Source organism: Streptomyces sp. NBC_01381 (assembly GCF_026340305.1).
Lineage (GTDB): Bacteria > Actinomycetota > Actinomycetes > Streptomycetales > Streptomycetaceae > Streptomyces.
In genome coordinates, this window is record NZ_JAPEPI010000001.1 from 397,866 (window position 1) to 511,307 (window position 113,442).

The window sequence follows — 113,442 nt, forward strand, 5'->3', positions numbered from 1 at the left end:
GGAGTGCCTCCGGCTGTTCCCCGAGCGGATCAGCGGCCTGCTCCTGGCCGACACCTTCCCGGCCGCCGAGACGGACGGGGGCAAGGCCTGGCGCAACGCCATGGCCGACCGGCTCCTTGCCGAGGGCATGAAGCCGTACGCCGATGAAGTGCTGGACAAGATGGCCGCCCCGTACAACCCGCGAGCCGCGGCCCACGTGCACCGCATGATGCTGGCCGCGCCACCGGAGGGCGCGGCGGCGGCCCTGCGGGGCAGGGCCGAACGCCCGGACTACCGGGCCCTGTTGACCGGCGTCACGGTCCCCGCCCTGATCGTCGTCGGCCGTGACGACACGTACACACCGGTGTCCGACGCCGAGGCCATGCGCGACGCGATCCCCGGCGCGGAGCTGTGCGTGGTGGAGTCGGCGGCCCACCTGCCGAACCTGGAGCAGCCGGAGGTGTTCAACGCGGCGGTGCGCACATGGCTGACCCGCATCAACACCTGACCCTGCCCCCTCCTCCTCCCATCTCCCCCACCCATACGGACTGCCCCGCCTCGCGCCCGCCGCCCATCGCCCCGAAGGTGGTCGGCATGGAGCCCACCCGTACCGCCACCGCGACCCGTGTCGCCGCCGCGGCCTGCACCGCCCTGCTCGCCCTCACGGTCACCGCCTGCACGGACGAAGACGTCGACAAGGCCAAGGACACCGTCGCATCGGCCACGGCCAAGGCGGGCGACGTGGTCGCGTCCGCCACGGAAGCGGCTGCCTCCGAGCTGGCGAAGGTCAAGGACGGCGTGAACGCCAAGGGCGACGTGAAGGCAGCGGACGCCAAGCCCGACGGCGACCGGATCACCGCCGAGATCACCGCCACCAACAGCTCGGACAAGAAGGCGGACTACACGATCTCCGTCAACTTCCGTGACAGCGACGGCAATCTCCTCGACGCGGTCGTCCTGAACATCAACGGCGTGGACCCGGGCTCTTCCAAGTCCGGCACGGCCCGCAGCAACCGAAGCCTGTCCGGCACCCCGAAGGTGGAGATCGGCCAGGCACTGCGCCACTGAACGCGTCTCAGTTCGGCCCCGCCCAGTCGAAGGTGATGTGCTTGCTGGACTGCCCCTGGCGGCTCCAGCTGAAGCCGAAGGCGTCGGCACGGTCGGCCGTCGAGCGGCCCCAGGTCGCCACCTGGCCCGGACCGGTCTCCGATCCCGGCAGGTTGGTCGACTGCACGCGCGCGCCCTCGGGCGTCGTCGGTCCGGTGAGCGCCGTCGCACCGGCCTCGACCCGGCCCGGAACGGTGGCCCGCCATCCGCCCAGGTCGTCGTCGACCTGAATGTCGATGGGGGCGAAGTCCATGCCGCGCATCTCGGCACCGAACATGCTGATCATTTCGGCGGGCCAGCTGCCCGCCTGACCACTGAAGATCATCTGCAATGCCTCGCGCTGCGCGTCGTCGGCCCTCTCGTCGAAGAAGACGCCCGCGTACGCGTCGGAGTGTTCGGCCCACACATTGCCGACGAACGAGCCGACCATCAGCACGTTGAGGCCGTCCAGCGGAACATCTCCGTAGTGCCCCTCGCGTACATGCCAGGCCAGGACTCCCTCGCAGTCTCCGTACGTGGGCGGCTCGGCGAACGAACACGGGCACGGCACATTGCACTTGCAGGTGTCGAACCAGTCCCCGGACGCATGCCACTTCGGAACAGTCGGAGCGGCCGCCTGACCTGCTGCCTCTGCTGCCTCTGCTGCCTCTGCTGCCTCTGCTGCCTCAGCCATATCCGCCGCCTCCTCGAGGCCCGCACCTCCATTGTCCTCCCGTTGTCGCGCGACCCGCCGCTTTCTGTGCTGACCTGGAACTGTGTTCCATGACCGGGCAGCGCTCTCCGCGCCCCTGAGGCCGGGCAATCTCCTCCCGGCCCGGGAGATGACCATCGCCTGGTCCGTCATGGTGGTGCTCGCACTGCTCGCGTGGCTGCTCACGGCCGCCCAGGCCGGTGACATGGACATGGATATGGAGCCGGGGACCATGGGCCTCGGCCTGCCCCTGTTCCTGCTGCTGTGGGTGACCATGATGGTCGCGATGATGTTCCCGTCCGTGGCACCGGTGGCCATCACCTGGGTCCGGGCCATCGGCCGTCAGTCCTCCGGAGCCGCCCGCACGGCACGGATCGCCCAGTTCGTGGCCGGGTACCTGATCGCCTGGACGGCGTTCGGTCTCTGTGTGTACGGGATTCTCACCGTGACCGGCGACCTGGTCGACGGCCACCCCGAAGCCGGGCGCTGGATCGGCGCCGGCGCCTTCCTGCTCGCCGGACTCCACCAATTCAGTCCGCTGAAGAACATGTGCCTGCGCCACTGCCGAAGCCCCATCGGCCAACTCGTGCGCTACGCCGGATACCGGCCACGCGCCCGTGACCTGCGCGTCGGCGCCCATCACGGGCTCTACTGCGTCGGCTGCTGCTGGGGACTCATGATCGTCCTCATCCCCCTTGGCGCGATGAACATCGCGGCGATGGCCGGAGTCGCGGTCGTCATCTTCGTCGAGAAACTGTGGCGCCTCGGCCCGGTGTTCAGCGCCGCGATCGGCGTGCTGTTCCTGGTCCTGGCCGCACTGGCCCCGTTCCAGAGCTGGCTGCTGCCGGGTCTGGAACATCACGGCCCGTCGATGGAGCCAATGACGATGACGCTCAGGGGGTGAGCGAGGCTCAGGGGGCGCTCAGGGGCTGAGCGACCGCAGAATCCTCTCCGGCAGGACGCGCGCGGCCTCGTCGAGGTCGACATCGTCGATACCGGACAGCCACCGGCGCGCGGTCGCGACGACCGGCCCCAGGACCAGCGCCTCGATCAAGGGCACGGCCAGCGGGGCGACCTCGCCCGACTCGATGTGCTGCCGCATCCACGCGGCCATCGGCGAGAGCCTGGCCTCCTGGGCATCGCGGAGCTGCCTGGCCTGCGCCATCCCGAGCCGGTCGGCGTAGGAGGAGTGCAGGAGCCGGGACGCGTCCGGGTGCTCCTGGATGAACGTCAGGTAGACCCGCACGAGGGCGCGGATGCCGGTCCGGGCGGTCCGGGAGCGCTCCACGGCCGCGGCGAGCTCGCCGAGCAGCCGCCCGAGCCAGCGCTGCAGCAGGGCGTTCATGAGGCCGTCGACGCTGCCGAAGTGGTGGTAGAGGCTGCCGAGACTGACCCCGCTGGCTTTGGTGAGGGCGCTGACGGTGACGCCCTGCTCGCCGGAGTCGGCGTACACCTGAAGCGCGGCGCCCAGGAGGCGGTCGGCGGTTTCCTCGCCGCGTTGTTGCTTGGGGCTCATGGTGACACCCAGCGTAAGGCACACAATTTCTAGAACCATTTTCTAGAAAACTGTTCCAGGAAACCCACCCACTGATCCACACTGCTCCCATGCCCGAACCCACACCGCCCACGCCCCGGCCGGGCGCCGCCCCCGGCTCCAGCGCCCGAAGCTGCCTGGCCGTGCTCGGCGTCGCCGGCGCCGTGCTCCTCGTCATCCTGCTCCTGAACCAGGGCGACGACGATGACAGCACCGTCGCCCCCGACCCGACGACCAGCTACGGGACCTACGACCCGTCGACCAGCACACCGACGTACTCCAACGATCCGTACGAGACCGACGATCCGTACGAGACCGACGGTCCATACGACAGCGCGACCGACCCGGCAGCCACTCCCACGAGCGATGCCCCCACCCCATACGACTCGGGCACCTGCCTCAACGGCACGCTGCCGGACTCCGAGACCGCGCAGGAGGTCAGCGACATCGACGAGGTGTCCTGCTCCGCGTCCGACGCCCATTACCGGGTGATCGAGAGCATCCCCATGACGTCGGACCTGAGCACCTGCAGCGACAACTCCCAGACGCAGTACGCCTTCTCCTCCCGCTACACCCTCAACGGAACGACGATCAACGAGTACGTGTACTGCCTGGTCGGCATCGGCTCGTACGCCCGCTGAACGCCGCCCCCCAGTGGTACGTCGAGGCCGGCAAAGTAAGGGCCCGAAGGCCAGGCCTGCCGATGGTCAGCCGACGCCGTCCAACAGCAGGCCGAGCCGGATGTCGAACCAGTCCCGCTCGTGTCGCCACGCCTGAGCCGCACCCGCGAGGAGCCTGCTCAGCCCGTCGATGGTGAGCGACCGCCAGCGGTAGCCGCCGAGGATCTCCACCAGCGCCTCGGCGCACTCCTCCTGCGGGCTCGGCCGTGTCATCGGACCGCGGGGACGGGGCACCATCTGCCCGCCGTCCGTGGCGGCCACCGCACGGCGGAGACCAGCTCCGCGGTGAACGACTGCCACGCGAACGGTTCCAGCGCGGCACGGACCGCGTCGACCCGGGCATCGCCCGCCGGTACCACCACCGCCATCGAGACCACCTCACCCGCCAGGCGTCGGACGACTCCGATCGTCACACGCTGTCGCCGCCCTGTGAGGGCCTGCCGCCGGCGGGCGGCCGGTCGCGCGCGTCGGCCGCAGGAGAGCCCAGCCAGCGCGGGAACGGTCCTGAAAGAGCCGTGACCTGGCCGAGGCCGATTCCGGCGACGATCACGCAGCACGCCGCGATCAGCCACGAGAGCAGCGTGAAGACGTAGCCGAGCGATCCGAACTGCGCGAGGCTCCGTTTCATGGCCGCGGGCATGAACAACCCCGACAGATACGCGAACGTCACCATGCCGACGCCCGTCAGCACGGCTCCCGGCAGCAGCGGCGCCCACCTGATGCGCGCGCCGAGCAGCAGATGCTGCGTCCACCACCACAGCAGTACGGCCGTCACCAGCGAGAGCAGCACTCCGAGCCAGGTGCCGGCCCCGAACCCGTGGCGCAACGGGGCCTGGAACAGCACCGCGGTCAGCCATCCCGCCAGCCACACCAGCCAGCGCCAGGCGGTCACCCGCGCGCCCCCTTTGGGCAGATCCCAGCAGCGCTCGCACACCTGCTGCAGGGCCCGGCTCAGGGCGGTCGCCGAGATGAGCGCGACGACGAGGCCGACGCCTCCGTAGGTGTCCTTCGTGACGCCTTGGGCGGTGAACGACTGCTCGATCGTGTCGACCGGTGCGTCCCCGCCCAGCAGAGCCTGAACGGAGTCGGCCAGCAGGTCCTTGACACCACTGGGCGCGAACGCGGCCACGACGATGAGCAGCGGCAGCGCGGCCAGGAAGAGCTGGGCCGCGAGGCGCGCGCTGGCATCCATCCAGCGCACGCTGATCAGCCGTGCGAGCATCCGCCCGACCAGCGGTGTCCGCCGGGGGAACTCCTGGGCCGCCCTGGCCCAGTCCCGGAGCTGCTTGCGGTTCACGGTCCATTCGTCGCACAGAAAGGCCGCCACCGCCTTCAGGGGCTCGCTTCAGGTGCGCTTCGTGCGCGCTTCCTGTGCGCTTCATACGGGTGAATGAGCTGCCGCAGGAGATCGACAAGGCGGAAGGGCGCGATCGGTTGGCTAGCCTGCGGCGGGTGAAGGACCGCGAGTGAAGGACGGCGAGTCAGCGGGGCGTCGCACTCCTGGCGCCGCCAGGAAGCTGTTGCGTACGGTCCGCGCGGATCCCCGGCACATGCCGGAGCGGATGGCCGTGTTCGCGGTCGAGTCCCTCGGCCCATCGGCCGCGGAATGGGTCGCCCGGCGACGGTCCGAGCAGCCGGCGCGGGCCGCGGACACCGATGAACTGCGCATCCAGGTGGTCCACCGGGGAGTTCGCTCATCCGTCGCGGAAGGCTCCTTCCTGGGCGGGCCGTTCATGGCGCTGCTGCCGATCGCGTTCTGCGGTGCGCTGCTCGCCCAGTTCCGTATGGTGCTCGAACTCTCGGCCCTGTCCGGTCTCGACCCCAGGGACGACACGATCGTGGCCCACCTGCTCGTCATCCAGGGCGTCCATCCGACCGTCGCCGAGGCGGAGGCGGCACTGCGGGAGGCACGATCCGCCGTCGTGAGCGGTGGGGCCAGGGCCAGTTGGTGGAGCACCGTCAGGAGACTGGCGTACCTCATCGGACTGGTCACGCCCCAGGACCGGCCGCGCGGGAAGCTGCGCAGGGCCGCGGTGTGGGCGGGCACGGGCGCGCTGGTCCTCATCGGCACCGTGGTGCCGTTCGTCTGGGTTCCGGTGTGCGCGGAGATGTACCGGCGCGCGACCAACCAGCTCGCCGCGGTCGCCGCACGCTACTTCGCACTGCACGGGGGCACGGATGTGCTGCACGGGGGCACGGACGTACTGCCGCCCGGCGGCCCGGCGACGCAGCGTGCCACCGTGCGCCCGGGATTCCTGCTGGCGACCGTGCGGGTCCTGCTGGCCTGCACGGCGCCGGTCGTGATCGTGGTGGTCGTACTGGCCGCCGACATCCGCGTCGCCGACGAGCACTGGAGCACGGTGCTGCTCGCGTTCCTCGCCGTCTCCGCGGTGGCCGCGCTGCTGTGGTACCGGCGCCGCCGCTGACTCATCCGCGCGCCAGCGCCAGATCGCGCAGTCGCCGCCAGTCCAGGCGCGACCGCGGCCGGGAAACGCCGGGGCGGTGGCGGGGGACGCGCACGCGCAGCGCCCGGGGACGGCTCACGACGGGTACGGGCGTCGGGAAGGACAGCGCCTCGCCGTCGACGCCGACCTGTACTTCCGGCACGTCGGCATCGATGACGACTTCTCGTGCGGTCACGACGGTGAGCCCGGACGAGCGTCTGCCGCGGAGCAGTTCGGCCGCCTGCACCGCGTTGTCGACCTTGATGGCCAGCACCCCGAGGACACCGGCGTCGAGCCGGTCCCGGCGGCCCAGGCCGGCCCGGTCACCAGGGCGGTACGGGTTGTTGCTCACGAGTACGGCCTGGGGGGAGGTGATCCTCAGGGAGGCGCCCTGAACGGTGAGGCGGGAGCCGAGGTGATGGGTCAGGGCGTCCGGCAGCATCCGGAGGATGGTGTGGATCTTGTCGTCGCGGTACGCGGGACTCCGCACCACCTCCGCGTAGGCGCCGAACGACACGTTGTTGACGAAGGTGCGCTCACCGATGCGACCGAGGTCGATGCGGAGTTCGACCCCGTCGGTGAGCGCCTCCAGGCACCTGGACGGGTCCTCACGGTCCAGTCCCAGGTCGAGGGCGAAGTGATTCCGGGTTCCGGCCGGCATCACCATGAAGGGGATGCCGTGCTCGGCCGCCACACCGGCGACGAGGGCCTGCGTGCCGTCTCCGCCGGCGACGCCGAGGAGATCCGCGCCGTTCGTCACGGCGTCGCGCGCGAGCGCCGCCACGTCCTGAGGGTGCGCGGGGTCCAGCAACACGACCCGGGCGCCCAGGGCTTCGGCCTTCTCCTGCAGCCCGAACCTTCCCACCTTCCCGCCACCGGAACGCGGATTCATGATGAGGAACGGGCGCTCGGGCGGAGGGGTGCGGTATTCGGCCTGAGCCGTTCGCCCGCCGTCCTCGCCGAGCGCGGCCCAGCCGGCGAAGCACGCCACGGCCCACAACGCGAGCACGGCGGACAGCACCCAGAACACGTCGACCGCGACGAACAGCGCGATCACGGCCACCTGTACGGCCACGGCGAGGGCGAGCGCGAGTGCCCTGATCAGGCCCTTGCGACTGAAGGCCCACCACAGCCCGGCCGCGCTGACGGCGAGTCCGATCAGCGCGACGGCGGCAAGACCCAGACTCCTGAGGCCCGCGACCACCAGGGGAAGAACCACGGCAGCCACCGCCGCGGCGACAGCCAGCCGAGCCGCCCACCGTGGCGCCGAACTACCGCCGCTCATGATTCCTCCGTAGCTCGTCGATGCCCTACCGCGTGGTGGACGCGGACCCGGCGTCTTTCTCGTCGGGCATCCCCTCGCGCAGCTGCGGGCGCCGGGCAGCGGCCTTCTTGTGCCAATCGCCGTACCGCTCCGTGAGAACGACGGCGGACACCCCGTGCAGCACGATGCTCAGCGCGACGGTGACCGCGACCACCTCGCCGATGATCCGGACCCCCGGGACGTGCTCTTCCACGACGAGCAGCCCGAAAACGATGGAGGCGAGCCCGCGCGGCCCGAACCACCCGATGTAGGCGACGGTGGGAAGGGCCAGACCGCTCCCGGCCAGCGAAAGCGCGACGGGCAGCATCCGCACCACGGTGAGGCTCAGCACGGCGTACGTGATGATCCGCCAGTCGAGGTGCTCCAGCGCCGGACCGAGCAGGACGGCGCCGAAGACCAGGAAACTCAAGGACGCGAGCAGCTCCGCCAGATGCTCCGCAAGGCCGGCCGTGTCCTCGTCGACGGGCGGCGCGTCCGCTGCCTCGCCCTGCCGCAGGGAGACACCGAAGGCGAAGCCGGCCACCCAGGCCGCGATGAACCCGCTGCCGTCGACGACGACCGCCAGCGTGTACGAGCCCGCCGCCACGGCAAGGACGAACACCTGCTGCCAGCCACGAGTGGCCAAGCCCCGGCCGCGCGACCAGCGCAACAGCCACCCGCCGATCCTTCCGACGGCCAGGCCGAGCACGGTGCTGAGCACGAGCGCGCGCCAGAAGGCCCCGGCGATTCCCTCCTCCGAGGCCGCTGTGTCGGGCAGCGCCGCGAGGAAGAGCACGAAGAAGGGCAGCACCATCCCGTCGTTGAGGCCACTCTCGACATTGAGGCCGCCGCGCACGAGCGAGGGGACACGCGGACTGGAGACCGTGGTCTTGCCCAGAGCGGCGTCGGTCGGGGCCAGGATCGCCCCGACCAGCGCCAGCTCCCATGCGGTCAGTCCCGGCAGCAGGGGCCAGGCAAGGAGCCAGCCGGCCCCGATGGTCAGCGGCAGTCCGATCCCCAGCAGCCGCCGGGGGAGGAATCCGCCGACGCGCAGATCACGTCGGCGCACGGACATCGCGTCGGTCACCAGGACGATCGTCAGGGCCGCTTCGACCAGGGTGAGCACCGGCCCCGCCTCATGCTCCAGCTCGAGAAGGCCGAGGCCGACCGGGCCGATGGCCACCCCGAAGCCGGTGAACACCATCGGTGCCGACACGGCAGTCGTGGCCAGCCGCCGGGAGAACAGCGCATACCCCGCCGTGACGGCGGCTATGGCGGCCCCGGTCCACGCGCTGCCGCTCACTGAGCCCTCCCCGGCCTGTCGTCGTGCAGGAGAAATCCAAGAATTTCACCCCATGGTCGGACTTGGATACGTCCATATCCGGCACCGACACGACGACCGGGTCCCGTGTGCTCGGGGTGCGGATGCGGCGCCACGCACTCCGAATGGCGTACCCCGCCATGCCGTATCCCCGGCAACCAGGACCAATGGGTAGAGCGGCAGCCACGCAGACAGGGGCACTTCAATCCTGGAGGACGGATGACCAGCCCGCCGGAACCATCGGATGTCCCCGCCCCGGAGGCTTCACCGTCGGACGGCAAGTCGCACGCGGCCCGTCCGGCCAGAATCGCACGGAAGACCGTCTCGGCAGTGCTGATCTTCCTCGCCTGCATCCTGGTCCCCCTATCGGTGCTGACCGTCTGGGTGCACGACATCGTCCTCGACACGGACCGGTACGTCGAGACGGTCGAACCGCTCGCCTCCGACCCCGCGATCGAGGACGCCGCGCACAACCGAATCGTCCAGGCGGTGGACGTACGCGTCGACGGCAAACGGGCCACCGCCGACATCGCGGCCTGGCTGGAGTCTCAAGGACTGCCGCCCCGCGCCGCCCAGGCGGTGAAGGGGCTGGCTCCTCAGCTGGACGCGGCCGTGACCGGTGCCGCGGACAAAGTGGCAACGCGCTTCGTCGAGAGCGACAGGTTCGAGAAGGTGTGGACCACCGCCAACCGTGAGGCCCATTCGGCTCTGGTGCACGCCCTGACCGGAAAGGGACGCGGGTCGGTCGGCGTCGACGACGGCACCGTGACCCTCGATGTCGGCGCCGCCGTCGAGGAGGTCAAGAAGGACCTCGTCGATGCCGGTGTGACACCGGCCGAGCACATCCCGGACGTCAACAAGAAGATGGTGCTCATCCAGTCCGACAAGCTCAAGAGCGTGCAGAGCGCCGGGCACGCACTCGACGTGGCCGGCACCTGGCTGCCCGCGCTGACGGTCGTCATCGGAGCGGCAGGCGTATTTCTCGCGTACCGCCGCCGACGCGCACTGGCAAAGACCGCCCTGGGTGCCGCGGTGGCCTGTCTGATCGTGGCCATCGTCCTGGTCGTCGCCCGCCGCTACTACCTGGACCATCTCCCCCCGCAGGTGCAGTCGGAGGCGGCCGCGGCAGCGATCTTCGATCACCTCCTGCACTTCCTGCGGGTCACGTTGCGCACCGTGATCGTGCTCGGCGTGATCATCGCTCTCGGCGCGTATTTCGTCGGACCCGGCCGAGGGGCCAACGCCGTACGGTCCACGTCCGAGCGCACCGCCGACTCCGCGGCCCGCTGGGCGGACACCCACAACATCCGCACCGGCCGCGTGGGCACCTGGACGGCGGAGCACCGGCGCTGGGTCACGATCGGTGCCCTGCTGGTCCTGGCCCTGGTGTTCGCCCTGTGGAACCACCCCACGGTCCTGACGGTGCTGCTGCTGGTGCTCATCCTCCTGGCGGCGCTCGCACTGATCGCACTCATCGCGGCAACCGGCCGCAGGACACTGGCGACAGGCCATGAAAAAACCCCAGGCCACGGCGAGTGAGTCCTGGGGTTAATCCGAGCCGCCTTCGGGATTCGAACCCGAGACCTACGCATTACGAGTGCGTTGCTCTGGCCATCTGAGCTAAGGCGGCGCGCGTCCCGCACCTATGGTGCGATCAGCAACGCGGCCAAGTCTACACAGTTTCCAAGGGTGCTCCGTACACGCCCCTTGGACGCGCCCCGAACACCCCCGGCACCGCTATGAGCAGCGCTTTCCGTCCTTCGGGGCGGTGCCCTCCAGGAGGTAGGCGTTGATCGTCGAGTCGATGCAGTCGCTGCCCCGGCCGTACGCCGTGTGGCCGTCGCCCTCGTAGGTGAGGAGCCTGCCGGAGGAGAGCTGGTCGGCCAGGGACTCGGCCCAGTGGTACGGGGTGGCCGGGTCGCGGGTCGTGCCGGCCACGACGATCGGGGCGGCGCCCTTCGCCTCGATGCGGCGCGGCTCACCCGTCGCCTTCACCGGCCAGTACGCGCAGTTCAGCGAGGCCCAGGCGAGGCCCTCGCCGAAGACCGGGGATGCCTTGTCGAAGTCGGGGAGTGCCTTCTTCACCTCGTCGGGGGAGGCGAAGGCGGGCGGCAGATCCAGGCAGTTCACGGCCGCGTTGGCGAACATGAGGTTCGCGTACGTTCCGTCGCCGTCGCGCTCGTAGTAGCTGTCCGAGAGCGAGAGGAGGCCCGCGCCGTCCTTGTCCTTCATCGCCGCGTCCAGCGCCGTGCGCAGCTGGGGCCAGGCCGCCTCGTCGTACATCGCGGCGATCACACCCGTCGTGGCGAGCGCCTCGCCGAGCTTGCGGCCGTCGGGGTCCCCGGCGGGGATCGGCGCGCCGTCCAGGTCGTCGAAGAAGGACTTCAGGCGCTTCCCCGCGTCCTGCGGGTTCTCCGTGCCCAGCGGGCAGTCCGCCCGCCGCACGCAGTCCTTGGCGAACGACTGGAACGCCGTCTCGAAGCCCGCCGTCTGGTCGCGGTTCATCCGCCGGGCCGGCAGCGACGGGTCCATCGCGCCGTCCAGGACCAGGCGGCCGACGCGGTCGGGATAGAGCCCGGCGTACGTCGCCCCCAGGAACGTGCCGTACGAAGCGCCCACGTATGTCAGCTTCTCGTCGCCGAGCACCTCCCGCAGGAGGTCCATGTCGCGGGCGGCCTCGACCGTGGAGACGTGCGGGAGCATCTCGGCGGACCGCTTCTCGCAGCCTTCCGCGAACTCCTTGAAGGAGGCGGTGAGTTCGCCTGTCTCGCGCGTGTCGTCGGGAGTGATGTCCGTCTGCGTGTACGCGTCCATCTGCTTGCCGTCGAGGCAGTTGACGGGCTCGCTGCGGGCCACGCCGCGCGGGTCGACCGCGACCATGTCGTAGCGGGCGCGGACCTCTTCGGGGTAACCGAGCGCCGCGTACGACTGGAGATAGCCGATCGCCGAGCCGCCGGGACCGCCCGGGTTGACCTGGAGCGAGCCGAGGCGCTTGCCGGGGCCCGTGGCCTTCTTGCGGGAGACGGCCAGCTTGATCTCCTCGCCGCCCGGCTTGTCGTAGTCCAGCGGCGCCTTCATCGTGGAGCACTCGAAGCCCGGGACGCCGCACTCGCGCCACTTCAGCTTCTGCCCGTAGAAGGGCGCGAGCCCTTCCGGAGTCGCGCGGGGCAGCGCGGCCATGGACGCGTCCGCAGTCGAACTCCCGGCCGAGCAGCCGGAGATCAGCAGGCCGGCGGCCAGGAACACGGTGGCTGGGGTACGGAGTCCTCTGACGATGCGCATCAGGCGAGAGTAACCGTCCGAGATCATCCGGTCGCCCTCAGTGCTCGTATGGGTGACTCGGTCAATCTCCGGGCCGGAATGTCGCGTTCGCCCCTCCGAGAGACCCTCCGGAGGGGGCCGGTCAGCCCGCGCGCAGCGCCATCGTCATCGCCTCGACCGCAAGGAGCGGGGCCACATTGCGGTCCAGGGCGGTGCGGCAGGCGCTGATCGCCTCGATGCGGCGGAGCGTGGACTCGGGTGAGGTGCCGCGCGCCATGCGCTCCAGCATGTCCTGCACCTCCATGTTGGCGATGGCCACGCGGGAGCCGAGCTGCAGCGTAAGGACGTCTCTGTAGACACCGGTCAGGTCGATCAGGGCGAGGTCGAGGCTGTCGCGCTGGGTGCGGGTCCTGCGGCGCTTCTGCCTGTCCTCCAGGTCCTTCATCACGCCCGCCGTGCCGCGCGGCATCCGGCCGCCCTTCTCCGCGCCGAGTGCCGCCTTCAGGTCGTCCGTCTCCTTCACGTCGACCTCTTCGGCGACCTGCTTCGCGTCCTCGCCCGCCGTGTCGATCAGCTCCTGCGCGGCCTTGAGGCAGCCGCCGATCTCCTCGACCCGCAGCGGCATCTTGAGCACGGCGGCCCGGCGCTCACGCGCCCGCGGGTCGGTCGCCAGGCGCCGGGCGCGGCCGATATGACCCTGCGTGGCACGGGCGGCGGCCGCGGCGACATCCGGCTCGATGCCGTCACGTCGTACGAGCACGTCAGCGACGGCGTCCACAGAGGGCGTGCGCAGCGTCAGGTGGCGGCAGCGGGAGCGGATCGTGGGCAGCACGTCCTCCAGGGAAGGCGCGCAGAGCAGCCACACCGTGCGGGGCGCGGGCTCCTCGACGGCCTTCAGGAGGACGTTGCCCGCGCCCTCGGTGAGGCGGTCGGCGTCCTCCAGGACGATGACCTGCCAGCGCCCGCCGGCGGGCGAGAGCTGGGCCCGCCGCACGAGGTCGCGGGTCTCCTTCACGCCGATGGACAGCAGGTCCGTACGCACCACTTCCACGTCGGCGTGCGTACCGACCAGGCTCGTATGACATCCGTCGCAGAATCCGCAGCCTGGTACGCCGCCGAGCGCGCGGTCCGGGCTCGTGCACTGGAGCGCGGCGGCGAAGGCACGGGCGGCGGTGGACCGCCCGGAGCCGGGCGGCCCGGTGAAGAGCCAGGCGTGCGTCATCTTCGACGCCGCGGGGGGCGCGGTGCCCGTGGCCACGGCGGTGACGAGGGCGTCGGCGTCCCGAGCGGCAGCCGCCAGCTGCTCGCTCACCCGCTCCTGGCCCACCAGGTCATCCCATACGGCCATGGGTCACCGCCTCCGCCTTGCGTCTTTCGCCGCACTTTTCGCTGCCGGTTTCATTGTGGGGCAGCCCACTGACAACGCCCGCCGATCGCGGTGCGGGCAGCGGCACCGCAGCGCTCAGCGCCCGTTCCGCCCGCGGTCGTCCTCGTCGTCCCGCGAACCGAGCAACTCATCCGCCAAGGACGGCAGATCGTCCAGCGGAGTCTCCTCCGCCCAGTCGGAGCGCGGCCGCTGCCGGGGCGCACCCTGCTCATCGACCTGGGGCAGCTCGCGGGTCCGGTCGTTCCCGCCGGCAGGCGAGGGGCGCTCGTCCCGGAAGTACCCCGGCGGCACCTTGTCCTCCCGGACGGGCGGCAGCACGGCCGTCTCGTCCACGGCCCCGGCGGGGGCCGACGGCTGCGGCATCACCTCGGTGTCCTCAGCCCCGGAGGTCTGCGGGGTCACGACAGGCGTGGGCACGGTCGTCTCGTTGTCCGGCGCCGGAGCAGGGGCGGGGGCAGGGGCAGGGGCGGGAGCCGCAGCAGCGGAAGCCGCCGCCCGCGCAGAAGCCGCCTCGGCCTGAGCCGCGGCCAGCCGCCGCGCCTCCTCGGCCCGCAGCAACGCCTCCTCGGCCTTGCGCTGCTTCTCGATCCGCCGCGCCTCCGCCTCGGCCCGAAGCCGCGCCTCTTCCTCCGCCTCCCGGCGGCGCCGCGCCTCCTCGGCCGCGCGCACCTTCTCCTCGGCGAGCAGCCGCGCCTGCTCCTCCTCGGCCCGGCGCTTCGCCTCCTCGGCGCGCTGCCTGGCCTCTTCCGCCTGCCGTTCGGCCTCCAGGCGCTGCGCCTCCTCCAGCTCGCGGCGCGCGCGCTCCTCCTCCTCGGCACGGAGCTTGGCGATCTGCTCCTGGCGCTCGCGCTCGATCCGCTCCTCCTCGGCCTTCCGCGCGGCCTCTTCCTCGGCCTTGCGGCGCGCCTCTTCCTCGGCGGCCTTGCGGGCCTCTTCCTGCGCCTTCACCTCGGCCTCGGAGAGCGGAAGGACGAGGTCGAGCCGGTGCCGGATCACGGTGGTGACGGCCTCCGGCTCCTGCGCCGCGTCGACCACCAGATAGCGCCCCGGGTCGGCGGCGGCGAGCGTCAGGAAACCGGACCGCACGCGCGCGTGGAACTCGGCGGGCTCCGACTCAAGTCGGTCGGGTGCCTCCGTGAACCGCTCGCGAGCGGCCTCGGGGGACACGTCGAGCAGGCACGTCAGATGCGGTACGAGTCCGCCCGTGGCCCACCGGTTGATCCGGGCGACCTCGGTCGGCGACAGATCGCGGCCCGCGCCCTGGTAGGCGACGGACGAGTCGATGTACCGGTCGGAGATGACCACGGCGCCACGCTCAAGGGCGGGCCGTACGACGGTGTCGACGTGCTCGGCGCGGTCGGCCGCGTACAGCAGCGCCTCGGCCCGGTGCGAAAGACCGGCCGAAGACACATCGAGCAGGATCGACCGCAGCCGCTTCCCCACCGGGGTGGCCCCCGGCTCGCGCGTCACCACGACCTCGTGGCCCTTGGCCCGGATCCACTCGGCGAGCGCCTCGGCCTGCGTCGACTTGCCCGCGCCGTCGCCGCCCTCCAGGGCGATGAAGAAGCCCGTGCCTGCGGGCGCCTGCAGCGGGTCGTCGCCGCCGCGCAGCGCGTCGCGCAGGTCGTGCCGCAGCGGTACGCCCTGCCGGTCGTCGACCTTGGCGAGCACCAGCGCGGCCACCGGCAGGAGCAGCGCGCCCACCAGCATCAGCGTGAAGGCGGCGCCACCGTGGTCGAAGACGAACTTGCCGTTGACGAAGCGGTGCGGGCCGATCGCGGCGGCGACCACGGGGGCCACCAGGGCGCCGAGCGCCACGAAGAGACGTACGACCGCCTGGAGATGCTCGGCCGTGCGGGCCCGCCGGTAGTCCTCGACCTCCTGGTCGAGCAGCGCGTGCCCGGTGTTGGCTGCGACGCCCGCGGCCACACCGGTGAGCGCGAGGAGCAGCAGCACGGTCGTCACGTCGGGCACCAGGCCCGCGGCGAGCAGTGCGACTCCGGTGACGGCGATGGCGAGCGCGAGCAGCCGGCGGCGCGACAGCGAGGGCAGCACGGACGGTGCCGTACGGATGCCGACGGCGGTGCCGCCGGTCAGCGCGAGGACGATCAGGCCGTACGTGACGGGCCCGCCGTCCAGGTCCTTGGCGTGCAGCACGGCGACGGCCACGGCGGCCGCGATGGCCCCGGCGATCGCGGCGCAGGCGGCGACGAGCAGCGGGATCGCGCCGGTGCGGCCCTTGTCGGTGCCGGCGCCGGTGCGCGGCCTGCGGAGCCCTTCGAGGGGGCTACGCGCGCGTGGCGTCTGCGTGGCGGGAAGTTCGAGGAAGTAGACGATCGACAGCGAGGCCGCGAAGAGCCCGGCGGCGACGAACGAGGCGAGCCCCGCCTGGTGCACCTCGAACCACTCGAGACCGGTACCCAGCAGGTTGCCGACCAGCGTGACGGCGACGAGCGCGGCGGCCGCGATGGGCAGCGCCACGAATCCCGTACGCAGCGAAAGGCGCCGCAGCGCGTCCATGTGGTCCGGCAGCGGCCGTACCGTCGCGCCCTCCAGCGGCGGCGCGGGCAGCAGCGCGGGCGCCGCGCTCTCCCGGCACACCGTCCAGAAGCGCTCGGCGACGCCGATCACGAAGGCGGTGACAAGGAGCACCGCGAGCGCGTTCTCCGAAGTCCAGTCGATCCACAGCGGCGCGACGATCAGCAGCGCGGCCCGCAGACCGTCCGCCACGACCATCGTCCAGCGCCGGTCCAGCGGCCCGTCGGGCGAGGTGAGCGAGCTGAGCGGTCCGAGAAGCACCGCTCCGAAGAGCAGCGTCGCGAGAACGCGTGCTCCGAAGACAGCGGTTACGGCGAACGCGACCCCTCGGTACCCGCCCCCGAAGGCCGCCTCGGAGATCGCCGCCTGCAGGGCGAGGACCACCAGGACGAGGAGCGCGAGTGCGTCGCCGACACCGCCGACGAGCTGTGCGCTCCACAGCCGCTTCAGCTGCGGTGTGCGCAGCAAGGCGCGGACGGCACGCTCTCGGGAATCTGCGACCAGGGCGTCGTCGGGGGCCGGGTTCCCGGCCGTTGGCTGCTCGGCACGCGTCATCCGTCCAGCCTATCTGGACGCACCGCCTCCCCGAGGCGCCACCCGAACATGCGACCGCTTCTCACCGCCTCCGTTGTGGGCAGGCGTTCCGCACGGCGAGTGGGGTCTCCCCTGCTCGAGCGAAGCCGAGAGCTTGGGGAAGGGTGGGCACAACGCTCCACTGCCGGGCACCGATAAACCAGGCGCCCGGCAACGGAAACGTCAGTCCTCCGAAGCAGCAGCCTTAGTAGAAGCCGCAGCCTTCTTGGCAGTAGCGGTGGTCTTCTTGGCAGCAGTCTTCTTAGCCGCAGTCTTAGAAGTCGCCGTCTTCTTGGCCGCGGTCTTCTTAGCGGCAGCCTTCTTCGCAGGAGCCTTCTTCGCCGCCTTCTTGGCGGTCTTCTTCGCCGGCCCCTTCGCCCGCTTCTCCGCGAGCAGCTCATAGCCCCGCTCAGGAGTGATGTCCTCGACGGAGTCCGCGGCCCGCAGGGTCGCGTTCGTCTCGCCATCAGTGACGTACGCCCCGAAGCGCCCGTCCTTGACGACGACCGGCTTCCCGCTGACCGGGTCCTCGCCGAGCTCCTTCAGCGGCGGCTTGGCCGCGGCCCGCCCCCGCTGCTTGGGCTGCGCGTAGATCGCGAGCGCCTCTTCCAACGTGATGTTGAAGAGCTGCTCCTCGGTCTCGATGGACCGCGAGTCCGTGCCCTTCTTCAGGTACGGCCCGTAGCGCCCGTTCTGCGCGGTGATCTCGACGCCCTCGGCGTCGGCACCCACCACACGCGGCAGGGACATCAGCTTCAGCGCGTCCTCAAGCGTCACCGTGTCGAGCGACATGGACTTGAAGAGCGAGGCCGTCCGCGGCTTCACCGCGTTCTTGCCGGTCTTCGGAGTGCCCTCGGGGAGCACCTCGGTGACGTACGGGCCGTAACGGCCGTCCTTGGCGACGATCTCGTGACCCGACGTGGGGTCGGTGCCCAGCGCGAAGTCACCGCTCGGCTTGGCGAGCAGCTCCTCGGCGTAGTCGACGGTCAGCTCGTCCGGCGGCAGGTCGTCGGGCACGTCGGCACGCTGGTGGCCCTCCGCGTCCTTCTCGCCCCGCTCGATGTACGGGCCGTAGCGGCCGACCCGCAGCACGATGCCCTCGCCGACGGGGAAGGAGGAGATCTCCCGGGCGTCGATCGCGCCCAGGTCGGTCACCAGCTCCTTGAGCCCGCCGAGGTGGTCGCCGTCGCCGTTGCCGGCGCTTGAGGCGGCCCCCGCGTCGTCGCCCTCGCCGAAGTAGAACCGCTTCAGCCACGGCACGGCCTGCGCCTCGCCCCGCGCGATGCGGTCGAGGTCGTCCTCCATGCGCGCCGTGAAGTCGTAGTCGACGAGCCGCCCGAAGTGCTTCTCGAGCAGATTGACGACCGCGAAGCTCAGGAAGGAGGGCACGAGGGCCGTCCCCTTCTTGAAGACGTACCCGCGGTCGAGGATGGTCCCGATGATCGACGCGTACGTCGACGGGCGACCGATCTCGCGCTCTTCCAGCTCCTTGACCAGCGACGCCTCGGTGTAGCGGGCCGGGGGCTTCGTCGCGTGGCCGTCGACCGAGATCTCCTCGGCGGAGAGCGCGTCGCCCTCGCTGACCTGCGGAAGCCTGCGCTCGCGGTCGTCCAGCTCGGCGTTCGGGTCGTCCGCGCCCTCGACGTACGCCTTGAGGAAGCCGTGGAAGGTGATGGTCTTGCCGGACGCGCTGAACTCGGCGTCGCGGCCGTCGGCTGCCGTGCCGCCGATCTTCACCGTGACGGAGTTTCCGGTCGCGTCCTTCATCTGGGAGGCGACGGTCCGCTTCCAGATCAGCTCGTAGAGCCGGAACTGGTCGCCGGTCAGGCCGGTCTCGGCGGGCGTGCGGAAACGATCACCCGAGGGACGGATCGCCTCGTGCGCCTCCTGCGCGTTCTTGACCTTCCCGGCGTACGTGCGGGGCTTGTCCGGCAGGTAGTCGGCGCCGTACAGCTGCGTGACCTGCGCGCGAGCGGCGCCGATCGCCGTGTCGGACAGCGTCGTGGAGTCCGTACGCATGTAGGTGATGAAGCCGTTCTCGTACAGCTTCTGGGCCACCTGCATGGTCGCCTTCGCACCGAAGCCGAGCTTGCGCGAGGCCTCCTGCTGCATCGTCGTCGTACGGAACGGCGCGTACGGAGAGCGGCGATAGGGCTTGGACTCGACGGAGCGGACCGAGAACCGGGTGTTCTCCAGGGCCGCGGCGAGCGCACGGGCGTTCGTCTCGTCGAGGTGCAGGGTGTCGGACTTGAGCTGCCCGACCGAGTTGAAGTCGCGGCCCTGCGCGATGCGCTTGCCGTCGACCGTGGTGAGGCGGGCGACCAGCTGCGAGGGGTCGGACGCGTCACCGGTGCGGCCGGTGCCGAAGGTGCCCGTCAGGTCCCAGTACTCGGCGGAGCGGAAGGCGATGCGCTCGCGCTCCCGCTCGACGACGAGGCGGGTCGCCACGGACTGGACGCGGCCGGCCGACAGGCGCGGCATGACCTTCTTCCACAAGACCGGCGAGACCTCGTAGCCGTAGAGACGGTCGAGGATGCGGCGGGTCTCCTGGGCGTCGACCATGCGCTTGTTGAGGTCGCGGGGGGAGGCGACGGCCTCCTGGATCGCGGCCTTGGTGATCTCGTGGAACACCATGCGCTTGACCGGGACCTTGGGCTTCAGGACCTCGAGGAGGTGCCACGCGATGGCTTCGCCCTCGCGGTCCTCATCGGTGGCGAGGAAGAGTTCGTCGGAGTCCTTCAGCAGGTCCTTGAGCTTCTTGACCTGCGCCTTCTTGTCGGCGTTGACGACATAGATGGGCTCGAAGTCGTTCTCGACGTCCACGCCGAGCCGGCGCACCTCGCCGGTGTACTTCTCGGGGACCTCCGCGGCGCCGCTGGGGAGGTCGCGGATGTGCCCGACGCTTGCCTCGACTACGTAGCCGGGGCCGAGGTAACCCTTGATCGTCTTCGCCTTGGCAGGCGACTCGACGATGACGAGTCGGCGGCCGCCCTTTGCGGTCTCGCTGGTCGGGGACAACTTCGCTCTTCTCTCCGGTCGGTACTCGGTGGCCGTACTGGCTGGCCTCGCTCGCTGCGCTTGAGTTGCGCCGTCGCTGCGGAGTGTGACGGTACATCCCGCCCCCGTGTCAAACGGGAAAAGCCCGCAACGGCCACTCGAACGGTAACCCGACTACCGCCCTTCCTGCCGCCCGGAGTGGCGACCTGCTCTTTGACCACCGGCGGCGGGCCTACGGCCCGGCCCCGCCGCGCATCCGCCGACATCGTCCGCGCGGCCACCGCCACCTACCGTCACAGCGGGGTGAGGCATCACACTCACAGCCGGGTGAAGCACCACACTCCGAGCACCAGTGCACCCGCTCCGGCGAGCGCGGCGAGCGTCGCCGATGCGACAGGGTTCACACCGTGGGCGACGGGTGCGCGGTGTGCCACGCGTGCCCCGGTCCAGAGCAGCAGCCCGGCTCCGAACAGCGCGAACACCGTGCCCGCGAAGATCGCTGGCCCACTCTCCATGGCATTTCCTCCCCGTACCGACTTCCCGGCTTGGGAACTTGGCACGCCCGGGAAGCCGGGGCGCGAACCCCGGGTTAACGGCGGGCGCCCGGCGCGCGTCACCGCCGGCGCACACCGCTCCGTACACGCCTTCGGGACCCGCCGGCAGACCGACGGCGCCCAACTCGACCGGAACTCGTCGCCACGGAGCCTGTTCGCGCCGTACGCACCTTCTTGTGGACCACTGTGCGACGCCGCGCCCCACGGCACCGGTACCGACCCGATGCGGTCCCTGTTTTCCGGTGCTCTTCGGCACGCAAACCGACCCGATGGCCCAGTGCGGGCGCGGTCGCGTACGGGACCTGCCGTACCGCCATCGCCCGCAGGCGGCTACCCGCCTGGACGCATGGCGTGCTAGACCCCGGCCGGCTCCAGGAAGCCCTGCTCCACGAGCAGCCGGATCTGCGCGGGCGTGCGGTCCCGCAGCAATACGGGGTCCTCCCCGACCAGTTGGGCGATCGCGTCGAGAATCCGCCCGGCGCTCAGCGACCCGTCGCACACCCCGGCGAAGCCCGCCCCCACCGTGTCCACCTTGGTGGCGCGCCGCATCCCGCGGTGCTGGCGCAGGACGACATGCTCCGGGTCCTCGGCACCCGGCAGCCCGACCTGTTCCTGCACGACCTCGTCGGCGAGCTTGAAGTGCCCGGCGAGCAGCGCGGCGTCGTCGTGCGCCCGCAGGAAGTCCTGGCGCGCGAAGTGCGCCCGCACCGTCTCGCCGAGCGGCTGCTCTACGGGGTGCGGCCACTCCTCCACCGTCACCGACGGCTCGGCGGCCCGTGATCCGGCACCGGTCTTGCGCAGGGTGATCCAGCCGAACCCGACGGCGCGCGTCTTACGGGCGTCGAACTCGTCGAGCCACGCGTCGTACCGCGCCGCGTACTCCTCCGGATCCGTCCGGTGATCCCCCGCGTCCCGCAGCCACAGCTCGGCGTACTGCGTGATGTCCTGCACCTCGCGCTGCACGATCCACGCGTCGCACCCACGCGGCACCCAGGAGCGGAGCCGCTCGGTCCACTCTTCGCCGTCCACGTGCTGCCAGTTGGCCAGGAAGTGCGCGTACCCCCCTTCGTTCAGTCTTGCCCCCGCCTGCTGAACGAGCGACCGGCACAGATCGTCCCCGCTCATCCCGCCGTCGCGGTAGGTGAGCCGCGCCCCGGGCGAGATCACGAAGGGCGGATTGGACACGATGAGGTCGTACGTTTCCTCGCCCACCGGCTCGAAGAGCGAGCCCTCGAGCACGGTGGCGACGGGGGCCCCGGACAGCGCGAGGGTGAGCCGGGTGATGTGCAGTGCCCGGGGGTTGAGGTCCGTCGCGGTGACCCGCGTCGCGTGCTGCGCGGCGTGCAGCGCCTGGATCCCGGAGCCGGTGCCGAGGTCGAGCGCGCTCTCCACCGGCGTACGCACGGTGAGCCCCGCGAGCGTCGTGGACGCCCCGCCGACCCCGAGCACGACGCCCTCGTCATGGCTGCCGATGCCACCGGCACCGCCGACCGCGCACCCGAGGTCCGAGACGATGAACCAGTCCTCGCCGTCAGGACCGCCGTACGGCCGCACGTCCACGGTCGCCGCGAGTCCGCCGTCCGCCTCGGCCAGCCAACCGCTCTCCAGGAGAGCGTCGACCGGCAGAACCGCCGCCACGCGCGCGTGCGGCACGGTCCGCTGCAACAGGAAGAGCCGTACGAGCGTCTCCAGCGCCCCGTCACCACGCGTGGCCCGCAGCGCGGGCACGGTCTCGCTGCGCGCGAGCGCGGCATAGGCGGGCGCCCCAAGGAGTTCGAGCAGCCCATCAGCGGTGAAGTCGACCGCCAGCAGGGCTTCCCGCAACTGAGCGGCAACATCGAGACGATCGGACGAGGGCAGGGGGGCGCTAGCAATACTCACCCCCTCATTGTGACCCGCATCCACCCATCCCCGCTGTCTGCAGTCGGCGGCCCAGGCTGTGGGCAGTCAGCCGCTCCCGTTGTGGGCAGGCGTTCCGCACGGCGGAACGGGTGGGCACAGCCCACAGCCGCCGGGCACCGACACAACGCAACGCTGCCCCGACGCCGGGGGAACCCAGCTCCAGGGCAGCACAGCAAAAAGGGAGTCCCTAGGACGCAGAAGGCGTAGCGGAAGCCGACTTACAGCTGTCCTGCTTGCTCATCGCCTTCCCCACCTCACCCTCCTGCAACTTCTCCAACGCCTCGTTCCCACTCTTGCTCAGCTTGTCCAACTCACCCGCGACGGACTTCAGCCCATCCGCGAAGTCCGCCTGGTTCTTGGTGTCGAGCCCGTCGACCTTCTTCTTCAGGTCGCCGTACGACTTGGAGATCGCGTTCAGCTCCTTGACCGCGTCATCGGTCTTCTTCTGACCCCCGTCGACCGGCGGGGCACCCGCGTCCTTCACTGCGGCGCCCATCGCCTTGTAGGCGTCGGACATGTCCTGGAACGCCTTGGAGTCGGTCTTCTGGACGTCCTCCGGCGAGCTGTTGTCCGAGGTTTCCTTCTGGATCGCGGCATTGGCGTCAGCGATCTTCTTCGACTGCGGCTGCACCGAGTCGCAGACGTCCTTGGCCCAGGCGTCCAGCTCCTCGTTCCCGTCGTCGCTGCAGCCCGACAGCGCCAGTACCAGTACCGCACCGCCGGACAGTGCGGCAGCAAGCTTCTTGTTCACCGGATTGGTCCCTTCCATGGCTCTCGGCCCCGGAACTTACACGCCAACTGGGCTACAACCGCATGCCAGAGGTCCGTTACGCCCGCTATTAAAGCCATTTGCACCACACAAACAAGGCGAGAGAAGGCTCACCACACACACGACGGGCGGACGCCGCGTCAAAACGCGCCGTCCGCCCGCGTGTTGGGCAGAGTCTGATCCGGTGTTACGAAACCACGGCGGGGTCGGCCGAATTCGCCACCCGCTCCTCGCCTCCGTTCTCCTCGTCGCCCACGGCGATGCCGCGGCGCTTGGAGATGTACACCGCGCCGATGATGACCAGGATGGCGGCCACCGCGATCAGCGCCCGCAACCCGGCGCTGGCGTCGTCCCCGTAACTGAACTGGACGACCGCGGGCGCAATCAGCAGCGCCACCAGGTTCATCACCTTCAGCAAGGGGTTGATCGCCGGACCCGCGGTGTCCTTGAACGGGTCACCGATGGTGTCACCGATGACCGTCGCGGCATGGGCCTCGCTGCCCTTGCCGCCATGGTGACCGTCCTCGACGAGCTTCTTCGCGTTGTCCCACGCGCCACCGGAGTTGGCGAGGAAGACAGCCATCAGCGTGCCCGTGCCGATCGCGCCGGCCAGGAACGAGCCGAGTGCGCCGACGCCGAGCGAGAAGCCGACCGCGATCGGCGTGAGCACGGCGAGCAGGCCTGGCGTGGCCAGCTCGCGCAGCGCGTCCTTGGTGCAGATGTCGACGACGCGCCCGTACTCCGGTTCCTCGCTGTAGTCCATGATCCCGGGGTGCTCGCGGAACTGCCGCCGCACCTCGTAGACCACCGCTCCGGCCGACCGCGACACCGCGTTGATCGCAAGCCCCGAGAAGAGGAAGACGACCGCGGCGCCGAGGATCAGGCCCACCAGGTTGTTGGGCTGCGAGATGTCCATCACCAGGTTCATCGGAGCGCCGTCGCCGAGTTTCTCGCCGACGTCCTTGGCCGATTCCGCGATGGCGTCGCGGTACGACCCGAAGAGCGCCGCGGCCGCGAGTACGGCCGTGGCGATGGCGATGCCCTTGGTGATGGCCTTCGTGGTGTTGCCGACGGCGTCCAGGTCGGTGAGCACCTGCGCGCCCGCGCCCTCGACGTCGCCGGACATCTCGGCGATGCCCTGCGCGTTGTCGGAGACGGGCCCGAAGGTGTCCATGGCGACGATGACACCGACGGTGGTCAGCAGCCCGGTGCCCGCGAGGGCCACCGCGAAGAGGGCGAGCATGATCGACGTACCGCCGAGCAGGAACGCCCCGTACACACCGAGCCCGATCAACAGCGCGGTGTAGACGGCCGATTCGAGGCCGAGCGAGATGCCGGCCAGGACGACGGTGGCAGGACCGGTGAGCGAGGTCTTGCCGATGTCCTTCACCGGACGCCGGGTTGTCTCCGTGAAGTAGCCGGTGAGCTGCTGGATCAGCGCGGCCATGACGATGCCGATCGCGACGGCGACGACCGCGAGGACCCGCGGATCGCCGTCATGGCCCTTGATCGCCGCGTCCGTGACTCCGTCCAGATCCGCGTACGAGGACGGGAGATAGACGAAGACGGCCACCGCGACGAGCACCAGCGAGATGACCGCGGAGATGAAGAATCCGCGGTTGATGGCGGTCATGCCGCTCCGGTCGGAGCGCCGTGGCGCCACCGCGAAGATCCCGATCATCGCGGTCACGACACCGATCGCCGGGACGATCAGCGGGAAGGCGAGTCCGGAGTCACCGAACGCGACCTTCCCGAGGATCAGCGCGGCGACCAGGGTCACGGCGTACGACTCGAAGAGGTCGGCGGCCATGCCCGCACAGTCGCCGACGTTGTCGCCCACGTTGTCGGCGATGGTCGCGGCATTCCTCGGGTCGTCCTCCGGAATGCCCTGCTCGACCTTGCCGACCAGGTCGGCGCCGACGTCGGCGGCCTTGGTGAAGATGCCGCCGCCGACACGCATGAACATCGCGATCAGCGCCGCCCCGAGGCCGAAGCCTTCGAGGACCTTCGGCGCGTCGGCGGCGTAGACGAGCACCACACAGGAGGCGCCCAGAAGACCGAGCCCCACCGTGAACATGCCGACGACGCCGCCCGTGCGGAAAGCGATCTTCATGGCCTTGTGCGATACGGCGGTGAGATCCTTTTCGGGTTCACCTTCCGCTGGGGTGGCCTCTCGGGCGGCGGCCGCCACACGGACATTGCTGCGTACGGCGAGCCACATGCCGATATAGCCGGTGGTCGCCGAGAACGCCGCACCGATCAAGAAGAAGATCGATCGGCCGGCACGCTGATTCCAGTCGTCCGCGGGCAGCAGCATGAGCAGGAAGAACACCACGACGGCGAATACGCCGAGAGTGCGCAACTGCCGGCCCAGATAGGCATTGGCGCCCTCCTGGATCGCTTTCGCGATCTTCTTCATGCTGTCGGTGCCCTCGTCGGCCGCGAGCACCTGGCGTACGAGCACCCAGGCGACCACGAGAGCCGCGATCGCGACGGCCGCGATGACCATCACGATGAGGCGGTTGTCGTCGGTCAGTACTGCGGCTGCGAAGGTTGAGGGGTGGTCAAACTGATGAGGGGTAGAAAGCCCCGCCATTCGTCCTCCTTGACGCTGGGGCTGAGCTCAAGATGTGGACGGATTGTAGGGAGCGGAACCTGATCAAAACAGAGCGCCGCATACGGAATTGGCGCGAGATTGCTCCCCAGCAAATGATCGCGACCGCGGATTGCCCCCGAAAGCGGTAATGCCCCAAAACCGTTGACGGGGGTCGCAGGACCGATACGTCATTCGGCGCAAAGCTCGCGGCAAATGACCGAGGCAATCGCCCGGAGAAATGATCAAAGTATTGATCGGGGCGGTGATCAAGCATTGATCAAAAAGAAAGGCCCTGCTCGCCGGGTCGGGAGCAGGACCTTGAGGGACCGCGGCACCCCGCCGTGCGGGGCCGGCCGCGTGGCGTCAGGTCAGTGTCGCCGGAGTCGTGGGCCAGGTCATCCGAATGAGTCCGCCGGACTCGCCCGCGGTGACCTCCACGTCGTCCACGAGCCCGCTGATGACGGCGAGACCCATCTCGTCCTCGCCCTCGAGCTCGTCGGATTCGCCACCTGAGCCGGGCACCCGGTCACCGGGAGCCGAACGGGGGGCTTCGTCGCCCACCTCGATGGAGAACTGCTTCTCGTCCTCGATCAGCGCGACCCGCACCGGCGCGTCGACGCCGTTGCTCTGATGGAGACCGACGGCGCGTGTGCAGGCCTCGCCGACGGCGAGCCTGACCTCGTCGAGGACCGCCTCGTCCACCCCGGCCCTGCGCGCGACGGCCGCCGCCACGAGGCGGGCGGTCCTGACGTGCTCGGGCAGCGCGCTGAAGCGGAGCTCAACGGTGGCCATGCAATCCCCCTCGGACGTACGCGCGTGCGGTCAGAGGGCCGGGCCGAGGGCCCGGTCCCCTGCTTGTACTGCCACCCCGGGGCCGGCCGACGGCCGGCCCGGGACATCCGACACTCAGTCGGTGGCCGCGACCGCTTCCTCGACCGAGGTGTGAATGGGGAACACCTTGGTCAGGCCGGTGATGCGGAAGATCTTGAGAATGCGCTCCTGGTTGCAGACCAGGCGCAGCGAGCCCTCATGGGCACGCACCCGCTTCAGGCCGCCGACCAGCACGCCGAGTCCGGTGGAGTCGAGGAAGTCCACGCCCTCCATGTCGACGACCAGATGGAAACTGCCGTCGTTCACCAACTCGACCAACTGCTCGCGCAGCTTGGGCGCGGTATACACATCGATTTCGCCACCGACCTCGACGACCGTACGATCGCCGACGGTACGGGTCGACAGGGACAGGTCCACGGATCCTCCAGCACCTTGCTATCGAGCGGTCATCCCTTGGGACACCTCGGCAGAGCCCCCAGGACGGATCGCCAGCCGCGATGGCATTCAATCACTTACCGGCAGGCGTGCACGACGCCTTGGGACCATTGTCCATCCCGCCAGTGACAGACTCGGTGCCGATGGCCAACTTTTCCCCTCCCGGCGAACCCTCCACGGGCGCCCCGGAACGCACGTCTCCACGGACGGTCCTGGACCGGCTCACCGCGGGACCGAGCCGTGCTTCGCGCGTCACTCATACGGAGCACTTGCCCCCGCGCGAGGCCCGCTATGCCGTCTGGCCCGATCGCATCCGTCCCGAGGTCATCTCCGCCGTCCAGGCCGCGGGCATCGAGCACCCTTGGGCCCACCAGGCACAAGCCGCCGAGTACGCCCTGGACGGCGAGTCGGTCATCGTCGCCACCGGCACCGCGTCGGGAAAGTCACTGGCCTATCTCACCCCCGTCCTCTCGGCACTCCTCGACGGCTCCGAGGCGCCCAACGGCCGCGGCTCGACCGCCCTGTATCTCGCCCCCACCAAGGCCCTGGCCGCCGACCAGCGCCGCGCCGTCCGCGAGCTCGCGGCCCCCCTCGGCAACGCGATCCGCCCCGCGGTCTACGACGGCGACACCCCCGTCGAGGAACGCGAATGGGTACGTCAGTACGCCAACTACGTCCTGACCAACCCCGACATGCTGCACCGCGGGATACTTCCGTCCCACCCCCGCTGGTCCGCCTTCCTGCGCGCCCTGCGCTATGTCGTGATCGACGAGTGCCACACCTACCGCGGCGTCTTCGGCTCGCACGTCGCCCAGGTCCTGCGCCGCCTCCGCCGGCTGTGTGCCCGCTACGGCTCCGATCCCGTCTTCCTCCTGGCCTCCGCCACCTCGGCCGAGCCCGCCGTCGCCGCCGAGCGCCTCACCGGACTGCCCGTGAAGGAGGTCGCCGACGACGCCTCGCCCCGCGGCGATCTCGTCTTCGCCCTCTGGGAGCCCCCGCTCACCGAGCTGCACGGCGAGAAGGGCGCACCCGTCCGCCGCACCGCCACCGCCGAGACGGCCGACCTGCTGACCGACCTCACCATCCAGGGCGTCCGCTCGGTCGCCTTCGTACGCTCCCGGCGCGGCGCCGAACTGATCGCGGTCATCGCCCAGGAACGCCTCGCCGAGGTCGACCGCTCCCTCGCCCGCCGCGTCGCCGCCTACCGGGGTGGCTATCTCCCCGAGGAACGCCGGGCCCTGGAGCGTGCCCTGCACTCCGGCGAACTCCTCGGCCTCGCGGCCACCACCGCCCTCGAACTCGGAGTGGACGTATCGGGGTTGGACGCCGTCGTCATCGCCGGCTATCCCGGGACGCGCGCCTCGCTCTGGCAGCAGGCGGGGCGTGCCGGACGCTCCGGGCAGGGCGCGCTCGCCGTCCTCGTCGCCCGCGACGACCCGCTGGACACCTATCTCGTCCACCACCCCGAGGCTCTTTTCCAGCAGCCCGTGGAGTCCACCGTCCTCGACCCCGACAATCCGTACGTCCTCGCGCCCCACCTCTGCGCGGCGGCCGCGGAACTGCCCTTGACCGACGAGGACTTGGCCCTCTTCGGCCCCGCCGCCGAGGAGCTCCTCCCGCAACTGGAGGCCGCGAAGCTGCTGCGCCGCCGCACCAAGGCCTGGCACTGGACCCGCCGGGAGCGGGCCGCCGACCTCACCGACATCCGCGGCGGGGGCGGCAGCCCCGTCCAGATCGTCGAGGAGGGCACCGGCCGACTGCTCGGCACCGTCGACGCCTCCGCCGCGCACACCGCCGTGCACGAGGGTGCGGTCCACCTCCACCAGGGGCGTACGTATCTGGTGCGGCACCTCGATCTGGAGGACTCGGTGGCCCTGGTCGAGCAGGCCGAACCGCCGTACTCCACGACCGCCCGCGACACCACCGCCATCGCCATCCTGGAGACGGACGTCGAGATCCCCTGGGGCGAGGGCCGCCTCTGCTACGGCTCCGTCGAAGTCACCAACCAGGTTGTCTCCTTCCTGCGCCGCAAGCTGATCACCGGCGAGGTCCTCGGCGAGACCAAGCTGGACCTGCCGCCCCGCACCCTGCGCACCAAGGCCGTGTGGTGGACGGTCACCGAGGACCAGCTGGACGCCGCCCGGATCAATCCGGAGATCCTCGGCGGCGCCCTGCACGCCGCCGAGCACGCCTCCATCGGCATGCTGCCGCTCTTCGCGACGTGCGACCGCTGGGACATCGGCGGTGTCTCCGTGCCGCTGCACCCGGACACGCTCCTGCCGACCGTCTTCGTGTACGACGGCCATCCAGGCGGCGCGGGCTTTGCCGAGCGGGCCTTCCACACGGCCCGCGAGTGGCTGACGGCCACCCGGCAGGCCATCGCCTCCTGCGAGTGCGACGCCGGCTGCCCGTCCTGCATCCAGTCCCCCAAATGCGGCAACGGCAACGACCCCCTCCACAAGCGCGGCGCGGTCCGCCTCCTCTCGACCCTCCTCAGGGACGCGCCGGCTGCCTGACAGCTGGGGCGCGCGCGGCGGCGCAAGGTTCGCGCCCGGATCGGGCCCGGGCGCGTCGACTGTGGGTGACTCCGGATCGGGTGCCTCCGGGGCTACCCCCAGGGCAGGTGCCCGCGGCGTCGGCGCGACCGGCCCCGCCGGCCCCGCCCGCGATCTGACCTCCGTCACGAATGGCCCGAAGTACGCCGCCGCGGTGACGTCCGAGATCTCGCCGTGCACCGCGCACCGCACGATGCGCGTCCCCTGCGCCTCGGCCACCCGCCCGGCCCGCGCGCACGCCCCGGAGCGCCCCTCCATCCAGTGGTCCGCCGCCGCGAGCGCCGCCAAGTCGGCCGCGCCGCCCGCCCGATGACGCGCGACGATCACCTGCCCCATCGCCAGAACCGCGCCGCAGATCACACACAACACGGCCATCACGACGACGACCCAGACGGTGGCGGCGCCACGATCCGACGGGGTCGTGGCGGCACCCCGGTCCGAAGCGGCGGCCGCGGTGCCGGCCGACCGTCGGGAAGCGCCCGTGCCGACCTCGCCGCTCCTCACGTCCCCACCCCCACCGTCTCCTCCGCCAACGCCACCGCCTCCGAGCGCAGCCGCAACCCGAGCCCCAGCGCTTCCGGCCCCGGCGAGTTGGCCACGACCGCCACGCGGACCAGGTCGCCGTCCCGTCGCACCGCCACCGACGCACCGCGCGGCGCCGCCTGGCGTGCCGCCGCCACGGCCGCGCTCTCGGGGTCCTGCCGGGCCATCGCGCGAGCCCCGGCCCGCGCCGCGTCCACGCACTGGATCTGCGCGGAGGCGGTCAGCAGCGCCCAGACCAGCGCCATCGTGAACAGCACCAGCGTCGGCAGCACCACGGCAGCCTCAGCGGTCACGAACCCCGCGTCTCGGTCCCGATCCCGCACCCGAAGCGGGCGCCGCAACTTCCGCCCACCCGGAGCCCTCTCAGAACTCTCAGAACTGGACATCGAGGGCCTTCTCCACGACCGCCTGCAGCGCCGCCCTGACCTGCCCGCTCGTCACCACCTTGTAAAGCAGCCCGGCGAACCCCACCGCCGCGATCAACCCCATCGCGTACTCCGAAGTGACCATCCCCGAGTCCCCACGCACCGCACGCACCCCGCGTCGCAGCACCCGCGCACACACCTGTCCCCGCATCTCAACCCCCATGAAAATTCTGTCAGTTCGGTATGTTCCGCCTGCCACTCAGCCCCTCAGCAGGCCCTCCGCAAGGCCGATCACCACCGGCAGCACCCCCACCGCGATGAACGCGGGCAGGAAGCACAGCCCCACCGGCGCCGTCATCAGCACGCCCGCTCTGCGCGCCGCCGCCATCGCCGTACGCCCCCGTTCCGCCCGGCAGTCCGCGGCAAGGCGCGCCACCGGTTCCGCCGCCGGAGCCCCTGACTCACCCGCCCGTTCCAGCAGACCGGCCAGCGCCCCCGCGCCCGGTATCGCGGCCAACATCCGCCAGGCATCGGCTGGTTCGCCCCCGAGACGCACCTCCGCCGCCCCGCGTGCCAGACGCTCACCGACCGGCCCCTTCAGCGCCTCCCCCACGGCTTGCGCGGCCACCACGGGCCCCGCGCCCGCCGCGACACAGGCCGCCAACAGATCTGCCGCCAACGGCAGTTGCCGAGAGGCCTCCGCGGCGTCGAACTCCGGGACGGCATCACCCCGCCCGCGCCACCACCGCAACACCCCGTATCCCGCGCCCAACCCCAGCAGGGCCCCCGGAACCCCTCCGACCAGCACCCACCCGGCACTCACCGCACCGGCCGCCACGAGCCATCTCCGCAGCGCTTCCTGCCGCCAGGGCCAAGTCCGCGCCGGACCACTGGAGGAAGGCACCCCCAGCACCGCCCCCGTCCGGCACCGCACCGCCCGCTCCCGTCGCGCCGCCAGCACCGCCGACGCCAGCCACAGGACAGCCACTGCTCCCCACACGGTCACCCCCAGCCTGTGGACAACCACGTTCATCGCTCCTCCGCCCCTCGTACGATCCGCAGCGCCCACCACACGCCCGCGCCCTCCAGCGCCCCGCCCACCACCAGGCACCCGAGCCCCGCCCCCGTGTGCAGCAGCACCCGCAGTGGTGCCGCGCCGAGTGCGCTGCCCATGAGCAGCCCGAGCACCGGCAACCCGGCGAGCATCACCGCCGTGGACCGGGCTCCCGCCAACTGGGCTCGCAGATCGGCACGTTGGTCGCGCTCCGACCGCAGCGCGCCCTCCAGCCGTTCGAGCCCCGCCGCGAGCCCGGCGCCTCGGTCCACCGCCACCCGCCAGCACGCCGCGAGCCCCAGCAGCCCCTGCGCCCCCGGCTCCCGCGCCGCCGCCTCGAGCGCCCCCGGCACGTCACCGCCGAACCGCGCCGCCGCGAGCACCGCGGCCCGCGCCTCCCCCAGCCCGGCGCCGCCCCCGGCATCGACATCCGGACCACCGACCGCGACCTTCAACGCCTCGCCCGGCTGCCGTCCCGCCCGCACCTCGCCCGCGAGCGTTCCGCACAGCGCGATCACCTCGGCGGCCCGCCGCTCCCCCGCGATCCGCGCGTCCCGGGCCCGCCGCACCCGCCGTATCAGCGGCACTCCCCCGGCGCCCATGACCAGCGGCACCACGGACTCCCCCAGGAGCGCGGCCACCGCCCCGCCCGCCAGGCACCACCACTCGTGCCGCACCCGCCCGCTCGCCGCGGCCACCGCCCGCCACCACGCCGAACCGTCCGGCACCGCGGAACCGCAACCGAGCACCACCCTCGCCCGCCGCAGCGCCCGATCGCGCCCGGCCAACATCCAGGCCGCACCGCCCGCGCACAGCGCCGCCGCCCAGACCGGCACCGCCACTCCGACCGTGCTCACCTCGCACCCCCGAGGAGCCCGTCAAGCCGCTCCCAGCCGCGCTCCCGTACGAAGGAACGCTCGCCCCACCGCAGCGCCGGCACGGTCATCACGAAGCCCGACGGGTCCCGCTCCAGGACATGCACCTCGGCGATCCGCCGCCGCCCTGTCCGGTCCCGTACGAGATGGAGGACCACGGACAGCGCGGCCGCCAACTGGCTGTGCAGCGCCGCCCGGTCGAGCCCCGCCGCCGTCCCCAGTGCCTCAAGCCGCGCGGGCACATCCCCCGCCGCGTTGGCATGCACCGTGCCGCAACCGCCTTCATGGCCCGTGTTCAGCGCGGCCAGCAGATGGACCACTTCGGCGCCCCGCACCTCGCCCACGACGAGCCGGTCGGGCCGCATCCGCAGGGCCTGCCGCACCAAGTCGTCCAAGCCAACCTGTCCAGTGCCCTCCTGATTCGCGGGCCTGGCCTCCAGGCGCACCACATGCGGGTGGTCGGGGCGCAACTCCGCAGAGTCCTCAGCGAGCACGATCCGCTCCCCCGGCCCGACCAAGCCGAGCAGCGCGCTCAGCAGCGTCGTCTTGCCGGAGCCCGTCCCGCCACTGATCAGGTACGAGAGCCTCGCGTCGAGCAGCGCCCGCAGCACCCGGTCCCCGCCCGGCGGCACCGTGCCCGCCGCGACCAGTTCCGCGAGGGTGAAGGCCTTGGGACGTACGACGCGCAAGGAGAGACAGGTCGAGCCGACGGCGACCGGTGGCAGTACCGCGTGGAGGCGGGTGCCGTCCGGGAGCCGTGCGTCCACCCAGGGCCTCGCGTCGTCGAGTCGTCGCCCCGCCACGGCCGCGAGCCGCTGTGCGAGCCGCCGCACCGCCGCCGCGTCCTCGAAGGACACGGTGGTCAGCTCCAGGCCGCCGCCCCTGTCCACCCACACCCGGTCGGGAGCGGACACCAGCACATCGGTCACCGAGGCGTCCGCGAGCAAGGACTCCAGTGGCCCGGCGCCCACCAGCTCCGAGCGCAACTGTGCGGCCGCGCCGAGGACTTCAGCGTCGCCGAGCACCCTGCCCTGGGCCCGGAGCGCCTCGGCGACCCGGGCCGGGGTCGGCTCGGTGCCGCTCTCGGCGAGCCACTGGCGCACTCCGTCCAGCATCCTGGCCCCGACGACGGCGCTCATGAGCCGCCTCCGGTGGCGTCGACGGGGACCCGCTCCCAGAAGGCCGTACAGAAGCGCGCGAGCGGCCCCCGTGCGACGCCTCCTGGTGGCATGCCCCCGGCCTGCGCCGCCAACAGTCCGGCCTCTCTGGGAAGTTCACCCACCAGTGGCAGACCGATCAGCCTGGCGACCTCTTCCGCGTCGAAGCAGCCGAGGCCGCCGAAGCCGCCCGCACCCGCCGGACCACCGGCGCCACCGCCGACCACCACTCTCAGGTCCCGCAGCACCATCCCCACCGCCGACGCGACCCGTCGCGCCCCTGCCACCGCGCGCAGCTCCGCCGGGACCACCAGGAGCCCCAGGTCCACCTGGGCCAGTGCCTCGGCCACTCCTTCGTCCACCCGGCGCGGCAGGTCCACGACCACCACCCCGCCCCGCCGGCGGGCCGCCGCGATCACCGCCCTCATGGCATCCGGCGGAATGACCACCGCATCGCCCCGGTCCCAGCTGAGGACGCGCAGCGAGTGCAGCTCGGGCAGCGACTCTTCGAGGGCGCCACCGCCGACGCGTCCCCTGGACTGGGCGAAGGCGGGCCAGCGCAGCCCGTCGGCCGATTCGCCGCCCAGGAGCACGTCGAGCCCGCCGCCGAGCGGGTCGGCGTCGACGAGCATCGTGCGCCGCCCCGCGCGGGCCGCCGTGACCGCCAGCGCACAGGCCAGTGTCGACGCGCCGGCGCCACCGCTCCCGCCGATCACCCCCACGGTGAGCGCGGGCCGCCCCACGCCCTCGGCCACGTCGGCGATGCGGTCCACCAGCCAGCGCTCGCCGTCGGGCAGGACGAGGACATGGTCGGCGCCGATCTCCACCGCGCGCTGCCAGACCCCGGAATCGTCCTGATCCCTGCCGACCAGCACGACCCCGCGCCTGCGCGCGGCCCCCCGCACCCGGTCCACCGCGTCGTCCCCGACCAGCACGAGCGGGGCGGCGTCCCAGCCGCCTCTGCGCTCCGGCACCCCGTGCTGCACCTCGGGTCGCGCGCCCGCCGCGGCGCACAGCCGCAGCAGGTCGTCCAGCAGGTCCACATCTTCCGTGACGATCAGCGGTCCGCTCTGCCGTCCGTCGGACTGCGGCGGCCTGTCGTCCGTAATCACTCCAGCCACGATCTCCTGCCCCCTCTCACTCCAAGCCCCGTGAATGCCGCGTTCCACATCGGCGAAGAACCGGCCAAAGCAATCCGGCCATGAACTTCGCGTGCAGAACGAGCGGAATCAGCGTGCAGCGATCCCGGAAATCGTGTGGATCTTGGTCAATTACTGTGGACAAGACGTGGGCTGTGAATATCCCCTTCACCCATACCGGTGACATCCCGAAGACTTCCACAGAGCAGCCTGACGGCTACGCACAGTGACGGATCTTGGGCAAGCGAAAGGGCCGCCGAATCGGCGGCCCAGACGCGTCACGTGATCGGATCGGAGTCGTACGAAGCCCGTAAAACCCATCCGGACATGCGACGACCCCCGCCGGGGGGGAGAGCGGGGGTCGTCCCCACGGTCCGACTCGGGGGGGGAGGAGCCAGACCGGGTTAGCACGGTCGCGAACGATCCGTGACTTCCATGGTGTACCCGAGAGCCTTCTCAGGCAAACCCACGCGCCTCACCTTACGCCGAATGGTGGGCGCCTATGCTCGGGCTCGTGGAAAACCACTCCTTGCCTCGCACAGCCGCCTTCTTTGACCTGGACAAGACGGTCATTGCGAAGTCGAGCACTCTCACCTTCAGCAAGTCGTTCTACCAAGGCGGCCTGATCAACCGCAGGGCGGTACTCCGGACCGCCTATGCGCAGTTCGTCTTCCTCGCCGGCGGCGCCGATCACGACCAGATGGAGCGGATGCGCGAGTACCTGTCCGCGCTCTGCCGCGGATGGAACGTGCAGCAGGTCAAGGAGATCGTCGCCGAGACACTGCACGACCTGATCGACCCGATCATCTACGACGAGGCCGCGTCCCTCATCGAGGAGCACCACACCGCGGGCCGCGACGTCGTCATCGTCTCCACATCGGGCGCCGAGGTCGTCGAGCCGATCGGGGAACTCCTGGGCGCGGACCGGGTGGTCGCCACCCGAATGGTCGTGGGCGACGACGGATGCTTCACGGGCGAGGTGGAGTACTACGCCTACGGCCCCACCAAGGCGGCCGCCATCAAGGAGCTCGCGGTCTCCGAGGGGTACGACCTCGACCGCTGCCACGCCTACAGCGACTCGGTGACCGACATCCCGATGCTGGAGTCCGTCGGGCATCCGCACGCGGTCAATCCCGATCGTGCGCTGCGCCGCGAGGCCGTCTCGCGCGGGTGGCCGATTCTCGACTTCCACCGTCCGGTGCGGCTCAAGGAGCGGCGGCAGAAGCCGTCCCGTCCGGCGCTCGTGGCGGTGGCCGCGGTGGGCGCGGCGGCTGCCACCGCGGGTCTCGTCTGGTTCGCCAGCAGGCGCCGGACACCCCGCGCCCGATTCACCCTTATTTGAACCTAAAAGTAAAGAAGTAGGGCCAGGACTTCCGCTTACCCCAGGACAGGAGTACAAAGGAGTCAACGGCCCGCGAGACCAAGGACATCCGAGAGGATTACCTTTAAACGCAACCACGGCCCCACGGACCGAAGCATGAACATCGAGCACCCACGCGACGTCGACCCGTCGATTACGGGCCAGCCGCACCAGGTGACGGGCAATGTTCCCGACCTGATGGGCAACCTTCGAGGACGCTTGGTAACACGGTGAACATGCCAGCGGCGGTACGAGAACTCGTACCGCCGCAACCCTGTTCGGGGTCCTTTTACGCCGCACCGCGCTGCAGCGCCTCGCAGACCGCCGTCGACTCCCTGACTCCCAGCACGACCGCACGCCCACAGTGGGCGATCCAGGCGGCCATCCCCTCCGGGGTACCGGACGCATAGCCGTCGAGCGCCGCCACGTACGCCGCCCGGCCCTGTTCCGCGTGCCCCGCCTCGGCCGGGCAGATGGACTTCGGGTCCAGGCCGCTGCCCACCAGGACGATGCGCTCGGCCGCGCGCGCGACCAGGCCGTTGTGCGAGCCGAAGGGCCGCAGGCTGAGCAGCTCCCCGTGCACCACGGCCGCCGTCACGAGGGCTGGTGCGGAACTTCCCGCGATGATCAGCTGCGAGAGCCCTTCCAGGCGCCCCGCCACTTCCTCGGCGTCCGGCACGTTCAGTTCGACCAGGGGCTCGTCGACCGGCTCGCCCGCGAGGCGCGGCCGCCCCGCCGACTCATCGGCCTCCGCCGCCGCGACCAGGTGCAGCCGGGCCAGGACCCGCAGCGGCGACTGCCGCCAGATGGACAGGAGTTGGCCCGCCTCCGCGGTCAGCCGCAGGGCCGCGCCGACCGTGCGCGCCTCGTCGTCGCCGCTGAAGTCGCTGCGCCGGCGGACCTCTTCGAGCGCCCACTCGGCGCCGGAGAGCGCCGCGGAGCCGCGCGCGCCGCGCAGGGCCGCCTCGGACGTGACCTCGTTGCTGCGGCGCCGCATGATCCGGTGGCCGTAGACCCGGTCCACGGCCTTGCGCACGGAGTCCACGGAGTCGCTCACTCCCGGCAGCGCGCCCAGAGCGGCGAGCGGATCAGCTGTCGTACTCATGAGTACGACCCTACGCACACCCGGCGCCCGCCCCACGAAGGAGTGGTCTTCTTCACGCCGAATGGATACGTCAGGTGATCATCAGGCTACCCTTGGTGAACATGAAGATCGCTTTCGTAGGGAAGGGCGGCAGCGGCAAGACCACGCTGTCCTCGCTCTTCGTCCGCCACCTCGCCGCCACCGGAGCACCGGTCCTCGCGGTGGACGCCGACATCAACCAGCACCTGGGCCCCGCGCTCGGCCTCGACGACACCGTCGCCGCCGAACTGCCCGCCATGGGGGCGCGCCTTCCGCTCATCAAGGACTATCTGCGCGGCTCCAACCCTCGGATCGCCTCCGCCGAGACAATGATCAAGACCACGCCTCCCGGCGAGGGCTCGCGGCTGCTTCGGGTGCGCGAGGACAACCCGGTGTACGACGCGTGCGCGCGGACGGTGGAACTCGACGACGCCGCCGTGCGTTTGATGGTCACAGGGCCGTTCACCGAAGCCGACCTCGGTGTCGCCTGCTACCACTCCAAGACGGGGGCGGTGGAGCTGTGTCTGAACCACCTGGTCGACGGGCGCGACGAGTACGCGGTCGTCGACATGACCGCCGGTTCGGACTCCTTCGCCTCCGGCATGTTCACCCGCTTCGACATGACGTTCCTGGTGGCCGAGCCGACCCGGAAGGGCGTCTCGGTCTATCGCCAGTACAAGGAATACGCACGGGACTTCGGGGTCGCACTCCGGGTCGTCGGCAACAAGGTGCAGAGCCAGGACGACATCGACTTCCTGCGTGAGCAGGTGGGCGACGACCTCCTGGTGACGGTCGGGCACTCGGACTGGGTCCGTGCCATGGAGAAGGGCAGGCCGCCCCGGTTCGAGCGCCTGGAGGCGACCAACCGCCTTGCCCTGCAAGCACTTCAGTCCGCCGCCGACGCCTCGTACGAGCGCCGGGACTGGGAGCGCTACACGCGCCAGATGGTGCACTTCCACCTGAAGAACGCACAGAGCTGGGGCAACGAACGAACGGGCGCCGACCTGGCGGGCCAGGTCGACCCCGACTTCGTGCTGCGCGAGCGGCTGGCCGCTACGGCCTGAGCACCCCGGCGGGCGTCACGGCTTGAACTGACCTGTGGGCGCTACGGCTTGACCGCCGGGGCGCCCGGTACACCCTTCGGGGCCGGGGCGGGCTGGGCCGAGAGGTAGGACGCCCAGCCGCCCTTCGGGGCCGTGGCGACCGGCAGCTTGGTGAGGCGCTCCAGGGTCTGCGGATCCTGGGCGTCGAGCCAGTCGGCGAGCTGCCGGAAGGAGACACAGCGCACTTCGGGCTTGGTGCAGACCGACTCGATCGTCTCCTCGACGGCGCGCATGTACGTGCCGCCGTTCCAGGACTCGAAGTGGTTGCCGATGATCAGCGGGGCGCGGTTGCCCTTGTAGGCGCGGTCGAAGCCCTGGAGCAGGCCGTCGCGCATCTGGTCGCCCCAGTACTCGTGCTTGTCCGGGGCGCCCTGGGACGTCGTACCCGACTGGTTCACCATGAAGTTGTAGTCCATGGTGAGCGTCTCGAACTTGCGTCCTGGGACCGGGACCAGCTGCATCGACAGGTCCCAGAGGCCTTCCTTCTTCTTGGGCCAGAGCTGGTTGTTGACGCCGCTGGTGTCATAGCGGAAGCCGAGCTCGCGGGCCGCCCGCATGAAGTTCTTCTGGCCTTCGAGGCAGGGCGTGCGGGCGCCGATCAGTTCCTTGTCGTAGTCGAAGGGCAGCGGCTGAGCGCCCTTCATGCCCGTGTTGGTCTTCCAGGCCTTGACGAAGGCCTTGGCCTGGCCGATCTCGGACTTCCAGTCGGCGACCGACCACTGGCCCACGCCGCCGCTCGTACCGCAGAAGTGGCCGTTGAAGTGCGTGCCGACCTCGTTGCCCTCGAGCCAGGCGCCGCGGAGCTGCTCCACGGTGTCCTTGATTCCCTTGCGGTCGTTGAAGCCGATGTCCGAGCTGCCGGGCAGGTGCTGCGGCGGCTTGTAGAGCTTGCGCTTCTCCTCGGGGAGCACGTACACGCCGCTGAGGAAGTACGTCATCGTCGCGTTGTTCCGCTTGGCGACCTTGCGGAAGTGCGAGAAGAGCTCCTGGCTGTCCTCGCCCGCGCCGTCCCAGGAGAAGACCACGAACTGGGGTGGCTTCTGGCCCGGCTTGAGGCGTGCGGGTCTCGGCAGGTGCGGCTGCTGACCGGTGAAGGCGGTGGAGCCGTCGCCGATCATGCGGACCGCACTCTTGGGCGCCGGGGCGGGAGCCGCCTTTCCGGGGCCGGGTGCGCCCTTCTCGGCGCCGGCGTCGCCGCCCGCGCAACCGGCCAGTGCCGCGACGCATGCCACGAGGGCGGTGATGCCCGCGGCGATCCGCTGGATCCTCTGGGTGGCGGCCATCTTCCGCCCACCTTCTTCCTTCACATCGGCTTCGAGTCAGGGCAGGGGTCTGCGGAGAGCACCGCAGGGGTCGCTGCGGGATCACCACAAGGGGCATCACAGGCATTAAGTCGTAATTCCTATGAAATGCCCGGCGACATCGCCAACGTCGCACGAGGGCACGGGAGGCGGGTTCCGACAAGCCGACGAATAGCTTTATTCACTCGCCAGAGTGATTCAATGCCCCATTTGACCCATTTATCCAACCAGGGCCTTTACTCTCCATTACGATTCGTTTACCGAGAGTTGAGATATCCCGCCGCTGCAACGCCGTGACCCACGGCCGCGACCCCGCCCTCCGGAGACCGCCGGAGGACCCCTTGTCCCGCGACCGCGCCGCCCCGGAGGAGACGGGAAGCCATGACCGCTTTTGTCCCCGCCCACGCCACCGACTCGACTCACGCCTCACACGACCACGAGCCCCACGGCCCGCCGTCCGGCAAGAACAGCCGGTTCCGCAGGTTCCGCATCTCCGGCGCCGACCTCTCCGCGTCGATCGCCGTCTTCCTGATCGCCCTGCCGCTCTCCCTCGGCATCGCGCTCGCCACCGGAGCACCGCTCCAGGCAGGGCTCGTCGCCGCCGCCGTCGGCGGACTCGTCGCCGGACGGCTCGGCGGATCACCGCTCCAGGTGAGCGGCCCCGCCGCCGGCCTCACGGTCGTCACCGCCGACCTCATCCAGCGCTACGGATGGCGCACCACCTGCGCCATCACCGTCCTCGCCGGATGCGCCCAACTCGGCCTCGGCTGCCTGCGCGTGGCCCGCTCCGCGCTCGCCGTCAGCCCCGCCATCGTGCACGGCATGCTCGCCGGCATCGGTGTCGCCATCGCCGTCGCCCAGCTGCACATCGTGCTCGGCGGCACCCCGCAGAGCTCCGTGCCGGACAACCTCCGCGCGCTGCCCGCCCAGTTGGCCGATCTGCACCTGGCCGACCTGTCGATCAGCCTTCTGACACTGGCGATCCTGCTCGCCTGGCCACGGATTCCGGGACGCCCGGGGAGAGTCCTGCGCGTCGTGCCGGCCCCGCTCGTCGCCGTCGCGGGGGCGACCGTCTGCGCCTGTGTCGCCGGACTCAGCCTCGCCAAGGTCGACCTGCCGTCGTGGCGCAGTCACGCGCTGGCCGGGCTCCCGGAAGGCCCCGTGCTCGGGATCGTCGCCGCCGTGCTCACCGTCACGCTGGTGTGCGGGGTGCAGTCGCTGCTCGGCGCGGTCGCCGTGGACAAGCTCACCTCCCGGCGGGCCGCGGGGCAGTCCCGCGTCGGCCGCTCCGATCTCGACCGGGAGCTGCTCGGGCAGGGCGCCGCCAATGTCGTCTCCGGCGCGCTCGGCGGGCTGCCGGTCGCCGGGGTCGCGGTGCGCAGCGTGGCCAATGTGCGGGCGGGCGCCGTCAGCAGGAACTCCACAATGCTGCACGGCGTTTGGGTAGTAGTAGCCGCCCTGCTGCTCGTCCCCGCCCTGGAGCTGATCCCGCTCGCCGCGCTCGCCGCCCTGGTGATGGCCGTCGGCATCCAAATGGTGAGCCTGAACCACATCCGCACCATCACCCGCCACCGCGAGATCCTCGTCTACGCGATCACAACACTCGGCGTGGTCTTCCTGGGCGTGCTCGAAGGCGTGGCCCTCGGCGTCGCCGTCGCCGTGACCGTCGCGCTGCACCGCCTCGCCCGGACCCGGATCACACACGCCGAGGAGGACGACGTCCACCACGTCCGCGTGCGCGGACAGTTGACGTTCCTCGCGGTGCCGAGGCTCAGCAGGGCGCTGCATCTCGTACCCCAAGGAGCGGCCACGATCGTCGAGTTGGACGGCTCTTTCATGGACCATGCCGCGTACGAGGCGCTGCAGTGTTGGCAGGAAGCGCACACCGCGCAGGGCGGCAGAGTCGAGGTGACCGGGCGCGCGGGGACGCGGATCGCCGAGCCCGCGAGCACGTCGCACTCCTGCTGCCGCCCCTGGACGGCTTGGCGCAACCACCACTGCGACCGCCCCGAGGAGACACCGGGCGACGGGCGGCCCCCCGGGCATCAACTGGCCCGCGGCATCAGCGCGTTCCAGCGGAACACGGCCCCGCATGTGCGGGGCGAGCTGGCCCGCCTCGCACGTGAGGGGCAGCGCCCCTCACAGCTCTTCCTGACCTGTGCCGACTCCCGGCTCGTCACGTCGATGATCACGTCGAGCGGCCCCGGCGACCTCTTCGTCGTACGCAATGTCGGCAATCTGGTGCCGCTGCCGGGTGCCGAGAGCAGGGACGACTCGGTGGCCGCGGCGATCGAGTACGCCGTGGACGTGCTGAAGGTGCGGTCCATCACCGTGTGCGGGCACTCCGGGTGCGGGGCGATGCAGGCCCTGCTCAACACGCCGCCCGGCGGCGCCCAGACGCCCCTGCGGCGGTGGCTGAAGCACGGGATGCCGAGCCTTGAGCGCATGGCGGCGCACGACGCCGACAAGACCTGGGCCCGGCTTGCGGGGCGGGCGCCCGCGGACACGGTCGAGCAGCTCTGTCTGACCAATGTGGTGCAGCAGTTGGAGCATCTGCGCGGCCATGAGGCGGTGGCCCGGCGGATGGCCGAGGGCGCGCTCGAACTGCACGGGATGTACTTCCACGTAGGTGAGGCGCAGGCCTATCTGCTGACCGAGGGTCAGGACGAGGTCTTCGACCAGGTGACACCGGCCCAGGAGGACGAGCCATCTGCCCGAGTACAGGTCTAAACCAATTTTCGGCAGGCTCTTGTCACCAGGGGTATACGTCTGATGAGCTGTGGCTTGGGACACAACGGACACCCTGGGAATGGGAGATGTCGTGAGCAACGAAAGCCTGGCCAACCTTCTTAAAGAAGAGCGAAGGTTCGCGCCGCCGGCCGACCTGGCGGCCAACGCCAACGTCACCGCGGAGGCGTATGAACAGGCCAAGGCTGACAGGCTCGGCTTCTGGGCCGAGCAGGCCCGCCGGCTGACCTGGGCCACCGAACCGACCGAGACGCTGGACTGGTCGAACCCGCCATTCGCGAAGTGGTTCGCCGACGGCAAGCTCAACGTCGCGTACAACTGCGTGGACCGTCATGTGGAGGCCGGCAACGGCGACCGCGTGGCGATCCACTTCGAGGGTGAGCCCGGCGACAGCCGGGCCATCACCTACGCCGAGCTGAAGGACGAGGTCGGCCGCGCCGCGAACGCGCTGACCGAGCTGGGTGTCCGGCAGGGCGACCGGGTCGCCGTCTATCTGCCGATGATCCCCGAGGCCGTCGTGGCGATGCTGGCCTGCGCCCGCATCGGCGCCGCGCACTCCGTGGTCTTCGGCGGCTTCTCCGCCGACGCCATCGCCACGCGCGTGAAGGACGCCGACGCCAAGGTCGTCATCACCTCCGACGGCGGCTACCGCCGGGGCAAGGCCGCCGCGCTCAAGCCCGCCGTCGACGACGCCGTCTCGCGCGAGGGAAGCTCCGTCGAGCGCGTCCTCGTCGTACGCCGCACCGGTCAGGACGTGGCGTGGACCGAGGGCCGCGACGTGTGGTGGCACGAGCTCACCGAGCGGCAGTCCGCCGAGCACACCCCGGAGGCCTTCGACGCGGAGAACCCGCTCTTCATCCTCTACACGTCGGGTACGACGGGTAAGCCGAAGGGCATCCTGCACACGTCCGGCGGTTATCTCACGCAGGCCGCGTACACCCACCACGCCGTCTTCGACCTCAAGCCGGAGACCGACGTCTACTGGTGCACGGCCGACATCGGCTGGGTGACCGGCCACTCGTACATCACGTACGGGCCGCTGGCCAACGGCGCGACGCAAGTCATGTACGAGGGCACGCCCGACACCCCACACCAGGGGCGCTTCTGGGAGATCGTGCAGAAGTACGGGGTGACGATCCTCTACACGGCGCCGACGGCCATTCGTACGTTCATGAAGTGGGGCGACGACATCCCCGCGAAGTTCGACCTGTCCTCACTGCGCGTCCTCGGTTCGGTCGGTGAGCCGATCAACCCCGAGGCGTGGATCTGGTACCGGAAGAACATCGGCGCCGACACCTGCCCGATCGTGGACACCTGGTGGCAGACCGAGACCGGCGCGATGATGATCTCGCCGCTGCCGGGCGTCACCGAGACCAAGCCGGGCAGTGCCCAGCGCGCGCTGCCGGGCATCTCCGCCACCGTCGTCGACGACGAGGCCCAGGAAGTGCCGAACGGGGGCGGTGGATATCTCGTCCTGACCGAGCCGTGGCCCTCGATGCTGCGCACCATCTGGGGCGACGACCAGCGGTTCATCGACACCTACTGGTCGCGCTTCGAAGGCAAGTACTTCGCCGGAGACGGTGCCAAGAAGGACGACGACGGCGACATCTGGCTCCTCGGGCGGGTCGATGACGTGATGCTCGTTTCCGGGCACAACATCTCCACCACCGAGGTCGAGTCGGCGCTCGTCTCGCACCCCTCCGTCGCCGAGGCTGCGGTCGTCGGCGCGGCGGACGAGACGACGGGTCAGGCCATCGTGGCCTTCGTGATCCTGCGGGGTTCCGCCGACGCGGAGGCGGAGGGGCTCGTCGCGGATCTGCGCAACCACGTGGGCACGACGCTCGGCCCGATCGCCAAGCCGAAGCGGATCCTGCCGGTGGCGGAGCTGCCGAAGACGCGGTCCGGGAAGATCATGCGGCGGCTGCTCCGCGACGTCGCGGAGAACCGGGAGCTGGGTGACGTCACCACGCTGACCGACTCCTCGGTCATGGACCTGATCCAGACGAAGCTGCCGGCTGCGTCCAGCGAGGACTAGCGCTCCGGCCCTTTCGGGGCACTGGTCAGACGTACAGGAGAAGGGCATCCGGCACCGCGCCGGGTGCCCTTCTTGCGCTTAAAGTGACGATCACCGGATACGTCCGGACGCATGTTAGGTAAGCTAAGGATCGCGTCAACATCGCGACAAGAAACACCTAGGTGCGCCGGGAAGTCTGGTCGGCATGTGATTCGTCCTGCCTACCGACCGGAGGTCGACCCCCGTGGCCGCGCCCGCACCCAGCAACAACCGCAAGGTACTCGGACGGCTCTCGCTGCCCGAGCGGAACTTCGTCGCGAACGCGCTGCGTGCCGAGACCGTCGGCGGTGTCCTCCTCCTCGTCGCCGCCGTCACCGCGCTGATCTGGGCCAACACGGCCACGGGGTCGTACAAGTCGGTGAGCGGCTTCCACCTGGGTCCGGCCTCGCTCGGCCTCGATCTCTCCATCCAGCACTGGGCCGCCGACGGGCTGCTCGCCGTCTTCTTCTTCGTCGCCGGCATCGAACTCAAGCGCGAGCTGGTCGCCGGCGATCTGCGCGACCCCAAGGCCGCCGCCCTGCCCGTCGTCGCAGCGCTCTGCGGCATGGCCGTGCCCGCCCTCGTGTACGTCCTGACCAACACCGTCGGCGGCGGCTCGATGGACGGCTGGGCCGTGCCGACCGCCACCGACATCGCCTTCGCGCTCGCGGTCCTCGCGGTCATCGGCACGTCCCTGCCGTCCGCGCTGCGCGCCTTCCTGCTCACGCTCGCCGTCGTCGACGACCTCTTCGCGATCCTGATCATCGCGGTCTTCTTCACCAGCGACATCGACTTCGCGGCGCTCGGCGGCGCGGTCGTCGGCCTCGCGGTCTTCTGGGTGCTGCTGCGCAAGGGCGTGCGCGGCTGGTACATCTACGTTCCGCTGGCCCTGGTCATCTGGGGCCTGATGTACAACAGCGGCATCCACGCCACCATCGCCGGTGTCGCGATGGGCCTGATGCTGCGCTGCACCCGCCGCGACGACGAGGAGCACTCGCCCGGCGAGCACATCGAGCACCTGGTGCGCCCGCTCTCCGCGGGCCTCGCCGTGCCGCTGTTCGCGCTGTTCAGCGCCGGTGTCGCGGTGTCGGGCGGCGCGCTCGGAGACGTATTCACCAAACCGGAGACGCTCGGTGTGGTGCTCGGTCTCGTGGTCGGCAAGGCGGTCGGCATCTTCGGCGGCACCTGGCTCGCGGCGCGCTTCACCAGGGCCGAGCTCAACGACGAACTGGCCTGGCCCGACGTCTTCGCGGTCGCCTCGCTCGCCGGGATCGGCTTCACCGTCTCGCTCCTGATCGGCGAACTCGCCTTCACCGAGGACCCGCTGCTCACCGACGAGATCAAGGCCGCCGTCCTGATGGGCTCGCTCATCGCGGCCGTGCTCGCCGCGATCCTGCTCAAGGTCCGCAACGCCAAGTACCGCACGATGGTGGCCGAGGAGGAGCGCGACGACGACCTCGACGGCATCCCCGACATCTACGAGCAGGACAAGCCGGAGTACCACCTGCGGATGGCCGCGATCTACGAGAAGAAGGCGGCCGAACACCGCAGGCTTGCCGAAGTGTCGGGCGGGGCACGCGCCGATGACGAGGGTCCGGCATGATCTGAGCAGACTTATCTGCGCAGACTTAGCAGACTTGCTGCGCAGACCTAGCTGAGCAGTCGTATCTGAACAGACGTATCCGAGCAGGCTTATGCACGCTTACGGAAGAGGGAGTACGCGATGAGCGCACCCGACGGGCCCGTCGGCACCGAGCGCAGCCTCGGCCAGCTGGTCTCCACCGCGACCAGCGAGATGTCGGCGCTGGTGCACGACGAGATCGCACTGGCCAAGGCGCAGCTGCGGCAGGACGTCAAGCGCGGTGCGGTCGGCGGTGCCGCGTTCGCCGCGGCGGGCGCGGTGCTGATCTTCTCGCTGCCGATGCTGAGCTTCGCCCTCGCGTACGGCATCGAGACCTGGAGCGGCTGGAATCTGGCGATCTGCTTCGTGCTGTCCTTCGCGGCGAACGTGCTGGTCGCGGGGCTCCTCGCGCTCATCGGCGTCATCTTCGCGAAGAAGGCCAAGAAGGGCAGGGGCGCGCAGAAGGCGGCCGCTTCGGCCAAGGAGACGGCTGCCGTACTGGGGAACGTCAAGCCGCACCCCCGCGTGGTGAGCCCCGCGGGTGCCGCCGTCGACCGTGTCGGTGAGAAGGCCGCGGCTGTGGCACGCTCGTCTTCATGACGGACCCCGCCCCTCTTTCGGCCCAGCCGCCCTCGCTCGTACGCATCGAAGGCCCCTGGACCCACCGGGATGTCGCCGCCAACGGCGCGCGCTTCCACATCGCCGAGATGGGCGACGGGCCGCTGGTGCTGCTGCTGCACGGCTTCCCGCAGTTCTGGTGGACCTGGCGGCACCAGATGGTGGCGCTCGCCGACGCGGGGTTCCGTGCGGTCGCGATGGACCTGCGGGGCGTGGGCGGCAGCGACCGTACGCCGCGCGGCTACGACCCGGCGAACCTCGCGCTCGACATCACGGGCGTCGTCCGGTCCCTCGGTGAGCCGGACGCCGCGCTCGTCGGGCACGACCTGGGCGGATATCTGGCGTGGACGGCGGCCGTGATGCGGCCCAAGCTGGTGCGCCGCCTCGCCGTCTCCTCGATGCCGCATCCGCGGCGCTGGCGCTCGGCGATGCTGTCGGACCGCAAGCAGACCGCCGCCGGGTCGTACGTCTGGGGTTTCCAGCGGCCGTGGCTGCCGGAGCGTCAACTCGTCGCGGACGACGGGGCCCTGGTGGGGCGTCTGGTGCGGGACTGGTCGGGGCCGCAGCTGCCGGACGACGAGACGGTGGAGACGTACCAGCGGGCCATGACCATCCCCTCGACGGCGCACTGCTCGATCGAGCCGTACCGCTGGATGGTGCGCTCGATGGCCCGCCCCGACGGCATCCAGTTCAACCGCCGCATGAAGCGGCCGGTGCAGGTTCCCACGCTGCATCTGCACGGATCGCTCGACCCCGTGATGCGTACGAGGAGCGCGGCGGGCTCCGGCGAATACGTCGAAGCGCCGTACCGCTGGCGGCTTTTCGACGGGCTCGGGCACTTTCCTCACGAAGAGGACCCTGTTGCGTTCTCGACCGAGCTGGTGAACTGGCTGAAGGATCCCGAGCCGGATCGGTGAGGGTTTCGGGCCCCTGAATCGACCCCTGAATCGTCGGTGGGCGAACGCCTGTACTACGAACGGCCACTTGCCCCCCGCATAGGCCAATTGGGGCCCCTGGGCGCGGTTACCGACCTTGAGGCACGGGCACACGTCGGGGTATGGGCTGGACGCACGACTACAGTGACGCAGCACGCAACCGCCGCTCGGCCACAGCGCTGAACAGCCATGAGGGGGGCGGCCCGCACGATCCGGGCCACGAAGGCCCTGCTCAGGGCATCGGCATTCCACGCATCTTGCGCCGCAGGGCCCGCTGGGTCTCGGCGCGGCTGCGTCATACGCGCGACTGATCCGGGGCGGCGCCCCGGCACCCCGCCTACAGCGCGCAACCCTCGCTGTCGACCTCCTGGTTGGCGGTGCGGCCGGCCTCGATGTCCTCGCGGACCTCGTCGGCCGTGAGCGCGTAGCCGGTGTCCGGGTCGTCGAGGGACTTCGCGAACACCACGCCGTACACCTTGCCGTCCGGCGTGAGCAGCGGGCCGCCGGAGTTGCCCTGGCGGACGGTCGCGTAGAGCGAGTACACATCGCGGCGCACGGTGCCCCGGTGGTAGATGTCCGGGCCGTTGGCCGTGATGCGGCCGCGCACGCGCGCGGGGCGCACGTCGTACGGACCGTTCTCCGGGAAGCCCGCGACGATCGCGTTGTCACCGCTGACCGCGTCCTTCGACGTGAACTGCAGCGGGGGCGCCTGGAGGGTCGGCACGTCGAGTACGGCGATGTCGCGCTCCCAGTCGTAGAGCACGACCTTCGCGTCGTACGTCCGGCCGTCTCCGCCTATCTGCACGGTCGGCTCGTCCACGCCGCCCACCACATGCGCGTTCGTCATCACACGGCGGTCGGAGAAGACGAAGCCGGTGCCTTCGAGGACCTTGCCGCAGCCGCGGGCCTCGCCCTGCACCTTCACGATGGACTGCTTGGCCTTCGTCGCGACCGCGCTCTTGGCGAGCCTGGGGTCGGGGGGCCGGACCTCGGTGATGGGCTCGTTCGAGAACGGGCTGAAGACCTGCGGGAAGCCGTTGCGCGCGAGGACGGAGGAGAAGTCCGCGAACCAGGTGTCGGCCTGGTTGGGCAGAGCGCGCGAGACGCCGAGCAGGATCTTGGAGTTACGGACTTCCTTGCCGAGCGTCGGCAGCGTCGTACCCGCGAGGGCGGAGCCGATCAGCCAGGCGACGAGGAGCATCGCCACCACGTTGACCAGGGCGCCGCCCGTCGCGTCCAGGGCGCGGGCGGGCTGCCAGGTGATGTATCTGCGCAGCTTGTTGCCGAGGTGTGTGGTGAAGGCCTGGCCGATCGAGGCGCAGACGATCACGATGACGACGGCGACGACGGCGGCCGTCGTGCCCACCGCCTGCTTGTCGTCCGTGAAGGCGCCCCAGATGACGGGCAGCAGGTACACCGCGACGAGGCCGCCGCCCAGGAAACCGATCACCGACAGGATGCCGACGACGAATCCCTGGCGATAGCCGACCACCGCGAACCACACGGCGGCGACCACCAACAGGATGTCCAGCACGTTCACCGATTCAATCCTCGCCTCGCATCGCGGTCGCCACGTCCCCGCAACCTTGTCATGCGCGCCAGTCGAGCGGGACCTGCTTCGTGCGGTCCCAGGGGCGCTCCCAGCCCGCGAAGTGCAGGATCTTGTCGATCACCCCGGCCGTAAAACCCCAGACCAGAGCGGATTCGACCAGGAAGGCGGGACCTTCGTGGCCGCGCGGGTGGACGGCCGTCGCGCGGTTGTCGGGATCCGTGAGATCGGCCACGGGGACCGTGAAGACGCGGGCCGTCTCGGCCGGATCGACCACGCCTACGGGACTGGGTGAACGCCACCATCCCAGTACGGGCGTGACGACGAAATCGCTCACCGGGATGAAGAGGCGGGGCAGCACGCCGAAGAGCTGGACGCCGCGGGGGTCGAGCCCGGTCTCCTCCTCGGCCTCGCGCAGGGCGGCCCTCAGGGGGCCGTCCGTCTGCGGATCGCCGTCCTCGGGGTCGAGGGAGCCGCCCGGGAAGGAGGGCTGGCCGGCGTGCGAGCGCAGGCTCCCGGAGCGCTCCATGAGGAGCAGCTCGGGTCCTTGGGCGCCCTCTCCGAAGAGGATCAGTACGGCGGACTGGCGTCCGGCGCCGCTCTCCGGGGGCAGGAAGCGGCTGAGCTGGGTCGGCTTGACGGTCTGAGCGGCGCGGACGACGGGGGTCAGCCAGGCGGGGAGGCCTTCGGTGCTGAGGCGCACGTGGCCGTTGGGGCTGTCTGTGCGGCCGTGCTCATTGGGGGTGCCGGTGTGGCCGTGCTCATTGGGGCTGCCCGTGCGGCCGTGCCCCTGGAAGCCGTTCCCGTTCGTCATGTGCGCATCGCTCGTGTCGGTTGTCTCGCCTGTATCGCTCGCGTGCGTCATCGGCACCCCCGTCCAACTGTGGACAACGCCTGTGGCCCCTCGGTTGGTTCCTCGCTCATGCGGCGCCCAGTGGCGGCGCCGCCTTTCCCGGGTAGTCCGGCGGGGGCTTGAGGCGCTGGCCCGGCAGGCCGCCCATCTCGTACTTGAGGAGTTTCTTCGCCTTCTCCGGGTCGGTCTCGCCCTCCCCGTACGACGGGCAGAGGTCGGCGATGGGGCAGGCGCCGCAGGCGGGCTTGCGGGCGTGGCAGATGCGGCGGCCGTGGAAGATCACCCGGTGCGAGAGCATCGTCCACTCGCTCTTCGGGAAGAGGTCGGCGATGGCGGCCTCGACCTTCTCCGGGTCGGTCTCCTCGGTCCACTTCCACCGGCGGACGAGGCGCCCGAAGTGGGTGTCCACGGTGATTCCGGGGACTCCGAAGGCGTTGCCGAGCACCACGAACGCCGTTTTGCGGCCTACGCCGGGCAGCTTGACCAGGTCCTCTATGCGGCCGGGGACCTCGCCGCCGTGGTTGTCCCGGAGGGCCGCGGAGAGTCCCATGATCGACTTCGTCTTCGCCCGGAAGAACCCGGTCGGCCTGATCAGTTCCTCGACCTCTTCGGGGTTGGCCGCGGCCAGGTCCTCCGGGGTCGGGTACGCGGCGAAGAGGCGCGGTGTCGTCTGGTTCACCCTCAGGTCGGTGGTCTGCGCGGAGAGGACCGTGGCCACCAGGAGCTCGAAGGGGTTCTCGAAGTCCAGCTCGGGGTGCGCGTACGAGTACACCTCGGCGAGCTCGCGGTTGATGCGGCGGGCGCGGCGAACGAGGGCGGTACGGGACTCGGGCTTGGTTTGTTTTTTTGCGGGGTTGGCCTTCTTGGTGGGGGTGGGGTTCACCGCGGCGGTGGGCTTCTTCGTCGCCGTCGTCGCCGTCTTCTTCTTTGCCGCTGCCGTCGTCGTCTTCTTCGCTGCAGGCTTCCTCACCGGTGGCATCCTTGTCCCTTTTGTCTCATTCTCTGGTTCAGAGGAAGCCTGTTCGCCCACAGCGGAATCACGGCGTGCGGTCACCCTTCCAGCCCCCCTTGGCCTGTGCTCTCACCGGCTTTTTGGACACCCGGCCAGCCTAGAGCCCGGCACTGACATCCGCCCCTGACCCCATGGATCGGCCCCCAATTGGCCCCCTCCTGCATGGCATGCGACACCAGTACGGCATCCTTGTGACAGATCACACTGTTTGGACCGTCCGGCAAAATGGGGAGCACGGTCCCCTGATGCAGGTCGACAAGGAGAGAACTCGTGGACGACGTTCTGCGGCGCGCCCCGCTCTTCGCGGCGCTCGATGACGAGCAGGCCGCGGAGCTCCGCGCCTCCATGAGTGAGGTGACGCTCGCGCGCGGGGATGCTCTGTTCCATGAGGGCGACCCCGGAGACCGCCTTTATGTGGTCACCGAGGGCAAGGTGAAGCTCCACCGGACCTCACCCGACGGGCGCGAGAACATGCTCGCGGTGCTCGGTCCCGGCGAGCTCATCGGTGAGCTCTCGCTGTTCGACCCGGGTCCGCGTACGGCAACCGCCTCCGCCCTCACCGAGGTCAAGCTGCTCGGCCTGGGGCACGGCGACCTCCAGCCGTGGCTGAACGCGCGGCCCGAGGTGGCCGCCGCGCTGCTGCGTGCCGTCGCCCGGCGCCTGCGCAAGACCAACGACCAGATGTCCGACCTGGTCTTCTCCGACGTGCCCGGGCGTGTGGCCCGCGCGCTCCTCGACCTGTCGCGCCGCTTCGGTGTGCAGTCCGAGGAGGGCATCCACGTCGTGCACGACCTCACGCAGGAAGAGCTGGCCCAGCTGGTCGGCGCCTCCCGCGAGACGGTCAACAAGGCGCTCGCGGACTTCGCCGGGCGCGGGTGGCTGCGGCTTGAGGCTCGCGCGGTGATCTTGCTGGATGTGGAGCGGTTGGCCAAGCGCTCTCGCTGACGCCGGTGCGCTGACGCTGTGTCTTACGTGGATGGGGTTCCGCCTGTTTTGAGGCTGGGCCCCATCCGTGCTTGCTGTACAGGCTTTTCCCGCCCACCCGCACGATTGCCCGGCGGGGTGGCGCAAGCCCGGACTTGACCCTCACCCGGACGTTCCGCGGCCCTGAACCAGGCCGTCAGATCAGGCCGTGCTCCCGCAGGTAGTCCAGCTGGGCACGGACCGAGAGTTCCGCCGCCGGCCACAGGGAGCGGTCGACGTCCGCGTACACGTGGGAGACGACGTCCGCGGGGGCCACGTGGCCGTTCTCGACGGCCGTCTCCACCTGGGCCAGGCGGGTCGCGCGGTGCGCGAGGTAGTACTCGACGGCGCCCTGCGCGTCCTCCAGGACCGGTCCGTGGCCCGGCAGGACCGTGTGCACGCCGTCGTCGACCGTCAGGGACCTGAGGCGGCGCAGCGAGTCCAGATAGTCCCCCAGGCGGCCGTCAGGGTGCGCCACGACCGTCGTACCGCGGCCCAGGACCGTATCCCCCGTCAGGACGGACTGATCGGCCGGGAGATGGAAGCACAGGGAGTCCGCGGTGTGGCCCGGCGTCGGCACGACGCGCAGCTCCAGGCCGCCCGTCGTGATCACGTCACCCGCGGCGAGGCCCTCGTCGCCGAGGCGCAGCGCCGGGTCGAGGGCCCGGACGTTGCTGCCGGTCAGCTCGGCGAAGCGGGCGGCGCCTTCCGCGTGGTCGGGGTGGCCGTGGGTGAGGAGGGTCAGGGCCACACGCTGACCGGCCTTCTCGGCGGTGGCGATGACGTTCTGGAGGTGCGCGTCGTCCAGAGGGCCGGGGTCGATGACGACCGCGAGGCCGGAGTCCGGCTCCGCGACGATCCAGGTGTTGGTGCCGTCGAGGGTCATCGCGGACGCGTTGGGCGCGAGCACGTTGACCGCGCGGGCCGTTGCGCGACCGCTGAGCACTCCACCCCGGGGCTGTCCGGGAAGGGCGGCGGCTTCGGTCATGCGGGGTTACTCCCGTTCGGGTGGGGTGGAGTGACGGTGCGGGTCACGGTCCAGGTGGCAGCGGGTGGGCCCCGGGGTTCACTTGGGCTCGCCCGTAGGGATGTGTTTGGTGAACTCCTCGTGGCCTGGCCAGGTCAGGGTCAACTCGCCGTTCTCCAGGCGCGCTTGGGCCAGGACCGGGGTCAGGTCCCGCTCCGGGGCGGCGGCCAGGGCGTCCGCAGCGGACGCGTACGGGCTCAGCTGGCGCAGGGTCGCGATGGTCGGCGGCATCATCAGGAGCTCGCCGTTGTCGTACCCCTCCGTGGCCTTGCCCGGAGCGATCCACACCGTACGGTCCGCCTCCGTAGAGGCGTTGCGCGTGCGCTGCCCCTCCGGAAGCACCGCCACGAAGAAGAACGTGTCGTACCGCTTCGGCTCGAACTCCGGAGTGATCCACCGCGCCCAGGCGGCAAGCAGATCACTACGGAGGACAAGCCCCCGGCGGTCCAGGAACTCCGCGAAGGACACCTCGCGGGCCACCAGCGCCTCGCGGTCCGCCTCCCAGTCCTCACCCGTCGTGTCGCCGACGACCGTCGAGGGGCTCGGCCCGGCCAGCAGCACGCCCGCCTCCTCGTACGTCTCGCGGACGGCGGCGCACACGATCGCCTGGGCGCCCGGCTCGTCCACGCCGAGCCGCGCCGCCCACGACGCGAGGGAGGGGCCCGCCCACCTCACCAGGTGGTCGTCGTCGCGCGGGTCCACGCCGCCGCCCGGATACGCGTACGCGCCTCCGGCGAAAGCCATGGAGGCGCGTCTGCGCAACATGTGTACGGCGGGGCCCGCCGCGGAGTCCCTCAGGAGCATGACCGTGGCGGCCCGGCGCGGAGTCGCCGGCGTCAGTTCGCCGCTGCTCAGCGCCCGGATGCGATCGGGCCACTCCGGGGGATACCACTGCCCATTAGCCATGGGCGGAGGCTATCCCCTGGCGGGCTGATGTTCGAGAGGCAACTATCGGGTGCTCCAGGAGAGCAAAAACCACCCCCGCGCAGCCCTCACGCCTCGGTCAGTTCCGCCTGGATCTCGACCTCGACCGGCGCGTCCAGCGGCAGGACCGCCACGCCCACGGCGCTGCGGGCGTGCACGCCCTTGTCGCCGAGGACCTCGCCGAGCAGCTCGCTCGAGCCGTTGATCACTCCGGGCTGGCCCGTGAAATCGGGGGCCGAGGCGACGAAGCCGACGACCTTCACGACGCGCGCGACCCGGTCCAGGTCGCCGATGAGGGACTTCACCGCGGCGAGCGCGTTCAGGGCGCAGGTACGGGCCAGTTCCTTGGCCTCCTCCGGGGTCACCTCGGCGCCGACCTTGCCGGTCACCGGAAGCTTGCCCTCCACCATCGGGAGCTGCCCCGAGGTGTACACGTACACACCGGACTGGACGGCCGGCTGGTAGGTCGCCAGCGGCGGAACCACCTCCGGCAGGGTCAGTCCGAGCTCGGCAAGGCGAGCATCCACGACGCCGCTCATGCCTGCTTCTCCCGCTTCAGGTAGGCCACGAGCTGCTCAGGGTTGTTCGGCCCGGGCACGACCTGGACGAGCTCCCAGCCGTCCTCGCCCCAGGTGTCCAGAATCTGCTTCGTGGCATGGACGAGCAGCGGCACGGTTGCGTATTCCCACTTGGTCATACGGCCGACTGTAGCCGCTGTGAGGCGCTGCTCACGGTGGCCTCCTGCGTAGCCCGGACGGCGACTGGTTAGGCTCACAAGTGTGAGCAGGCTCCAGGTCGTCAGCGGCAAGGGTGGTACCGGCAAGACCACGGTGGCCGCCGCCCTAGCGCTCGCCCTCGCGACGAAGGGCAAGCGCACCCTTCTCGTGGAGGTCGAGGGCAGACAGGGCATCGCGCAGCTCTTCGAGACCGAAGCGTTGCCCTACGAGGAGCGGAAGATCGCCGTCGCTCCGGGGGGCGGGGAGGTGTACGCCCTCGCCATCGACCCCGAGCTCGCGCTCCTCGACTACCTCCAGATGTTCTACAAGCTGGGGGGCGCAGGACGCGCGCTCAAGAAGCTCGGCGCCATCGACTTCGCCACCACCGTCGCGCCGGGCCTGCGGGACGTCCTGCTGACGGGCAAGGCCTGCGAGGCCGTACGCCGCAAGGAGAAGAGCGGGCGTTTCACGTACGACTACGTGGTGATGGACGCCCCGCCGACCGGGCGCATCACGCGCTTCCTGAACGTGAACGACGAGGTGGCGGGGCTCGCCAAGATCGGGCCGATACACAACCAGGCACAGGCCGTGATGCGGGTCCTCAAGTCCCCTGAGACGGCGGTGCACTTGGTGACGCTGCTCGAGGAAATGCCGGTCCAGGAGACCGCCGACGGGATCGCCGAGCTGCAGGCGGCGAAGCTGGCCGTGGGGCGGGTCATCGTGAACATGGTGCGGCCCGCCCTGCTCGACGAGGCCTCGCTCGAGCTGGGCCTTGAGCAGACCCCGCGGGCGGCCATCGCCAAGTCCCTGTCGGCCGCGGGCCTCGGCGGCGCGCGGCGCGGCGGCAACGCGGAGCGGCTGGTCGACCCGCTCCTTGAGCAGGCCGCCGAGTACGCCGAGCGGTACGCCCTTGAGCGCGACCAGCGGGCCGTGCTCGGCGATCTCGGCCTGCCCTCGCACGAACTCCCGCTGCTCGCAGGGGGGATGGACCTGGCGGGGCTCTACGACCTCGCGACGGAACTGCGGAAGCAAGGGATCGCATGACGACGTCCGACCCGGCACGCACCCCTGACCCGGCGCGCACCGACCCGGTACGCCCCCTCGACCCGGCCCGCAGCCTCGACGTGGACAGGCTGCTCGACGACCCGAAGACCCGCATCGTCGTGTGCTGCGGCTCCGGAGGCGTCGGCAAGACGACCACGGCGGCCGCGCTCGGCCTGCGTGCCGCGGAACGGGGCCGCAAGGTCGTCGTCCTCACCATCGACCCGGCGCGCAGGCTCGCGCAGTCCATGGGGATCGACTCGCTCGACAATGTGCCGCGGCGGGTCAAGTCCATCGAGAGCTCCTCCGGCGCGGGCGAGTTGCACGCGATGATGCTCGACATGAAGCGCACCTTCGACGAGATCGTCGAGGCGCACGCGGACAAGGAGCGGGCGAGCGCGATCCTCAACAACCCCTTCTACCAGTCGCTTTCGGCGGGCTTCGCGGGCACGCAGGAGTACATGGCGATGGAGAAGCTGGGGCAGCTGCGCTCCCGCGACGAGTGGGATCTGATCGTCGTCGACACCCCGCCCTCGCGCTCGGCCCTCGACTTCCTTGACGCTCCGAAGCGCCTCGGTTCGTTCCTGGACGGGAAGCTGATCCGGCTGCTCATGGCTCCCGCGAAGGTGGGCGGCCGGGCCGGGATGAAGTTCCTGAACGTGGGCATGTCGATGATGACGGGGGCCCTGGGCAAGCTGCTCGGCGGTCAACTGCTGCGTGACGTGCAGACGTTCGTGGCCGCGATGGACACCATGTTCGGCGGTTTCCGCACCCGCGCGGACGCCACGTACCGGCTGCTGCAGGCGCCCGGCACGGCGTTCCTCGTGGTGGCGTCGCCGGAGCGGGACGCTCTGCGGGAGGCGGCGTACTTCGTGGAGCGGCTGGCCGCCGACGACATGCCGCTCGCCGGTCTCGTGCTGAACCGGGTGCACAGCAGCGGCGCCGCCCGGCTTACGGCCGAGCGGGCACTTGCTGCCGCGGAAAATCTTGATGAGAGCCGCATTGTGGATCAGGGGGACGGGAAGGTTGGAGGGCGTACCTCCTACGAGGCTCTCGCCGACTCCCCCGAGACTCCCGAGACCTCCGAGACTCCCAAGACATCCGAAAGCCCTGAGAATCCCGCACCTTCTGAACTTCATGAGCGGTCGCTGCTTGATGAGCCGTCGGCCGAGCCGCTGCCGGCCCCGCGGTCGGCCACAGAGCCGTCCGTCGAGCAGCTGACCGCCGGTCTGCTGCGGCTGCACGCCGAACGTATGCAGTTGCTCGCGCGCGAACAGCGCACACGCGACCGTTTCACCGCGCTCCACCCCGAGGTGGCCGTGGCCGAAGTGACCGCTCTGCCGGGCGATGTGCATGACCTGGCAGGCCTTCGGGCCATCGGGGACCGGCTCGCGGCCGGTGCTGATGGTGATCCGGCCGGAGCTGCCTGAGCAGCGGGTCTATCCCACTGCCGCGGTGGTTCGTCCCACCCGCCGCGGCGGTCTATCCCACCGCCGCGTAGCTCTCGTACGTCTCGTCGTCCTCCAAGTCCACGGGCAGCAGGCCCGCGCCACGCTCGTACTCGGAGCGCGCCGTCTCAAGCAGCCGGCGCCATGAGGTGACGGTGGGACGCCTGCGCAGCAGTGCGCGGCGTTCCCGCTCCGTCATGCCACCCCACACGCCGAACTCGACGCGGTTGTCCAGCGCGTCGGCCAGGCACTCGGTCCGCACCGGGCAGCCGGTGCACACCGCCTTGGCCCTGTTCTGCGCTGCTCCTTGAACGAACAGTTCATCTGGATCGGTAGTGCGGCAGGCCGCCTGCGCACTCCAGTCGGTTACCCAGCCCATACCGGCGCCGTCCTCTCCCGAATCGAGGCTCCCCCACGGCGGCAGCGGCATATTCACCGCCGCCAGTTGAGGACGTTACGGAAGGTGGCGACAGCGCAACACCCCCTTCGGGCCCAATCTTGAATGGCCCGAACGGACTATGCGTAAGCGGCAGATCACCCGACGGAGTGAGCTGGCGACATGCGTGAGGAACCCGGCATAAGCGGGCATTTCAGTTGAGTCACAACGGGCACCGGATGGCGCATGAGGCGAATTCGGACACTCCCTCAAGCTCTCCAGGAGCCGGAGGTGCCCCCTCGTCAGATTCGGGGATGACGGCAGGGTTGTTGCTGAACCGCACTGCTGTGACAGTTGAGAGCAGCTTAGGCCAAGGCATTGAGGCCTGTCCGGCGAATCAGAACGTGGGCACGACAGCGGGCGACCGCTGCTCTCCGATGTCACGATCCGGCACTCGAACATCCCGAGGAACACCCGCTCCCTCGGAACGTCCTTGACTACGGATTAGGCTGCCCTCATGGGAAAGAAGCGCTCCGGCGGTGGTCTGTCACCAACTCAGCAGGCCGCGAAGTTCCTAGGTGTCAGCGTCCTCGCGGGAGCGGTGCTGGCCGGGATCGCCCTGCCCGCGGCCGGTGCGCTCGGCCTCGCGGCCAAGGGTTCGGTCGAGGGGTTCGACGAGATCCCCGCCAACTTGAAGCAGCCGCCGCTGAGTCAGCGCACCACGATCCTCGACGCCAAGGGCGGAGCGATCGCGACGGTCTACTCACGTGACCGCACCGTGGTGCCGCTCAAGGAGATCTCGCCGTACATGCAGAAGGCGATCGTCGCGATCGAGGACGCCCGCTTCTACGAACACGGCGCGGTCGACGCGAAGGGCATCCTGCGCGCGCTGAACCAGAACGCGCAGAGCGGCGGCGTCTCCCAGGGCGCGTCCACGCTCACCCAGCAGTACGTGAAGAACGTCTTCGTGGAGGAGGCCGGTGACGACCCGACGAAGGTCGCCGAGGCCACCCAGCAGACGCTCGGGCGCAAGATCCGCGAGTTGAAGTACGCGATCCAGGTCGAGGACAAGCTCGGCAAGAAGCGCATCCTCAGCAACTACCTGAACATCACCTACTTCGGGCAGCAGGCGTACGGCGTCGAGGCCGCGTCCCAGCGGTACTTCTCCAAGCCGGCCAAGGACCTGAAGATCCAGGAAGCCGCGCTGCTCGCCGGCATCGTGCAGTCCCCCAGCCGGTACGACCCGGTCAACGACACGCAGGAAGCCACCAAGCGCCGCAACGTCGTCATCCAGCGGATGGCGGAGACGCACGACATCACGCAGGCGGAGGCCGAGGCGGCGAAGAAGAAGCCGCTCGGCCTGAAGGTGAGCAAGCCGAAGAACGGCTGCATCACGGCGGTCAGCGGCGCCGGGTTCTTCTGTGACTACGTACGCGAGGTCTTCCTCTCCGATCCGGTCTTCGGCAAGACGAAGGAGGACCGGGCCAAGGTCTGGAACCAGGGCGGGCTGCAGATCAAGACGACGCTCGACCCGCAGGCGCAGCAGTCGGTGCAGGCCTCGATAAAGGATCACGTCAATCAGACGGACGACGTGGCGACGGCGGCCACCATCGTCGAGCCGGGCACCGGCAAGATCCTGGGCATGGGCCAGTCGCGCCCCTACGGCATCAACCTCAAGGCCAACGAGACCTCGATGAATCTGTCCGTGGACCAGGACATGCGGGGCGGCGCGGGCTACCAGCCGGGTTCGACTTTCAAACCCATCGTCGCGGCGGCCGCCCTGGAGGGTGGCATGCCTCCTACGAAGAGCTACGGCTCGCCGTACGAGATGCCTTATCCGGAGCGTGTCGCGGCCTGCGACGGCAAGGAGTGGGTGAACTCCGGCGGCGCGAAGCTCACCAATGAGAACGAGTCCGAGGTCGGCCCCTACGCCATGAAGGAAGCGACCGCGAAGTCGGTCAACACCTACTACGTGGAGATGATCGGCGACATCGGGATCTGCCCGGTGACGAAGATGGCCAAGAAGATGGGCGTCGAGCGGGCCGACGGCAAGAAGATGGACCAGGCGCCGTCGATCGCACTCGGCACCCAGGAGATGTCACCACTGACGATGGCGAGCGCGTACGCGACGTTCGCCGCGCGCGGCGAGTACTGCACGCCCATCGCCATCGAGTCGATCTCCGCTCCGGGCGGCAAGTCGCTGCCGGTGCCGAAGTCGTCGTGCTCGCGCGCCATGTCGACGAAGACGGCCGACACGATCAACACCCTCCTGAAGGGCGTCGTCGAGGACGGAACCGGCCAGCAGGCCGGCCTCGGCTCCCGCCCCAGCGCGGGCAAGACCGGTACGACCGACTTCCGTTACGCCGCCTGGTTCGTCGGCTACACGCCGAACATGTCGGGCGCGGTCTGGGTCGGCGACCCGCAGCACAAGCGGCAGATGGTCGACATCACCATCGGCGGTGTCCCGTACGGCAAGGTCTTCGGTGGCGAGGTGCCTGGCCCGATCTGGCGCGACGCGATGAGCGGCGCCCTCGCGGGCAAGCCCGCACCGGGCTTCAACACCGTCCACATCCCGGACGGCGACAGAGACAAGGACAAGGACAAGCCCCACGACGACAACAAGCCGGGCGGCGGCGGTGGCAACGACGGCGGCGGCAACGGTGACGGCGGTGGCGGCGATCCCTGGCCGGACATCTCCCTCCCGCCGGACGTCATCGGCGGCGGTGGGAACGGCGGGAACGGCAATGGGGGCGGGATCGGCGGCTGGGGCCGGTAGGTCTTCCCTTTAGTGCGTGAATGAGGGCGCCTTAGTACGTGGATGAGGGCGCCCCCTGACTTCAGGGGGCGCCCTCATCCACGTACGCGCGTGGCTGTTCGCTCAGCAGTCTCCACCGAACCGTCTGTGCTCAGCCCGCGAGCAGTTTCTTGACCGCGGCGGCGACACGGCCGCCCTCGGCCAGGCCCGCGACCTTCGGGTTCACGATCTTCATGACCTGGCCCATGGCGCGCGGCCCCTCGGCGCCGGCGGCCTTCGCCTCCTCGACGGCCTGGGAGACGATCGCGTCGAGCTCGTCGTCCGAGAGCTGCTTGGGCAGGTACTCGGCGAGGATCTCACCCTCCGCCTTCTCCTTCGCGGCCTGCTCGGCGCGGCCGCCGTCGGCGAAGGCCTCGGCGGCCTCACGGCGCTTCTTCGCCTCCCGGGCGATCACCTTCTGCACCTCGTCGTCGGAGAGCTCGCGGGCCGTCTTGCCCGAGACCTCCTCCTTCGTGATCGCCGTCAGGGTCAGCCGGAGCGTCGAGGAGCGCAGCTCGTCACGCCCCCTGATCGCGGCGGTGAGGTCTTCCTGGAGCTTCGACTTGAGCTTGGTCATGCGGTGATTGTCGCAGGTGTGTACGGCCCGACGCCCGCTGATTTACCGGGGCTTCGGGTCTGACACGATGGAAGTATGCGCGCGCGATACGCAGTACCCCTGGGCATCACGGCGACGGCCGCGGCCGGTCTCGCCTACTCGGTGGGCTTCGAGGCCCGTTCCTTCCGGCTGCGGCGGGTGACCGTCCCCGTACTGCCGACGGGGATGCGCCCCTTGCGGGTCCTCCAGGTCTCGGACATCCACATGGTGTCCGGGCAGCGCAAGAAGCAGCGCTGGCTGCGCTCGCTGGCGGGGCTCCGCCCCGACTTCGTGATCAACACGGGCGACAACCTCTCCGACCCCGACGGCGTCCCGGAGACACTGGACGCGCTCGGCCCGCTGATGCGGTTCCCCGGGGCGTACGTCTTCGGCTCGAACGACTACTACGGCCCGAAGCCGCGCAACCCCGGCCGCTACCTCATCGAGAAGGCGCAGGGCAAGCACGGCCTGAACGGCAACGCACCCGCCGTCGGCGTGATCCACAACCCGTGGGAAGACCTGCGCGACGGCTTCGACGCGGCGGGCTGGGTGAACCTGACGAACACGCGGGGCGCGCTGAAGATCGAGGGCTACGAGATCGGTCTCACCGGCCTGGACGACCCGCACATCAAGCGCGACCGGTACACGCGCGTGGCGGGCGGTCCGGACGCCGGGGCCGACTTCTCGATGGGCATCGTGCACGCCCCGTACCTGCGCACCCTGGACTCCTTCACTGCGGACGGCTATCCGCTGATCCTGGCGGGCCACACCCACGGCGGCCAGCTCTGCATCCCCTTCTACGGGGCGCTGGTCACCAACTGCGACCTGGACACGGACCGCGTGAAGGGCCTGTCGACGCACGAGGCGGAGGGCCGCAGGTCGTACCTCCACGTCTCCGCAGGCTGCGGCGCCAACCGCTACACCCCGATGCGCTTCGCCTGCCCACCGGAGGCAACACTCATGACCCTGACGCCGAGGCCCTGAGAGCTCTGCGGGGCCGGGCCCGGAAAACCGGATTTCGTCTCCGGCCGCCGGTCCGCTAAAGTAATCGATGTCGCCACGGCCTGCAGCAATGCGGGACGCGGAGCAACGACATCGGGGTGTAGCGCAGCTTGGCAGCGCGCTTCGTTCGGGACGAAGAGGTCGTGGGTTCAAATCCCGCCACCCCGACAGCTGAAACAGCAGGTCAGGCCCGGTTTCCAGAAATGGGAACCGGGCCTGACTCGTTCTCTGGTGACGTTTGGGGAGTCAGCGGGGAGTGGATCGTGGAGATCTCTCCCGGGGACGTCGACCACCGATGACTGCGGATGAACTCCGCAGTGGCAGCGATCGGCTGACCGCCGCCCTTCCAGGCCCGGTTGCCGTTCATCGGGAAGCTGACCGCGTTGCCCTTCAGATGCCCCTGATTGCACTGTCGGGGCTTCAGCTGCCTGATCTCGATCGCTCTCGCAGGTGAACGAATCCTGGTTCGGGCGTGTTCACGTGCCGTTCTGCCTTTGATTTGCGGTGCGGGCCACCGTTTGTGGGTCTCCAGGCGGCCCGTCACGTTCGCAGATCAGTGGAGGAGAAGGTATAGGGGCAGGTTGGTCGGGCTGCGTGGACCCCGTCGGCGCGTGCTGTATCCGTTGATGGCCGGGGCCCTCGTGGTCGGGGGCCGATCGGTGCTCCCCGGGGGCGGCAACGACACAATCTGCCTCGGCGACGGGAACGACCGGGGCACCGCATCCGGCGACAGCAAGCTGTTCGCCGGGCCCGGCGATGACACCATCTTGTGGAGCCGCGGCGCGGTCGTGGCCTTCGGCGAGGCAGGGAACGATGTCTTCCGGCCCGGGTGGTACGGCATTCGCGGCTCCGGGCTGACTCTCGACGGCGGTGACGGCAACGACACGATGACAGGTACTCACAAGGGCGACACCCTCAACGGCGGAGCGGGCGACGACATCCTCTGCGGTGGGACCGCCTACTCCGACGGCTGTGTGGAAACCATCCGGGACGGCGCCGACGAACTGTACGGCGGTAACGACAACGACACCCTCGACGGCGGTGCAGTGATCCCCGCCGGCACCACACCAGGCGATCTGGCCAGCGGCGATGACGGACACGACATCTGCCGCAACGTCGACCGGTCAAACGGCTGCGAAGCCTGACCCGACCCAGACCACAACCCGACTGATCACACCAAACGTCACACCTGCCCGGGTCGGTGAACCGACCCGGGCGCATCCGGGGCCACTGGGTGCGGACACCATCAGTACGGCACCGTGTCGCAGAAAGTCTCCGCCCAGGCCGAGGCGCCGTGCTTGTTCGCCGCGCGTACCGTCATGCAGATCTCGTCGCCGGAGTACGGGCCCTTGATCGTGTAGCTGGTGCTGCCGGTGGAGTACGTGGTGTCGACGTTTTTCTCGGTGAAGTTGCTGCCCTTGTTGGTGTAGTGGACGTCGTATCTGGTCGCTCGGGGGATCGCCGACCAGCTCACCTTGATCGGCATGTCGCACGCGCCGACACAGGAGTTGGTGTACACGGCCCTGTAACTCGTCAGGGCGGGGGGCGGTGAACCGGTGGACGAGTCGTCGGAGCCGGAGTCGGAGTCGGAGTCGGAGTCGGACGAATCTCCGCCGTCCGAGCCCGAGGAGCCGGATGAATCCGCGGGGTCGGATCCGTTGCCCGTGCCCGTCGTGTCTGAGTCGCTGTCGTCGGCCGGTGAACTGCTGGTGCTCTCCTGGGCGTTCGGGGAGTCCTTTTCGTTCTCTTTCTTCTTGCCGTCCTTGTCCTTTTTCTTTTCTTCCTTGGACGGTGAACTGCTGGGGGCAGTGGGTGAGTTGTCGCCGCCCGGCGTGGCGCTTGCGCTGTTGCCCGGGGGGCGGGCGTTTGTTCCGTCGCCGTTGCCGCCCCCGAACGGCTGGATCAGGGCCACCGTGCCGCCGCCGACCGTGATGACGGCGACGATGGGCAGCGCGATGATCGTGCGGCGGCGGCGTCCTTGCTTCTTGGTGTCGTTGGCCGACTGGGCTGCCGGGGCTACCGGGGTGTCCGGGACCTCTTCGGGAGGGGTGTCCTTTGGGCGCAGGCCGACCGTTGCTCGGTCCACCGGCTCCTCCCGTAGCGGCGCCGCCTCGGCGTCGAGCAGGCGGGCGGACTGTTGTGCGATGTGGGTGACGACGCCGGCAGGCAGCCAGGCGCCGCCCGCGGCGTGAGGGCGAGGGCGCTCTGGGGCCTCCAACAGGGCGTCGATTTCCGGTCGTTGGGCGATGTCCTTCGTCAGGCAGCGGGCGATCAGTTCCCGCAGCGAGGCGTCCTTGACGCGGGTCAGATCGGGTTCGCCCTCCACGATCTGGAACATCACCGCGTGCTGGTTGCTCGCCCCCTGCCCGAACGGCAGCTGCCCAGTCGCCGCATACGTCAGCACGCAGCCGAGGGTGAACACGTCGCTCTTTGCCCCGGCGCGCTGTCCGCGCACCTGCTCGGGTGACATGAAGCCGGGAGAGCCGATGGCCATTCCCGTACTGGTCAGCAGGGACTCGACGGATGTTTCGAGCGCCCGCGCGATCCCGAAGTCGATGACCTTCGTGCCGTCCACGGTGAGCATCACGTTGGACGGCTTCAGGTCGCGGTGCACGATCCCGGCTCCGTGGATGTCCTTGAGCGCCTTCAGCAACCCGTCGGCGAGGGTGTGCAGGGATGTGGGCGGCAACGGGCCGTGGCGTCGCACCACTTGTTCGAGGGAGAGGCCGGGAACGTAACCCGTCGCGACCCACGGCGGCTCGTCGGCCGGGCCCGCGTCCAGCACCGGCGCCGTGTACTGCTCCCCGACCTTCCGCGCCGCCTCGATCTCGCGTCGGAACCGCGCCCTGAAGTGCTCGTCGGACACGTGCTCTTCGTGCACCACCTTCACGGCCACGGTCCGTCCGCTGTCCGACCGCGCGAGGAACACCCTCCCCATGCCGCCGGCACCGAGCCGCCCGAGCAGCAGATACGGCCCGATGCGCGCGGGATCGCTCACCGCGAGCGGCTTGATGCCCCCGTCGACGTGGTCGTCCCGATCGTCGGCCTCATCCCGCTCGTCCCCGTTCGTACCGCTCATGATGGCGTGCTTCCCCCGGCTCTGCTCTTCGCGCCTGGTCAACGGCGTAACTCGGTTGAGAATAGACGTTGTTGATGTGGCTGGTGATTCAAACCGGGGGGTGGTCGGCTGCGATGGCCAGGACGGCTTCGTCGCTTCGTAGACCGGTCGGGGCGAGTGACCTCTACCTTTGCCTTCGGAGCTTCGGAGCTTCGGAGCTTCGGAGCTTCGGAGCTTCGGAGCTTCGGAGCTTCGGAGCTTCGGAGCGAGCGACTCGTACGACGACCTCCGATGAGTTTCCGCATGAACCAGAGTCAATAGACCCGTAACCGCAAAGCGGGGATGCGACCCAGCGCCCCCGACAGCCACCCCAGGAGATCTTGAGATGCGTACGTTGATCAGCACTGCTTTCGTCTCGCTCGACGGTGTCGTGGAGGCCCCGGGCGGCGAGCCCGGCTACCGGAACTCCGGCTGGACCTTCAAGGACATCGAGTTCGTCCCGGAGGCCTACGAGATCAAGGGCCGGGAGCAGAAGGACGCCGCGGCGATGCTGTTCGGGCGGGTCAGCTACGAGGCGTTCAGCCCGGTCTGGCCGGGCATGGAGGAGTTCGCGGACTACAAGCCGCTGCCGAAGTACGTCGTCTCCAGCACCCTCTCCGAGGACGCCCTGGTCGACGTCTGGGGCGAGACCACGATCCTGCGCTCCCTCGACGACGTCGCCGCGCTGAAGGAGACCGATGGCGGCCCGATCATCATGCACGGCAGTGCCACCCTGAACCGGAATCTGTCCGACGCCGGTCTGATCGACCGCTACCACCTGCTCGTCTTCCCGCTGCTGCTCGGTGCGGGCAAGCGGCTGTTCAGCAGCACGGACAAGGACACCCAGAAGCTGAAGCTCGTCGAGCACGAGGCGTACTCCAACGGCATGCAGCTGAACGTCTTCGACGTCATCCGCTGACGCGCACCTCGGGAGTACGCTGGCAGAAATCCACGATCCACCGGCCCCTGACCCCGGCCGTTCCCACCAGAACCGAGGTCAGAGGAGACGGGCATGCCCGCCAGTGGCAGCACCAGCACAAGTGCCAACACCGGCACCAACGCCAGTGCCGGCAACGACACTTGCTCCAACCCCACCACCCCCGCCTACGACGGATCCGCTCCCTTCCCCGTCGACGGCGGACCGGCACCCGCCCGCAGCGGCAGTGAGCGGGTGTACATCGGCGTGACCGCGGCGATCGTCGTCGGGCCCCTGCTCGCTCTGGGGCTCGCCGGGTGGCTGCTGTGGGGGCGGCTCATTCACCCCGTCGATGTGCTGCTCGCCCTCGCCCTCTACACCGTCACCGGTCTGGGCGTCACCGTCGGCTTCCACCGCGGACTCACCCACGGCGGCTACACGGCCGTCCGCCCGGTGCGGATCGCGCTCGCGGTGGCGGGCTCGATGAGCTTCCAGGGGGATGTCATCGGGTGGGTCGCGACGCACCGCCGCCACCACGCCTTCACCGACCGGCCCGGCGACCCCCACTCGCCCTACCGCTACGGCACCCGTCTGCGCGGACAGCTCCGAGGGCTCGTACACGCCCATGTCGGCTGGCTGTTCCGCAACGATCAGACGCCGGCCGAGCGGTACGCGCCCGATCTGCTCGCCGACCGCGATCTGCGCGCCGTGTCCCGTGCGTTCCCGGCCCTCTGCGTCCTCACCCTCGCCCTGCCGTTCGGGCTCGGCTGGGCGATCGGCGGCACCTGGGTGCACGGCCTGACCGCCCTGCTGTGGGCGGGACTTGTCCGTATCGCCCTGCTCCACCACGTGACCTGGAGCGTCAACTCCCTCTGTCACCTGGTCGGCGAGCGCCCGTTCCGCACCAGGCGCCACGACCGCGCCACCAACCTGTGGCCGCTGGCCCTGCTCTCCTTCGGGGAGAGCTGGCACAACCTCCACCACGCCGATCCCCCCTGCGCCCGCCACGGCGTCGACCGCGGCCAGCTCGATCCCTCAGCCGCCGTCATCCGCCTTTTCGAACGCCTCGGCTGGGTCCATGACGTGCGCTGGCCCGCCGCCGACCGCATCGCCGCCCGACGCGCTGCCTGAATACACCGCCACCGGTCTTGGCTCGCGCGGAAGCGGCAACCGACTGTTCTCCGCGAGACGCTCCGCCGCGTACTCCGCGGCACTAAGCTCGACCTGCGGTCGCCCGTGCCCCCGGCCCTCTCCGTGCAGTCGATCCCGCGCAACAGAGGCACTGCGCAGCGCAAAGCGACACCTTGATCGAGGAGATGGGGCAGATGTGCCCTCATCCCGGCTCCCCTGACCTTCCAGAACTGTTCGACGACTGCCGTGTGGTCCGCGCCGGCGGCGAGCTGGACCTGGCGACCGTGGCACCCCTGGCTCCGCTGTGCGAAGCATGGTCCGACTGCCGCGCCCGGCGCGGCTGGACCCGGGTCGTCCACAGCGGTCCCGGAGTCGGTCTGGTCTTCCGCGCCGGTGGCCTCCACGACCGCTTCCCCGCCCACGCGAACACCCAGGACGCCTGGCACGGGACCCGCTCCGTGTCCCGTACGGAAGGGTCCCTGGCGCGGCGGAACGGAGGCCGGTGATCAGCGACGGCCTGGTCGAGGTCCTGCGCTCGCTGCGTACGGGAAGCGGCGTCGATCCGGCGGAGACGAGCACGCGGGTGCTCGGCGTGGGCGGGGTCACCGTGTCCCTGCTCGCGGGGGACGAACGGATGTCGGCCCTGCCCGCCGGTGACGACCGGATGTCCGAACCCCTGTGGTCCTTTCCCGAGTTGAGCGCGCGCTACGAAGAGCTGCAGTTCACCTTGGGCGAGGGGCCGGGTCCCGACGCGGTCCGCTCCGGGGTCCCGGTCCTTGAACCGGACCTGCAACGGGTACGTCCCGACCGCTGGCCCGCGCTGCTGCCGGCCGCACTGGACCTGGGTGTGCACGGGGTGTGCTGTTTCCCCTTGGCCCTGGGAGCCGTCCGCCTCGGTGTGCTGACCCTGCTGTGCGATGCGACGCGACGGCTGAGCGCGCGGCAGTGCGCGGACGCCAACACCCTGGCCACCGTCCTGACCAGCATGGCGCTGAACGGTGGCCGCCCCGCCGCCCCCGGCCGCACCGACAACGTGAACGGCGAAGGCGCGATGACGCTTCAGGGGGCGCCGGAGCGGCTGTACCGGGCGGTGGTGCACCAGGCGACCGGCATGATCAGCGGCCAGCTCGGCGTGCCCGTGAAGGAGGCCCTGGTACGCCTGCGTGCCTTCGCCTACCGCAGTGAACAACCCGTCAGCGACGTGGCCACCGACGTGGTGGCCAGACGGCTGCGTTTCGATGACGATATGGGCGGGCCGAGTTCGCCCGACGGTGGAGAGGGATGATCGGCATGGCCCGGGAACAACGCCTCGCGGAGGTCTTCGTCGAGATCGCCGACTCGCTCACGGACGATTTCGACGTCCTGGATCTGCTGCAGCGGCTGTCCACACGCTGTGTGGAACTGCTCGATGTCTCGGCGGGCGGCATCCTGCTCGCCGACGCGTACGGCGAGCTACAGGTCATCGCCGCCTCGGACGAGCACACGCGTCTCCTCGAACTGTTCGCCTGCCAGCAGGACCAGGGCCCCTGCGTGGAGTGCTGCCGCACCGGCACGGCCCGCACGAACATCGCCCTGGACGGCCCCGAAGCCGCCGCGAGCTGGCCGCACTTCACGCAGCGGGCGCGCGAGACCGGATACCTCACCACCCACGCGATCCCCCTGCGCCTGCGCGACCGCGTGGTGGGTGCGCTCAACCTCTTCCAGACCACCCCGCACGCCCTGGGCGACGACGACATCGCCCTCGCCCAGGCGCTCGCCGACGTGGCCACCATCACGATCCTCCAGCAACGCAGCCTGGAGCAGTCCCACGTCGAGAACGGCCAGCTGCAGACCGCCCTCACCAGCAGGATCATGGTGGAACAGGCCAAGGGCCTGCTCGCCGAGCGTTGGAACACCACGGTCGACGACGCGTTCGACGCCTTCCGCAGGTACGCCCGCGCCCATCACGAACGGCTTTCGGACCTCGCCCGGCAGATCGTCGACGGCGACTTCGACACCGCCATCATTCCGGCGCCGGCGGCCGCGCCCGCCACTGAAGAAGCATGACGGGACGGCACCTCCGGCGGGACCGGTCGCGGAGTACCCTGGGCTTACCGAGGGCATTTCGTATATCGGCCGCCGCGCCGCTGTCGTTTTCGGTGAATCATGACCCCGGGCCGCTTTCGCGAGGCCGGCCCGGAGACGGGTCCGCGCCATGACCGCGACGACCGAACGCACCGTGCCGGTAGTGAAGACCACCATCCCCGCGCCCACCATCCCCGCGCCTTCCACCGGCGCCCGGATCGCGCTGAAGCACGCGGATGTTCCCGCGGGGCTCCTGGACGGCGCCTGGTGGCCCCGTTCCCGCGACCTGACGCGTGAACTCCCCGCACTGGCCGCCGTACTGGACGACCGCTTGGGCCGGATCACCCGCGTCGCGGTCAACCCCCGCAACTGGCCGACCATCCCGCGCCAGGTCCAGGTGACCGGGCATCTGGTCAAGATCGGCTGGTTCACGCCCGAGCTGGATCCGCACAAGATCCTGCTGCTCTCGTACACCGTCGGCCGCTGGGACCTCCTGGTGATCCCGCCGGAGACCGGCCCCGGCGATGCGGCCCGGCTGATGGCCGCGGCGACCCGTCCGGAGAGCGCGCTGCTGACGGCGAGCGACCTGATGGCGGCCGAGCAAGCCACAGAAGAGTCCGAGGAATCGTGGGAGGACGACGGCGGGTCCTCCGGCGTCGTGACGGCCGTGCTGAACGGCCGCGCTCCCGGAGGAAGGTGAGTGTCATGGAGACCGCCATCGTCATCGCGGCCATCTGCGTGATGATCGTCCTCGGGGTGCTCTTGATCCATCGGATGAGGCCGCACTGAGAGGCCGCGCTGACTCGACGTGATGGATCCTTGACGCCCCGTTCCGCTCGCCGTTCCGTGGTGTCACCATGCGGAGTCCAGGGGTGTCGAGGGGTGTCCTCGGTGGGGGCGGGCGGGAGGCGCAGATGGCTGAGGTTTTCTTGCGGCGGCTGACACGGTGGCAGGCTGAGCAGCAGCGGGAAGCGGTGGCCGATGTCTACGTAGAGGCCTACCGGGGCGTGGCCGGTGCCGAGTACGCGGACCGGCAGGGGTTTCTGCAGCGCTTCGAGAACACCGTGCAGCGGCCCGACTTCGACATGGTCGTGGCCGACGCCTCGGGCCTCGTCGGCTGTCTCTACGGGTATCGCGCCGCGCGCACCGGTGACTGGTGGGAGGGGTTCCGCGGCATCCTGCCCACGGAGGTCGAGGAACGTACCGCATCGGGGCGGGTCTTCATCCTGACCGAGCTCATGGTGGTGCCCTCCTTCCGGCGGCAGGGCGTCTCGGAGCGGCTGCGCACACTGCTCCTCGTCCGGCACACCACCGATCTGGTCGTCGCGGTGATCAAACGGGACGACGATCTGGGGCGGGAGGTCCTGCGGTCATGGGGGTGGACGAAACTCGGGGAGTTCGACTCGGGCGACCCGAGCGGCTCGGGCTCGGCAGGATCGGCACGCCGGGCAGGGACGGGAGCGCCGGCACCGGGTGAACTCGCGTGGGAAGGGTGGATGCGACCGTCGTAGCCGATGTCATGAGTGCGGCCGCCTCTGCGGCGGTCGCCTCCGGCGGCACCACGAGCAGGTCCCAGCGGCCGCGGCCCTGCGCGAGCAGGCAGACCGTGTGCGGGTCGTGCCGGCCCGGGGACCGCCTCAGACGTACGACGTGGTTGGCGACCAGCATGCGGCCCGGCAGCGCCGTCCACATCGCGCCGTCCACCGTGACGCTGTCGATCCTGCCCCAGGCGGCCGGCAACGCCGCGATGAGGAGCGGCAGTTCGGCGATCAGCTCGCCGGAGCGGGGCCACCAGGCGCCGTCGATGCGGCGCGGCAGGGGGCTGTGTGGGGCGAGGCCAAGACGGGCGGGGCCGGGTTTTGCGGAGACGGGTGTTGCGGAGACGGGCGTGCGCATGGCTGGCTCCTGTTACCGCGGTGGGTGGAGCCAGGGTCTGGGGCTGCCCATGGGGATTGGCTCGGTTCGTCCAGGCTAGTCCTCGGTGGGCGGTTCGGCGTCGGCCGGGAGGATGAGTACCGCCGGGCCGGCTCGGGCCCGGTCAGGCGGCCGCCGGCCTGCTTGCCTTCAAGGAGTACATGAGGGGGATGCGGGGCCTGGACACCGGGAACCGGTAGGCCCCGTCCCGGAGTTCGAGTGCTCCGAAGCGCTCGAAGAGGGTGCTGTCGTGCTCATGGAGGAAGTCGACGCGCAGGCCCGCCGATGCCAGGGCCGTGATGACCTCGCCCACGGGGTGCTGCCACTCCACGCTGCGGTTGTGGACCGTGGGGGTCGTCGTGTCCGCGTAGCCGCCCGGGGTCTCGTCGATCCAGGCGTCGCGGGCGAAGTAGTCGTACGCGATCCGTGAGCCCGTCTCGTCGTCGAGGATGTCCGCGAGCGGGTGGAACTCGGCGAGGTAGAGGAAGCCGCCGGGCGCGACGAGCGCGGCCGCGGTCTCGGCCCAGCGCCGGATGTCGGGGAGCCAGCACAGGGCGCCCACTCCGGTGTAGACGATGTCGTACGAGGTGTCGGGCACCGCGTCCGCGGCGTCGTACACGTCGGCCGCGACGAAGGATGCCTGGTCGGCGGTGAGGCCGAGCTCGGCGGCCAGGTCGCGGGCCGCGTCGACGGCGGGCTCGGAGAAGTCGAGCCCGACCACGCGGGAGGCACCGTGCCGGGCCCAGGACAGCGTGTCGAGGCCGATGTGGCACTGGAGGTGGAGCAGCGAGCGCCCGGTGACGTCGCCGACCTCCGTGAGCTCGAAGTCGCGCAGCGGGTCCTTGCCGGAGCGGAAGGCTTCGAGGTCGTAGTAGTCGCTGGCGAGATGGAGCGGGACGCGTTCGTCCCAGCGTTTTCGGTTGGCCTCGCGCCAGTCGGAAGGGGTCGGGGAGTACATGCCGGAAAAGTTATCCACAGGCTGGGGACCCTCGCCAGCGGATTGTCGGCGCGGGCGTGCACTATGGGGTCCATGAGCGATGTGGGCGATGTGCGCAATGCGGGTGCGGGGATGCCGGACTGGGAGAAGCGGTTCCGTGCGCCGCGGGTCTCGCTGCCGGACTGGGCGGAGGAGGCTCCGAGCCGCTCCTTGTTCGTGTCGAACGCGACAGGGACGTACGAGCTGTACGCGTGGGACCGGGCGACCGGCGAGCAGCGCCAGGTGACGGACCGGGCGAACGGCACGACGGACGGCGTCCTCACGCCGGACGGCGAGTGGATCTGGTGGTTCAACGACAAGGACGGCGACGAGTTCGGCGTGTGGATGCGCCAGCCCTTCGCGGGCGGCGGCACCGACGAGCCCGCGGTACCGGGACTCGAAGCGTCGTATCCGGCGGGGCTGGCCCTCGCGCGGGACGGGCGGATGTCCGTCGTCGGGCGCTCCACGGACGAGGACGGTTCGACGATCCATGTCGTACGTTCCCCGGGCGCGGACCCCGTCGAGATCTACCGCCACCGCGAGTCCGCGGGCGTCGGCGACCTCTCCCACGACGGCTCCCTGATCGCCGTCGAGCACACGGAGCACGGCGACGCGATGCACTCCGCGCTGCGGGTGGTCAGGCCGGACGGGTCGATGGTCGCCGAGCTCGACGACACCGAGGGCGGCACGGTCGAGCTGGGCCTTGAGGTGCTCGGCTTCGCGCCGGTCGACGGGGACGCGCGGCTGCTCGTCGGGCATCAGCGGCGCGGCCGCTGGGAGCCGATGGTGTGGGACGTCGCCACGGGCGAGGAGACGGACCTGGCCCTCGACCTGCCGGGTGACGTGAGCGCCGAGTGGTATCCGGACGGCTCCGCGCTGCTCATCGCGCACAGCTTCGAGGCCCGCAGCGAGCTGTTCCGGTACGGGTTCGGCTCGGGTGATCTCGTCAGGGTCGACACTCCCGCGGGGTCGGTTTCGGGGGCGACCGCGCGGCCGGACGGCAGCGTGGAGTACCTGTGGTCGTCGGCCGCCGAGCCGCCGGTGGTGCGGTCGACGGCGGGCGGCGTCGTGCTCGACCCGCCGGGCATGAAGGCCCCGGCGTCCGTGCCGGTGGAGGACGTGTGGGTGGAGGGTCCCGGCGGCCGGGTCCACGCCCTCGTACAGAAGCCGGAGGGCGCGAGCGGACCGCTCCCGACCGTCTTCGAGATCCACGGCGGGCCGACGTGGCACGACAGCGACGCGTTCGCCGCGGGCCCCGCGGCCTGGGTGGACCACGGGTACGCGGTGGTGCGGGTCAACTACCGCGGTTCCACCGGGTACGGCCGGGAGTGGACGGACGCGCTGAAGCACCGGGTCGGTCTGATCGAGCTGGAGGACATCGCGGCGGTGCGGGAGTGGGCGGTGACGTCGGGCCTCGCGGACCCGGACCGGATCGTCCTGGCCGGCGGCTCGTGGGGCGGCTATCTCACCCTCCTCGGCCTCGGCACCCAGCCCGACGCCTGGGCGCTCGGCCTGGCCGCGGTGCCGGTCGCGGACTATGTGACGGCGTACCACGACGAGATGGAGGCCCTGAAGGCGATGGACCGCACGCTCCTGGGCGGTACGCCGGAGGAGGTCCCCGAGCGCTTCGAGGCGTCGTCCCCGCTGACGTACGTGGACGCGGTGAAGGCGCCGGTCTACATCTCGGCGGGCGTCAACGACCCCCGCTGCCCGATCCGCCAGATCGACAACTATGTGGACCGGCTGAAGGCGCGGGAGGCGGTGCACGAGGTGTACCGGTACGACGCGGGGCACGGCTCGCTCGTCGTGGGCGAGCGGATCAAGCAGGTGCGGTTGGAACTGGACTTCGCGCAGCGGCACCTTCGCTAGCGGCACCTCCGCAAGGGGGGACGGACCCCCACGGGCCGGGCGCCGCAAGGGCCCCGTACCGTGGGGGTGTGTACCGGTTCCTGCTGACGCCCCGCTGGTGGGGGATCAACGTCTTCGTCCTGCTGGCCATCCCCGTCTGCATCTTCATGGGGTCATGGCAGCTGGCACGCTTCGAGGACCGCGTCGAGGCGCATGACGCCGCGCAGGAGAAGGCCGACCGGCAGGCCTCGCCGTCCCGTGACGCGTCGGAGGCCCGGCCGCTGGACTCCCTCCTCCCCGTCGACAAGGAGACGTCCGGGGAGCTGGCGTCGGCGACGGGGCGGTACGGCAAGCAACTCCTCGTGCCGGACCGGAAGTTGGACGACAAGTCCGGTTACTACGTCCTGACGCTGCTGCGCACGGACAGCGGCAAGGAGCTGCCGGTCGTGCGGGGGTGGCTGCCGGGGAAGGCGGGCGCGGGTTCGGCGAAGGTGCCGGCCGCGCCGTCCGGGGAGGTCACCGTGACGGGGGCGCTGCAGGCCTCCGAGAACCCCGGGGCGAACGGGGTCAGTGCGGCGGGAGGGCTGCCGGACGGGCAGCTCGGCGCGATCAGTGCGGCGTCGCTGGTGAACCTGGTTCCCGGTGATGTGTACGACGCGTGGGTGACGCTGGAGAAGGGCGACTCCGGCATGAAGCCGGTGCCGGCGGCCGCTCCGGAGAACTCCGGTCTTGACCTCAAGGCGTTCCAGAACCTCGGCTACACCGGGGAGTGGTTCGTCTTCGCGGGGTTCGTGGTGTTCATGTGGTTCCGCTTGTTCCGGCGGGAGCGGGAGTTCGCGCGGGACGCGGAGCTTGGGCTGCTGCCGGATGCGGTGGAGTCTGGGCCGGAAGTGGTTCGCGGGGCCTAGGGGTTTCTTTCCCGAACCCCGCCCCTTCCCGAAATTTTCCGGCTTCGCCGGCCGTGTGCACACCGGAAAATCACCGGCTTCGCCGAGTTCGTCCTCAAACGCCGGACGGGCTGAGAGATTGCGGCCGGAGCCCCGCTAAGAAGCCGACAGCATGCCCGTTCGGTAGACCGTCCCGGCGCACGCATTGCCGATCGTCGCCCCCGCCGACGGCGCACCCGCCGATGCCGTGAGGGACACCGTCACGCCGCCGTCCGCGACGCCGCCGTCCTCGCGGACCATCTGCGGTTCCGTACCGCCAGGCGCGCCGCCGTCCGTGCCGCCGGCCCCGCCGCCACTGGCGTCCTCCGTCGGAGAAGGGTCGGGGGAAGGCTCGCCGCCCTCCGTGGGGCACGCCTCCGACGGCACCCACGCGAAGCGGACCTCGTACGCCGCACCCGGCTTGAGGACCAGCTGGCTCACCGCCTCCGCGGGATCCGGCAGCGCCGACGCCGCATCGCCCGCCACATGGTCGACGACGCTGATCTTCGCCGGGTCGGCCGCGCCCGTCACCGCCGTCGAGACGGATCCCGCCGCGCTGACCGTGCAGCTGCTGCCGGAGACATTGGCGACCCGGAAGGAGCCGTACACCTTGCCGTCGGCCTCCGCCGCGCCCGCGGTGCCCGAGGCGTTGCCGAGCTGGTCGATCGTGCAGGCGGGCGAGTCCGTGGACGCCGTGCCCGAGGGGTCGGGGCCGCCGGTCGCGCCGCTGCTGGCCTCACCCTTCCCCTTGTCGCCCTTGTCGCCCTTCTTGCCCTTCTTGTCTTTCTTGTCCTTGGAGGGGCCGGAGTGGCTGCCCTCGCCCTTCTCGCCCCCGTCCGGACCCTTGCCCTGGCTCGAACCGCCCTGCGTCTGCTCGCTGTTGCCGGCTATCGAAGGACGGTCGTCCGAGCCGCCGCCCGAGTTCGTGACATGCACGAGGGCGGGGATCGCCGTACCGATGAAGAGCGCCGCGGCGGCCATGCCGACCACGGCCTGGCGCTTGCGCGCGCGGCGGGCCGGGACCGCGTACCGAAGGCGCTCAAGGGCGCGGTCGCCCGGCTCGATCTCCTGGACGGCCTGCCGCATCATGCGGCGCAGCGCCAGTTCGTCCGAGCCGAAGCCGTCGGCAGCGCCCGCGTCCGTGCCAGTGCCCGCCTTCGGTCCGGTCGATTCCTCGCCCCGGTCCTCGCCCTGGTCCTGGCCGTGGTTCACAGTTCCGTCCCCAGCGTGCTGCTCAAACTCGGCGTTCTTGGCGTTCTCGGCGTGCTCATCGCGCTCTCGCCCGTACTCATGCTCATGCTTGCTCATGCCGGCGCCTCCATGGCGATCCGGAGAGCCGCGATCCCGCGCGAACCGTACGCCTTCACCGAGCCGAGCGATATGCCCAATGTCTCGGCGACCTGCGCCTCGGTCATGTCCGCGAAGTACCGCAGGACGAGGACCTCGCGCTGGCGGCGCTGAAGTCCGCGCATCGCCTTGATCAGCTCGTCCCGCTCCAGGAGGTCGTACGCCCCCTCCTCCGCGCTCGCCATGTCCGGCATCGGCTTGGAGAGCAGCTTCAGACCCAGGATCCGGCGCCGCAGCGCGGACCGCGACAGATTCACGACGGTCTGGCGGAGGTAGGCCAAGGTCTTCTCGGGGTCCCGCACGCGCTTGCGCGCCGAGTGCACCCGGATGAACGCCTCCTGCACGACGTCCTCGCAGGACGCCGTGTCGTCGAGGAGCAGCGCCGCCAGGCCGAGCAGCGACCTGTAGTGGGCGCGGTAGGTCTCGGTCAGGTGGTCGACTGTGGTGCCCGCGCTCATCGTCTCGTCAGCGCCCTCGCGCTGTGCCGGGATGCGGGCGGACCGCGTGGTGGGCATGGGCGCGATCACCGGCATACCGGCGGGCGCACGGGGACGGCGAGGCGGGCGAAGGGCCGCGCCCCTCGCCTGAACCGCTGTGAAATCGAGTACCTCTGCCACGCCTGTTGGACACGCCTACCCCCGTGAGGGTTGTACGCATCGCGCAACGCGTTTGCGGCAGGCACCGTCTCCGACGGTGACGAAGCATCAAATGCCCCCATGCGTACCAGCTCTTCCCCTATGCCCATTTTTTGCAGCGCTTCGAGCCGCCCCCTGAGGGCGATCACAGAGACGCGCCCCGCCCTGCTGCCGGTTGCAGTGGACGGGGGCGAATCTTCGAACGCGGCGATGGTCCAGTTCAAGCGGTCCTGGCCACCGAGTTGGACACAGAACTTACACAGATCCCACAGAGACTTCCGCTTCGGGGAGCCCCGAGGAACTCTTCGCGGAGCCCCGAGGAACTCTTCGCGGAGCCCGCAGGGACCCTTGAAGGGCCCGCGGACTAACGCCCGGTGAACTCGGCGGCCACCAGCTCGGCGATCTGCGCGGTGTTCAATGCGGCCCCCTTGCGCAGATTGTCCCCACAGACAAAAAGCTCAAGTGCGGCCGGATCGTCCAGCGAGCGCCGCACCCGCCCCACCCAGGTCGGGTCGGTCCCCACCACGTCGGCGGGCGTCGGGAACTCACCGGCGGCAGGATTGTCGAAGAGCACGACACCCGGAGCGGTGGCGAGGATCTCGCGCGCGCGGTCGACGGTGACCTTGTCCTCGAAGCGCGCGTGGACGGTCAGCGAGTGCGTCGTGACGACGGGAACGCGTACGCACGTGGCGGCGACCTTGAGATCCGGCAGGCCGAGGATCTTGCGCGACTCGTCCCGCACCTTCATCTCCTCGGACGACCAGCCGTCGTCCCGCAGAGTCCCGGCCCACGGCACGACGTTCAGCGCCACGGGCTCGGGGAAGGGCCCCGTGTCGTCCCCGACGGCACGTCGTACGTCACCGGGGCTCGTGCCCAGCTCAGTGCCGGCCACCAGCTGCATCTGGCGGCGCAACGTGTCCACACCATCCCGGCCCGCCCCGCTCACGGCCTGATACGAGGAGACGACCAGCTCGCGCAGACCGAACTCGGCATGCAGCGCGCCAATGGCCACGATCATCGACAGGGTCGTGCAATTGGGATTGGCGACGATGCCGCGCGGGCGTACGCGCGCGGCATGCGGATTGACCTCGGGGACGACCAGCGGCACGTCCGGGTCCATCCGGAAGGCGGCGGAGTTGTCGACCACGACGACACCCTTGGCGGCGGCGATCGGCGCCCACTGCGCCGCGACCTCGTCGGGCACGTCGAACATCGCCACGTCCACACCGTCGAAGACGTCCTCGCCCAGTGCGAGGACCTCGACCTCCTCACCGCGCACGGCGGCCTTCCGGCCGGCCGAACGCGGTGAGGCGACGAGTCGGATCTCGCCCCAGATGTCGGCGTGCTGCGACAGGATCTGGAGCATGACCGTGCCGACGGCCCCGGTCGCTCCGACGACCGCGAGCGTCGGCTTACGGGTCATCGGCCGGTGCCTCCATAGACCACGGCCTCATCGGTGTCCGAGTCGAGCCCGAAGGCGGTGTGCACGGCGCGCACGGACTCGTTCGCGTCGTCGGCGCGGGTGACGACCGAGATGCGGATCTCAGAGGTCGAGATCAGCTCGATGTTGACCCCCGCGTCGCTGAGCGCCTCGAAGAAGGCGGCGGTGACGCCGGGGTTCGTCTTCATGCCGGCGCCGACCAGCGAGATCTTGGCGATCTGGTCGTCGTACCGAAGAGACTCGAACCCGATGGCCGACCGCGTCTTCTCGAGCGCGTCGATGGCCTTCCGCCCCTCGGCCTTGGGCAGCGTGAAGGAAATGTCGGTCAACCCGGTCGAGGCGGCCGAGACATTCTGGACGATCATGTCGATGTTGACCCCGGAGTCCGCGATCGCGCGGAAGATCGAGGCGGCCTCGCCCGGCTTGTCCGGCACGCCGACGACCGTGATCTTGGCCTCCGAGGTGTCGTGCGCGACACCGGAGATGATGGCCTGCTCCACCTTGCGGTCCCCTTGCGGTTCGTTGCTGACCCACGTGCCCTGAAGTCCCGAGAAGGACGATCGCACGTGAATCGGGATGTTGTAACGGCGGGCGTACTCCACACAGCGGTGAAGCAGCACCTTGGAGCCGGAGCTCGCGAGCTCCAGCATGTCCTCGAAGCTGATCCAGTCGATCTTCCGGGCCTTCTTCACGACCCGCGGATCGGCGGTGAAGACACCGTCGACATCGGTATAGATCTCGCAGACCTCGGCGTCGAGGGCGGCGGCGAGGGCGACAGCGGTCGTGTCCGACCCACCACGACCCAGCGTGGTGATGTTCTTGCCCTCCTGGCTGACTCCCTGGAACCCGGCGACGATGGCGATGTTGCCCTCGTCGATCGAGGCCCGGATCCGCCCCGGTGTCACATCGATGATCCGCGCTTTGTTGTGGACGGAGTCGGTGATGACACCGGCCTGGCTGCCGGTGAACGACTGGGCCGCGTGGCCCAGGTTTTTGATCGCCATGGCAAGGAGGGCCATGGAGATCCGCTCTCCGGCGGTCAGCAGCATGTCGAATTCGCGCCCGGCAGGGATCGGGGATACCTGCCCGGCAAGATCGATCAACTCATCCGTCGTGTCACCCATGGCGGACACCACGACAACGACCTGATGGCCGTTCTTCTTGGCGTCGACAATCCTCTTGGCGACCCGCTTGATGCCCTCGGCATCGGCTACGGAGGAGCCTCCGTACTTCTGCACGACAAGGCTCACGTGCGCTCCTCGCTCAGTCCGTGTCTTACCGCACTGCTGCGGTCGGCTCAGTCTAACGAGCGGTCGAAATTCGCCTCGCAAATACCACATGGTGAGATGTCCCGCTCACTACGTGATCATCACGGGCATACGCTCCCGCTGCTCGGGAGGTACGTTCCGACCGCTCGGCTTGTCGCATGCCCGCTGTGGAGTGGGGCACTCCGGAAAGTGGGGTGGGTCACAGGTTCGGGTCGGCTGGGGCCTTCACTCCACGAACTCCTTCAGTGCCTCGGTTTCCAGGGCGATGTCCACGGGAGCGGGTAGCTGGACCACAGCACCGAAACGGTGGTTCTCCAGCTTGCGGTAGCGACCGTCCTCCGGGTCCGTGAACACGGTGACCGAGCAGTCATCACGGTCGATCAGGAGATACACGGGGATGCCTGCTGCCGCGTAGCCGTCCGGCTTCTCCACGCGGTCACGACGATTGGTGTCGGAGTCGAACGAGGTGACCTCCACGGCCATCAGCACAGCGGACGTGTCCGACCATTCGCCATGCCCCTTGAAACTGCCGGTAGGAGCCAGCACGCCGTCCGCGCGGGCACGGCCCTTGCGGTACGTCTCGGTCTTCAGCCCGCCCTCCTGATAAAGCCCCAGCTCCGGCCGCTGCTGCATGCACTGCCTGAGCAGCCACATGCAGATCTCCCTGTGGTTGCCGTCCGGCACGGGCTTGACCATGACCTTTCCGTTGATGAACTCCAGCCGCACCGTCTCCGGCGCATGGCGCTCGAGCTCCTCGAACTCCTCGACGGACATCTGGGGCCGGTCGGTGGTGCTGGGGGTCATGGCGTCGCCTCCTTGACTCCATGGTGCCCGGACCGGCACGTCCTGCACGCTCATACGCCACCTCGCGCCGTCGGCAGACCGGCGGCGCGCCTCAGCTCCGCCACCCGCTCGGTCACATCCATCACCGGTGCCGCAGTGCGTGGGCGGGTCAGGAACGTGTCGGGTACGTATCCGATCTGGATGCCCAGGCGGGCTTCCTCCGCTTCGAACGCGTCGCACTCCGCTCGGCAGTCGGCGCAGATCCCGTGGACCAGCTCCGCCGTGGTCTCGGGCTCTTCGCAGAATCCGCAGACCATGACGGCGCGGGTGACGTGGACGCGGGCGCGGGTCTTGGGGTTCGGCTTGGGGGGCATCTTGCTCTCCAATCGGGTGCGGGCGAGGCCGCCGGGGTTGGTGACGGTGGGTGGCAGCCCTTCGGTGAGGGCGCGGGTGATGTCCTGCGGGGTGGCTCCGCGGGCCAGCCATTCCGCTGCACGGGGCTCCAGCTGCTTGCATTCGCCCTCCGAGAGGGCCATGCGGGGGTCGGCGGTGCGGAGTTGGGCGAGGGTGCGGTAGGCGGGGGTGGTGTTCTCGGCGGCCGGTGCGGCTTCCGACTCGGGCGGCTCTGGGGTCGGTTCGCTGGTGCGGGCGAGGCCCGGGTGGTGGTCGTGGGTCACGTCCCGCCCGTGCCGGGCGCGGACGAAATCGGCCCACCATTCCTCTGACCTGGGGATCCGTGACCAGTACGTCCTGGTCACCCAGCGCATCGAGTTGTCCTCGACGGTGAGGTGCTCCTTGACCCAGCGGAGGTGGCCGGCCTCGGTCAGCCGTCGCAGCGAGGTGCGGATGGCTTGCTGGCCGTACCGGGGGTGCGCGGCGGCGAGGTCCTTGTAGCCCATCGCGGCGCCGTCTTCGAGGTGGTCGATGAACGTCGCGAGTTCGGCCTCGCGGGTGCCCAGATGTGCGAAATCGGCTTCGCTGTACGGTTCTTCGTCATCCGCGAGGCGTTTGCCGTAGCCCGTTTTGGCCATCGGGTGGGACGGGGACGGCAGGACAGGATTAGGGTTGGCGTATGCCACGGTCGACTCGCGTTCGATCGTAGGACTAGGCCTCGGCTTTCGGTGTTGGCGCACCGGCCGGGGCCGTTCTATTGCCGCGAACGTAGAGCGGCTTTACGTTCTGGCGCAAGCTGATCACGGAACGTCACTCTTGAGGGTGACGGAGGGCTCAACTCCGTTATCGGGTTGGTTAGTTGGTTGATTTAGAACCCAACCAAACCAACCAAAACCAAGGGAGGAGCTTGGGGCTCGGAGCCCGAAGCCCGGGGCTCAAGCTCCGGGCTGAACTGCGGAGATGAAGGCTTTCCAGGCAGGGGCGGGGATTGTGAGTTCCGGGCTCTCGGGGAGCTTGGAGTCGCGGATGTGGACGGTGGTGGGGGTGCAGGTGGCCATCTCTACGCAAGCGCCGCCTTCGCCATCGCTGTACGTCGACTTGCGCCAGTCCAGGGCTGCTTCGAGGCAGGCGCCCCCCTCAGGGTCGCTGTAACTGGACTTGAACCACTTCAGCTCATCGCTCACAGGTCTCCACCATCCGCTCGATGAAGCGTGCCGACTCGTCAGGATCGAGAGCCATGCTGCGGATCAGGCTAAGCCGTTCTGTCTGAGCGGTCATTACCTCCGGGTCGGCGGTCAGCTGACTCGTCGACGGTGCCTCCGTATACGCGAGACGTTCATGGTCCCGCGTCTCCAACAGAATCATCTCGCCATGAAGGGCAGCGGTCATCGCCCGGCTGAACGGCAGCACCTGGATCGATACGTTGTGACGCCGACCGACCTCCAAGAGGTGCAGCAATTGGTCCTTGGCGACGTACGGAGCGACCAGCGCCGCCTCGTACACGACATAGCTGCACGCCACGAGCGGCTTGCGAGTATGGATCTCCTGTCGCTCCAGCCGCGCCGCAACCCGTTCCTCGATGGTCTCTTCATCAAGGGGCGGAACGTGGTTACCGATCAGCCTCCGTGCGAACGACTCGGTCTGCAACGGCCCTGGGATCAGCAACGGTTCGTACCACCACACGGTGATCGCCTGCTGCTCGTACAGCATGAAGTCCTGTGCCCTCGCGGGATATGGCTCCCGCTTCACGTAATCCTTCGCCGCGCTGAGCAGGCCCTCCGCGTGGAACAACTCGTCGGCCGCGTCCAGCGCCCTGGGCGTAGGCATTCGCACACCCTGCTCCATGGCCTTGATGGTGTCCGGAGAGTAGTTACAGGCAGCGCCCAACTCCTCGCGCGTACCGCCCGCCTTGAGTCGCCACCGCTTCATTTGATTCCCGCCGTAACGCCACGTCGGGTTGTACTCAACGGACACAGCGGCCCCCTCCGACGGATACACCTACGCGTGTATCCCCTCAGTCACTACCGAGCGTAGCCCCGCGCCCCGCACCGTGTGACCATGACGAACGCAATTCACTGGCCCGAGTGGGTGCCTTTGGCGGGGCACCAACTCCGCGTGTCCGGCGTCCACTTCGACGCACTGCGCATCCAGGGCGTACGAGGAGAACAGGTCGCCGCGCGGCTGATCGCGGAGACGGAGGGTGACGCCGGCCCCGTCATCTGCGAGGCAACCGGCTTCCGGTGGATGTACTTCCTGGTGGCACCGGGGTCGGCGAAGGAGCACCGGTGGCCCCTGGGCGTGCAGCGTTTCGGGACGCCGCGCACGGTGACGTACATCGGGATTCCGGCGCTGGAGGGCAATACGTGGCCGCTGACCTGGCACTCGGAGCCGACGGTTACGGCGCCGTATGTGGAGGCGGGGCGGCTGCTGGGGGCGCTGAGCGGCCTGGTCAGTCAGTAGCCGGCGAGGCTTCCGATCGGGTGGTGGCCAAGTTCTCGCGCACGATCTTCGTCGTCGGGTGGTCCTGGCCTAGTACTCGGACACAATCGGCCAACGTCTGCTCGTGCAACGGGATCGCACGCCCCACATCACCCGCCACCTGGTACGCGTAGGCCAGGTTGTTCCGCGACCTCAGCGTGTCCGGATGATCCACACCCAACACCCGCAGCCGATCAGCCAACGTCTGCTCGTGCAACGAGATCGCACGCCCCACATCACCCGCCGACCTATACGCATAGGCAAGGTTGCTCCTCGACTTCAGCGTGTCCGGATGATCCACACCCAACACCCGCAGGCAATCGGCCAACGTCTGCTCGTACAACGGGATCGCACGCCCCACATCACCCGCCGACTCATACGCATAGGCAAGGTTGTTCCTCGACGTCAGCGTGTCCGGATGATCCGCACCCAACACCCGCAGGCAATCGGCCAACGTCTGCTCGTACAACGGGATCGCACGCCCCACATCACCCGCCGACTCATACGCGCCAGCCAGGTTGCTCCTCGACGTCAGCGTGTCCGGATGATCCGCACCCAACACCCGCAGCCGATCAGCCAACGTCTGCTCGAGCAACGAGATCGCACGCCCCACATCACCCGCCGACTCATACGCATAGGCAAGGTTGTTCCTCGACGTCAGCGTGTCCGGGTGATCCGCACCCAACACCCGCAGCCGATCAGCCAACGTCTGCTCGTGCAACGGGATCGCACGCCCCACGTCACCCGCCGACTCATACGCGCCAGCCAGGTTGCTCCTCGACGTCAGCATGTCCGGGTGATCCGCACCCAACACCCGCAGGCAATCGGCCAACGTCTGCTCGTGCAACGGGATCGCACGCCCCACATCACCCGCCGACTCATACGCGCCAGCCAGGTTGTTCCTCGACGTCAGCGTGTCCGGGTGATCCGCACCCAACACCCGCAGCCGATCGGCCAACGTCTGCTCGTACAACGGGATCGCACGCCCCACGTCACCCGCCGACTCATACGCGCCAGCCAGGTTGTTCCTCGACGTCAGTGTGTCCGGGTGATCCGCACCCAACACCCGAGTAGCTGCTTCCAGAGCTCGGTGGAAGAACTCAGTGGCCTTGCGGACCTCGCCTTGCCCCTCGAGATACGTCGCAACCTCATTGAGGACTCGGTGAGTGTCCGCCGTGTCCTCAGCAGGCCTCCAGGCCTTGAGCAGAGCCTCCGCGTGCGGCAGGAGATTCCTCCACGTCGGCCATCCCTTCACGTTGGCCAGGGGATCACTCGGGAGCGCGTCGCTCATCCGAACCGTGGCTCGGTCACGGGCTGCGGTGATGAGGGCCTCGGTGCGGTACGGGTCGTCTTCCGATGGGGTGCGGGCCACCGTCTGGACGAGGCGATGGACGCCGATTGTCGTCCGGGTGAGCGTGATCATGTTGTATTCGGCCAGCAGTGCCAGGATTCGTGCGACGTCTACGGGATTGTCGGTGAGCGAGGCGAACAGGTCTCGGGGGATTTCTGTGGGGGCGTACCAGGCCGCGATGCGCAGGAGGTCCACCGCGCGGGGGTCACGTTCGTGTAGTGCGTCCAGGGTGATCCGCCAGACCCGCGCCACGGTCCGTGCGGGGTCCGAGCCCTCCGGGGCCGCGTCGGTGGCCTTTTCCGGGTGGTCCCGCAGCATGTTCAGGTACGCACCGACGGTGATCTCGGACTGCGCGATGAAGGCTCCCGCCTGCTCCAGGGCGAGGGGCAAGTGGCCCAGCACCTCGGCCAAGGTCCGGGCATCGTCCTCGTCGCCCCCGCTCGTCAGGCGCGTGAGCAGGTCCAGCGAGGACTCGGCGTCCAACACCTGGAGTGCGATCGGCTCGCCGACCCAACCTCCTCTGCACCGGCTGGTGATCAACTGGCGTCCAGAATCGCGGAGTTGCCCCGTGAACTCCCGGACGTCCTGCGGTTTCACCACGTTGTCGAACACCAGCAGCCACCCCGGATGAGTCTGCAGCCACCCAATCGCCCACGAGACGGCCTGCGCGGTGGCCATGGGAGCGAGGTCTCCCCGGAGTCGGGCGGCGAGCGCGGCCAAGCCCGCGTCTATGAGCTCCGGCGTATCCGCCCGGATCCACCACACCAGGCGGTACTCCCCCACGTGATCGTGGGCATAGTGCCACGCCAGAGTCGTCTTCCCGACGCCGCCGAGCCCATGGAGGGTCTGCGTGATCGTCTGGGAGTCCTCTGCGAGGGCGCGGTCCAGCTCGGACAGGACTTCCTCACGGCCGACGAAGATCCGCGACGGCAGGTCCGGGAGGTTGTGCAGGCCGGGCGGGGCTTCGATGTCGTAGGCCGTACGCGGTGGCTCAGCAGGCGTCGCCGCCGTGACGTCCTCCAGGACCAAGTCGCCACCCGCCGCCTTCACCGCCATCGCGAAGCCCGGCCGCGCCGCCAGCGTCGCCACGGCCACCGCCGTGAGCTGATCCGCCTCGTAATCTCGAGCCCGGTCGGTCGTGACCACCCCGACCAGCCGCCCCCGTGCGAACAGCGCAGCCCCCGACGCCCCCGCCCACCGCGACTTCTCGTCCGGCTTGCTCGGTGCGGCGACCCCATCGACGTACGCCGTGATCAGGCCGCCCGACTTCAGGCCGGTCAGGGTCTCGACGTGGCCTCGGATCTCCTTCGTGTCCCGGGTCCGGTCGCGTATCTCCGAACGAGGGAAACCGACTGCCAGGCAAGAGAGTTGGGACTCGCCGGCCTGCGGCTCGATGCGGCCCCACCGCACCGGGGCCGAAGCATCGCCCGGCGGTGTCCAGTCAGGCCCCGTGATGCGGATCAGCGCCGCGTCCGCCTGCGGCTCCCGCTCCAAGTCCGGCTCCTGGCCCTGCTCCGGCCACAGCACTTCCGCAGCGGACCAGCGCGTACGACCCTCCGGATCGAGCCGGCGGACCTCCAACTCCCGTGCCCCGCCCGCCACATTGTGAAGCGCCGTCAGAACCAGCCGGTCCGCAACCAGATAACCGCTGCCCGCCCGCTTGCCCGACGGGCTCCAGATCTCCATGACCCGTCGTACGTCCATGGGGTGACCGCCGCCCTACTCGGGGCGCTCATCAGCCGACTCGTCGCCGACCCGCGCGTCCTCCGCCGTCTCCGGGTCCACCGGCTGGAGGGTGAGCTTGACTCTGCTCACCGTCCCCTTGGCCCTCGCCGCCTTCGCCTCCGCGCTGAACGGCAGCACGAACACCTTCGCCCGCGCCTCGCCGTCCACGCGTACGTCTACGGAGAACTCCAACTCCACCGGACCGGTGCGGAATTGGACTCCCTGCCCCCGGCCCTCGTCGGCTGCCCGCTGCAGCTCCCCGCGGATCGCGCCGATCGCCTCGGCAAGCCCTGCCCACGCCTCGTCCGCCATGGCCCCCGCCCCCTAGCGCAGTTACGTATCAAGCGTATCGCCGTAGTGCGCAACTGGGCGCCGTTCAGGGCCATTTCGCCCCAGTCAGGCGGCTCCGACGATCCGATCGCCGTACTCGATGGACACCGTGATCTTGGCGCCCAGCGCCGCCGCATAAGTACGCATGGTCTCCAAGTTATGGATCTCGCCCCGCTCGATCTGCGACACCCTCGCCTGAGAAATACCGACCGAACCGGCAACCTGCGCCTGCGTCAGCCCTTGCTCCTCGCGGATTTCCCGCAGATGGTGCCCCAGCACGTACGCCTCAGTCGCAGCACGCGCCGCCTGCTTGCGCTGCTCCCATGCGGCATCGGACACCTCGGGCTGGCTTTCGCGCATCCGACGCTTGACCTCTGTCCAGCTACTGCGCCGACTCATCGGGCGCCTCCGTCTTCTGCAGTCCCATCCGCATCCACACCGGCCAGATACTCGTCGTAGCGCGCCTCAGCCGCCGGGACCGAATCGCGGTACCAGTCGCTCCAACGACCAGCCTTGTCTCCGGCTACCAACAGAATCGCCTGCCGCTTGGGATCGAAGACGAACAGGATGCGGACCTCGCTGCGGCCGGCGCTTCCCGGCCGCAGCTCCTTGAGGTTATGGGTCCGGCATCCGTAGAGCCTGTCGACAAGCGGTCGGCCCAGCGCGGGCCCGTTCTCCGCCAACATGTCGACCGCTGCCTCAACGAGGTCCGCAGTCACCGGATCCTCCTCTGTCAGCTTGAGCAGCCACAGCTCCACCGACGGGTGGAGGTTGATCTCCCAGTTCATGCTCTGCATCTCAGCGTACGACGCAAGCGGGTAAAAGGAAATCCTTATACGCCCAGCCCAACGAGTGAACGCCGACCGCGAGTCAGGGGCCCCAGAGCTTCGCGCCCCGGGACTCGGCGGCTACTGGATCGAGCGCAGGCCCAGTGGCCCCGCAAGCTCCTCCGCCATGACCTTGCCCGCCGCCTCCGCCAACGCGTCCTCTGCCAGGTCCTCGTCCGTGTCCAGGCCGTTCAGGTCCTCGAGCGGCTGGTTCAGCCTCACGTGTGCCACCAGGGACTGGAGGGCCCGGAGGGCGGCCGAGGCCGTTGAGCCCCAGTTGGAGAAGTACGAGAACTGCCACCACCAGAGGGCCTCGGTCGTGCGGCCCGCGCGGTAGTGCGCCAGGCCGTGCGAGAGGTCCGCGACCACGTCCGCCAAGTCGTCCGAGATGCGGGCCGCGACCGGGGCCTTGCGGGGCTCGTAGGGGTCGAAGACCTCCGAGTAGACGTCTACCGGCTCCAAGAGGAGCGCCAGGCGTTCGCGGATGTCGTCCACGTCGCGCTCCGGGCCGAGGTCCGGCTCGTAGCGCTCCTCGGGGACGATGTCCTCGTGCGCGCCCAGGCGGCCGCCGGCCAGGAGGAGTTGGGAGACCTCCAGGAGGAGGAAGGGGACCGCCGAGTCCGGCTCGTCGCCCTTGGCCACCTCCGTCACCGCCACGATGAAGCTCTCGATCTGGTCCGAGATCTGCACCGCGAAGGAGTCCGGGTCCTGGGACGTGGAGTGGATCAGCTTCGCTCCGGCGTCGGCTCCGGCGTCGGACTGCTGCGTCTGCGACTTCTGCTGCTTAGACATCTAGGAGTCGTCTCCCCTCGAAAGCGCGGCCCAGAGTGACCTCGTCCGCGTATTCCAGATCTCCCCCGACAGGGAGCCCGCTGGCCAGGCGGGTGACCTTCAGGCCCATGGGCTTGATCATGCGCGCGAGGTACGTCGCCGTGGCCTCGCCCTCCAGGTTCGGGTCCGTGGCCAGGATGAGTTCCGTGACCGTGCCATCCGCGAGCCTGGACAGGAGTTCTCGTATGCGCAGGTCGTCCGGGCCCACTCCCTCGATCGGGCTGATCGCGCCGCCCAGGACGTGGTACTTCCCGCGGAATTCGCGGGTGCGCTCGATCGCTACGACGTCCTTGGGCTCCTCCACCACGCAGATGACCGACAGGTCGCGGCGGGGGTCCCTGCAGATGTTGCAGAGTTCCTCCTGCGCCACGTTTCCGCACGTTGCGCAGAAGCGGACCTTGTCCTTCACCTCAAGGAGGGCGTGCGCGAGACGGCGTACGTCCGTCGGCTCCGTCTGCAGGATGTGGAAGGCGATCCGCTGCGCGCTCTTGGGACCGACGCCGGGCAGCCTGCCCAACTCGTCGATGAGGTCCTGGACCACGCCTTCGTACACGGGACGCCTTTCCTTCTATCCGTCTGTCTAGCTGTCTAGCTGTCTGTTTCTAGGGTCTGGCTCTGATACGTACCGTAGTTGGCCGGGGGGTTTCTTAGAAGGGAAGGCCCGGGATGCCGCCGCCTCCCAGGCCCTGCGCGAGCGGGCCCAGCTTCTCCTGCTGGAGCGCCTGCGCGTTCTCGTTCGCCGCCTGGACCGCCGCGACGATCAGGTCGGCGAGGGTCTCCGTGTCCTCCGGGTCGACCGCCTTGGGGTCGATGACGAGGCCGCGCAGCTCGCCCGAGCCGTTGACCGTCGCCTTGACGAGACCGCCGCCCGCCTGGCCCTCGACCTCCGTGCGAGCGAGCTCCTCCTGCGCGGCCGCGAGGTCCTGCTGCATCTTCTGGGCCTGCTGGAGCAGCTGCTGCATGTTGGGCTGGCCACCACCGGGGATCACGATCAGCTCCTGTCTGTGACGGTTCATGACGGTTTGTATGGCGGGGTTTCCACCTGTAATGAGCCTACGTGGTCAGGGGTGCCCTCGCCCCAGCACTCTTTCGAGTGAGATCAGCGGTCCTCCTATACCTGATCAAGCACCTCTTCCGGGCGGAAATACCGTGAAAACGGGCTCATGGCCACCCATTGGGCGGTAGGACTGAGGGCTGCGCATCAGCACCAGGTGTCACAGGGCGCTTACCGTACGGAACCGCCGCAGGGAACAGTCAGGGATCTCGTAGAGGTAGAGGGAGTGCCGTGAGCCAGCCGGATATGCAGCCCGAGGGGGTGCCCCATGACGGGCACGGGCAGGGTGCCGGGGCAGGGGCGCGGGAGAGCGCCCGGGGCGGCACCGAGGGCTCCCGGGCCGGGGATCTGACGGGGCGGAGCTTCCCGCTCGGCGACTGGGGCGAGCCGGCCGAGCGGCTCGACGAGCTGTACCGGTGGGTGGAGCGGGGGGCGCTCAACACGGCGGCCTGGTATCTGTCCGACCGCGCGTGGAAGCGGCGCGGGGCGCAGTTCTCGCGCGTGGGCGCGGCGCTGGGGGGCGTGGGGGCGGGGGTGTTTCCGCTGCTCGATCTGGCGGGGGCGGCGGGGGATGTCGCCGCGTGGGGGTTTGTCTCGCTGCTGGCGGGGGTCGCGTGCGTGGGGTGCGACCGGTTCTTTGGTCTGACGTCTGGGTGGATGCGGGATGTGGCCACGGCTCAGGCGGTGCAGCGGCGGCTGCAGGTGCTGCAGTTCGACTGGGCTTCGGAGAGTGTGCGGGAGGTTCTCGGGCCCACGGAGGGGACGGCGAGCGAGGCGGCCGAGCGGTGCCTGGGGGTCCTTCGGCGGTTCTCGGAGGACGTGACGGAGATGGTGCGGGCCGAGACGGCGGACTGGATGGTGGAGTTTCGGTCCGGGCCCGCGCCGCTTGCCATGCAGGCGTTGGTCCCCGCCTCCCGGGGGGAGGCGGGGCCTGCCCCTGCGCGGGCCGCGTTGCCGCCGGGGGCGCGGCCGAACATGCCTCGGCAGCGGCCGCCGGAGCCTCGGTGAGGACGTGGGCTCCGGCTGGCTGGTGCAGTGAGGGACCTGCCGGCCGGTGGGGGCTTGTCGCGCAGTTCCCCGCGCCCCTTCGGGGCGCGGCCCTCAGCTGTAGATGATCATTGAGCCCTGCGCGAGACTCCTCGTCGTCGCCGCATGCAACCCCAGCCACACATGCCGCTCCCTCGCGAAGGGACTGTCGTCGTGCGGGGCAGGTGCCGCCGGCTCCTCCAGGGACGTGGGGGCCTGTGGCGGCGTCGGTGGGCCCGGTGGGTTCGCGGGGTCTATGCCGATCGACGGGGCCACGAACTCCAGTTCCCGCAGCAGCGCCTGCGCCGAGCCCAACGGCCCGCCGCCCGAGAGCAGTTCGTCGTTCGAGAGGGGCGCAGGGAAGTCCACGGGGACGTACGCACCCGCGTGGTCGTAATGCCAGACCAGATGCGACTGCTGGGCCGTCGCGTCGAACATCTCCAGCAACTGCTCGTAGTCCCCGCCCAGTTCGTCCACCGGCGTCACCTCCAGGCCGCACACCTGGAGCAGGTACGCCCGCCGCAGGAAATGCAGCGCGTCGTAGTCGAAGCCCGCGACCGGGGCGACATCCCCCGACAGGCCCGGCATGTACGAGAAGACGGGGACGGGCGGAAGGCCCGCGTCGGTCAGCGCCTTGTCGTACGCCGCGATCTCCTCCGCGAAGGGGTTGTCGGGGCTGTGACACAGCACGTCGACGAGCGGGACCAGCCACAGGTCACAGGCCAAGGGTGCTCCTCAAATCGGTTGGCTCATATCGGCTGCTATGTCGGACGTCGGACCTTCCCGGACCTTCCCCGCGCTCAGGCAGCGTAGTCGCGGCGCGAGCCACCTAGCTGCCCTTGTGCAGATCCCAGATCCACACGCCGTCTACCCACTTTGCGGGGCGGTCAAGGAGTTCCTCGACCGTCACGCGAAGTTCCGCGTCATGCGCCTGCGGGGCGAGGACCAGCACGCCCGCCTTCCAGTACGCCAGGTCGGCGCGGGCGGCGGCGCGCCACTCCTTGGTGATCTGCGGGGCGCGGCCCGCCGAGCGGACGTCCCGCAGGAGGTTCGACGTGTTGCGGGGCGACGCCCCGTAGATGCCCACGCGGTCCGGGCCCCACGGCCCGTTGAAGTAGCCGCCGGGGAGGCGGAAGCCCAGGTCGGCGGCCGTCTGCCAGTGCAGTGCCTCCGCGTTCGCGGGGTCCGGGAGCGGCACCGGCACGAGGGATTCGCCCTCCCCCACGTACCGCTTCCAGGTCCCGTCGGCGATGAACGCCGGCACCTCGGCACGCTCCACCGCCCGCAGCGGCATCGGCACGATCGGCAGCAGGGCCAGCGCGACGGCGGTGACACCGGCGTAATGAAAAGCCGAGCGCGGGGCCGTGAGCAGGCGGGCGAGCGCGAGTGCCACCAGCATGCCGAGCGCCGGGGCGCACACCATCGCCACCCGCGATTCGATGACCGACTCGAAGAGGGGGAGATGGGCGAGGGGCCGCCACGGGCCCGGCAGCACCACGTCCGTCCACGGGATGCGGAACTTCGGGCCCAGCGACAGGAACGCCGCCGCGAGCGCCGTGAACGCCAGCGCCTTCACCACCGCCCGCTCCCAGAGACGTACGACGATCGCGAAGGCCAGCGCCACCAGGGGCCAGCCGTAGAACGCGTTCTGCTCGGTGGGGTTCAGGGAGAGCCCGGCGGCGGTCTGCCCGTCGCCCGCGAGCGAGCGTTCGGCGAAGGAGAGCAGGGCGAGGGGGCTGTTGCCCGCGTTGTCGCCGTGCAGCACGCTCGTATAGCTCTGCGGGCCGAAGAACTGCCAGTACAGGGGGAACGCGACGAGGGGGAGCGTGACGGCCAGCGCAATCCCAAGACCCCGGGCGAGGGGCCCGAAGGCCGCCCTCGCCACGTCCCTGCGCACCACCCCGTACGCGGCCGCGAACAGCAGCATGCCCAGCGCGGCGAGCAGCAGCGGTTCCTCGCCGAGGAAGATCTGGTACGTCGTGAAGAGGCCGAGCACGATCCCGTCGCGTACGACACGTGTGCCGTCGCCCTCGCAGAGCCGCAGCGCCCTGTCGATGATCAGCGGGATCATGAACAGGACCATGAAGTTCGGGTGCGCGTGCGCGTGGCTGATCATCGGCGGCGCGAAGGCGGCGAGCGCCGCGCCGACGGCCGCCGCGCCCCGGTGGCGTACGAGACGCCTGACGATCAGCCAGTACCAGGTGACCGCGGTCGCGGCGAGGCCCAGCGTCATCGCCGCGTTCAGGGCGACCGCCGGGCCGAAGAGCCAGGTCACGGGGGCGAAGGGGACGGAGAGGCCGAGCATGACCGTGTTGGCCATGAGGTTCACGCCGTCGGGGAAGTTCTGGAGGGTCGTGAAGAGGGGGTTCTGGAGGTGGCGGACGTTTTCCGCCGTCACCGCGAAGAACCACTCCCACTGGTTCTGGTCCTGGAGCGAGTCGGGGAGATAGCGGTCGCCCGGTGCGATCCAGCGGCCCGAGTAGAGGGTGACCGACAGGACCAGGAAGAGGGCCGCGACGAGGACGTCCGTGCGGCGCAGGGTGCGGGCCTTCAGCGAGGTCAGTTCGGCGAGGACCTTCACGTAGTCGAACGGGCGGACCTTCGAACCCTCCTGGTGCGCCCAGCGCACCGGCACCTCGGCGATCGGCAGGCCGGCGCGGCGCAGGTGCTGGAGTATCTCGACGTCGATGCCCCAGCCGCACAGCCGGGACGCGGCGAAGGCCTCGCGGGCGTGGTCGCCGTCGAAGAGCTTGAATCCGCACTGGGTGTCGCGGATTCCGGGGACGGCGACCGTACGTATGAGGAAGTTGCCGCCGCGTCCGAGCAGCTCGCGCAGGCGGTGCTGGCGGGCCTCGATCGTCGCGCCCGCGCCGACGCGGGAGCCGACCGCGGCCGCGTGGCCGTCGGTGAGCGCCTTGTCGAGGCGCTCCAGCTCCTCGATGGGCGTCGCCAGATCGGCGTCGGTGACCAGGACGCGGGCGCCGCGCGACGCGAGGACGCCGAGGCGCAGGGCGTGGCCCTTGCCGCGGTTGCGGTCGGAGCGGATGAGGTGGACGCGGGGGTCGTCGAGCTCCGCGTCGACGGCGATCTCGGCGGTGCGGTCGGTGGAGCCGTCGTCGACGACGATCAGCTCCCAGCGGCCGCCTTTGCCCTCAGGACCGGCCTCGTCCAGGTACGTCTCGTCCAGGTACGTCCCGTCCAGGAACGCGCGGATCGCGGCCAGCGTGGGGCCCAGCCGGCGCTCCTCGTTGTACGCGGGGACGACGACGGTCAGGTCCACGCTCATGCAGTGGCCGCCAGCCGCTCGATGAGGTCGAGGGAGTGGGCGTTGTACTCCGCGACGATTCTGTGCGCCGCCTGCGGGTCGCGGCGCGCGAGGGCGTCGACGAGGTCGGTGTGCCGGGCCCACAGGGTGCCCCGCAGGTCGCCGTCGCCGCGTTCGACGGCGCGGCGCAGGTAGGTGACGGCGCAGACCCAGGACTGGACGCGCAGGCGGTGCAGGAAGTCCGAGAGGTAGGGGTTGCCGAAGAGGGCGCTGAGCTCGCGCCAGAAGCGCAGGTCGTAGCCGATGAGTACGTTCAGGTCGCCGGCGCAGGCCGCGCGGGCGGCCTCCTCGCCACGACGGCGTACGGAGACGAGGCCCGCGGCGGCGTCGGTGTGCGCCGCCGCGTTGGTCATGAGGTCGCGGAAGATGCCGTCGGAGACGAGGCTGCGGGCCTCCAGCATGCCGCGGTAGTCCGCGAGGGAGTGCTCGTGGACGCGGTAGCCGCGGTGCTGGTCGGCGTCGAGGAGGCCCTGCGCGGCGAGGTTCACCAGGGCCTCGCGGACGGGGGTCGCGGAGACGCCGTACTGATCGGCGATCTCCTTGACCGTGAACTCCTGGCCGGGCTCCAGACGGCCGCCGAGGATCTCGTCGCGCAGCGCGTCGGCGATCTGCTGGCGCAGAGTGCTGCGGATGACGGCGGGGCCGTCGGGTGCGGGCATGCTGGTGGGCCTCCCCCGCCGCGTTCTGGTCGTGAACGGGTTGTCGTCCGTGGTCGTCTTCGCTTACGAGCACGTCAGACTACGCGGTCGGGGTTCCCGGAGCCGGGCACCTCGTTTGTCGGCACCCGGCGGTACTCAGGGGTTACACCGTGTGTTCGTCCGCCACCGTCAGCGCCGCGTCCAAGGCCGCGATGCCCTCCTTCGCCTCCGTCTCCGTGATGTTGCACGGCGGGACGACGTGGGTGCGGTTCATGTTGATGAAGGGCCACAGGCCCTGCTTCTTCGCGGCCGCGCCGAACGCCGCCATGGGGGCGTTCGCCTCGCCACTGGCGTTGTACGGGACCAGCGGCTCGCGGGTCGTCTTGTCCTTGACCAGCTCCAGGGCCCAGAACATGCCGAGGCCACGCACCTCGCCGACGCTCGGGTGCCGCTCGGCGAGGTCCGCGAGGGCCGGAGCGATGACCTCCGTACCGACGCGGGCCGCGTTCTCGACGACGCCCTCGTCCTCCATGACGTTGATCGTCGCGACGGCGGCGGCGCAGGCGAGCGGGTGCCCGGAGTACGTGAGGCCGCCCGGGTAGGGCCTGCGCGCGAAGGTCTCGGCGATGGCGGCGGAGATGGCGACGCCGCCGAGCGGGACGTAACCGGAGTTCACGCCCTTGGCGAAGGTGAGGAGATCGGGCACGATGCCGCCGTCGAAGTGCTCGGCGGCGAACCACTTGCCCGTACGCCCGAAGCCCGCCATGACCTCGTCCAGGATGAAGACGATGCCGTACCGGTCGCAGATCTCGCGTACGCCCTTGAGGTAGCCCGGCGGCGGGATCATGATGCCCGCGGTGCCCGGGACGGTCTCGAGGATGATCGCCGCGATGGACTGCGGGCCCTCGAAGGCGATCGTGTCCTCCAGGTGCTGGAGGGCCCGCTCGCACTCCTGCCGCTCGTTCTCCGCGTGGAACGGGCTGCGGTACAGGAACGGCGCCCAGAAGTGGACGACGCCCGCCGTGCCGTTGTCGGAGGGCCAGCGGCGGGGGTCGCCGGTGAGGTTGATCGCGGCGGAGGTGGCGCCGTGGTACGAGCGGTAGGCGGAGAGCACCTTGTGGCGGCCGGTGTGGAGACGCGCCATGCGGGTCGCGTTCTCCACGGCCTCGGCGCCGCCGTTGGTGAAGAAGATCTTGTCGAGGTCGCCCGGGGTCCGCTCGGCGATGAGGCGTGCGGCCTCGGAGCGGGCCTCGACGGCGAAGGCGGGGGCGAACGTCGTCATCGTCGCCGCCTGCTCCTGGATCGCGGCGACGACCTTCGGGTGCTGGTACCCGATGTTCGTGAAGACGAGGCCGCTGGTGAAGTCGAGGTAGCGGTTTCCGTCGTAGTCCCAGAAGTACGAGCCCTCGGCGCCGGCTACGGCGAGGGGGTCGATCAGCTCCTGTGCGGACCAGGAGTGGAACACGTGCGCGCGGTCCGCGGCCTTGACGGCGGCGCCGACCTGGGGATTCGGCTGAGGGGTCATGTGGGCGAGGGTAAATGTCCACGATGCGGATAGGACATGGGCGTCCTGTTTCGCGGGGGCGGGGGTTCTTGGACAGTGTGTCGGGGTGACGGAGGGCCGGGGGTCTGGAGCACACCCCTCAGTCGTCCGCGTCCCCCACCACCCGCGCCCGCGGCTCCCCCTCCGCCCCGCACCGGATCTCGTACGCGAGATCGTCCCGCTCGTCGTCGTCACTCGGCTCCGCCTCCAGGCGGGCCACCGCGCCGGGTCCACGCTCGACGTCGTCGTCGATGTGGAAGCCGTCCGCCGGGCTCCAGGAGACGAGGTACACCGTCCCGTCCCGACGGCACTCGGCGGTCGCCGTGCCGCCGGTGAAGCGGACCGTGGAACGTTCGGTGGGCGTCGGCTCGGCTGACGAAGGGGAGGTGGATGGAGATGACGCGGGTGGTGACGGGGTCGATGACGTCGCTGTCAGCGCCCTGCGCACCGCCGCCTCGTCCAGCGGACGGCTGTGCGCCGCCCCGCCCCCGTCCGAACTCGCCAACTGCCAGGCGCCGAGCGCCCCCGCGGCCGTCCCCACCGCCACCCACGCGGCCGTCACCGCCGCGCTCCGCCACTTCCTCATACGGCAACTCTGGCGCACAGTTTCCTAACGCCCGGTTAAGGGCCGCCCAAAGCCCCTGACTACGGTGGTTGTATGGCCCATCTTCTCGTCGTGGAGGACGATCCACAGCTGCGCGGCGCCCTCGTGCGCGCCCTGCGCGACAAGGGGCACGCCGTAGCGACGGCGCCCACCGGCATGGCGGGGCTCGACGCGGCGGTCACCAGCAGGCCCGACCTCGTCGTGCTCGACCTCGGCCTCCCGGACATCGACGGCGCCCAAGTCCTGCGTATGCTCCGCGCGGTCAGCGACGTACCGGTCATCGTGGCGACGGCCCGCGACGAGGAGCCGGAGATGGTGTCCGTCCTGGAGGCCGGGGCCGACGACTACCTCGTGAAGCCTTTCGGCGCCGCCCAGTTGGACGCCCGCGTCAAGGCCGTGCTGCGGCGGCTCGGTGCGGACGAGGTCGAGGAGCCCCTCCACATCGGCGGTCTGGCCATCGACCCCGCCGCCCGCGAGGTCTCCCTGGACGGCGCCACGATCGACCTCACCCCGCGCGAGTTCGACCTCCTCGCCTACCTGGCCCACCGCCCCGGCCAGGTGGTCTCCCGCCGCGAACTCCTCGCCGAGGTCTGGCAGCAGCCCCTGGGCGGCGCCGACAAGACGGTGGACGTCCATCTCTCCTGGCTCCGCAGAAAGCTGGGCGAGACGGCCCAAGCGCCCCGCTACCTCCACACGATCCGAACGGTGGGCGTCAAGCTGACGCCCCCGGACGACCCGCAGTCGCGAGACGCCCAGGACCCAGAGGCCGGCTGATGCGCCGCCGTCTCCTGCTCCTCACCGCCGCCACGACCGCCCTCGTCCTGACCGCCCTCCTCGTGCCGCTGACCCTCCTCACCCGCACCCACGCCGCCGACCGGGCCACGGCCGAGGCCACCGCCCGCGCCCAGTGGGTGGCCCATGCCCTGGGTCCTGCCCTGGCCACCGCGGCCGAGCGCGAGACCGCCGAGCAGACGGTGGAGAGCGTCAACACCCCTGGTCTGCCCGCCACTTCACTCATCCTGGGTGACGGGTCCCGCATCGGGCCGCCCGTGGCGAAGGGCACGCCTCCCGTCACCGACGCCATCCGTCTCGCCCGCACCGGTCGCGCCTTCACCTACGAGCCCTCCACCGGGGGCCGCCAGGTCCTGGTCCCCGTCCAGGGCGCCGAAGGCGGCACCGCGGTCGTCCAAGTCACGCTCACCCAGCGCCAGTTGTACGCGGGGATGATGACGTCCTGGCTCGTGCTCGCCGGGATCGGGGTCGGGCTCGTACTCATCGGGCTGCTGCTCGCCGACCGGCTCGGCGCCCGTCTCGTCGGCGCCACCCGCCGCCTCGCCCGCACCGCCGACCGCCTCGCCGCAGGCGACCTCACCGCCCGCGCCACCCCCGAGGGTCCGCCCGAACTCCGCCTGGTGGCAGGCGAGTTGAACCGCCTGGCGGCCCGCATCGACGAACTCCTAGCCGCCGAGCGCGAGAACGCCGCCGACCTCGCCCACCGCCTGCGCACCCCCGTCGCCGCCCTCCGCCTGGACGCCGAGACCCTGCGGGACACGGAAGAGGCGCACCGCATCGCCGCGGATGTCGCCGCCCTCGAACGCAGCGTCGACGACGTCATCCGCAAGGCCCGCCGCCCCCTCCGGGACACGCCGCACGCCGACCTCGCATCCGTGGCCCGCGAACGCGCCGCGTTCTGGCTGCCGTTGGCCGAGGATCAGGGCCGTACGACCGAAACGGAAACCCCTGAGGAGCGGATCCCCGTGCCCGTCCCCGAGGACGAGCTGGCCGCCGCCCTCGACGCCCTCATCGGCAACGTCCTGGACCACACCCCCCAGGGCACCGCCTTCCGCATCACCGTCCGCATCACCGCGCAGGGCACCGCCGAACTCACGGTCGCCGACGAAGGCCCCGGGCTCCCCGCGACGTACGCGGCCGAACGCGGCACCAGCGGCGGCGGCTCCACCGGGCTCGGCCTGGACATCGCCCGCCGGACCGCCGAGGACGCGGGCGGCACGTTCGCCACGGCGGACGCCGCCCCCGGCACCCGGGTCACCCTCACCTTCCCCCGCGCGCCGCAACCCCCGCCCGCGGGAACGCGGTCCGCACCGCACGCGCCCACCGGTTGATGCCCAACTCGGGCCGCAGGGCGGCGAATCCACCGCAGTACTTGGTGAAGTCCGCGGCCCGCACCCCATACCGATGTAGAACCCGGTCCGCCTCCGTCAGATGCCCCTGCGTCTTGGTCTCCACGAGCACGAGACCGCGGTCCGCCTCCACCGTCCGGCCCGTGGCCATGTCGCGCACCACGAGCCCCGCGTCGCACGTCACCCGCTGCCCGTCGGCGACGAACGTCGCCCGCTGGTACTCGGTGACCAGCGCCTTCGTCAGACCGCCCGGCGCCTCGATCCCGTACGAACCCCTCAGCACTCCCGCCAGATAGCCCTGCCGTGCGGCATCCAGGACGTGGTCGTCGCCCTCCAGACGCTGCCGGTGCTTGACCGTCTCGCCGCGCCCGCTCTTCAGCTTGATCTCGAACTGCCGCTCCCCGCTGTCCTGGTAGAGCCGCTCCCTGATGCGGTAGCGCAGCCGCCGCCCCTGCCGGTGCTCGTGGAAGGTAAGGAGTTCAGGGGTGTCGTAGTACGTCGAGTGGTAGCCGAACCAGCGCTTGCCGCCGATGCTCAGGGCCCGGAAGGGGCCCGAGGGGCGGCGGGGATCCGTGAGCAGCGCGGCCAGGTCCTCGAATATCTCGACCGGTACGAGATAGCTGTTGTCGTAGCGGGCGAGGAGTTCCGCCCGCGCGTTCACCTCGTCAAGCGCGATGGGGCGCGCGGCGAGCGCGGCCCTTCCGATGGCGCGTACGGCGGGGTTCACACGGTCTCCTTCTGGTGTGCGGGGGCAGGCGTGCGGGACCGGGTCGTGCGTCGTCGTTGTGCTGTACGTACCCCTGCGAACTCCCCGGGCCGCCCGGAAGGTTCCGGCTGCCGGAACCGGACTTCCACAACCATCAGGTCGCGTACGTAGTCGACCTCCTGGACCGTCCAGCCGAGCGGCTCCCCCAGGCGCCGCGCGAGCTCGGCGCGCAGCGCGGTCTCCTCCCGGTACACGGCGTCCAGCGTGACGACCGTCCGCCGGTCACCGGCGTACAGGCGCGGGTGGTCGGCGACGTACATGACCAGGAGCAGGACGGCGGCGAGGCCGCTCGCCATCGGCAGCGAGAGCGCGGGAAGGCCGCAGAGCAGGCCGAGGACGAGGGTGATGAAGTAGTACGCCACTTCCTGGTGCTGCACCGCGTCCGAGCGGAGCCGCACGATCGAGAGCACCCCGAAGAGCCCGAAGCCGAGCGCGAGTCCGCCGTCGCCGCCGGCGCTCGCGAGGGCCGCGACGACCGCGAACAGCGCGACGTTCAGGGCGAGATAGGCGGGGACCAGCTCGCGCCTGCGGTGCCTCGGATAGAAGACGCCGAAGGTCAGCAGGGTCACGGCCACGAGGTCGAGGCCGAGGTGGGCCGCGATCTGGCCGGTCTGTTCGAGGGTGGTCTGTGTGCTGTCCATGACCGGGACGCTAGGGAAGGGCGGGTTAACGCCGCCCCTGCCGGAAGTTAACCCGCGCGGCCCGCCACACAGACCCCTCTTGACAGCATGCTGTCGTTTTGACAGCATGCTTACGTAAGCACAGCACGGAGAACGGCAGCCGAATCAGCGGAGGTACTGCTCATGTCCCGCAAGCCCGTACACCTGGCCGTCTACGACACACTCGCCGACTGGGAGCCCGGTTACGCCACGGCGTACCTCGCCCGCACCGGACACGAGATCCGCACGGTCGCCGCCGGTTCGCCCGACACCGTCACCACGGTCGCCGGCGTACGCATCAAGCCCGATCTGGACCTCGCCGAACTGCGCCCCGAGGACAGCTCGCTGCTGATCCTGCCGGGCGCCGACCTGTGGGACACCGGCGACGACCTCGCCCCCTTCGCCCGTACCGCACGCGCCTTCCTCGACGCGGGCGTGCCGGTCGCCGCGATCTGCGGGGCCACCGCAGGGCTCGCCCGTGAGGGGCTGCTCGACGACCGCGCGCACACCAGCGCGGTGTCGTTCTATCTCGCGGCCACCGGCTACAAGGGCGGCGAGCGGTACGTCGACGCGGACGCCGTCACCGACGGCGACCTGATCACGGCGGGCCCGACCGAGCCGGTCGCCTTCGCCCGCGAGGTGCTCGGGCGGCTCGGCGCCTTCGAGGGCGAGAAGCTGGACGCCTGGTACCGCCTCTTCCACGACTCGGACGCATCCGCGTACGAGGTGCTCGAGTCGTGAGCACGGACCAGGACCGGGTGCGGGAGCAGCAGGACCTGTTCTCCCGCACCGCGCTCGGAGTCTTCAGGCTCAACGGCCAATTCCTCTCGGTGGCAGAGGAGTTGGCCAGGCCGGGCGGGCTCACCGCCGCCTGGTGGCAGGTGCTCGGCGCGGTGCTGCGCGAACCCCTGCCGGTCGCCGGGATCGCCCGCGCGATGGGCATCACCCGGCAGAGCGTGCAGCGCATCGCCGACCTCCTGGTGCGCCGGGGCCTCGCCGAGTACGTGCCGAACCCGGCCCACCGCCGCGCGAAGCTCCTGCGCCCCACGGACGAGGGCCGCGCGGCCGTCGCGAAGATCGGCCCCGGTCATGCGGAAGTGGCGGCGCGCCTTGCGGCCGCGCTCGGCGAGGCGGAATTCGCCGAGACGGTAAGGGTGTTGGAGCGACTCTCCCGGGCGGTGGCACAACTGGAAGACGATGCCGTGGCACAACTGGAAGGCGATGCGGAACCCGTTACGGAGCCGTAGCAGACAGTCAGCCCCACCCCGTCCCACGACCGCACTAAACTCGATTCGTTGCACACCAAACGGGGGAGGTCGCGCGGCGATGGAGAAGCTCGGGCCCGGGGATCCACAGCGAATAGGCGTCTATCGGCTGCTCGCTCGGCTCGGCGCGGGCGGGATGGGGCACGTCTATCTGGCGCGCTCCGACCGCGGGCGCACGGTCGCGGTCAAGCTGGTACGCGAAGAACTCGCCGAGCAGGAGGAGTTCAGGAACCGCTTCCGGCAGGAAGTGCAGGCGGCCCGGCGGGTCGGCGGCGCGTGGACGGCGCCGGTGCTCGACGCGGACACCGAGGCGGCGATTCCCTGGCTGGCGACGGGATACGTCGCGGGCCCATCCCTGCAGAGCGTCATCTCGCAGGACCACGGCCCACTGCCCGAGCGCTCGGTCAAAATCCTGGCGGCCGGTCTCGCCAACGCGCTCAAGGACATTCACGCGGCGGGCCTCATCCACCGCGACCTCAAGCCGTCGAACGTCCTGGTCACGATCGACGGCCCCCGGGTCATCGACTTCGGCATCGCCCGCGCCCTGGAGACGGTGACGGACGGCGGCCTCACCCGCACCGGCGCGCTCGTCGGCTCCCCCGGCTTCATGGCACCCGAGCAGGTGCGGGGCGACCGGGTCACTCCGGCGTGCGACGTGTTCTGCCTGGGCTCGGTCCTCGCGTACGCGGCGTCGGGGGCGCTGCCCTTCGGCACGGCGAACAGCGGCGTGCACGCGCTGATGTTCCGTATCGCGCAGGAGGAGCCCGACCTGTCGGCGCTCCCGGAGGAGCTGGCCGAGCTCGTCGCCGACTGCCTCCGCAAGACCCCGGCGGACCGTCCGACGCTGGAGCAGATCCTGGAGCGTACGGGCGCGGAGGACACCCTCGGCGACGGCGGCCGCACGCGCGACCCCTGGCTGCCGGGGGCACTGGTGGCTCAACTGGGCCGCCACGCCGTGCAGTTGCTGGACACGGAGAACCCGGACGAGAGCTCCCCCGTCTCCCTCGCCCCGCCGAAGGAACTGACGAAGGGAGCGGCGGCCGCGGAGGCGCCGGCCGCACCGGCCGCCACGCCCGACAACCCGCCTGCCGACGACACCCCGCCCCCACCGGGAAAGCCGGGCGAGGCCCCGCTGGACCACCTCCCCACCATGATCTCGGGCACTCCGCCCCCCACACCCCCGCCGGGCCCGTCGTACGGCTACCCCCAGCAACACCCCCAGCCCCAACACCCCCAGCCCCAAATCCCACCCGCTGCTCCCTACGGCTACCCACAACAGGCCGGATACGGCCCCACGCCTCCCTACGGCCCGGTCGTGACCCCCATGGCCGAGCCCCCGCGCCGCAGCGGCCGCTCGACCGCCGCGCTGATCGCGGTGGCGCTGATAGTGGCGATCGGCGCGGGCGGCGGCGTGTACGCGGTGATGAAGGGCGAGGGCGACGCGAAGGCGGGCGGCGACAGCTCCAAGTCCCCGACGTCCAGCGCCCCTTCGGAGCAGGGCACGCCCTCGGAGGATGAGTCCTCGGAGCCCGAATCGCCCCCCACCTCCGCCGCGGACGAGAAGAACGAGGACGGCGAGGTCCCGGAGAAGATCCTCGGCACCTGGAGCGGCGCCATCGAGAACGACCTGGGCCACAACTCCCGTGAACTCGTCTTCCAGCAGGGCGAGATCGGCGACACGGTCCTGTCGATCACGGCGGACGGCCCGACGGACACGGGCGGCACGTACCACTGCGTGTTCCAGGGCAAGTTGGAGTCGGCGAGCGGAAACACCCTGCGCATCGGCCCGACGGACGTCGTCGTCGGCCAGCCCGCGTCCTCCTGCAAGGCGGGCACGGCGAGCACGGTGACCCTGCTGTCGGACGGCCGCCTGCACCGGGAGAACACGGGCACGGACAAGGGTTTGACGTACGAGAAGGACGGCTGAACGCGCGTCGCCCCGGCCCGCTGAAGCGGACCGGGGCGACGTAAGACAAAGCCCGTACTAGATGAACGAGTTGATCTCGATCGTCTCCGTACGGCCCGGGCCCACGCCGATCGCGGAGATCGGGGCGCCGGACATCTCCTCCAGGGCCTTCACGTAACCCTGCGCGTTCTTCGGCAGGTCGGCGAAGGTCTGGGCCTTGGTGATGTCCTCGGACCAGCCGGGGAGGTACTCGTAGACCGGCTTCGCGTGGTGGAAGTCGGTCTGGTTGTACGGGAGTTCCTCGACGCGCTTGCCGTCGATCTCGTACGCGACACAGACCGGGATCTGCTCCCAGCCGGTGAGGACGTCGAGCTTCGTCAGGAAGAAGTCCGTCAGGCCGTTCACGCGGGTCGCGTAGCGGGCGATCGGGGCGTCGAACCAGCCGCAGCGGCGGTCACGGCCGGTCGTCACACCGCGCTCGCCGCCGATGCGGCGCAGGTCCTCGCCGTCCTGGTCGAACAGCTCGGTCGGGAACGGGCCCGCGCCGACACGCGTGGTGTACGCCTTGAGGATGCCGATGACCCGGCTGATCTTCGTCGGGCCCACGCCCGTACCCGTGCAGGCGCCGCCCGCGGTCGGGTTCGAGGAGGTGACGAAGGGGTACGTGCCGTGGTCCACGTCCAGGAGCGTGCCCTGGCCGCCCTCGAAGAGGACGACCTTGTCGTCGTCGAGCGCGTTGTTGAGGATCAGGGTCGTGTCGGCGACGTACCGCTTGATGTTCTCGCCGTGCACGAGGAGCTGCTCGACGATCTGCTCCGCCTCGATCGCGCGGCGGTTGTACAGCTTCGTGAGGAGCTGGTTCTTGATCTCGAGCGCCGCCTCGACCTTCTGCTGCAGGATCGACTCGTCGTAGAGGTCCTGTACGCGGATGCCGGTGCGGTTGATCTTGTCGGCGTAGGTCGGGCCGATGCCGCGCCCCGTCGTGCCGATCTTCCGCTTTCCGAGGAAGCGTTCCGTCACCTTGTCGACGGTGACGTTGTACGGCGTGATGATGTGCGCGTTGCCGCTGATCAGCAGCTTCGACGTGTCGACGCCGCGCTCGTTCAGACCGCTCAGCTCGGAGAGCAGGACCGACGGGTCGACGACGACTCCGTTGCCGATGACAGGCACGCAGTCCGGGGAGAGAATCCCGGAAGGGAGGAGATGCAGCGCGTACTTCTGGTCGCCTACGACGACCGTGTGGCCGGCGTTGTTGCCGCCCTGGTAGCGCACTACATAATCCACGGAGCCACCGAGCAGGTCAGTGGCCTTTCCCTTGCCTTCGTCACCCCACTGAGCACCGAGCAGCACAAGTGCGGGCACAGGCGTACACCCCTTCCGGGCGGGGCATGTCCAAGGTCAGGGGCCGTAGCCGCCATATGGGTGTGCCTTGGATGCTGCCCCGGAATAGACGAAGCCCCTGGCGCAATAGCGCAAGGGGCTCTTGCACAAAGATGCTACCCGAGGAAGGACGGACGTGTCGGCTCGCGACCAGCTGCTAGTCGTCATCGACCCGGTCGCCCGGCGCACGGACGGTGAGTCGGTACGGATCGCGAAGGATGTGCTCGGCGCGGCCGCCGCCGTCCGGGTCTGCCTCCCCGATGGCCCCGAGGATTTCGCGAAAGCGCTGGCCAGGAGGGGTGCGAGGCGTCTGGTGGTGGTGGGTGACGACCGGACTCTGGTGCGGGCCGTGGCGGTCCTGCACCGGGAGCGGGAGCTGGCTTCGTGCTCGCTTTCGGTCGTTCCTGTGGGCGCCGCACAAGTGCTCACACGGGCGCTCGGAGTGCCCTCCGGGGCGGTCGCGGCGGCGCGGGCGGTGCTCGAAGGGGTCGAGCGGCGGCTGGATCTGCTGGTGGACGACCGGGACGGGGTGGTGCTCGGGGAGCTGCGGATTCCGCCCATTTCTGGCGTGGGCGCGGCTGCCGGGGCGGGGGCCTCTTCTGGCGAGGGGGCCGCCGGTGAGGGTTCTGGCGGGGTGGCGGATGCCGATGGGCACCATCCGTGGCTCCGCAGCTGCCAGTCCTTCGTACGCACCCTCGCGTCCCGTCCCTCGCGGCCCTCGCGGGTGGCGTCGGTGCCGGGGCCCGCGCCGGCGCGGCTGCGGGTCGAGGCGGACGGAGTGCTCGTGGTGGACCTGGACCAGCCGGTCGAGGGCGTCTTCCTGACCCCGGGGGACGGGGGCTACGCGGAGGTCGAGGTCCGCCGTGCGTCGGTGGGCGCGGAGGCTGCGGCGCTGCGGGTGCGGGCCCGGACGATCACCGTGTCCGGGGCGGATTTCCGCTACCGGGCGGACGCGGTGGTGGCGGGGCCGGTACGCACCCGGACGTGGACCGTGCGGCCGCGGGCGTGGGGGCTTACGTTGCCGAAGTGATGGGGGTTGGGCGGGCGCGGTTTCCCCGGGTGGGGACAGTGGCAGGGCGGTCCCGGTCATGCCGCCTCGGGTGGGCTCGGGCAGCGGCTGCCGGCGCGGCGGAAGAGGGGTTGACCACCCAGCGGCCGCGGGCGCCGCACATGAACTCGCGCTGGTGCGTTTGCGCATGAGGTGCGCGCCGGTCGCGTCGCCGGTGACACGTCCGTGTGCAAGCCGACCTTCTCGCGACAGCACAGGGCATCCGCGACGCCGGGTGGCGCGGCTTGGCGCCACCGGCATCACATGGCATCCACACCGTCAGGTGAGCGCCGCGAGTGGCACGCGCGGGTGGGGCGACTCCCGCGGCACGGCGCCCGTGGCACGACGCTCCTCGCACGACTTGATGCCATCCGGCGCCACTTGGCGCCACCCGGCGCCATCCGGTGCCACCTCGCGCCCCTATAAGCACATGCGCGGGCGCGGAAACGCCGCCAGCCACGCCCCCTTGCCCGCGTTTCCGCAGGTCAGACCAGCTTCCCTCAACCTCACCCCACGCGGGGTGCCACCAAAGCTTGCACATGGCGCCACTGTGGTGCCATGATGGCGTTATGGACCTCACCCCGTACGTCGACACCCTCCGCCGCGAACTCGCGGTGGCCGCCGAAGCCGGCGGCGACGAAGCCCGCGAGCTGGCCGAGCGGCTCACCGCTCCCCTGGAGTCGGCGACCCGGCTGACCATGCTCAACGTGCTCTCCGCCGCGATGGACGAGATCACCCGTGACCTCGCCCCCGGCTCGGTGGACGTACGGCTGCGCGGGACCGACCCCGACTTCGTGGTGACACCGCCGCCCACCTACGGCAGCGCCCCCGAGGAGCCCGCCGCGCCCGTCGAACCGTTCACGCCCCCCGCCCCGGTCGACAGCGAGGACAGCGGCACCGCCCGCGTCAATCTGCGGCTGCCGGCCCACCTCAAGGCGCGCGCCGAGGAGGCCGCGGGCCGCGAGGGCCTGTCGGTCAACGCGTGGCTGGTGCGGGCGGTGTCGGCCGCGGTCGACGGCGGCACCCGGCCGCGTACGCCGGAGAAGGCCCAGACGGTCGGACAGAGCTTCACGGGCTGGGTGCGCTAGCCGCGCGCCCCTGCCCGCACCCCTTCACCTCACCAGTTCACTCACACCACGTCCCACCAGCGGGGACGCCCTGAAGACCCAAGAGGACGGGACAGCCATGCCTTCTTTCGACACTCCCGAACCGATCTCGGTCACGGCGCACGTGTACGCCGGGTCCATCCAGTTCACCGCTGCCGACCGCGTCGACACCGTCGTCGAAGTACGGCCCCGCGACCCGAAGAAGGACCTGGACGTCCGGGCGGCCGACCAGACCGAGGTCGCGTACGCCGGAGGTGCCCTGACCGTCAGGACGCCCAGGGCCAATCTGCTCGGCCGCGTCGGCACCGTCGACGTGACGGTGGAACTGCCCGCGGGCTCGGACATCGACGTGTCCGGCGCCGCGGCCAGGCTGCTCGGCGAGGGCCGGCTCGGCGAGGTCCGCGTGAAGACCTCGGCCGGCGACGTCCGCCTCGACACCACAGGACCGCTGCAGATGAGGGCGGCGCACGGCACGATCACCGTCGACCGGGTCGAAGGCCTGGCCGACATCACCAGCAGCACCGGCAACGTGCGCGTCGGCACCGTCGAAGGACCCGCCGTCCTGAAGAACTCGCACGGCACCACGACCGTCGGCACCGTGACCGGCGAACTGCGGGTGAGCGGCGCCAACGGGTCCATCGACATCGCGCGCGCCGAGTCGTCGGTCACCGGCACCTCCACCAACGGCGTCCTTCGCGTGGCCGAAGTCGCCCGCGGCACCGTCCAGTTGAAGACCTCCAATGGCTCCATCGAGATCGGCATCCGCGAGGGCACGGCCGCCTGGCTCGACGTCAACTCCAACCGCGGGCAGGTGCGCAACACGCTCACCTCCTCCGAGGCCCCGGCGCAGACCGAGGACACCGACACCGTCAAGGTCCACGCCCGTACCAGCTGGGGCAACATCGACATCCGTCGCGCCAAGGCCTGACACCACCTCTTCACCCGGCCTCAACTCGCGCGCTCCCCCTGCGACTTCCATCCCCACAGCCTTCGAACGGGAGGGCCCATGCCTTCTTCTGTCATGCCCACATCACATCAAGCGGACGGTCAGCTGCCCCCGGCCGCCGTCTCCACCGTCGGTCTGCGCAAGTCGTACGGCGACAAGACCGTGCTCGACGGCATCGATCTCCACATCCCGGCCGGGTCCGTCTTCGCGCTGCTCGGACCCAACGGCGCGGGCAAGACCACCGCCGTGAAGATCCTCTCCACGCTCATCTCCGCCGACGGCGGACAGGCCCAGGTCGCGGGCCATGACGTCGCCGCCTCCCCGGACGGGGTGCGGGCCGCGATCGGCGTCACCGGGCAGTTCTCCGCCGTAGACGGACTGATCACCGGCGAGGAGAACATGCTCCTCATGGCGGATCTGCACCACCTGTCCAAGCGCGAGGGGCGGCGGGTCGCCGCCGAACTCCTTGAGCGCTTCGACCTCGTCGACGCCGCCAAGAAGCCTGCCCAGAGCTACTCCGGCGGCATGAAGCGGCGCCTCGACATCGCCATGACCCTGGTGGGCAGCCCGCGGATCATCTTTCTCGACGAGCCGACCACCGGCCTCGACCCGCGCAGCCGGCACAACATGTGGGGCATCATCCGCGAGCTGGTCTCCGACGGCGTCACCGTCTTCCTCACCACCCAGTACCTCGAAGAGGCCGACGAACTCGCCGACCGCATCGCGGTGTTGAACGACGGGAAGATCGCCGCCGAGGGCAGTGCCGAGGAGCTGAAGCGGCTCATCCCCGGCGGACACATCCGCCTCCGCTTCACCGACCCCGCCGTCTACCGGTCCGCCGCGGACGCCCTGCACGAGGCCACCTGTGACGACGAGGCGCTGTCCTTGCAGCTGCCCAGCGACGGCAGCCAGCGTGAACTGCGCGCCATCCTCGACTGGCTGGACGCCGTCGGCATCGAGGCCGACGAGCTGACCGTGCACACCCCCGACCTCGACGACGTCTTCTTCGCCCTGACCGGCAGCACCGACAAGAGCAACCAGGCCGACCAGGCCAAGGAGGCCGTCCGATGACCCCCATGACCCTCGCCGTGCGTGACTCGTCCACGATGCTGCGGCGCAACCTCCTGCACGCGCGGCGCTATCCGTCCCTCACGCTGAACCTGCTGCTCACGCCGGTCATGATGCTGCTGCTCTTCGTCTACATCTTCGGCGACGTGATGAGCGCCGGCCTCGGGAACGGGGCTGCGGACCGGTCCGACTACATCGCGTATCTCGTCCCGGGCATCCTGCTGATGACCATCGGCGGCACCACGATCGGCAGCGCGGTGTCCGTCGCCACGGACATGAACGAGGGCATCATCGCCCGCTTCCGCACCATGCGGATCCACCGCGGGTCGATCCTCATCGGGCACGTCGTCGGCAGCGTGCTGCAGTGCGTGCTGAGCGTGCTCGTCGTCGGGGCCGTCGGCCTCGCCATCGGCTTCCGCTCCGTGGATGCCACGGCGCTCGAGTGGGTCGCGGCCCTTGGGCTGCTCGTGCTGTTCTCCCTCGCGTTCACCTGGATCGCGGTCGGGATGGGCCTGATCAGCCCGAACGCCGAGGCGGCCAGCAACAACGCGCTGCCGCTGATCTTCCTGCCGCTCGTCTCCAGCACCTTCGTGCCGGTCGACGCGATGCCGGGCTGGTTCCAGCCGATCGCCGAGTACCAGCCGTTCACCCCGGCCATCGAGACGCTGCGCGGACTGCTCCTCGGCACCGAGATCGGCCACAACGGCTGGCTCGCGATCGGCTGGTGCCTGGCCCTGACCGTGCTCGGCTACTTCTGGTCGAAGGCGTCCTTCAACCGCGACCCGAAGTAGCACGACCCGCAGGTGTCAGGCGCCGAAGAGGGACTGCCGGTGCACGCGCCAGCGCTCCATCATTCCCTCCAGTTCTGACTGGACGAACTCGAAGAAGGCCAGCGTCTCGGCGAGCCGGCGCCCCGCGGGGGTGTCGGCTCCGAGGCTTGAGACGCCGTCGCGCAGGGCGTCCTCCCAGCGCTTGAGGACCGCGTCCCGGTTGCCGAGCGCCTCGTACCACTGGTTGCTGTGCACCCTGAAGATGTCGCGCCGCGAGCCGGGCTCACGCTCGCGGGCGACCATGTGCTGCTGGGAGAGATAGCGCACCCCGCCCGACACCGCGGCGGGGCTGATCCGCAGCTGCTCGCCGAGCTCCGCCGAGGTCAGCGCGCCCGAGTCCGATGCGAGGAGCGCCGCGAAGATCCTCGACGGCATCCTCGGCATTCCGGCCTCGACCAGCTGGGCGGCGAACTTCTCGACGAAACGCGAGTGGACCTCCGCGTCGCGGGCGGGCTCCCCCGGTGCGGGCTCGTTGGGCATGTGCCGATCATCTCCCCTGTCATCTCCCCCGTACGTGCGAGCACTGCCGAGTTTATACGCTTCCTTAACTTCACAACTTTGTGAAAGTAGCGTACGTTCAGAAACATGACGAAGGCAATCACCGTCTCCGGACTGCACAAGTCGTTCGGACGGACGCACGCGCTCGACGGTCTCGACCTCGACGTCGAGACCGGCGAGGTCCACGGCTTCCTCGGCCCCAACGGCGCCGGGAAGTCCACGACCATCCGGGTCCTGCTCGGCCTGCTCCGCGCGGACTCCGGCGCCGCCCAGCTCCTCGGCAAGGACCCGTGGAGCGACGCGGTCGAGCTGCACCGGCGCGTGGCGTACGTGCCGGGCGACGTCACCCTGTGGCGGAACCTGTCCGGCGGCGAGGTCATCGACCTGTACGGGAAGCTGCGGGGAGGCCTCGACAAGGCCCGGCGCGCCGATCTCGTCGAGCGGTTCGAACTCGACCCGACGAAGAAGGGGCGTACGTACTCCAAGGGCAACCGGCAGAAGGTCGCCCTCGTCGCCGCCTTCGCATCCGACGTCGACCTGCTGATCCTCGACGAGCCGACCTCCGGACTCGACCCGCTGATGGAGGAGGTCTTCCAGAGCTGCGTCGAACAGGAGCGCGACCGGGGGCGGACGATCCTGCTCTCCTCGCACATCCTCAGCGAGGTGGAGACGCTCTGCGACCGCGTCAGCATCATCAGGAAGGGCCGGACCGTCGAGACGGGTTCGCTTGCCGACCTGCGGCATCTGACCCGCACCAGCGTCACCGCCGAGCTCGCGGGTCCGCCCAACGGGCTCGCGCACCTGCCCGGCGTGCACGACGTCGACGTGACGGGGCACCGGGTCAAGCTTCAGGTCGACACCGACAAGCTGGACGCGGTCCTGCGCTCGCTCACCGACTCCGGGATCCGCTCGCTCACCTCGACGCCGCCCACGCTGGAGGAGCTCTTCCTGCGGCACTACCAGGACGACGTACGCACCGCCGGTGCCGAAGGGGCGGTCGCGCGATGACCGCCCTCGCCGACGCTTCGGCGTTCCGGACCCGGCACGCCGGGTCGCGTCAACTCGCGGGCACCGGCGCCCTGTTGAGGCTCGCTTTGCGCCGCGACCGGGTCATGATGCCGGTCTGGGTGTTCGTCGTCGCGGTCATGGTCCTGTCCATGCCGGGCTCCCTGGAGTCGGTGTACGGCACCGCGGCCGAGCGCGCCGACGCCATGGAGTCGATGAACGCCAACTCCTCGATGCGGGCCATGTACGGTCCGGTCTTCGGGGACTCCATCGGCGCGCTCTCCGCCTGGCGCATCGGCGTCTACGCGGGGGTGCTCGCCGCGGTGATGAGCCTGATCATCGTCGTACGGCACACCCGCGAGGAGGAGGAGACCGGCCGCCAGGAGATGGTCTCCGCCGCGATGGTGGGCCGGCGGGCGCCGCTGACCGCCGCGCTGCTCGCCGCGTTCGTGGCGAACGCGGCGGTGGCGCTCCTGATCACCGCCGGGATGGCCGGGCAGGGCGCGGGCGGCGCGCTCGCGCTCGGGCTCGGGGTGGCGGGCACCGGCATGCTGTTCGCCACCATGGCGGCGATCGTCGCCCAGCTCACGGAGAGCGCGCGGCTCGCCAAGGGGCTCACGTCGGCGGTGCTCGGCACGGCGTTCGTGCTGAAGGCCGCCGGTGACGCGGGCACTGCTCGTGGCTCCTCCGCGCTGACCTGGGTCTCGCCGCTCGGCTGGCTGGAGAACCTCCGCGCGTACGCCGGTGAGCGGTGGTGGGTGCTGCCGCTCATCGCCGCCGCGATCGTGGCGCAGGGCGCCGTGGCGTACGACCTCGCGGGCCGGCGTGACGTCGGCATGAGCTTCCTGCCGACCCGGCCGGGGCCCGCGACGGGCCGGCTCGGCACGGCGGGGGCGCTCGCCTGGCGGCTGCAGCGGGGCGGCGTGCTCGGCTGGACGCTCGGCTTCCTCGTCGCCGGTGTCGTCTTCGGCGGGATGGTGGACGGGGCCGCGGACATCGTCGGCGACAACCAGAACACCCGCGACATCATCGAGCGGATGGGCGGCCAGGCGGGCCTCACGGACGCGTTCCTCGCCACGCTGGCCGGCATGCTGGGCATGATCGCTTCTTTGTACGTCGTCGCTTCCGTGCTGCGGCTGCACGGCGAGGAGACGTCGCAGCGGGCCGAGCCGGTGCTCGCGGGCGCGGTGGGGCGGCTGCGGTGGGCCGGGGGCCACCTGGTCATCGCCTTCGGCGGTGCGCTGGTTCTGATGCTGGTGGGCGGTCTCGGCCTGGCGCTCGGGTACGGGCAGGACTTCGGCCCCGTGCTGGGTGCGTGCCTGGTGCAGGTGCCGGCGATCTGGGTGCTCGGCGGGCTCGCGGTACTGCTCGTCGGGGCGTTCCCTAAGGCGGCGGTGGGGGCGTGGGGCGTGGCCGGGGTGTGTCTGGCGATCGGCTGGATCGGCCCCGCGCTTGACCTCCCGGGGGCGGTGCTGGACCTCTCCCCCTTCGGCCACCTTCCGAAGCTGCCGGGCGGGGAGATGGGGTGGGGTCCGGTGCTGGTTCTGCTGGTGCTGGGGGCGGGGCTGGTCGCCGTCGGGCTCGCGGGGTTGCGGCGCAGGGACATGATCAGCTGACGCCGGCGTCCGCGACGTGCGGCGCCCCCGGGTCTGTAGCGGAACCCGGGGCGTCGCACTGCCCCGCGGCCCCACTGCCCGAACGGGCCTTTCCCACCCACCCACCCGATCACCCCGCAGCCCAGCCCTGCACGAACAAGCCTTTCCCTCCCACCCACCCGATTGCCCCGCAGCCAGCCCTCCACGAACGGGCCTTCCCCTCCCACCCGCCCGATTGCCCTGCGGGGTGAACGGGTGGGTGGGCGGGGAAGATCCGCCGCGAAGCGGCGGGACAGAAGCCGCCGGGCCGCCCGCCACACAGCCAGCGCCGGGCAGGGGAGCCGGGAGGGTGAGCCGGCTGCGGGGTGATCGGGCGGGTGGGCGGGAAAGATCCGCCGCGAAGCCGCGGGACAGAAGCCGCCGGGCCGCCCGCCACACAGCCGCCGCCGGACAGGGGAGCCGGGCTGCGGGGTGATCGGGTGGGTGGGTGGGGAAGATCCGCCGGGAAGCGGCGGGACAGTCAGACGGGACCGGGATGGCGGCGGGGCCCGAGGCCGCAGGCCAGCGCGTAGTACCTGCGACGGACCCCCAGGAACCCCTCCCGGTGGGGACGACCCCGGTCTGAGGGCCCCGTACCTTCGTAAGCGTGACTGACGCGACCAAGACCGCCCCCGGCAGCAACCGCAGCCCGGAGTTCCGCCTGGCCATGGACGCTCTCGGGGGGCTCCGCCAGGACCTCTTCCGGGACGCCTTCGCCTACCGGCCGCTGCAAGAGATGCGTACGGACGGGCCGGTGACCCGGCGGCTTCCGGCCCGGATACGCCGGTACGCCGGCTGGACCCCGCACGCGGCGGTCTGCACGGCCGCCTTCTTCACGTTCATGCTGTCGTACGCAACGGACTCCCTCGGCCTCGACTACGTGATCACCGGCCTCATCCCGGCCGTCGCCGTAGTCATGACCCTGGTCAGGCCCGTCGGCGCCTGGTGGGTCATGATCGCCAGCACG

The 113,442-nt window shown here is 70.3% G+C and carries 105 protein-coding genes, 2 tRNA genes and 2 pseudogenes (2 of these 109 running past the window's edge); 46 read left to right on the forward strand and 63 right to left on the reverse strand.

Annotation, left to right across the window (positions count from 1 at the left end):
* Window positions 1-487: the 3' portion of an alpha/beta fold hydrolase gene (locus OG453_RS01955; protein ID WP_266863852.1), read on the forward strand. The gene continues 329 nt to the left of window position 1, outside the view; only the last 487 of its 816 coding nucleotides appear in the window; its start codon lies beyond the left edge, outside the window; it ends in the stop codon at window positions 485-487.
* An 86-nt stretch (window positions 488-573) separates the two neighbouring features.
* Window positions 574-1,047 carry an FxLYD domain-containing protein gene (locus tag OG453_RS01960; RefSeq protein ID WP_266863854.1) on the forward strand — a complete coding sequence of 158 codons (474 nt, stop codon included), beginning with the start codon at window positions 574-576 and terminating at the stop codon, window positions 1,045-1,047.
* Between the two features lie 7 nt (window positions 1,048-1,054).
* On the opposite strand, the gene OG453_RS01965 is transcribed toward OG453_RS01960, so the two are convergent.
* Entirely contained in the window at window positions 1,055-1,759 is a 705-nt protein-coding gene (locus tag OG453_RS01965) for a DUF1326 domain-containing protein (RefSeq protein ID WP_266863856.1), read from the reverse strand.
* 148 nt (window positions 1,760-1,907) lie between these two features.
* On the opposite strand from OG453_RS01965, the gene OG453_RS01970 reads away from it, so the two are divergent.
* The gene (locus tag OG453_RS01970) at window positions 1,908-2,681 is read left to right on the forward strand and encodes a DUF2182 domain-containing protein (protein WP_266863858.1); all 774 of its coding nucleotides are present in this window, start codon (window positions 1,908-1,910) and stop codon (window positions 2,679-2,681) included.
* A gap of 18 nt (window positions 2,682-2,699) precedes the next feature.
* On the opposite strand, the gene OG453_RS01975 is transcribed toward OG453_RS01970, so the two are convergent.
* Complete coding sequence (locus OG453_RS01975; protein WP_266863860.1) at window positions 2,700-3,293, reverse strand: TetR/AcrR family transcriptional regulator; 594 nt, start codon at window positions 3,291-3,293, stop codon at window positions 2,700-2,702.
* A gap of 89 nt (window positions 3,294-3,382) precedes the next feature.
* On the opposite strand from OG453_RS01975, the gene OG453_RS01980 reads away from it, so the two are divergent.
* Entirely contained in the window at window positions 3,383-3,952 is a 570-nt protein-coding gene (locus OG453_RS01980; RefSeq protein ID WP_266863862.1) for a hypothetical protein, read from the forward strand.
* Window positions 3,953-4,018: 66 nt separating this feature from the next.
* Here OG453_RS01980 and OG453_RS01985 read toward each other — a convergent pair whose 3' ends face one another.
* From OG453_RS01985 to OG453_RS01995, 3 genes are read right to left on the reverse strand one after another with little or no spacing between them, the layout of a single operon-like run.
* Window positions 4,019-4,204, reverse strand: coding sequence for a hypothetical protein (locus tag OG453_RS01985; protein WP_266863864.1), 186 nt, complete (start codon window positions 4,202-4,204; stop codon window positions 4,019-4,021).
* A complete protein-coding gene (locus OG453_RS01990) occupies window positions 4,201-4,359 on the reverse strand; it encodes a hypothetical protein (protein ID WP_266863866.1) in 159 nt (52 codons plus the stop codon). The genes OG453_RS01985 and OG453_RS01990 overlap by 4 nt, the downstream gene beginning before the upstream one ends.
* A 41-nt stretch (window positions 4,360-4,400) precedes the next feature.
* Entirely contained in the window at window positions 4,401-5,288 is an 888-nt protein-coding gene (locus tag OG453_RS01995; RefSeq protein WP_266863868.1) for a YhjD/YihY/BrkB family envelope integrity protein, read from the reverse strand.
* A 169-nt stretch (window positions 5,289-5,457) separates the two neighbouring features.
* Between OG453_RS01995 and OG453_RS02000 the strand changes: the two genes are divergently transcribed.
* Window positions 5,458-6,417 (forward strand): hypothetical protein, encoded by a 960-nt coding sequence (locus OG453_RS02000; protein ID WP_266863870.1) that lies wholly within the window; start codon window positions 5,458-5,460, stop codon window positions 6,415-6,417.
* A gap of 1 nt (window position 6,418) precedes the next feature.
* Here OG453_RS02000 and OG453_RS02005 read toward each other — a convergent pair whose 3' ends face one another.
* Window positions 6,419-7,720, reverse strand: a complete 1,302-nt coding sequence (locus tag OG453_RS02005; protein ID WP_266863872.1) for a diacylglycerol kinase family protein — start codon at window positions 7,718-7,720, stop codon at window positions 6,419-6,421.
* Window positions 7,721-7,745: 25 nt separating this feature from the next.
* On the reverse strand, window positions 7,746-9,041 hold the full coding sequence (locus OG453_RS02010; protein ID WP_266863874.1) for a sodium:proton antiporter: 1,296 nt from the start codon (window positions 9,039-9,041) through the stop codon (window positions 7,746-7,748).
* A gap of 237 nt (window positions 9,042-9,278) precedes the next feature.
* Between OG453_RS02010 and OG453_RS02015 the strand changes: the two genes are divergently transcribed.
* Window positions 9,279-10,598 (forward strand): hypothetical protein, encoded by a 1,320-nt coding sequence (locus OG453_RS02015; RefSeq protein WP_266863876.1) that lies wholly within the window; start codon window positions 9,279-9,281, stop codon window positions 10,596-10,598.
* A 17-nt stretch (window positions 10,599-10,615) separates the two neighbouring features.
* On the opposite strand, the gene OG453_RS02020 is transcribed toward OG453_RS02015, so the two are convergent.
* The 11 genes from OG453_RS02020 to bldG form a co-directional block, all read right to left on the reverse strand.
* Window positions 10,616-10,689 (reverse strand) — tRNA-Thr (locus OG453_RS02020).
* Window positions 10,690-10,796: 107 nt separating this feature from the next.
* Window positions 10,797-12,341 (reverse strand): alpha/beta hydrolase, encoded by a 1,545-nt coding sequence (locus tag OG453_RS02025; RefSeq protein ID WP_266863878.1) that lies wholly within the window; start codon window positions 12,339-12,341, stop codon window positions 10,797-10,799.
* Window positions 12,342-12,462: 121 nt separating this feature from the next.
* Complete coding sequence (locus tag OG453_RS02030) at window positions 12,463-13,668, reverse strand: DNA polymerase III subunit delta' (protein ID WP_266863880.1); 1,206 nt, start codon at window positions 13,666-13,668, stop codon at window positions 12,463-12,465.
* A gap of 114 nt (window positions 13,669-13,782) precedes the next feature.
* On the reverse strand, window positions 13,783-16,800 hold the full coding sequence (tmk, locus tag OG453_RS02035) for a dTMP kinase (protein ID WP_266863882.1): 3,018 nt from the start codon (window positions 16,798-16,800) through the stop codon (window positions 13,783-13,785).
* A gap of 201 nt (window positions 16,801-17,001) precedes the next feature.
* Window positions 17,002-19,836 carry a type I DNA topoisomerase gene (topA, locus tag OG453_RS02040; RefSeq protein ID WP_266863884.1) on the reverse strand — a complete coding sequence of 945 codons (2,835 nt, stop codon included), beginning with the start codon at window positions 19,834-19,836 and terminating at the stop codon, window positions 17,002-17,004.
* A gap of 296 nt (window positions 19,837-20,132) precedes the next feature.
* Window positions 20,133-20,330, reverse strand: coding sequence for a hypothetical protein (locus tag OG453_RS02045; RefSeq protein ID WP_135334443.1), 198 nt, complete (start codon window positions 20,328-20,330; stop codon window positions 20,133-20,135).
* A gap of 393 nt (window positions 20,331-20,723) precedes the next feature.
* On the reverse strand, window positions 20,724-22,250 hold the full coding sequence (locus OG453_RS02050) for a class I SAM-dependent methyltransferase (RefSeq protein WP_266863888.1): 1,527 nt from the start codon (window positions 22,248-22,250) through the stop codon (window positions 20,724-20,726).
* Window positions 22,251-22,458: 208 nt separating this feature from the next.
* Window positions 22,459-23,040 (reverse strand): small secreted protein, encoded by a 582-nt coding sequence (locus OG453_RS02055; RefSeq protein WP_266863890.1) that lies wholly within the window; start codon window positions 23,038-23,040, stop codon window positions 22,459-22,461.
* A gap of 187 nt (window positions 23,041-23,227) precedes the next feature.
* Window positions 23,228-25,636, reverse strand: coding sequence for a sodium-translocating pyrophosphatase (locus tag OG453_RS02060; protein WP_266863892.1), 2,409 nt, complete (start codon window positions 25,634-25,636; stop codon window positions 23,228-23,230).
* 363 nt (window positions 25,637-25,999) lie between these two features.
* Window positions 26,000-26,428, reverse strand: a complete 429-nt coding sequence (locus OG453_RS02065; protein ID WP_266863894.1) for an ATP-binding protein — start codon at window positions 26,426-26,428, stop codon at window positions 26,000-26,002.
* A 114-nt stretch (window positions 26,429-26,542) separates the two neighbouring features.
* On the reverse strand, window positions 26,543-26,884 hold the full coding sequence (gene bldG, locus OG453_RS02070; protein WP_003975386.1) for an anti-sigma factor antagonist BldG: 342 nt from the start codon (window positions 26,882-26,884) through the stop codon (window positions 26,543-26,545).
* Window positions 26,885-26,964: 80 nt separating this feature from the next.
* Here bldG and OG453_RS02075 point away from each other — a divergent pair, with 80 nt between their 5' ends.
* Window positions 26,965-29,418: a DEAD/DEAH box helicase gene (locus tag OG453_RS02075; protein ID WP_266863896.1), complete on the forward strand. Its 2,454-nt coding sequence runs from the start codon at window positions 26,965-26,967 to the stop codon at window positions 29,416-29,418.
* 129 nt (window positions 29,419-29,547) lie between these two features.
* On the opposite strand, the pseudogene OG453_RS02080 reads toward OG453_RS02075, so the two are convergent.
* The 7 genes and pseudogenes from OG453_RS02080 to ssd form a co-directional block, all read right to left on the reverse strand.
* Window positions 29,548-29,832, reverse strand: a pseudogene (locus tag OG453_RS02080) (Rv3654c family TadE-like protein); the annotation flags it as partial.
* Window positions 29,833-29,957: 125 nt separating this feature from the next.
* Window positions 29,958-30,386, reverse strand: a complete 429-nt coding sequence (locus tag OG453_RS02085) for a TadE family type IV pilus minor pilin (RefSeq protein WP_266863898.1) — start codon at window positions 30,384-30,386, stop codon at window positions 29,958-29,960.
* Window positions 30,373-30,588: a DUF4244 domain-containing protein gene (locus tag OG453_RS02090; protein WP_266863900.1), complete on the reverse strand. Its 216-nt coding sequence runs from the start codon at window positions 30,586-30,588 to the stop codon at window positions 30,373-30,375. The genes OG453_RS02085 and OG453_RS02090 overlap by 14 nt, the downstream gene beginning before the upstream one ends.
* Before the next feature lie 36 nt (window positions 30,589-30,624).
* Window positions 30,625-31,398: a type II secretion system F family protein gene (locus tag OG453_RS02095; RefSeq protein WP_266863902.1), complete on the reverse strand. Its 774-nt coding sequence runs from the start codon at window positions 31,396-31,398 to the stop codon at window positions 30,625-30,627.
* A complete protein-coding gene (locus tag OG453_RS02100; RefSeq protein WP_266869677.1) occupies window positions 31,395-32,210 on the reverse strand; it encodes a type II secretion system F family protein in 816 nt (271 codons plus the stop codon). Before OG453_RS02100 ends, OG453_RS02095 begins: the two co-directional genes overlap by 4 nt.
* Before the next feature lie 62 nt (window positions 32,211-32,272).
* Window positions 32,273-33,433, reverse strand: coding sequence for a TadA family conjugal transfer-associated ATPase (locus OG453_RS02105; RefSeq protein WP_266863904.1), 1,161 nt, complete (start codon window positions 33,431-33,433; stop codon window positions 32,273-32,275).
* Window positions 33,430-34,572: a septum site-determining protein Ssd gene (ssd, locus tag OG453_RS02110; RefSeq protein ID WP_266863906.1), complete on the reverse strand. Its 1,143-nt coding sequence runs from the start codon at window positions 34,570-34,572 to the stop codon at window positions 33,430-33,432. Before ssd ends, OG453_RS02105 begins: the two co-directional genes overlap by 4 nt.
* 520 nt (window positions 34,573-35,092) lie before the next feature.
* On the opposite strand from ssd, the gene OG453_RS02115 reads away from it, so the two are divergent.
* Window positions 35,093-35,932, forward strand: a complete 840-nt coding sequence (locus tag OG453_RS02115) for an HAD family phosphatase (RefSeq protein ID WP_266863908.1) — start codon at window positions 35,093-35,095, stop codon at window positions 35,930-35,932.
* A gap of 307 nt (window positions 35,933-36,239) precedes the next feature.
* On the opposite strand, the gene OG453_RS02120 is transcribed toward OG453_RS02115, so the two are convergent.
* Window positions 36,240-37,055: a Fic family protein gene (locus tag OG453_RS02120; protein WP_266863910.1), complete on the reverse strand. Its 816-nt coding sequence runs from the start codon at window positions 37,053-37,055 to the stop codon at window positions 36,240-36,242.
* Between the two features lie 101 nt (window positions 37,056-37,156).
* Between OG453_RS02120 and OG453_RS02125 the strand changes: the two genes are divergently transcribed.
* A complete protein-coding gene (locus tag OG453_RS02125; protein ID WP_266863912.1) occupies window positions 37,157-38,137 on the forward strand; it encodes an ATP-binding protein in 981 nt (326 codons plus the stop codon).
* Window positions 38,138-38,178: 41 nt separating this feature from the next.
* Here the strand turns inward: OG453_RS02125 and OG453_RS02130 are convergent, their stop codons facing one another.
* A complete protein-coding gene (locus OG453_RS02130) occupies window positions 38,179-39,459 on the reverse strand; it encodes a hypothetical protein (RefSeq protein ID WP_266863914.1) in 1,281 nt (426 codons plus the stop codon).
* 399 nt (window positions 39,460-39,858) lie between these two features.
* On the opposite strand from OG453_RS02130, the gene OG453_RS02135 reads away from it, so the two are divergent.
* From OG453_RS02135 to OG453_RS02160, 6 genes are all read left to right on the forward strand, one after another.
* Window positions 39,859-42,207, forward strand: coding sequence for a bifunctional SulP family inorganic anion transporter/carbonic anhydrase (locus OG453_RS02135; RefSeq protein WP_266863916.1), 2,349 nt, complete (start codon window positions 39,859-39,861; stop codon window positions 42,205-42,207).
* A 49-nt stretch (window positions 42,208-42,256) separates the two neighbouring features.
* Window positions 42,257-44,260: an acetate--CoA ligase gene (gene acs, locus OG453_RS02140; protein ID WP_266863918.1), complete on the forward strand. Its 2,004-nt coding sequence runs from the start codon at window positions 42,257-42,259 to the stop codon at window positions 44,258-44,260.
* A 223-nt stretch (window positions 44,261-44,483) separates the two neighbouring features.
* Window positions 44,484-45,881 carry a Na+/H+ antiporter NhaA gene (gene nhaA, locus OG453_RS02145; RefSeq protein WP_266863920.1) on the forward strand — a complete coding sequence of 466 codons (1,398 nt, stop codon included), beginning with the start codon at window positions 44,484-44,486 and terminating at the stop codon, window positions 45,879-45,881.
* A gap of 120 nt (window positions 45,882-46,001) precedes the next feature.
* Entirely contained in the window at window positions 46,002-46,499 is a 498-nt protein-coding gene (locus OG453_RS02150; protein WP_266863922.1) for a phage holin family protein, read from the forward strand.
* Entirely contained in the window at window positions 46,496-47,434 is a 939-nt protein-coding gene (locus OG453_RS02155) for an alpha/beta fold hydrolase (protein WP_266863924.1), read from the forward strand. The genes OG453_RS02150 and OG453_RS02155 overlap by 4 nt, the downstream gene beginning before the upstream one ends.
* 140 nt (window positions 47,435-47,574) lie before the next feature.
* Window positions 47,575-47,763, forward strand: a complete 189-nt coding sequence (locus tag OG453_RS02160) for a hypothetical protein (protein ID WP_135333949.1) — start codon at window positions 47,575-47,577, stop codon at window positions 47,761-47,763.
* A 26-nt stretch (window positions 47,764-47,789) separates the two neighbouring features.
* On the opposite strand, the gene OG453_RS02165 is transcribed toward OG453_RS02160, so the two are convergent.
* The 3 genes from OG453_RS02165 to nth all read right to left on the reverse strand — a co-directional run bounded on the left by OG453_RS02165 (window position 47,790) and on the right by nth (window position 50,833).
* Window positions 47,790-48,992 carry a MarP family serine protease gene (locus tag OG453_RS02165; RefSeq protein ID WP_266863929.1) on the reverse strand — a complete coding sequence of 401 codons (1,203 nt, stop codon included), beginning with the start codon at window positions 48,990-48,992 and terminating at the stop codon, window positions 47,790-47,792.
* A gap of 49 nt (window positions 48,993-49,041) precedes the next feature.
* Window positions 49,042-49,815: a CoA pyrophosphatase gene (locus tag OG453_RS02170; protein ID WP_323178592.1), complete on the reverse strand. Its 774-nt coding sequence runs from the start codon at window positions 49,813-49,815 to the stop codon at window positions 49,042-49,044.
* 106 nt (window positions 49,816-49,921) lie between these two features.
* Complete coding sequence (gene nth, locus OG453_RS02175; RefSeq protein WP_266863933.1) at window positions 49,922-50,833, reverse strand: endonuclease III; 912 nt, start codon at window positions 50,831-50,833, stop codon at window positions 49,922-49,924.
* Window positions 50,834-51,136: 303 nt separating this feature from the next.
* Between nth and OG453_RS02180 the strand changes: the two genes are divergently transcribed.
* Window positions 51,137-51,811, forward strand: a complete 675-nt coding sequence (locus tag OG453_RS02180; protein ID WP_016642758.1) for a Crp/Fnr family transcriptional regulator — start codon at window positions 51,137-51,139, stop codon at window positions 51,809-51,811.
* A gap of 175 nt (window positions 51,812-51,986) precedes the next feature.
* Here the strand turns inward: OG453_RS02180 and OG453_RS02185 are convergent, their stop codons facing one another.
* The 4 genes from OG453_RS02185 to OG453_RS02200 all read right to left on the reverse strand — a co-directional run bounded on the left by OG453_RS02185 (window position 51,987) and on the right by OG453_RS02200 (window position 54,477).
* Window positions 51,987-52,817 (reverse strand): MBL fold metallo-hydrolase, encoded by an 831-nt coding sequence (locus OG453_RS02185; RefSeq protein WP_266863935.1) that lies wholly within the window; start codon window positions 52,815-52,817, stop codon window positions 51,987-51,989.
* Between the two features lie 78 nt (window positions 52,818-52,895).
* On the reverse strand, window positions 52,896-53,762 hold the full coding sequence (locus OG453_RS02190; RefSeq protein ID WP_266863937.1) for an NUDIX hydrolase: 867 nt from the start codon (window positions 53,760-53,762) through the stop codon (window positions 52,896-52,898).
* An 86-nt stretch (window positions 53,763-53,848) separates the two neighbouring features.
* Window positions 53,849-54,319 (reverse strand): RidA family protein, encoded by a 471-nt coding sequence (locus tag OG453_RS02195; protein ID WP_266863939.1) that lies wholly within the window; start codon window positions 54,317-54,319, stop codon window positions 53,849-53,851.
* Window positions 54,316-54,477, reverse strand: a complete 162-nt coding sequence (locus OG453_RS02200) for a DUF4177 domain-containing protein (RefSeq protein ID WP_003975360.1) — start codon at window positions 54,475-54,477, stop codon at window positions 54,316-54,318. The genes OG453_RS02195 and OG453_RS02200 overlap by 4 nt, the downstream gene beginning before the upstream one ends.
* Window positions 54,478-54,559: 82 nt before the next feature.
* Here OG453_RS02200 and OG453_RS02205 point away from each other — a divergent pair, with 82 nt between their 5' ends.
* On the forward strand, window positions 54,560-55,540 hold the full coding sequence (locus OG453_RS02205) for an ArsA-related P-loop ATPase (RefSeq protein WP_266863941.1): 981 nt from the start codon (window positions 54,560-54,562) through the stop codon (window positions 55,538-55,540).
* Window positions 55,537-56,967, forward strand: a complete 1,431-nt coding sequence (locus OG453_RS02210; RefSeq protein ID WP_266863943.1) for an ArsA family ATPase — start codon at window positions 55,537-55,539, stop codon at window positions 56,965-56,967. The genes OG453_RS02205 and OG453_RS02210 overlap by 4 nt, the downstream gene beginning before the upstream one ends.
* 52 nt (window positions 56,968-57,019) lie before the next feature.
* On the opposite strand, the gene OG453_RS02215 is transcribed toward OG453_RS02210, so the two are convergent.
* Window positions 57,020-57,364 (reverse strand): WhiB family transcriptional regulator, encoded by a 345-nt coding sequence (locus OG453_RS02215; RefSeq protein ID WP_167828965.1) that lies wholly within the window; start codon window positions 57,362-57,364, stop codon window positions 57,020-57,022.
* A 514-nt stretch (window positions 57,365-57,878) separates the two neighbouring features.
* Here OG453_RS02215 and OG453_RS02220 point away from each other — a divergent pair.
* Entirely contained in the window at window positions 57,879-60,137 is a 2,259-nt protein-coding gene (locus OG453_RS02220; RefSeq protein WP_266863947.1) for a transglycosylase domain-containing protein, read from the forward strand.
* A 130-nt stretch (window positions 60,138-60,267) separates the two neighbouring features.
* On the opposite strand, the gene OG453_RS02225 is transcribed toward OG453_RS02220, so the two are convergent.
* The gene (locus OG453_RS02225) at window positions 60,268-60,732 is read right to left on the reverse strand and encodes a GatB/YqeY domain-containing protein (RefSeq protein ID WP_266863949.1); all 465 of its coding nucleotides are present in this window, start codon (window positions 60,730-60,732) and stop codon (window positions 60,268-60,270) included.
* A 75-nt stretch (window positions 60,733-60,807) separates the two neighbouring features.
* Here OG453_RS02225 and OG453_RS02230 point away from each other — a divergent pair, with 75 nt between their 5' ends.
* The 3 genes from OG453_RS02230 to OG453_RS02240 all read left to right on the forward strand — a co-directional run bounded on the left by OG453_RS02230 (window position 60,808) and on the right by OG453_RS02240 (window position 62,897).
* Window positions 60,808-61,734, forward strand: a complete 927-nt coding sequence (locus OG453_RS02230) for a metallophosphoesterase (RefSeq protein WP_266863951.1) — start codon at window positions 60,808-60,810, stop codon at window positions 61,732-61,734.
* 112 nt (window positions 61,735-61,846) lie between these two features.
* Window positions 61,847-61,920: transfer RNA gene (locus OG453_RS02235), tRNA-Pro, on the forward strand.
* Between the two features lie 458 nt (window positions 61,921-62,378).
* Window positions 62,379-62,897 (forward strand): calcium-binding protein, encoded by a 519-nt coding sequence (locus tag OG453_RS02240; RefSeq protein ID WP_266863953.1) that lies wholly within the window; start codon window positions 62,379-62,381, stop codon window positions 62,895-62,897.
* Between the two features lie 101 nt (window positions 62,898-62,998).
* Here OG453_RS02240 and OG453_RS02245 read toward each other — a convergent pair whose 3' ends face one another.
* On the reverse strand, window positions 62,999-64,831 hold the full coding sequence (locus tag OG453_RS02245; protein ID WP_266863955.1) for a protein kinase: 1,833 nt from the start codon (window positions 64,829-64,831) through the stop codon (window positions 62,999-63,001).
* Window positions 64,832-65,195: 364 nt separating this feature from the next.
* Here OG453_RS02245 and OG453_RS02250 point away from each other — a divergent pair, with 364 nt between their 5' ends.
* The 7 genes from OG453_RS02250 (at window position 65,196) to OG453_RS02280 (ending at window position 70,471) form a co-directional block, all read left to right on the forward strand.
* Window positions 65,196-65,768, forward strand: coding sequence for a dihydrofolate reductase family protein (locus OG453_RS02250; protein WP_266863957.1), 573 nt, complete (start codon window positions 65,196-65,198; stop codon window positions 65,766-65,768).
* A 93-nt stretch (window positions 65,769-65,861) separates the two neighbouring features.
* Complete coding sequence (locus tag OG453_RS02255; RefSeq protein WP_266863959.1) at window positions 65,862-66,896, forward strand: acyl-CoA desaturase; 1,035 nt, start codon at window positions 65,862-65,864, stop codon at window positions 66,894-66,896.
* 194 nt (window positions 66,897-67,090) lie between these two features.
* Window positions 67,091-67,402, forward strand: coding sequence for a hypothetical protein (locus tag OG453_RS02260; RefSeq protein ID WP_266863961.1), 312 nt, complete (start codon window positions 67,091-67,093; stop codon window positions 67,400-67,402).
* On the forward strand, window positions 67,399-68,181 hold the full coding sequence (locus OG453_RS02265; RefSeq protein WP_266863963.1) for an ANTAR domain-containing protein: 783 nt from the start codon (window positions 67,399-67,401) through the stop codon (window positions 68,179-68,181). Before OG453_RS02260 ends, OG453_RS02265 begins: the two co-directional genes overlap by 4 nt.
* The gene (locus OG453_RS02270; protein WP_266863965.1) at window positions 68,178-68,942 is read left to right on the forward strand and encodes a GAF and ANTAR domain-containing protein; all 765 of its coding nucleotides are present in this window, start codon (window positions 68,178-68,180) and stop codon (window positions 68,940-68,942) included. Before OG453_RS02265 ends, OG453_RS02270 begins: the two co-directional genes overlap by 4 nt.
* Window positions 68,943-69,090: 148 nt before the next feature.
* Window positions 69,091-69,660 carry a DUF5994 family protein gene (locus OG453_RS02275; protein ID WP_266863967.1) on the forward strand — a complete coding sequence of 190 codons (570 nt, stop codon included), beginning with the start codon at window positions 69,091-69,093 and terminating at the stop codon, window positions 69,658-69,660.
* 214 nt (window positions 69,661-69,874) lie between these two features.
* Entirely contained in the window at window positions 69,875-70,471 is a 597-nt protein-coding gene (locus OG453_RS02280) for a hypothetical protein (protein WP_266863969.1), read from the forward strand.
* Window positions 70,472-70,529: 58 nt separating this feature from the next.
* Here OG453_RS02280 and OG453_RS02285 read toward each other — a convergent pair.
* Both OG453_RS02285 and OG453_RS02290 read right to left on the reverse strand, forming a co-directional pair.
* Window positions 70,530-70,856 (reverse strand): annotated as a pseudogene (locus OG453_RS02285) (DUF5994 family protein); the annotation flags it as partial.
* A gap of 142 nt (window positions 70,857-70,998) precedes the next feature.
* Window positions 70,999-71,832 carry a bifunctional 2-polyprenyl-6-hydroxyphenol methylase/3-demethylubiquinol 3-O-methyltransferase UbiG gene (locus tag OG453_RS02290; RefSeq protein ID WP_266863971.1) on the reverse strand — a complete coding sequence of 278 codons (834 nt, stop codon included), beginning with the start codon at window positions 71,830-71,832 and terminating at the stop codon, window positions 70,999-71,001.
* Window positions 71,833-71,904: 72 nt separating this feature from the next.
* Here OG453_RS02290 and OG453_RS02295 point away from each other — a divergent pair, with 72 nt between their 5' ends.
* Window positions 71,905-73,719, forward strand: coding sequence for a prolyl oligopeptidase family serine peptidase (locus tag OG453_RS02295; protein WP_266863973.1), 1,815 nt, complete (start codon window positions 71,905-71,907; stop codon window positions 73,717-73,719).
* A 68-nt stretch (window positions 73,720-73,787) separates the two neighbouring features.
* Window positions 73,788-74,606: an SURF1 family protein gene (locus OG453_RS02300; RefSeq protein ID WP_266863975.1), complete on the forward strand. Its 819-nt coding sequence runs from the start codon at window positions 73,788-73,790 to the stop codon at window positions 74,604-74,606.
* A gap of 135 nt (window positions 74,607-74,741) precedes the next feature.
* On the opposite strand, the gene OG453_RS02305 is transcribed toward OG453_RS02300, so the two are convergent.
* The 8 genes from OG453_RS02305 to OG453_RS02340 all read right to left on the reverse strand — a co-directional run bounded on the left by OG453_RS02305 (window position 74,742) and on the right by OG453_RS02340 (window position 82,465).
* Window positions 74,742-75,932 carry a hypothetical protein gene (locus OG453_RS02305; RefSeq protein WP_266863977.1) on the reverse strand — a complete coding sequence of 397 codons (1,191 nt, stop codon included), beginning with the start codon at window positions 75,930-75,932 and terminating at the stop codon, window positions 74,742-74,744.
* Window positions 75,929-76,588, reverse strand: coding sequence for a SigE family RNA polymerase sigma factor (locus OG453_RS02310; protein WP_266863979.1), 660 nt, complete (start codon window positions 76,586-76,588; stop codon window positions 75,929-75,931). The genes OG453_RS02305 and OG453_RS02310 overlap by 4 nt, the downstream gene beginning before the upstream one ends.
* A gap of 382 nt (window positions 76,589-76,970) precedes the next feature.
* A complete protein-coding gene (locus tag OG453_RS02315) occupies window positions 76,971-78,029 on the reverse strand; it encodes an aspartate-semialdehyde dehydrogenase (RefSeq protein ID WP_266863981.1) in 1,059 nt (352 codons plus the stop codon).
* Window positions 78,026-79,297, reverse strand: coding sequence for an aspartate kinase (locus OG453_RS02320; protein ID WP_135334655.1), 1,272 nt, complete (start codon window positions 79,295-79,297; stop codon window positions 78,026-78,028). Before OG453_RS02320 ends, OG453_RS02315 begins: the two co-directional genes overlap by 4 nt.
* A gap of 243 nt (window positions 79,298-79,540) precedes the next feature.
* A complete protein-coding gene (locus tag OG453_RS02325; protein ID WP_266863986.1) occupies window positions 79,541-80,119 on the reverse strand; it encodes a Uma2 family endonuclease in 579 nt (192 codons plus the stop codon).
* 50 nt (window positions 80,120-80,169) lie between these two features.
* Window positions 80,170-81,129: a hypothetical protein gene (locus OG453_RS02330; RefSeq protein WP_266863988.1), complete on the reverse strand. Its 960-nt coding sequence runs from the start codon at window positions 81,127-81,129 to the stop codon at window positions 80,170-80,172.
* Between the two features lie 297 nt (window positions 81,130-81,426).
* Window positions 81,427-81,675: a DUF397 domain-containing protein gene (locus OG453_RS02335; RefSeq protein ID WP_266863990.1), complete on the reverse strand. Its 249-nt coding sequence runs from the start codon at window positions 81,673-81,675 to the stop codon at window positions 81,427-81,429.
* Entirely contained in the window at window positions 81,665-82,465 is an 801-nt protein-coding gene (locus tag OG453_RS02340) for a helix-turn-helix transcriptional regulator (protein WP_266863992.1), read from the reverse strand. Before OG453_RS02340 ends, OG453_RS02335 begins: the two co-directional genes overlap by 11 nt.
* A gap of 84 nt (window positions 82,466-82,549) precedes the next feature.
* Between OG453_RS02340 and OG453_RS02345 the strand changes: the two genes are divergently transcribed.
* Window positions 82,550-82,951 carry a hypothetical protein gene (locus OG453_RS02345; RefSeq protein WP_266863994.1) on the forward strand — a complete coding sequence of 134 codons (402 nt, stop codon included), beginning with the start codon at window positions 82,550-82,552 and terminating at the stop codon, window positions 82,949-82,951.
* On the opposite strand, the gene OG453_RS02350 is transcribed toward OG453_RS02345, so the two are convergent.
* The 7 genes from OG453_RS02350 to OG453_RS02380 all read right to left on the reverse strand — a co-directional run bounded on the left by OG453_RS02350 (window position 82,941) and on the right by OG453_RS02380 (window position 89,022).
* Window positions 82,941-86,006 (reverse strand): tetratricopeptide repeat protein, encoded by a 3,066-nt coding sequence (locus OG453_RS02350; protein WP_266863996.1) that lies wholly within the window; start codon window positions 86,004-86,006, stop codon window positions 82,941-82,943. The genes OG453_RS02345 and OG453_RS02350 overlap by 11 nt on opposite strands.
* Window positions 86,007-86,039: 33 nt before the next feature.
* Window positions 86,040-86,357 (reverse strand): trypco2 family protein, encoded by a 318-nt coding sequence (locus OG453_RS02355; protein ID WP_266863998.1) that lies wholly within the window; start codon window positions 86,355-86,357, stop codon window positions 86,040-86,042.
* 84 nt (window positions 86,358-86,441) lie between these two features.
* Window positions 86,442-86,735 carry a helix-turn-helix domain-containing protein gene (locus OG453_RS02360; protein ID WP_266864000.1) on the reverse strand — a complete coding sequence of 98 codons (294 nt, stop codon included), beginning with the start codon at window positions 86,733-86,735 and terminating at the stop codon, window positions 86,442-86,444.
* 35 nt (window positions 86,736-86,770) lie between these two features.
* Window positions 86,771-87,163, reverse strand: coding sequence for a type II toxin-antitoxin system RelE/ParE family toxin (locus tag OG453_RS02365; RefSeq protein ID WP_266864002.1), 393 nt, complete (start codon window positions 87,161-87,163; stop codon window positions 86,771-86,773).
* Between the two features lie 120 nt (window positions 87,164-87,283).
* Entirely contained in the window at window positions 87,284-87,994 is a 711-nt protein-coding gene (locus OG453_RS02370) for a DUF5063 domain-containing protein (protein WP_266864004.1), read from the reverse strand.
* Entirely contained in the window at window positions 87,987-88,586 is a 600-nt protein-coding gene (recR, locus tag OG453_RS02375) for a recombination mediator RecR (RefSeq protein ID WP_266864006.1), read from the reverse strand. The genes OG453_RS02370 and recR overlap by 8 nt, the downstream gene beginning before the upstream one ends.
* A 94-nt stretch (window positions 88,587-88,680) precedes the next feature.
* Window positions 88,681-89,022, reverse strand: a complete 342-nt coding sequence (locus OG453_RS02380) for a YbaB/EbfC family nucleoid-associated protein (RefSeq protein ID WP_266869678.1) — start codon at window positions 89,020-89,022, stop codon at window positions 88,681-88,683.
* Window positions 89,023-89,318: 296 nt separating this feature from the next.
* Between OG453_RS02380 and OG453_RS02385 the strand changes: the two genes are divergently transcribed.
* Complete coding sequence (locus tag OG453_RS02385; RefSeq protein WP_266864008.1) at window positions 89,319-90,095, forward strand: SLATT domain-containing protein; 777 nt, start codon at window positions 89,319-89,321, stop codon at window positions 90,093-90,095.
* Window positions 90,096-90,188: 93 nt separating this feature from the next.
* On the opposite strand, the gene OG453_RS02390 is transcribed toward OG453_RS02385, so the two are convergent.
* From OG453_RS02390 to OG453_RS02410, 5 genes are all read right to left on the reverse strand, one after another.
* Window positions 90,189-90,839, reverse strand: coding sequence for a hypothetical protein (locus OG453_RS02390; RefSeq protein WP_266864010.1), 651 nt, complete (start codon window positions 90,837-90,839; stop codon window positions 90,189-90,191).
* Window positions 90,840-90,942: 103 nt separating this feature from the next.
* A complete protein-coding gene (locus OG453_RS02395; RefSeq protein ID WP_266864012.1) occupies window positions 90,943-93,399 on the reverse strand; it encodes a dolichyl-phosphate beta-glucosyltransferase in 2,457 nt (818 codons plus the stop codon).
* Window positions 93,396-94,097 carry a GntR family transcriptional regulator gene (locus tag OG453_RS02400; RefSeq protein WP_266864014.1) on the reverse strand — a complete coding sequence of 234 codons (702 nt, stop codon included), beginning with the start codon at window positions 94,095-94,097 and terminating at the stop codon, window positions 93,396-93,398. Before OG453_RS02400 ends, OG453_RS02395 begins: the two co-directional genes overlap by 4 nt.
* Before the next feature lie 142 nt (window positions 94,098-94,239).
* Window positions 94,240-95,601 carry an aspartate aminotransferase family protein gene (locus OG453_RS02405; RefSeq protein WP_266864016.1) on the reverse strand — a complete coding sequence of 454 codons (1,362 nt, stop codon included), beginning with the start codon at window positions 95,599-95,601 and terminating at the stop codon, window positions 94,240-94,242.
* Between the two features lie 118 nt (window positions 95,602-95,719).
* Window positions 95,720-96,205: a hypothetical protein gene (locus tag OG453_RS02410; RefSeq protein ID WP_266864018.1), complete on the reverse strand. Its 486-nt coding sequence runs from the start codon at window positions 96,203-96,205 to the stop codon at window positions 95,720-95,722.
* 72 nt (window positions 96,206-96,277) lie between these two features.
* Here OG453_RS02410 and OG453_RS02415 point away from each other — a divergent pair, with 72 nt between their 5' ends.
* On the forward strand, window positions 96,278-96,997 hold the full coding sequence (locus OG453_RS02415) for a response regulator transcription factor (RefSeq protein WP_266864021.1): 720 nt from the start codon (window positions 96,278-96,280) through the stop codon (window positions 96,995-96,997).
* Complete coding sequence (locus tag OG453_RS02420) at window positions 96,997-98,346, forward strand: HAMP domain-containing sensor histidine kinase (protein WP_266864023.1); 1,350 nt, start codon at window positions 96,997-96,999, stop codon at window positions 98,344-98,346. Before OG453_RS02415 ends, OG453_RS02420 begins: the two co-directional genes overlap by 1 nt.
* Here the strand turns inward: OG453_RS02420 and OG453_RS02425 are convergent.
* Both OG453_RS02425 and OG453_RS02430 read right to left on the reverse strand, forming a co-directional pair.
* Entirely contained in the window at window positions 98,276-99,091 is an 816-nt protein-coding gene (locus OG453_RS02425) for a VTC domain-containing protein (protein WP_266864025.1), read from the reverse strand. The two genes, OG453_RS02420 and OG453_RS02425, sit on opposite strands and share 71 nt — an antisense overlap.
* Entirely contained in the window at window positions 99,088-99,771 is a 684-nt protein-coding gene (locus OG453_RS02430; protein ID WP_266864027.1) for a DUF4956 domain-containing protein, read from the reverse strand. Before OG453_RS02430 ends, OG453_RS02425 begins: the two co-directional genes overlap by 4 nt.
* A 162-nt stretch (window positions 99,772-99,933) precedes the next feature.
* On the opposite strand from OG453_RS02430, the gene OG453_RS02435 reads away from it, so the two are divergent.
* The 3 genes from OG453_RS02435 to OG453_RS02445 all read left to right on the forward strand — a co-directional run bounded on the left by OG453_RS02435 (window position 99,934) and on the right by OG453_RS02445 (window position 102,981).
* Complete coding sequence (locus OG453_RS02435) at window positions 99,934-100,530, forward strand: DJ-1/PfpI family protein (protein WP_266864029.1); 597 nt, start codon at window positions 99,934-99,936, stop codon at window positions 100,528-100,530.
* On the forward strand, window positions 100,527-101,036 hold the full coding sequence (locus tag OG453_RS02440) for a MarR family winged helix-turn-helix transcriptional regulator (protein ID WP_266864031.1): 510 nt from the start codon (window positions 100,527-100,529) through the stop codon (window positions 101,034-101,036). Before OG453_RS02435 ends, OG453_RS02440 begins: the two co-directional genes overlap by 4 nt.
* A 79-nt stretch (window positions 101,037-101,115) precedes the next feature.
* Window positions 101,116-102,981, forward strand: coding sequence for a serine/threonine-protein kinase (locus OG453_RS02445; protein ID WP_266864033.1), 1,866 nt, complete (start codon window positions 101,116-101,118; stop codon window positions 102,979-102,981).
* Between the two features lie 57 nt (window positions 102,982-103,038).
* On the opposite strand, the gene OG453_RS02450 is transcribed toward OG453_RS02445, so the two are convergent.
* Entirely contained in the window at window positions 103,039-104,322 is a 1,284-nt protein-coding gene (locus OG453_RS02450; RefSeq protein ID WP_266864035.1) for an adenylosuccinate synthase, read from the reverse strand.
* A gap of 154 nt (window positions 104,323-104,476) precedes the next feature.
* On the opposite strand from OG453_RS02450, the gene OG453_RS02455 reads away from it, so the two are divergent.
* The 5 genes from OG453_RS02455 (at window position 104,477) to OG453_RS02475 (ending at window position 109,299) form a co-directional block, all read left to right on the forward strand.
* Entirely contained in the window at window positions 104,477-105,370 is an 894-nt protein-coding gene (locus OG453_RS02455; protein ID WP_266864037.1) for a diacylglycerol kinase family protein, read from the forward strand.
* Window positions 105,371-105,957: 587 nt separating this feature from the next.
* Window positions 105,958-106,476, forward strand: coding sequence for a toxin-antitoxin system HicB family antitoxin (locus OG453_RS02460; RefSeq protein ID WP_266864039.1), 519 nt, complete (start codon window positions 105,958-105,960; stop codon window positions 106,474-106,476).
* A 97-nt stretch (window positions 106,477-106,573) separates the two neighbouring features.
* A complete protein-coding gene (locus OG453_RS02465) occupies window positions 106,574-107,422 on the forward strand; it encodes a DUF4097 family beta strand repeat-containing protein (RefSeq protein ID WP_266864041.1) in 849 nt (282 codons plus the stop codon).
* Window positions 107,423-107,500: 78 nt separating this feature from the next.
* Entirely contained in the window at window positions 107,501-108,511 is a 1,011-nt protein-coding gene (locus tag OG453_RS02470) for an ATP-binding cassette domain-containing protein (protein ID WP_266864043.1), read from the forward strand.
* Entirely contained in the window at window positions 108,508-109,299 is a 792-nt protein-coding gene (locus OG453_RS02475) for an ABC transporter permease (RefSeq protein WP_266864045.1), read from the forward strand. Before OG453_RS02470 ends, OG453_RS02475 begins: the two co-directional genes overlap by 4 nt.
* A gap of 15 nt (window positions 109,300-109,314) precedes the next feature.
* On the opposite strand, the gene OG453_RS02480 is transcribed toward OG453_RS02475, so the two are convergent.
* Window positions 109,315-109,818 (reverse strand): GbsR/MarR family transcriptional regulator, encoded by a 504-nt coding sequence (locus OG453_RS02480; protein ID WP_266864047.1) that lies wholly within the window; start codon window positions 109,816-109,818, stop codon window positions 109,315-109,317.
* A gap of 105 nt (window positions 109,819-109,923) precedes the next feature.
* Here OG453_RS02480 and OG453_RS02485 point away from each other — a divergent pair, with 105 nt between their 5' ends.
* The 3 genes from OG453_RS02485 to OG453_RS02495 form a co-directional block, all read left to right on the forward strand.
* Entirely contained in the window at window positions 109,924-110,844 is a 921-nt protein-coding gene (locus OG453_RS02485) for an ABC transporter ATP-binding protein (RefSeq protein ID WP_266864049.1), read from the forward strand.
* Complete coding sequence (locus tag OG453_RS02490) at window positions 110,841-112,457, forward strand: ABC transporter permease (protein WP_266864051.1); 1,617 nt, start codon at window positions 110,841-110,843, stop codon at window positions 112,455-112,457. The genes OG453_RS02485 and OG453_RS02490 overlap by 4 nt, the downstream gene beginning before the upstream one ends.
* Window positions 112,458-113,142: 685 nt before the next feature.
* Window positions 113,143-113,442 carry the 5' end (the start) of a sensor histidine kinase gene (locus OG453_RS02495; RefSeq protein ID WP_266869679.1) on the forward strand. The gene runs 966 nt beyond the window's last position, so the window shows 300 of its 1,266 coding nt (coding positions 1-300); it begins with the start codon at window positions 113,143-113,145; the stop codon falls past the right edge of the window.

Bases quoted from the DNA above. Each gene is read 5' to 3' on its own strand.
- OG453_RS02345 (WP_266863994.1), top strand. From the start codon at position 82,550: ATGACGAACGCAATTCACTGGCCCGAGTGGGTGCCTTTGGCGGGGCAC.
- OG453_RS02350 (WP_266863996.1), bottom strand. From the start codon at position 86,006: ATGGAGATCTGGAGCCCGTCGGGCAAGCGGGCGGGCAGCGGTTATCTG.
- OG453_RS02250 (WP_266863957.1), top strand. From the start codon at position 65,196: ATGCGTACGTTGATCAGCACTGCTTTCGTCTCGCTCGACGGTGTCGTG.
- OG453_RS02125 (WP_266863912.1), top strand. From the start codon at position 37,157: ATGAAGATCGCTTTCGTAGGGAAGGGCGGCAGCGGCAAGACCACGCTG.
- OG453_RS02100 (WP_266869677.1), bottom strand. From the start codon at position 32,210: ATGTTGGCCGGGCGCGATCGGGCGCTGCGGCGGGCGAGGGTGGTGCTC.
- OG453_RS02325 (WP_266863986.1), bottom strand. From the start codon at position 80,119: ATGACCCCCAGCACCACCGACCGGCCCCAGATGTCCGTCGAGGAGTTC.
- OG453_RS01970 (WP_266863858.1), top strand. From the start codon at position 1,908: ATGACCATCGCCTGGTCCGTCATGGTGGTGCTCGCACTGCTCGCGTGG.
- OG453_RS02400 (WP_266864014.1), bottom strand. From the start codon at position 94,097: ATGCCCGCACCCGACGGCCCCGCCGTCATCCGCAGCACTCTGCGCCAG.
- OG453_RS02015 (WP_266863876.1), top strand. From the start codon at position 9,279: ATGACCAGCCCGCCGGAACCATCGGATGTCCCCGCCCCGGAGGCTTCA.
- OG453_RS02055 (WP_266863890.1), bottom strand. From the start codon at position 23,040: ATGGAAGGGACCAATCCGGTGAACAAGAAGCTTGCTGCCGCACTGTCC.
- OG453_RS02095 (WP_266863902.1), bottom strand. From the start codon at position 31,398: ATGAACGTGGTTGTCCACAGGCTGGGGGTGACCGTGTGGGGAGCAGTG.
- OG453_RS02430 (WP_266864027.1), bottom strand. From the start codon at position 99,771: ATGGACAGCACACAGACCACCCTCGAACAGACCGGCCAGATCGCGGCC.
- OG453_RS01965 (WP_266863856.1), bottom strand. From the start codon at position 1,759: ATGGCTGAGGCAGCAGAGGCAGCAGAGGCAGCAGAGGCAGCAGAGGCA.
- OG453_RS02360 (WP_266864000.1), bottom strand. From the start codon at position 86,735: ATGCGCGAAAGCCAGCCCGAGGTGTCCGATGCCGCATGGGAGCAGCGC.
- OG453_RS02130 (WP_266863914.1), bottom strand. From the start codon at position 39,459: ATGGCCGCCACCCAGAGGATCCAGCGGATCGCCGCGGGCATCACCGCC.
- OG453_RS01985 (WP_266863864.1), bottom strand. From the start codon at position 4,204: ATGACACGGCCGAGCCCGCAGGAGGAGTGCGCCGAGGCGCTGGTGGAG.
- OG453_RS02445 (WP_266864033.1), top strand. From the start codon at position 101,116: ATGGAGAAGCTCGGGCCCGGGGATCCACAGCGAATAGGCGTCTATCGG.
- OG453_RS02460 (WP_266864039.1), top strand. From the start codon at position 105,958: ATGGACCTCACCCCGTACGTCGACACCCTCCGCCGCGAACTCGCGGTG.
- OG453_RS02435 (WP_266864029.1), top strand. From the start codon at position 99,934: ATGTCCCGCAAGCCCGTACACCTGGCCGTCTACGACACACTCGCCGAC.
- OG453_RS02480 (WP_266864047.1), bottom strand. From the start codon at position 109,818: ATGCCCAACGAGCCCGCACCGGGGGAGCCCGCCCGCGACGCGGAGGTC.
- OG453_RS02395 (WP_266864012.1), bottom strand. From the start codon at position 93,399: ATGAGCGTGGACCTGACCGTCGTCGTCCCCGCGTACAACGAGGAGCGC.
- OG453_RS02355 (WP_266863998.1), bottom strand. From the start codon at position 86,357: ATGGCGGACGAGGCGTGGGCAGGGCTTGCCGAGGCGATCGGCGCGATC.
- OG453_RS02190 (WP_266863937.1), bottom strand. From the start codon at position 53,762: ATGGCTAATGGGCAGTGGTATCCCCCGGAGTGGCCCGATCGCATCCGG.
- OG453_RS02115 (WP_266863908.1), top strand. From the start codon at position 35,093: ATGCTCGGGCTCGTGGAAAACCACTCCTTGCCTCGCACAGCCGCCTTC.
- OG453_RS02475 (WP_266864045.1), top strand. From the start codon at position 108,508: ATGACCCCCATGACCCTCGCCGTGCGTGACTCGTCCACGATGCTGCGG.
- OG453_RS02135 (WP_266863916.1), top strand. From the start codon at position 39,859: ATGACCGCTTTTGTCCCCGCCCACGCCACCGACTCGACTCACGCCTCA.
- OG453_RS02045 (WP_135334443.1), bottom strand. From the start codon at position 20,330: ATGGAGAGTGGGCCAGCGATCTTCGCGGGCACGGTGTTCGCGCTGTTC.
- OG453_RS02415 (WP_266864021.1), top strand. From the start codon at position 96,278: ATGGCCCATCTTCTCGTCGTGGAGGACGATCCACAGCTGCGCGGCGCC.
- OG453_RS02060 (WP_266863892.1), bottom strand. From the start codon at position 25,636: ATGGCGGGGCTTTCTACCCCTCATCAGTTTGACCACCCCTCAACCTTC.
- OG453_RS02150 (WP_266863922.1), top strand. From the start codon at position 46,002: ATGAGCGCACCCGACGGGCCCGTCGGCACCGAGCGCAGCCTCGGCCAG.
- OG453_RS02470 (WP_266864043.1), top strand. From the start codon at position 107,501: ATGCCTTCTTCTGTCATGCCCACATCACATCAAGCGGACGGTCAGCTG.
- tmk (WP_266863882.1), bottom strand. From the start codon at position 16,800: ATGACGCGTGCCGAGCAGCCAACGGCCGGGAACCCGGCCCCCGACGAC.
- OG453_RS01960 (WP_266863854.1), top strand. From the start codon at position 574: ATGGAGCCCACCCGTACCGCCACCGCGACCCGTGTCGCCGCCGCGGCC.
- OG453_RS02170 (WP_323178592.1), bottom strand. From the start codon at position 49,815: ATGACGAACGGGAACGGCTTCCAGGGGCACGGCCGCACGGGCAGCCCC.
- OG453_RS02490 (WP_266864051.1), top strand. From the start codon at position 110,841: ATGACCGCCCTCGCCGACGCTTCGGCGTTCCGGACCCGGCACGCCGGG.
- OG453_RS01980 (WP_266863862.1), top strand. From the start codon at position 3,383: ATGCCCGAACCCACACCGCCCACGCCCCGGCCGGGCGCCGCCCCCGGC.
- OG453_RS02090 (WP_266863900.1), bottom strand. From the start codon at position 30,588: ATGGGGGTTGAGATGCGGGGACAGGTGTGTGCGCGGGTGCTGCGACGC.
- OG453_RS02225 (WP_266863949.1), bottom strand. From the start codon at position 60,732: ATGACCAAGCTCAAGTCGAAGCTCCAGGAAGACCTCACCGCCGCGATC.
- OG453_RS02485 (WP_266864049.1), top strand. From the start codon at position 109,924: ATGACGAAGGCAATCACCGTCTCCGGACTGCACAAGTCGTTCGGACGG.
- OG453_RS01975 (WP_266863860.1), bottom strand. From the start codon at position 3,293: ATGAGCCCCAAGCAACAACGCGGCGAGGAAACCGCCGACCGCCTCCTG.
- OG453_RS01990 (WP_266863866.1), bottom strand. From the start codon at position 4,359: ATGGCGGTGGTGGTACCGGCGGGCGATGCCCGGGTCGACGCGGTCCGT.
- OG453_RS02260 (WP_266863961.1), top strand. From the start codon at position 67,091: ATGTGCCCTCATCCCGGCTCCCCTGACCTTCCAGAACTGTTCGACGAC.
- OG453_RS02195 (WP_266863939.1), bottom strand. From the start codon at position 54,319: ATGAGCGGCGTCGTGGATGCTCGCCTTGCCGAGCTCGGACTGACCCTG.
- OG453_RS02280 (WP_266863969.1), top strand. From the start codon at position 69,875: ATGGCTGAGGTTTTCTTGCGGCGGCTGACACGGTGGCAGGCTGAGCAG.
- OG453_RS02370 (WP_266864004.1), bottom strand. From the start codon at position 87,994: ATGTCTAAGCAGCAGAAGTCGCAGACGCAGCAGTCCGACGCCGGAGCC.
- OG453_RS02185 (WP_266863935.1), bottom strand. From the start codon at position 52,817: ATGACCGAAGCCGCCGCCCTTCCCGGACAGCCCCGGGGTGGAGTGCTC.
- OG453_RS02155 (WP_266863924.1), top strand. From the start codon at position 46,496: ATGACGGACCCCGCCCCTCTTTCGGCCCAGCCGCCCTCGCTCGTACGC.
- nth (WP_266863933.1), bottom strand. From the start codon at position 50,833: ATGCCACCGGTGAGGAAGCCTGCAGCGAAGAAGACGACGACGGCAGCG.
- OG453_RS02315 (WP_266863981.1), bottom strand. From the start codon at position 78,029: ATGACCCGTAAGCCGACGCTCGCGGTCGTCGGAGCGACCGGGGCCGTC.
- OG453_RS02085 (WP_266863898.1), bottom strand. From the start codon at position 30,386: ATGTCCAGTTCTGAGAGTTCTGAGAGGGCTCCGGGTGGGCGGAAGTTG.
- OG453_RS02305 (WP_266863977.1), bottom strand. From the start codon at position 75,932: ATGAGCAAGCATGAGCATGAGTACGGGCGAGAGCGCGATGAGCACGCC.
- OG453_RS02105 (WP_266863904.1), bottom strand. From the start codon at position 33,433: ATGAGCGCCGTCGTCGGGGCCAGGATGCTGGACGGAGTGCGCCAGTGG.
- OG453_RS02160 (WP_135333949.1), top strand. From the start codon at position 47,575: ATGGGCTGGACGCACGACTACAGTGACGCAGCACGCAACCGCCGCTCG.
- OG453_RS02465 (WP_266864041.1), top strand. From the start codon at position 106,574: ATGCCTTCTTTCGACACTCCCGAACCGATCTCGGTCACGGCGCACGTG.
- OG453_RS02030 (WP_266863880.1), bottom strand. From the start codon at position 13,668: ATGGCCGTATGGGATGACCTGGTGGGCCAGGAGCGGGTGAGCGAGCAG.
- OG453_RS02200 (WP_003975360.1), bottom strand. From the start codon at position 54,477: ATGACCAAGTGGGAATACGCAACCGTGCCGCTGCTCGTCCATGCCACG.
- OG453_RS02240 (WP_266863953.1), top strand. From the start codon at position 62,379: ATGGCCGGGGCCCTCGTGGTCGGGGGCCGATCGGTGCTCCCCGGGGGC.
- OG453_RS02275 (WP_266863967.1), top strand. From the start codon at position 69,091: ATGACCGCGACGACCGAACGCACCGTGCCGGTAGTGAAGACCACCATC.
- OG453_RS02120 (WP_266863910.1), bottom strand. From the start codon at position 37,055: ATGAGTACGACAGCTGATCCGCTCGCCGCTCTGGGCGCGCTGCCGGGA.
- OG453_RS02405 (WP_266864016.1), bottom strand. From the start codon at position 95,601: ATGACCCCTCAGCCGAATCCCCAGGTCGGCGCCGCCGTCAAGGCCGCG.
- OG453_RS02025 (WP_266863878.1), bottom strand. From the start codon at position 12,341: ATGCGCATCGTCAGAGGACTCCGTACCCCAGCCACCGTGTTCCTGGCC.
- OG453_RS02420 (WP_266864023.1), top strand. From the start codon at position 96,997: ATGCGCCGCCGTCTCCTGCTCCTCACCGCCGCCACGACCGCCCTCGTC.
- OG453_RS02365 (WP_266864002.1), bottom strand. From the start codon at position 87,163: ATGAACTGGGAGATCAACCTCCACCCGTCGGTGGAGCTGTGGCTGCTC.
- OG453_RS02215 (WP_167828965.1), bottom strand. From the start codon at position 57,364: ATGGGCTGGGTAACCGACTGGAGTGCGCAGGCGGCCTGCCGCACTACC.
- OG453_RS02255 (WP_266863959.1), top strand. From the start codon at position 65,862: ATGCCCGCCAGTGGCAGCACCAGCACAAGTGCCAACACCGGCACCAAC.
- OG453_RS02410 (WP_266864018.1), bottom strand. From the start codon at position 96,205: ATGAGGAAGTGGCGGAGCGCGGCGGTGACGGCCGCGTGGGTGGCGGTG.
- OG453_RS02065 (WP_266863894.1), bottom strand. From the start codon at position 26,428: ATGGCCACCGTTGAGCTCCGCTTCAGCGCGCTGCCCGAGCACGTCAGG.
- OG453_RS02230 (WP_266863951.1), top strand. From the start codon at position 60,808: ATGCGCGCGCGATACGCAGTACCCCTGGGCATCACGGCGACGGCCGCG.
- OG453_RS02290 (WP_266863971.1), bottom strand. From the start codon at position 71,832: ATGTACTCCCCGACCCCTTCCGACTGGCGCGAGGCCAACCGAAAACGC.
- OG453_RS02005 (WP_266863872.1), bottom strand. From the start codon at position 7,720: ATGAGCGGCGGTAGTTCGGCGCCACGGTGGGCGGCTCGGCTGGCTGTC.
- OG453_RS02220 (WP_266863947.1), top strand. From the start codon at position 57,879: ATGGGAAAGAAGCGCTCCGGCGGTGGTCTGTCACCAACTCAGCAGGCC.
- OG453_RS02245 (WP_266863955.1), bottom strand. From the start codon at position 64,831: ATGAGCGGTACGAACGGGGACGAGCGGGATGAGGCCGACGATCGGGAC.
- OG453_RS02075 (WP_266863896.1), top strand. From the start codon at position 26,965: ATGGCATTCAATCACTTACCGGCAGGCGTGCACGACGCCTTGGGACCA.
- OG453_RS02295 (WP_266863973.1), top strand. From the start codon at position 71,905: ATGAGCGATGTGGGCGATGTGCGCAATGCGGGTGCGGGGATGCCGGAC.
- OG453_RS02330 (WP_266863988.1), bottom strand. From the start codon at position 81,129: ATGGCCAAAACGGGCTACGGCAAACGCCTCGCGGATGACGAAGAACCG.
- OG453_RS02210 (WP_266863943.1), top strand. From the start codon at position 55,537: ATGACGACGTCCGACCCGGCACGCACCCCTGACCCGGCGCGCACCGAC.
- OG453_RS02270 (WP_266863965.1), top strand. From the start codon at position 68,178: ATGATCGGCATGGCCCGGGAACAACGCCTCGCGGAGGTCTTCGTCGAG.